Here is a 114007-nt window from a genome sequence, read left to right on the forward strand (position 1 = left end):
GTAGGTGCTGGTTTCTTCGATTGGGGACTGCCCGGCGATGTCGTTGTAACGCTTCACATCTGTTGGGTTGGCGTAGCTGTCGTAGGCCAGCGCTTGCCATGTGTAGTTTTGGCCGTCTTGGGTAATTGTGCGAACGCTTAGCGGTGACAGTTCCTCTGTTTGGGTGTAATTGTCTCGGTCTTCCAAAAGGTCCGTGCCGTAAGCAGTAGGCCACGGACCACCCGTGGGATTGGCGTAGCTGTTGACTTCTGAGCGCATCAAGGTACCGCCTGCAGCACCGCTGTAGTGATCCGTGCGTAGTAGCAGTCCCTCTGTAGCATCGAAGCGGTTGCTGAAGGTGTAGCGAGTATCGTTACCGTTAGGATCGGTGACATCCGTGTAGACCGTGCTGGCGCACGTGCCGCTAGTAGCGCATGCGTCATCGCTAAAGCTAATGTTTATCGGCGAGTAGCTATAGCTCCATGTCTGCGTAGGCAGCCCCGCACCTGAGATCACTTCACTTGTTAGCGCAAAAGTCGAGGTCCAAGGCGGATACATGTAGTAGGGCACCGTACTGTTTGACGACGCACTGCCAAAACATTGCTGGGGCACGTAAGAACGCCCGGTTGTCTTCTGATAAAAGGTGAACGTCGCACTCAGTCCAGATGGCGCTGTCATGGTGCCCGTATAGGCTATTCCTCCAATGGCAGCTCCTGAAGGCACCTCCTTTTGCCCGCAAATGTATTGCGACGTATTGATCTGAGCCCCTTCGATATCGATTTGGTAAGACCACGCGCTTCCATCGGGTAACTGCACACCCGTTAAGTCGGGTAACGTCGCTGACGACGTGTTGTAGCTATAGGTCCAGGTACGCGATGCGACATTCGTCGCCTTGGCCGTAATCGTTTGGATGAGGGGCGTCCCGGATACGTAGGTAACATCCACCTCACGCCCATCGTTGGCGGTAATGCTGGAGAGATAGCCTGTGCTGGAATCGTAGTTGTAAGTCAGCGTATTGCCGAAGCGATCCTGGATCTGTGTGACGTACATAAATGCATCATGCCGCTCCAGAGGATCACCAAACGCGGCAATATAGTTCGCCGGGCGATAGATCAGGTGAGCGAAGGTATAGCGCGTCCCATCAGGAGCAACGGCAAGAAACCCTTCTCCGCCGTCACTCGCTGTAACGCCGCACCCGATCATCCAGTTGTTCTTGGTAACAATCGGAAAACTCAATCCGCTAATGGTTGGCGACAGCGAATTTGCGCTAACGCGTGGCATCAGGAGCTGCTCACCCTGGCCGGGCACAAGCAGTTTGTATCCATACCAATATTCGTCCGCAAACCACGCAGTATCGCCAGCGTAGGTGGGAGTTATGCCCGGCGGCGGTTTGAAGTTCGTGCACCGCTGCGTGGTGCCTTGCGTTGCTAAAGGAAAGCCTCCGGTCTGCCAGAGGTTCGCATCCGATACGATGGTTTCTATGCGAGGGATATCCAGATCCCAATTGGCGAAAGGACGTTGCGGACCGGTAGTCGGCTCGATCTTCCACTCCCAGAATTGCATCGTTCGCCCAACCGTGATCGTCGGGCCATTACCACGCAAGCTCACGTCGGTAACGTCAAATGAGACGGAACCGTCGTAAAGGTTGATGTTCTCACCGAACGGATGCTCACCCAGAGGCTCGATGTTTTGATCGACCTGGATCAGCTTCTGGTATTCCTGGTCCGGAGTCACCGAAGCAGTCTGGGCGCGACACAAACCGGCCACCACGAACAACGCCGCTACCCACAGGCAGCTCCCTTGCCAACGTGCATGCATCGAATTGTCCCCTTGAGCCCGCGCATTGCGCGCAGGTACAGCTCAATCAGTAACGTAAAACCACATGCGCCGTCAATAGACAAATTATTGCGATCCACCAGCGACGGCAAGCGTCACAACTATTTTCGCAGGGGACATTGAGCACCAGCTTCAAATCGGCACATCGCTTTTAGCAATCGATTTGCTCAATACAAAAACATTTCGGACCAGCAGCGGCGTGATTTACTTTTGCGACGCAACATATTTTTCATTTTATTGTATTAAATCAATAATTTATGTACGACGAAGAAAAATTTGGATCGAGACAAATTTTTCGTTTACAGTCGTGGCTCGACCAAGCTCACCGCCGGTGCACCTGGTCTGCCGCGGTTGAGTGCGTTTTGCACATGATCGGGATCCATTTCCCGAACGCTTGTCGCTGACGCTTTCAGCTCCATACGACGACAAGAAAATTCGGGGAGAAACTCCATGGTGTCACGTCGACGATTCCTGCAAGGGTTGGGAGCGTTTGCAGTGCTTGGCGGTCCCTTGCCCGCGCTGGCGCGGCTGTCCGATAGCGCTGGCGCCAAGGCCGGTTCCTCGGCAATGACGAAGGGCGGCAGCGCAAGCGGCGTGTCGCGCTACGTGGACGTGTTCGTGGGTACGGGTGGCCATGGCCATACCTATCCGGGTGCATCGATGCCGTATGGCATGGTGCAGTTGAGCCCCGATACCAACGATGCCGGTTGGGATGCCTCATCGGGCTATCACCAGGCCGATGGTTCGATCATGGGCTTTTCTCATACGCATCTCAGCGGTACCGGTGCGGCAGACATGCTGGATGTGCTGGTGATGCCAGCCCAGGGGCCGGTACTGCTACAGCCGGGCGATCGCGGACTGCCGGAAGTGAACTATCGTTCGCGCTTTGACGGTGCGGCAGGTCCCGGCCCGCATCTCACGACGCACAATGTCGCGCATCCGGGCAAAGGCTATCGCTCGCGTTTCAACTCGGAGCATGCGCGCCCCGGTTACTACAGCGTGCATTTGACCGATCACGATATCCGCGCCGAACTCACGTCGACGCTGCGCGCGGGTTTGCATCGCTATACGTTCCACGGCCAGGGCAGCGGGCATTTGGTAGTCGATCTGGCGCACGGTTTCCATGACGACTACAAAGTGCCTTGCAAGGTGACCGATGCAGAGCTGCGCCTGGTAGGGAAAGACACACTGGTTGGCGGACGGCGCGTGCACCAGTGGGCAAACGGCCGCTACCTCTATTTCGCGATGAAGGTATCGCGTCCGTTTTCGCAAGCCACACTGTATTCCGAAGATGTGGCGGTACCTACCGGTACCAGCGACATCAAAGGTACGCACTTGAAGGCGGTGCTGCATATCGATGACGTGGCGCACGAGCCGGTGCTGGTGAAGGTGGGTATTTCGGCCGTGGATATCGACGGCGCGCTACGCAACCTGGAAGAGGAAATCCCCGCCTGGGACTTCGAGCATGTGCAGCAGGCGGCGGCGGATGCATGGGAGCGCGAACTCAGCCGCATCCAGATCGAATCGTCGTCGGAACGCATTTTGAAGTCGTTCTACAGCTCGCTGTACCACACGATGCTGGCGCCGACTTTGTTCAGTGACGCGGACGGCCGTTATCGCGGCATGGACCTGGCGGTGCATCAACTGCCGCAAGGCCAGCACAACTACAGCACGTATTCCTTATGGGATACCTATCGCGCACTGCATCCGCTGCTTACCCTGTTCCAGCCCGATCGCGTGCCGGACCTCGTGAACGGCCTGGTGCGCATGGCGGAGGAAAGCCCGGACGGCCCACCGGTATGGCCGCTGCAAGGGGTAGAAACCGGCTGCATGATCGGTTACCACTCGGCGGTCGTGCTGGCCGAAGCGCAAGCGAAAGGCTTTACCGGCATCGACTATGCGCGTGCGTGGCCGATCTATCGCAAACGCGCCATGGTTGACGACTATCGCGGCCTGCCCTACTACCGCAAGCTCGGCTACATCCCCAGCGACAAGGAAGGCGAGGCGGTCAGCAAAACCTTGGAGTACTCGTATGACGATTGGGCGGTGTCGCACATGGCCGATGCGGCGGGCGACAAGCAACTTGCCGACGCCTTGCGTCAGCGCTCGCGCAACTATCGGCATGTGTTCGACACGAAGATGAACTTCGTACGCCCGCGCGGCATCAACGGCGAGTGGCTGGAACCGTTCGATCCACGCGGCATGGGCCATTCGAAGGAATGGCGCGATTTCACGGAATCCAATTCCTGGCAGGCCACCTTCCTCAACCAGCACGATCTGTACGCTTACATGAGCCTGTTCGGCGGCTCGCAGGTGTTCGAGCGCAAGCTGGATGCACTGTTCACCACCGACTCGCGGCTGCCGCCGGATGCACCGCCGGATATCGCCGGCATGGTCGGCCAGTACGCGCATGGCAACGAGCCCAGCCATCACGTGGCCTATCTCTATGCCTATACCGGTGCTCACCATAAGACGCAAGCGCGCGTGCGCATGCTGATGGATACGATGTATCCGCCGGAGCCGGATGGCTTGGCGGGTAACGAAGACTGCGGCCAGATGAGTGCGTGGTTCATCATGAGTGCGCTGGGCTTGTATGCGGTTGATCCGGTGAGCACGCATTACGTGTTCGGCAGCCCGTTGCTGGATCGCGCTGAAGTGGCGCTGGGCGGCGATCGCAAACTTGTCATACGCACCGTCAATAATGGTCCGGACAAGCCTTATATCCAGTCGGTGAAGTGGAATGGCAAGCCATGGACGCGCAGCTGGATCAGCCATGCCGACCTGGTTGCCGGCGGCACGCTGGAGTTCCATATGTCCGACACGCCGAACCTGCAATTCGGCGCCAAGTTGGAAGATCGTCCACCCTCGTTCGGCGCGCCCGCGAGCGACAAGGTGGCTATCGACGCAAGCTGATTTCGTCGATGCGATGTGACAGGGCCACGCCCGATGCGATTCGCGGTCGCATCGGGCATTTTCTTTTGTGGGCTCGCCGGCACGGGCGTTGCGACTATCACGTCCGATCATTGGGATGTCCAAATTGTCGGTGCAGGCCATTTGCTTGACCCGGCAGGCCATTGACGTGCATCGGCCTTCTTTTGCGAGAACCAAATAGGACACGACGGGCACTAAGTCTCGCACCGCAGTGGGGCGGTGCATGGGTGACATGACCCCAGCATGTCACTTCGGGTCGCCTATTACCCTCCAAGAAGGTACGACCCTTTGAAGCCCCGGCAACCTGTCCCCGGCTGCCGGGGCTTCATTTCCAGGCATCACGAAGCTCACTTTATTGAAATGAGGTGGAGTCGTCATCGTGCACACTACGCGCGCAATCCCACTCCAACTTTTCTCTTGCATGCGGAAAAGTAAGTGTCGTATGCCTGGCTGGAAACTGATCACTCATTCCTACGTGTCGCAAGAAACACGCACAACGGCGTACGAAAAAACTGTGTCGGCTATGTAGTTGTCGATGCAGGCCAACAATTTGTGATCTGGGGCCAAACGCGCTTTACAAAGCGCCGCGCGTCATACAGCACGGTAATGTGAAAAAAACATTCGCGCTTGCTCGAAGTGTTTTTCCACAGCGACCTCACGTTGGGCTTGGCCCGGCGCGGTCCTTTATTGCTCATTGTTGGGGAGGAGTTCCATGCAACGTCGTATTCATAACAACAATCTTCGCGGTAAGAAGATGGCCTTGGCGATCACGCTCGCCTTGGGCATAGGTAGCAGCGCCGTGTTCGCGCAAAGTACCGCTGGCTCGATCTATGGCACTGCCGATCCGGGTGCGCGTGTATCCGTCACGAACGAAGGTAATGGTTCGACGCGCACGGCAACCGTGGGCAGCGATGGCCGCTATCAGTTCAATGCACTGCTGCCTGGCTCGTATCAGGTCAATCTGGTGGAAAACGGTAAATCCAGCAGCCAGGAAGTGACGGTACTGGCCGGCCAGGGCGCTAACGTCAATCTTGCCAATACTGCGAGCACCTCGGCCAAGAACCTGAGCACGATAAGCGTTACGGCCAATTCGATGCCGTCGATCGATGTGTCTTCGGTGCAGACCAACACCGTGGTCACCGCCGCGCAAATGAAATCGCTGCCGATCGCCAAGAATGTCACCGCCGTGGCCCTGCTCACGCCCGGTGCCGTGAAGGGCGATTCCGCCTTCGGCAATCTCGCCTCGTTCGGTGGTGCGTCGGTAGCGGAGAATGCGTATTACGTAAATGGATTCAACGTCACCAACCAATTCGACTCGCTGAGTTTCTCGCAGGTGCCGTTTGAGGCGATCGACCAGGAGTCGATTCAGGACGGTGGCTACGGTGCCGAGTACGGCAACGCTACCGGTGGCGTGGTATCGGTGCAGACCAAGCGCGGTACCAACGAATGGAAAGGCGGTGTGGATGTCACCTGGAACCCCGCCGAAACCATGGCAAGCGAGCCGAATGTCTACTTGAACAACGGCAATCCATCCTACGTCGCCAGCGGCAACAAGAACGCGGGCATCGGCAATAGCAGCAGCTGGAATCCGATCGACTTTACCTCGCGCTGGAATGCATGGATCGGCGGCCCGCTGATCAAGGACAAATTATTTGTCTTCGCCTTGGTAAGCCAGACGAAAACCGAGTCCGATTATTACGGCTATGTCGACCAGGCCGGTGGCGGTGGTTATCAACAGCAAACGGAAAAGGACCCCTACTGGCTATTGAAGCTGGACTGGAACATCAACGACAGCAACATCCTCGAATACACGGGCTTCAACGATACCCGTCACTACAACACTGCCGTTTACTATTCCGGCTATACCGCCAGCAACACGCCGTATCACTACGATTACCAGGGCACCGTCGATACCAAGGCCGGTGGCCAGAACAATGTCCTGAAATACACCAGCTATATCACGGACGATCTCACGCTCACCGCGCAGTACGGACAAAACCGGAATAGCCGCTATCAAACAGCGGTGGCCGCCGATGGCACGGTGGAGTCGTACGACAACCTGATCACCAGTCAGGCGGCCGGCTGTCCGCAGATCAGCGACAATCGCAATCCGGTCCTGGCAGGCACGCTTTCGCCCTACGCGCATTGCAGCTTTGTACCGGGTGGCTTTCTTACCGGTGCCCCCAGCAAGGACTCGCGCAAATCATTCCGCCTTGATCTGGAATACAAGCTCGGTGATCACGACATCACCGCCGGCTGGTCGCGCGACGTGACCACGTCGTTCTACGGTCAGGCTTACGAAGGCGGCTCGTTGTGGAACTACGAGCCTTATACCGCCACCTCCAACGGCAATCCCGACGAGAACTACGTCCAGCAGATCATTTTCAATACCGGCGCCGAGGTAAGCACCACCCAGCGCGCGGCGTATCTGCAGGACAATTGGCATATCACCGACGACTTCCTGGCACGCATCGGCGTGCGCAATGACCAGTTCAACAACAAGAATGGTTATGGGGAGACGTATGTCAGGCAGGATCACAATCTGCAGCCGCGCCTCGGCTTTTCCTGGGACGTGCATGGCGATTCGTCACTGAAGATCTATGGCAGCGCCGGTGATTATTCCCTGCCGATCGATGCCGGCGTGGCCGTGCGCGGTGCCGCCGCATCCGTCTACAGCGTGCAGAACTTCAGCTATACCGGCGTGAACGCGGAGACGGGTGCGCCCACCGGCCTGACCGCCCTTTCGCCGGTGTATTACGCCAATGGCGAGAGCGGTGTCGCGCCGAGCGCCGAATCGTACGCCGTGCAGGACCTGAAGCCGTTCAAGCAGCGCGAATTCATCCTGGGTGCGCAACAGCAGCTGGATGATTGGACGCTGGGCATCAAGGGCATCTATCGGCATGTGCTGACGGGCCTGGATGACGAATGCGATTTTCGTCCCATCGCTGCTTACGCGGATTCGGTATATGGCTTCGATTACTCGACCACATCGTTGTCACCGGCACTCAACAACGGTGGCGCAGTGGCTTCCACGCTCAATGGCTGCTTTATCAACAACCCCGGCAATGGCGCCACGCTTTACCTCCCGCTCGATCCGAACAATCCCAGCAGGCTCTACAAGGTGGTGTTGAGTGGATCGCAGATCGGCGAACCCAGCTACAAGCGCAACTACTACGCGCTGGAGCTTACCGCCGCGCGCAACTTCGACAACACGTATTACTTGAATGTGTCGTACACCTTTGCCCGGTCCTACGGCAACACGGAAGGCCTGGTGGATTCGAACATTGGCCAGGCCGACACCGGCACGTCGGAGTTGTTCGACTATCCCGAGTTGATGTACGGCAACAACGGCGATCAGACCAACGATCATCGACACACCATCAAAGCTTATGGTGCCTGGCGTATCAATGATCAGTGGCAAGTAGGGGCAAACTTCATCATCCAGACCGGTCGGCCGGAAAACTGCTATGGCGATGCGCCGATCGACGCAACGATCCAGGGCTACGGCGTAAGCGGCGGCTCGCCGTATCTTTACTGCTACATCGATGGCGTGGGCGAGTACGTATCACGCGGATCGGCGGGCACTACGCCAACGATGTGGCAACTGGATCTGAGTGGTTCGTATCACCCGAACTGGCTGAAAGGGCTGACTCTACGCGCGACCGTGTTCAACGTGTTCAACAAGCACGCGGCCCTCACTGTCAACGAAGACCAGAATGCCAACCAGGGCGCCACCCTTTACACCGACACCACCTATTTGAACGCCACCTCCTACCAGACCCCGCGCTATTTGCAGCTGAGTGCCGAATACGATTTTTAAGTGATGCAAGCCAGCTCGGCCTTTTCTCTCATCGAAAAGGCCGGCTGATTGTTTGAATCCATCGCCTGCCATCGATAAGCAACCGTTTTTTGTATCCATCGCGGTTGGATGACTGCGGATGAATCAAGCAAGATTCCACAGCAACGAGGCCGCTGGATGCGGCCTTCTTTTTTAACTGGCCCCGTATATCTGCTCTGTTGTTTTTATAACTTGGGTATTGGAAGGCGTGAGCGCCTTCCCTGTTTACCTGGAAACCGATGCCACCCGTAGACGGGGGCTTTCCATCCATCGGAATTTGCGAGAACCAGCGTTGGCAGATTGCCGAATGCTCACGTACCCGTCGACAACAAGCGTGCGCGGTACTGGCTGGGCGATTCGCCGGTCCAGCGGCGGAAGGCGCGTGTGAGGTTGGCGGGATCGGCATAGCCCATACGTGCGGCAATTTCATCCATCCGCAGGACGGGATTGAGTACATCGCGCAACGCGGCATCCTTGCGCGCTTCGTCGACCAACCCGCGATAGTTCAAGCCAAGGCGATGCAGTTTGCGCTTGAGGGTTCGACTGGACATGCATAGCAGCTTGGAAGCCTCCTCAATACCCGGATAACCGCTGCTTTCGTGACGTTGCAGCAAATCCATCACACGCAATACCAGATCATCCGAACGCCGCAAACGGGCGCGTTCACGTTCGCATTGAGCGATGATGTGACGCCATGTCGACGCATTGGCATTGGGGAGGGGCCAGTCCAATTCAGCGCAAGGAATGCGTAGCTGGCACAGGCCTGTGTCAAAACGCGTGAGCGCCACACGTTTGCGGTAGCGTGCGTGGTAGATCGGCTCCACTCCGGGATGCCAGATTTCCATTCCGGGCAACAGGCGCTGCGCAAGCTGTTCGCATAAGCGCGTGGTCATGGTCAGCAAGCGATCGACGGCGCATTGGCGCATCGGGGCGCGTTGCGCTAGGTCGTGCAGTCGCAATTCCGCGAAGCCGTCACGCTCGCTGAGACGGAGATTGAATGTGTTGGTGCGCAAATCCAGGAAATTCGACCACAGTTGCAGCGCTTCGCGCAGCGTTGCACAACTCATCAGGCCGTAGCCAAGCAGACCATGCCACGTAAACGTGCTGTGCAAGCCAATCTGGTAGCCGATACCCGGATCGTTGGTAAGGCGTACGGCTTGAGCCAGCAGTAAGGCGTCCTGATGCGTGGTAAGCCGGCCGTTGTCTACAAGCTGCTCCACGCGTATGCCGGTGCCGGCAAGCACTCGTTCGCGTGCATGACCCTGCTGCTCAAGCAGGTGAAGCAAGGCCAGGGCGTATTCCACATGAACATCGTCTTTGTACAACTTATGCATGCTGCTACCCCATGAGATGACGGGTTTTTGTCGCTGCAGGCGCGTACGCGGCATGAACCCACACGCCGTAGGTATCGAGCTGATGGGCAAGCCGGCGCGCGTAACCGGCGACCACCAGCTGATCGGCGGTCTTGCGCCCGCACTGTTCGATCGGCGCGTGGAGATACCAGTCGATGGCCTGTTCCAGATCACGTACCTGCGCTTGCGCGGCATCGAGCACGCCCAGCAGCTCATCGACAAATTGCGGCCACGGCACCTTCACGCCACGCTTTATCCAGCGCATGCACAGCGCTTTCTCGGTCATCCCGAGCCACGCGGCGAGGCGGATACACGAAATGGTGCCGGTATCGGGGTGGGATATCTCGGCCAGAAAGTACACAAACTCACTGGCGGCTTTGCTCTTGCTGGAGACCATGCACGCTGTTCCCGCCGGCACTCGTTGCTGTGCCGCGCAGGCTCACCATGGGCGATAACTGTGCAGCAAATTTGGAGATTTCGTGGAATCGTCAAGGCGTGCTTGAAACTGCGCCGGTAACCGGCGCTAATGGTCGACGGGACCCCACATACCCTTCATGCATGCGCCCTGGGCTTACTGCCAAACTCTTTCTGGCCATCCTCGCCGTGGCTGTTTTTGCCGTGCTGGCGATGGGTATCGCTGCGCGCGTGAGTTTTGATCGCGGCTTCCTGGGCTACCTCTCCCAACAGGAAACGGAGCGGATGGAAAGCGTGGCCGCGACGTTGGCGACGGCTTATCGCGAGCACGGCAGCTGGGATTTCCTGCGCGACAATCCCCGCGCCTGGTTTCGCTTGATGCGGCCCGGCCACTTTGCTGGCGCGCCGCCGCCTGGGGACTTCGACGCTCCCTTTGACCAGCCGCCGCCACATGATAGGAGACAGCCGCCGTTTGAGCGCGGAAACGAGGCGATGCCGCCCGGCCCGCATGGACCGCCGTCCGACGGTGGCGACGGCCAGCCATTCTCCATGGCTGACCTTACCGGAGCCAATTTCCGGTTCGCCCTGCTGGATGCACAGGGCCAGTTGCTGTTCGGCAATCCCGGCACCGTCAACGGCGCGCATTCTCTGAAGCGCACCATTACCGTCGGTGGCCGCGCCGTTGGAACGCTGATGATGTTGCCGTTGCGCGATGTGACCGCTGCGGGCGACGTGCGCTTTCAGAGCGGTCAGTATCGTGCGACCTGGACGATCGGCATTGTGGCGTTGTTGCTGGCAGCCTTGCTGGCGATCTGGTTGGCGCGAACGCTGTTAGTGCCGGTGCATCGCATCGCCAAGGCTACCCATGCACTGGCGAAAGGCGATTACGGCTCGCGCGTGGAAACACACACGCACGACGAGTTGGGCCAGCTCGCACGTGATTTCAATCATCTGGCGACGGTACTGGAGAGCAACGAACGCACACGCAAGCAATTCGTGGCAGACATCTCGCATGAGCTGCGGACACCGCTGGCGATCATTCGCGGTGAACTCGAAGCGCTGGAAGATGGCGTACGACATTTCGATGCGGATGCCATCAAGTCGCTGCACGCGGAGGTGGGCGTGCTCAGCAAGTTGATCGACGATCTTTACCAGCTGTCTCTGGCCGATGTCGGTGCCATGGTGTATCGCAAGGAAGATATGGATTTGCGCAAGTTGCTCCAGGACACGGTCGAGCTGTTTCACGAGCGGCTTCGCAAAGTTGATGTCTTGCTGGAATTGAAACTTCCGGCTGCGCCTGTGATCGTTGCGGCGGACAAGGACCGCCTGCACCAGCTGTTCTCGAACCTGATTGAAAACAGTGCGCGCTACACGCACGCGGGCGGTGTATTGCGTATCGCCTGTCGTAGCGACACACGGAACGCCATCGTCGATGTGATGGATTCGTCGCCGGGTGTCGATACAGCCCATCTGCCTCGCCTGTTCGATCGTTTTTTCCGCGGCGAGGCATCACGCAATCGTGCGAGCGGCGGGGCCGGACTGGGCCTTGCGGTTTGCCGCGCCATCGTCGAGGCTCACGGTGGTTCGATGACGGCGCAACCTTCGCCACTCGGCGGACTGTGGCTGAGCATCCACTTGCCTACCGGGAAGACATGACATGGATGCATCGTCGCCGCCTGCACGTGCGTATATCCTCATCGTCGAAGACGAGCCCAAACTCGCGGCCTTGGTGGGTGATTATCTGCGCGCGGCCGGCTATGACTCGGACTGGATCGCCGATGGCCGCGATGCCATACCCGCCATAAAGACCCGCCCACCCGATCTGGTGCTGCTCGATCTGATGCTGCCCGGCCGCGACGGCCTGGATATTTGCCGAGAGTTGCGCAGTTTCAGCGACGTGCCTATCGTCATGCTCACCGCGCGTGTGGAAGAAATCGACCGTTTACTGGGTCTGGAACTCGGTGCAGACGATTACATCTGCAAGCCGTTCAGCCCTCGCGAAATGGTGGCGCGGGTCAAGGCCATTTTGCGGCGAGCGCGTGGTGCCGGCGAACAGGCCGCGATGGTGTTGCGCATCGACGAAGCGACGCATAGCGCGACTTTTCATGGCATCGCACTGGAATTGACGCCGGTGGAATTCCGACTGCTCAACATCCTGGCGACTCATCCGGGGCGGGTGTTCTCGCGTGACCGGCTGCTCGACAGTCTCTATCTGGATCATCGCGTGGTAACCGATCGCACGGTGGACAGCCACATCAAGAATCTTCGCCGCAAGCTCGAACAGGCGGCACCGGGACGCGAACCGATCCGCTCGATCTATGGAGTAGGCTACAAACTGGACATCGAATGATGCGGGCGCGGCAACGCCGCTGATCGCGAGGTGGACAGCATGCGTAGCGACGTTCTGATCGTAGGTGCCGGCCCAACCGGCCTGGTGCTTGCGCTATGGCTGACCAAGCTCGGCGTGAACGTGCATATCATCGATAAAACCGCCATGCCGGGCACGACCTCGCGTGCGCTTGCCGTACAAGCCCGAACGCTGGAGCTTTATCGTCAACTCGATCTCGCCGATACGGTGGTGGCGAACGGTCACCAGGTGCCTGCCGTCAATCTTTGGGTGAAAGGCGAGCGTGCTACGCAGGTAACGTTCGCCGCCATGGGAGCGGGTCTCACTCCGTATCCGTTCCTGCTGATTTTTCCGCAAGACCAACACGAGCACCTGTTGATCGAGCGGCTGGCGCAGCTGGGAGTATCTGTGCAGCGTGAAACCGAGCTTGTCGATCTCATCGAACAGGAAGGAGACGTCGTCGCACGATTACGCAGTGCCGACGGTACCGAGCAAACCTGGATGGCCCGCTACGTTGCGGGTTGCGATGGCGCACGTTCACGGGTCCGCGAGGCACTCGACATTGGCTTTCCAGGCGGTACCTACAAGCAAGTGTTCTACGTGGCGGACGTGAGCGCCACGGGTCCGGCAATGAACGGCGAATTGCATATCGACCTGGACGAAGCGGATTTTCTGGCGGTCTTTCCGCTTGCCGGGCCGGGCCGTGCGCGCCTGGTCGGCACGGTACGCGACGAACGCGCCGAGCATGCCGAAACCCTTCGCTTCGACGACGTGCAAGAACGCGCCATCGCGCATCTCAAGGTGGCGGTGACTCAGGTGCATTGGTTCTCGACTTATCACGTGCATCACCGGGTTACCGAGCACTTCCGCAAAGGCCGCGTTTTTCTGCTGGGCGATGCGGCGCATATCCATAGTCCTGCCGGAGGCCAAGGCATGAATACCGGCATCGGCGATGCCGTCAATCTGGCCTGGAAGCTCGCCGCCGTCGTGTCCGGACAAGCATCCGCGAGCCTGCTCGACAGCTATGAAACCGAACGCATCGACTTCGCACGCAGGCTCGTGGCCACCACGGATCGCGTTTTCACATTCGCCACGGCGGAAGGACACGTCGCCAACGTGCTACGGACGCGCCTGGCACCTCTTTTGATGCCCAGGTTGATGCATGTTGAAAGTCTGCGCGAATGGCTGTTTCGCACCGTTTCGCAACTCGCTCTGGATTATCGGGACAGTTCGCTGAGTGAAGGTTTGGCGGGGCAGGTATATGGCGGCGATCGCTTGCCCTGGGTGGCTACCGGGAGCCATGACAACTTTGCCAGCCTTGCGTCGACCGTCTGGCAGGTGCACGTCTACGGCGCGGCAAATGCGGCCTTGCGTGCATGGTGCACTCGCCACACGCTGCCGCTGCACATTTTTCCCTGGTCCCTTGAATACGAAACAGCCGGCTTGGCGCGCCATGCGCTGTACCTGATTCGTCCGGATACCTATGTTGCGCTAGCGCACACTTCGGGTATGCCGGAGGTTCTGGATGGCTATTTCACTTCGCGAGGCATTAAGCTGTGTTCAGCGAGTTAAATGCCCTTGCCGCAGGGGAGACGATGAATCCCGAAGAGTCCATGCATACCAAGCAGTCTGCAGCGGCCCATACGCCGCGCGATCGCGAGGATGCACGCGGCACCTATGCGAAGGTAGCCGTTGCCGCCGCTGCGATAGGTGGTTGGGCGATTGGGATGTATGCAGGAGTCGATCTGTTAGTGCCGCTGCTTGCCACCGCCGCTGTATGGCTGCTCGGCAAGAAGCTGTTCCCGGAACGGCAGGCGGTCCTCCCCAGTTTCAGCGTCCAGGCCGGGCATCTGGCCTGGTTCATCGTCGGGATGCTGATCACCCGGCAGTTTCTTGGGCTCGGGTTGATCGATGTCGCCTGGTATGCGGTGGGGCTCGCTTGGTTGTGGACCCGGTCAAGCAAGGCATCGCTTTGCTTTTTGGGCGTGTATCAGCTGTTGTCCTTGCCCTACAACCTGTTTGTGTTTTCACAGTCCGAACTCGGTAGTGCAACCAACAAAGCGCTACTCGTGCACATCGTCTGGCGTTGCCTCGCCTTGTTCTACATGGCCCGCCTGTATTACCAGACCAACAAACAGGCGGCGCACGCGGATGAAGAAAACAGGGCGTGACACGGCAGTGACCGACCGCCACACCCTGCGTCACATTGTGCGTTTATAGCAGCCCCACGATGCGGCCGACCTCGGCCAATACCCGGCTGCGGCCATCACTATCGGCCGTGGCGTTCTGGTAGTACGCAGCGACCAGGATCGGTTGGCGAGCGGGCGGCCAGATGATGGCAACGTCATTGGTTTCAGTATCGCCGCTCCCGGTTTTTTCACCCACCTGCCAATCGGCGGGTAAACCGGCTCGCAGTAGCTTTTTGCCGGTAACGGTTCCACGCAGCCAAGTGATCAGTTGCGCACGTGATGCATCGGAAAGCGCATGACCCAGTAGCAGGGTTTGTAGATTGGCCAGCATGGCACCGGGTGTAGTCGTATCGCTGACACCGTTGGGGCTGGGGCGGTTGAGGTCGGGTTCCATGTGATCCAACCGCGTCTTGGTATCGCCTAACCGTCGTGCATAGGCCGTCACACTGCGGGGACCGCCTAGATGGGCCATCAGCACATTGGCGGCTGTGTTATCGCTGAGTGTGATGGCGGCCTTGCATAGCTCGGCCAGCGTCATGCCTGGAGGACCGACGTGATGGCTGGTGATGGGTGCGTAGTCGAGCAAATCGCTGTGATGGACGACAAAGCGGCGATCCAGCTGCACCGTTCCATGATCCACGCGGTCGAGCACCGATGCCGCGAGGAGCAACTTGAAGGTGCTGCACAGAAGGAACCGTTCGTCGGCGCGATAGGCAATGCGTCGTCCGCTGTGGGTGTCCAGGATGGCGACGCCAAGCCGTCCGCCATGTTGGTGCTCCAGTGCCGCGATATCAGCGGCGTCGGCGCGCCCTTTGACGCCTGCAGCCAGCAGCGACGATGGACGAAGAGCGACGGCCGCTGAAGCAAGCAATGTATTTTTCAAAAAGATTCGACGATCCATGAGGTACCTCGTGCGAAAGAGCGCATCGTGCGCGAGCACGCCAGCGTAGTGGCGAAGACAGACCGTCAACGGCGCCTGTTCGGGCGAAACGGGGGCAAGCTTCGCCGGCAATCCCATTCTTTTCGGTATTGGTCTGCCTGATGCCACCCGAATTGGCTCTTGAGCCGCGATGCCAAAATGGCATCAATGGTCCGGGCATCCACGCAGGAGGATCGGCATGCGGACTTCGGATATGGCGCGGGTATTGTTTGCACTGGCCTTTGTGGCGCTAGGTGTGCTCTGTCTCTTCTCAGGAGATTTCGCCTCGGTATGGCAGCCTGTTCCCGAACACGTCCCCGGACGTATTTACCTGGCCATGCTGTCCGGCTGCGTCATGGTGCTGACGGGAGCGGGGCTGCTCAGCAAGCGCACGTGGGTGCCGGCTTCATTCATCGCAATGATGTACACCTCGATCTGGCTGCTGGCATTGCACGTTCCGCGCGTCATCGCCGGTCCGCTGCATGAGATCAACTGGGGCGGTTGCGCCGAAATCGCGATCCTGGTGGCAGGCAGCTGGGTGCTCTATGCAAAGGCGGCGAGTTCGAACACCACACGCCATATCCCCATCCTCACCGGCCCGCGCGCAGTGCACGCGGCGTGCCCGTTATTTGCCGTGTCGTTACCGTTGATCGGTCTGGAACACATCATCTATGAGCGAGCTACGGCCGACATGGTGCCATCCTGGTTTCCGAACCCCATGGCATGGGCTTATCTGACAGGCGCGGCACACATCGCAGCAGGGTTTGCGATCATGCTCGGCGTGCTTCCACGGCTGGCTGCCGCCCTGGAAACATGGATGATGGGAATTTTCACCGTATGCGTCTGGATACCTGCCGTGATCCATACCCCGGCGCAGCGCTTTGCCTGGACAGGCCTGATCATTTCCACCTTCATTACGGCCGCAGCGTGGGTGGTAAGCGCTTCCTACCATGACGTTCCGTGGCTTTCGGTATCACGGGTGAGACAGCGCAGGGCCGACCCGCTCATGCACTGAAACGGCAGGGCGCCAAATCCGGCGCCCTGCCGTTCATAGGCTCAGCCACACACTTTTCAGGTATTACGCCCGGTTTCGAACAGGAACCACACACGCCGTTCCGCTTCATCGATCCAGTTTTCCAGCAAACTTGCCGTCGCCACGTCGTTGTATTCGTCGCAGAGATCATGCGTCTTGCGCATGAAATCGGCGAGGCGGCCATTGTCTTCGCGCAGCTCGGCGAGCATGTCGGCCGGCGTGACAAAATCGGCGTCGTTATCGGACAAGCGCTGGTGGCGCGAAATATCCCCGATGGAGCGCAGCGTCGTGCCGCCGAGCTTGCGTACGCGTTCCGCCACGGGATCGGTGGTCTCGTAGATCTCGGTGGACTGCTCATCCAGCAGCAGGTGATAGTCGCGGAAATGCGGTCCGGACATATGCCAGTGGAAGTTCTTGGTCTTCACATAAAGCGCGAAGATATCCGCCAGCAAAGTATTGAGCTCAGCGGATATGTCGCGCCGCGCGTTTTCGCCGAGTGGACTCGGGGTTTTCAGCGGTGCCTTGCGCAGTTGCTTAGCCTTGTCGGCTTTATCGGCCTTGCTTGTTTTAGCCATGGCGGTTTTTCTCCTGCGAGTGTGGGTAATGGATCGACATCGTGGCGGACGTCGGCAGCCTGGGAAACATAGGCCACCCTATCATTGCAGACAACTGTGACTTGCGTACTTACCTCGCTAGAGAACCGCTCTTGAAGGCGCAAACGATTCCTTTGCGCGTTAATCGCGAAAGGACGCCAGCTTGCACGAAATCCTAACCTGCCTGATCGGCCGGATACCCAGCTCTTAATGAAAGCTCGCTCAGGCACGGCGGCATCAGCGTGAAGTTCCCTGCGCATCACCGCGCTTCACCTCTTGATGGTCATGCGGAACGTGTCGCTGCGCGTCGCTTTTGCACGCACACGTAGGGTTTCTTCACAAATCTAAACGAGCATTTCCCCTCAGCTTTTCGCGGTATTTATCGCCGATAGGGCCGCTCTGAAGCCGTGGCACGCTCCTTGCCTGATCCCTCCGCATATGCCGCGCGCATGGATGTGCAGTTTCAACCTCCCCATGCACGCGCCGATGATACGAATAACCTTCGTTTGGAGGCTGGAAATCCATGTCGACAAGCATACATACCAGCTCGCGCTAACCCAGCTGTGCTGATGGCTTGAGCAAAGCTTTTCAGCGACGCGTCATTCGCATGGCATAGGGTTCGGAGATATCGGGAGTAGGGATCTCACGATGCATTTGAACGTCGAGACACTATCGCTCATCAATGGTGGCCAGGCGCTCGTGCTGGCGCTGATGCTGTGGTTCGGCACCGGTAGCGGAAGTGACCACGCACTCAAGGGTTTGCGTTGGCGTGCCGTGGCCTTGCTGCTGGAGGCTGGCGGCGACTTCGTATTGGCCTTCGACTTCAAGCTCTCCCAGCTTGCTCTCCTGTTGTGGGGCAATACGCTCAATCTTTCGGCGCAGGCCCTGACCATCGTGGCTTTGCGCATGCTGCTTGGTCGGCCGCTGCGCTGGCGGGAGGCGCTGTTGCTGGGGTTTGCCGGCTGGATCGGCGTCACCTACTTGAGCGTGGTTCATCCTGATTATCAGCTGCGTGTGCTGTGGGGCTCTCTCATTCTCACGGCGAACGCCATGCTCAATATCGCTGCGCTGTGGAGCGGCTTTCGCAAACCGGATACACGTGCACAAGGCTTGCTGTTGCTGGCCTATGTGCTGGCCATTGCACTGCTGGTTTGGCGCAATGTCTCGCTATGGACGCTCGCGACACCGCTGCAAGGCATCGATACGCCTTCGGCGGTCAACGTGATCTATGTATTGCTGTTTGGCCTGCAGCCATTATTGGCAAGCGTGGGTTTCCTTCTGCTTTACAACGAAATTCTTCAGCACGAGTTGCATGAGCTAGCGCGCATTGATCCGCTGACCGGCGTTACCAATCGTCTCGGCTTGCAGGAAGCGTCCCAGACGCTGCTTGCCCAAGCCCGCATCAAGCGAGAGTCCATCGGCGTCCTGCTGATCGATGCAGATCACTTCAAAAGTATCAACGACCGCTTTGGACACGACGATGGCGATCGCGTGCTGCTGGAGCTGGTAGCCAGTATCCGGCGGATGTTGCGCGTGGGAGATCTGGTTGGGCGCGTCGGCGGGGAGGAATTTCTGGTGTTATCCCCAGCCGTCAAAGAAGCCGATCTGTTGGCGCTGGCCGAGCGCATCCGCGGTGCGGTGGAACGAACACCGTTCTCCGTCGCAGGCCAGTCTTACGCGCTTACCGTATCTATCGGGGCGGCAATTGCCCGCGCCGACGAACCAGACATGATGGCCGCACGCCGACGGGCTGACGCCGCGCTTTACGAAGCAAAGCGGGCCGGACGCAACTGCGTGATGATTTCGGCATCCTGATCAGGCGGGTCACTTTGCCGGCGCCTCGGCGGGACGCAAAGTGTTGCGGGTCCGCCCGATCCGGCAGTGTCAACAGCAAAACGCCTTATCCGTTCTTCGCGTGACGGTCTTCACGATGCCTTGTAAATGAAAGGGCAGGATAGGCTCCGCTTCGTCTTCGCAAGCTACACTGAAATCCAAGGATGTCGAACCTTATGGGATTGCAACCCGCGACAAGGCGTCACCGCATATGAGCCTGTTATACGACCTGTCTGCCAATGCGGTGCGCCGGCTCTACGACGCGCGCATCAATACGCCTCCCGTGCTGGAGTCGGCTCTGTATTTTCCGGACGCCGCCAAGTTCGTCGATGCGTGGCCATCGCTCCGCGAGGAAGCGCTTGGTGTTGCGGCCCGCATGCAAGCCATTCCGCGCTTCCATGAAGTGATGCCGGCACAAACACCGATTTCCGCCAATGATGGCAAAGACTGGCGCGTATTCATCCTGAAGGTGTATGGGACCCTTATCGACAAGAACATGGCCGAATGCCCGAAGCTTGCATCGATCATCGCCTCATCCCCCGATGTGGTGTCGGCTACGCTGTCCTTTCTCGCGCCACGCAAACATATCCCGCGTCACCGCGGGCCTTTTCGCGGCGTATTGCGCTTCCAGCTGGGTCTTTCTGTACCTGTCGACGTAAACGGGCAGCCGGCAGCCGTGCTATCGCTGAACGATCAGGAACATCGCATCGGCAATGGCGAATATTTACTGTGGGACGATACCTACCTTCATGAAGTCTGGAATCATAGCGATGAGATGCGTATCGCATTGCTACTGGACGTGCGCCGGCGCCATATGCCTATGGACATGCATTTGCTGTCGCGCGCCCTGATTGCGTCGGTGGGTATGGTGGCGCGCCTGCGCGGTATCGACTGAGAGATCGCCTTCTGCCCACCAAGCGCTACTCCGACTCCGGCGTAGTCTGCTCGACCCATCCCCCGCATACCCTGCTCCGCGAGGCGAAGTCCACGTTGTGATGGCATAGCCAGCGGATTTTCCTGTACCTCAGCTGGACCCTGCTACTGCTAACCCTTTCGTTTTCGGTGCCATCGCCGATATAACCTGCGTCGCCGCTGTTCCGGGCGCAGGGTAAAGCGGATCAGTCATTTCTCAGCTCATTCCGGCCATCATCGGCTCGATGCTGGTCGTGCGTTGTCAACGCCGACGCCGATTGATGCCGCACGGTAGCAAACCATTGCGACCCCGCGTGGCCACATCGATCAGCTGCATCGCCTGATGCCCAATGCCGATACACCCGGCACGCCGCAGGACGAGGTTATTCATCATTTGCGCGCACGAGTAGATCGCGATTTCTTCGGGCGTACCTTGTCGCAGATCGACACCCTCGTAGCACGCTCCGGCTTCGATTACATGATGCGTGCGGCGGCCTTTACCAGCCAGGTCATGCCGGATCTGAAAGGACTGGAACAGTTGGAGGACTTGTTCATGCAAAGCGCCATGAATCAAGTATCCCATGTCCAGCACGAAGACCGCACGAGCTTGCTGCTGATTGGTGCGTGCCTGCTGGCATTCTTTTGTTTTCTGCTCATCGCACTACGTGTGGCCGAACGTGTAGTTGTTCACCCCCTATTGCTTGCACGCAAGGAGATCATCGGTGTCGCGAAAGGCGGTGCCGCCATCATCACATGGCTCGATTTGCTCAATGCGGCGGATGGCGACTTGTATCGCGCCAAGGCGCAAGGACGAAACCAGTTGCTGGCAGCACCTGAATGTGCCAGCGGGCTGGCACATCGCTTCCATGCAAACGCGACTTCTTCAGGCGCGATGTAATAAAGATTTTGTGATAACGGAATAAGTGATTCGGTATCGCCGACACCGTTGTAAATCAGATGAAACACCTAAATCGGCAAAGGCACTGGACGTTGTCGCCGGTGAAGCGCACTATCCACCGCCCCGACATTTAGATCGGGGCAAGTGCAGACGTTTTTCAGCAATGTCTTATTTCCTTCCACGCGAGTGAAAGGAAGGGACATGTCGACCAAGTCGTTACGACCATGGCCTGCGTGGCTCCGTCGGGCCCACACGCGATCGGACGGCTTTCTTGTCACCTTTCCTAGAGAGGTACCTACGACGAATGCAAGGAATCGCCGCCATATCCATCACAGGGGGACTCGCTTCTTTCATCTAAGCCTTTCGGGAGAATAGACGTGAAGACCGAGCATGTGATGAAAGGGTTGTCGATCGCCGCCGCAGTGGCTATGTGGCCATCGATGACTCTCGCTTTCGCTTCAAACGCTGCGCTCACCGGCATTAATACCGCCGAAGCGCCTCGCGTGACCCAGGTTGTGGATAATCGCGTGGTGTCCACGCTCGGCAATACGCATCTGGGATTCCTTAGCCATGCCACGTCCGCCGGAGCTGTGGACGACGCCATGCCCATGAACCATATGCAATTAATCCTTCAAGCCAGTGCAATGCGCGCATCGGCATTGGATTCGCTGATCGCCGCCCAGCACGATCCATCATCCGCAAAGTTCCACCAGTGGCTTACCCCTCAAGAATTCGGCTCCACTTTCGGCGTTGCCGATGCGGATATCGCCGCTGTGAAATCCTGGCTGATGTCGCAGGGGTTCACCGTCAACGGCGTGTATCCCAACAAGATGCAGATTGACTTCAGCGGCACCGCCGGATTAGTGCGTCAGGCGTTTCATACGCAAGAGACCCGTTACATCGTCAACCACGAGACGCACATCGCCAACGCGAGCGACATCAGTGTTCCTACGGCACTGCGCGACGTGGTGGTGGGCGTGGCCGGCCTGACCGACTTCCGGCCGCAACCTTTGCATGTAACGCCGCAAGTAGCGCAGTTCGACCACAGCAAGAACAGTTTCCAGATCAAGCAGACGAACACCGTCACTCCAGGCCATCCGGCGGTGAATTTTACAGGCGGCGTACGCGGCTTCGTGCCGTACGACATGCAGACGATTTACAACGCAAGCAGCCTGTATCCCAGTGGCATTACCGGCAAAGGCATCACTATCGCGGTGGTGGAGGATCTAGGCATGGATCCTTCCGATTGGCCCAATTTCGTTAGCCAGTTTGGTCTTGGCGGTTACGGAGGAACCTTCCAGCAGTTCCAGCCACAGCTGACACCGTCCACAGGCAATTGTACTGATCCGGGTGGTACGGACCCGTATAGCGAGAGCATTGAAACCGTGCTCGATTCGGAATATGCAACAGCCATCGCACCGGGCGCCACGATCTGGGTAGCTACCTGCGATGATTCCGATTCGACCAACTTCTTCGGTGGTGTGTTCACGGCTGCGGATAATCTGATCAACAATACCGATCCAGCCGGACGGCCTAATGTGATCAGCGCAAGCTACGGCTACGGTGAAGGTTTTACTGACGCCGCCAGCAAGACGGCCATCGATCTGATGTGGGCGCAGGCCGACGCGGAAGGTATTTCCGTGTTTGTATCCAGTGGCGACTCCGGCTCCAACCCGAGCTTCAATGGCAGCATCATTAATGGAGTCGGCATAGATGCCAATTCGTTCGCCACTTCGCCGAACGATACGGCCGTAGGCGGTACGGATACAGCGGATGTGCTGGACGGCACCACCAAGAAGTACTTCTCGAGCACGCTCAACGCCGTGTACGGCTCGGCGAAATCGTATGTGCCGGAGCTCACGTGGAATCAGTCATGCGGCAACACGGTGGCAGCCGAGAAATTGGCGGGCGTGTCGGCCTTGCAGTTTTGCAAGAACGCGCTGATCTATGATCCCTACGGCTATTACGTGACATCCGAAAGCGGTAGCGGTGGTCCTTCGTCGGTCGATGCCAAACCCTCGTGGCAACGCATCGTGCATGGTGCGGCCAAGGATCAGTCGCGCGATTTGCCAGATGTCTCATTGTTTGGCGGCTCGTATGGCGGGTATTCGTGGGTGATCCTGTGCACCGGTTATTACCCTTGCACCGCCAACTTCGCGTCGCCGGTGGAGCTGGTGGGTGGTACATCCTTATCGTCACCCATGTTCGCGGGGATCCAGGCGTTGATTGACCAGGGTTTGTCCAACGCCGGCCTGTCCGCAGACCAAGGCAACGCCGCACCAACCTTGTACGAACTGGCCAGGAATGAATACGGCGGTGCCAGCGGTAAAGCACCTTCTACGCTTACCCAGTGCAGTTCCGATAACGGCACCAGCGGTACGGGCAAGTGCGTGTTCTACAACATCACGAGCGGCGGCAATTCCACGCAATGCATCCAGATACAGGAATTGGCGCAAACCACGCCCGATTGCTACTTCTATGGAACGATCCAGAACTTCGAACAGTTCTATGGACCGACCCAGGTGGGCCTGACTGCCACCAGTTCCAGCAAGTACAACAGCAACACCGCAGCCTATGCGGCGCAAGCTGGCTGGAGTTTCGCCAACGGCCTTGGCTCCGTGAACGTCAATAACCTGTTCAAGGCATGGAAGACCTTCGTAAAAGCACCGTAGCCAACGGACGCGAACCGTGCATGACCCTCACCCTCTTCCCTTCGGGGGAGAGGGCGAGGCACTGAAAGTCAACGCGCTACCTGGTTGTCTTGAAGTTCATCTGCAACGAAAGTGCGTCAGGCCGGATAATCGAGTTTCGGATACCAGTCCGTACCGCGGCCTTCAGGTGTCATGTCAAACACGGTCCAGATCGGCATCGGGTCGGGCGCACCACGGGGATCCTGTCCGGGATCGGCCGTTTCGAAGCCCATTTCACCGCTCCAGAAATGACGGATCGTTCCGTCGCGACGCGTGAAGACGTTGAACGCCGGCATGTCGCTGTCGTTCTCGCCGATGGCCTGATAGTCACGGCTGAAATGGCTGTTGAGATCGGAATACAGTTTCAAATGCCGCCACCCGCGCTCGCGTTTGAAAGCGAGGAGGCGCTCGATAGGCGATCGCGCGACAACGGCCAGCGCAATGCGTTGTTCCATGTCGCGCGCCTCGCCTTCCCATGCACCGAGTAACGAGGTGCACATAGGGCATGGCCGTTCGCGCTGGGGGCCGAACATGTAGCTGTAGATCACCAATGTCTGTTTGTCGCCGAACAAACCCGCAAAATCGCTAAGGCCATTTTCGCCCTGAAAGCGGTAATCGCCCCGCACCTCTCCACCGGGTGGAAGCGCGCGCCGCATTTCGGCGACGCGTTCGATATGCCGGCGCAGTTCAATTTCTTCGCGCAGCAATTCATTGCGAGCGCGACGGTACTCCACGCTTTCATTCGGCATGCTGGTGGCATTGCGTTTGACGAGCTCGGCGGCTGGGATAAGGGGCTGGGTCATGATCGCGCTCCTTCGATAGATGGGAATGGAGGAAGGCTTATTTGATACAACGACGAATGGAGAGTCTCGAAATCGACAGGCGCAGCGAGGGAGAAGCGGCTATGGCAGGTCAGCAGGCGATAGGTCAAAGATGGCCTGGTTTCAAGCATTTATCTGCTCCGCAGAGTAGCGCCAGAGATACAGACCGGCGCCATGGCATCGTCCGGGCTTGCTAACCGATACAATTTCGATATATCTTTTTATGGCGAATTTCGATATATCGGAGTTATATCATGCACAAGCATTTCTTGTTCCATCGGTTCATGCACCGCCGTTACGGCTGGCACGAGGCCGGCGGTGGTTTTGACGATGATGCTTATTACGAATTCCATGGGCGTCGCGGCCGTCACGGTCCGTTCGGCCATCAGGACGGGGATGTTTTCAGCGAATGGGACGGTTTGCAGGGTGGCGGCCGGCGTGGCGGCGGACGCCTGCTCGGGCATGGCGACCTGAAGCTGCTGCTGCTGGCGCTGATCGAACAGCAGCCGCGCCATGGCTACGAGCTGATCCGGACGATCGAAGAGATGTTCCACGGCCATTACTCACCCAGCCCTGGCGCGGTATATCCGACGCTCACGATGCTGGAAGAACTTGGCCATGCTTCGGTGGCGAATGAGCAAGGCGGGCGCAAACTCTACGCCATCACCGACGAAGGGCGCGCCTTTCTCGAAGCCAACCGCGCGGCGGTGGACGCCATGACGGAACGCACGCGCCATAGCGCGCGCCTGATCGCCAAGCTCTCCTTACCCATGGCGGTACGCAAGGCGATGCATGCGCTCAAGCATGCGGTGCTGATGCGCGGTGCAGAGTGGAACAAGGCGGAAGCCCAGCGCATCGCGGCGATTCTCGAGCGCGCTGCCACCGAGATTGCCACGGGTCGCAAGGATGGAGACTGAGATAGACAACGTATTGGCCGCCTGGCAGCAACGTTGCCAGGCGCAAGGCCTGTCGCTAACTGCATCACGCCGTGCCATTCTCCGCGCGCTGATGGAACAGCACGAAGCGCGCGACGTCGTACCGCTGTTACAGGCAGCGCAGCTACATCATGCACAAACAAGCATCGGCACGCTCTACCGTTTCCTGCGCGAACTGGAACAACGCGGATTGGTAGATGCCTATGCTCAGCCGCATGGACGCATGCACTGGCAATTACGAGAGTTCGAACCCTTTCCTGCTGCGTTTCCGGCACCCGACGTGCGTCGCATCCTGAGGCAAGCGCAGGAGTTTTTGCGGAGGCTGGCATGCACCGGCCTTGCGGAGCCGGTGTCATCGCATGGCGCACAACAGGATTGCGATGACAAACGTACTCTTGCCGTGCTGCACGACATGGCCTCGCAGTTCGGCTACCGACTGCTTCCCGAGGGGCGCGATATGTATCGCGCTTCATGACTGGATTCAAACATGACCAAACACGAACACCGCATGGTGCGTCATTCATTGGCGCTGCGCACACTCGAAGTGCTCAGTGCGCAGCGCATGACACCGCACATGCAGCGCATTGTTCTGACCGGTGATGCACTCGACGGCTTCGTCAGCGCTTCGCCCGACGATCACGTCAAACTGCTGTTTCCCAATCCCGAAGGTGAACTCGTCTTTCCCACGCCGGGACCCCATGGCCCTGAATTTCCACCGGGTGTCACGCCATCGCCCATGCGTGACTACACGCCGCGCTACCATCACGACCGTCGCCGTGAGTTAACGGTCGATTTCGTATTGCACGGCGATGGCCCTGCCTCGTCATGGGCCGAGCAAGCTGCTCCCGGCCAGCGCATTGGCGTGGGCGGCCCACGCGGCTCCTTCCTGGTCGCCGACGATTTCGACCACTACGTCCTGATCGGCGATGAAACCGCACTGCCTGCCATCGGCCGCTGGTTGGAAGAGATGTCGCCCGACGTGCATGTCATCGTACTGGTGGAAATTCCAGATGATGACGATCGTCAATCCCTGTCTTCAGCAGCACGCTGTAACGTGACGTGGTTGCCGCGGCATGGAAGCGATGCGGCGAGCAGCCAGCTACTCGAAAACGCCTTGCGTGCCTTGCCCGATCTGCCAGGCGACACGTTTTATTGGATCGCTACCGAATCCCGCCGTGCACGCAACATGCGCCGTTATGTAACGGACCAGCGCGGCGTTCCCAAGGATTGGATCCGCGCCACTGGTTATTGGAAGGCGGATGGGCAGGAGGATGAGGAGAATTGATGCACAGCTGTGGCCTATAGCCACATGACGACATCTCATTGCTTTCTTGCGTCGATCCAAGAGTTCAACTTTTGCGTACCTCTCTGGCGCAGATACGCGAAACATTCCGTGCACATTACAACACACCTTATCGCCAGGTTCGCCGAGCCTATGTTGGTACGCCAAGCGATGTGTGCATTTTAGCGCACCTTGCTCATGCTTAGCGGACTGGGATGATGCACAGCGCAAAGCGGCAGTTTTCGAGTGTACTTGCGACCGAGGTCGCTTCGGGCCACTAGGATGAAAGCCCAATGTGAAAACACGCGTTATCGGCGAAACCTTGAGAAAAATCCAGTTTCCCTCCTGTGCAGTATTCGAGTTTAAAGACCCATAGCTTCTAGCCGATCAGAACACGCGCCGTAAGGAGTGAACATGGGCATCTTTTATCATATCGTTGAAGACGATCCGCTCGATAACGGGAGTGGAAGTCAAGTCATTGAGGGACAGAGCAACTGCACCATTCAAGGTCCTGACGGAAAACCTCGCAATCAAACTTTTCTTGGTCACCGCGCTTATTGCGGTGTTTGCAAAAGTACAGGACCCATCGCTCCAGGGCCCGGAACCCCTGGTGACAGCTTGCGTATGTACGACGCAGTTATATGCGCTCGCGAGGCAGTCGAAGGCGATATCGTCCTTTGTAAATGCGGACGCTCGCCCAAAGTCATTGCTACTTATGGGCGCATGTCTTTTATCAAAGCTGACAGCGGATCGGACGTGATCTGTGACGCAACCGAGTTATTACACCAACACTGCCGCTCCTCTTGGATAGCACCGCCATTGAATGCTGATACGAATGAGGATCTTGAACTTTATTTCGAGATCGTTGACGCAATTACGGATACTCCCATCGAAGGAATGACCCATACACTATCCAGCGATGGTCAGGTTCTTGTTTTCGACAACACCTTGATAGGAGGAAAAACACGGGCATTTTCGGTCAAGGACCATCCGAATCTCTCCTTCGTAGCATGGCGTGCAGGGGACGCGCGATGAGTGACACAATCAGCCAAGAAGTGCGCCTTCTTGCGGCGATCGCCTATGGGGAGGCATCTACAGCGAACAACTCTCAAGAGATTGGCGGTATCGCATTCGCAGTTGCCAACAGATGTCGAGCTTGGGGTGAAAAGACCGTGTCCGAACTACGCGGCGCCGATCCGGACTATTCGTATGCATGGGACGGTTCAAATGCTCGCTTCAATAAGTTGATGCAGGCCTCCTATAGCGAGATCAACCTCGATTCTGGAATGAAGCTTGCCGTCGCGTGGGCAAAGAAAGCCTTGTCTGATGATGGGCCAGACCCATCCAACGGTGCATTCTGGTGGGATGGCCTCGATTTCAAGACAAATTATTCCAATCATCCAAAGGCTCGCGATGGTTTTAAATGGGGACATATTTCTGACAATATTTTTGGATTGCCAGAGAAGCGGCGTGAAATCATAGTTCGATGGAAAATACGCAATAAAAAAACGGGAAGGATTATCGATGGAGCCGAGCGCGGACGGTATGACTCCGTATGGATCTCAACGGCCGCGCACGGAGAAACGATATTTTGGTTGCACAACCCAGATTATCTCAAGGCAACCGGAGCAAAAGCGTACCGATGAAAAGAATCTGTATATTGACCGCCATGCTTGTCTTCCTGACGGGCGTCGTTCGCGCGGACCAGTCTTATAAAGACTACGATACCTTTTACACGAATCAACCGGGTACCTTATTTACTGCCCCTATTCCATTCGACGCCAACGCAGCTTACTCCACTCCTGGGGAACAGGGCATCTATACACAGCTTCAGGCCAAACTGGAGAACAAGGCAATAGCTATCGAGCTAGCAGAGAATCGAATAACGATAAACGGAAAAGCGTACCTCTACTCCAGCGCCACAACCTTCCCTGGAGAGCATTCCTCGAATATCTACCCACTTACTGACCAAGTGTTCCTTGTCTCACGCACAAATGTCCATCCAGATCTCTTATGCCTACAAGGCAATAGCGATGGATCAGGTGAGGCTGATCGTCATGCCCAGATTTATCTGCTAATAGACCCTCTAGCGACCCAGCATAAAAGAGCTCTTTTGCATTTGCCCAGTCTACTTTCGTCCTGTCGCGCGATAGTAAAAACCAAGGATGGAAAGCTCGCTTTTCCAAATAACAGCTACATCTTCGACCATGCTCAGGCCTCTCGTATCGGTCTGCTCATGACGTACTATACGTTTACGGATGGGCGTTTTATTCCCATCGGAAAAACGATTCGACTTCAATTTGTCCAGCCTGAAATACCTTTTCAATTTTCGATACAAAACGAGAATTAACATCAAAATCTCATATTTACGCCACCTCACAGAAGACGTAGGAGGCGTATTTCGCCATCGCATTGAGCGTAGGATTCCAAAGAATCGCACGAGGTAGCGTGTATGAGAGATTAAGCACCCAGGATCATAGGGTCTGTCTTATCGCGTAAAGGAGAGCCTAAGTTGAACACATACGCTGGCTTTTCTGGTAAGAGTGGCCCCTCTTCTCTTGAGTCTAAGCTGAGGAGAGGGGCTAATCTGGTGGTCAATAGCACGGATGTCTAATGGACCGCGCCCGGCTTCAGCCACGTCTGGAACAGTTCGTCGATGCGCCGATATTCGTCGTACCAGGAATCGGCATGTTCGAATTCGTGGCGTTCCAGCGGGTAGATGGAAATCCAGAAATTCTTCTTGTGCAGTTCGATGAAGCGCTGATAGAGGCGAATGGAGTCGCTGGCCATCACGTTGTTGTCGATCAGGCCATGGTTGATGAGCAACGGATCGCGCAAGTTGGCGGCGTATTCGATCGGTGAGCTGATTTTGTAGGCTTCCGGATCGAGTTGCGGGTCGTTGAGGATGTCGGAGGTGTACTCGCCGTTATAGGTGGTCCAGTCAGCCGGCGGACGCTGCGCTGCGCCTGCAGCGAATTCACCCGGTGCGCGCAGCAGGGCCATTTCGGTGAGGAAGCCACCGTAACTGCCGCCATAGATGCCGACGCGCTTCGGATCGACGCCGTGGTTCTTCACCAGCCATGCTTTACCGTCGAGCAGATCTTCCAGCTCGGGATGACCCATCTGGCGATAAATCGCGGTACGCCATGCGCTGCCGTAGCCCTGGGAGGCGCGGTAATCCATGTCCAGCACCACGTAACCCTGTTGCACCAGCAGATTGTTGAACAGTTGCTCGCGCTCGTAATACGTGGCGGATTCCGTCACATCCTGCAGGTAGCCGGCCCCGTGCACGAAGATCACTGCGGGACGCGAATCGGGCGCATCGGTTTCATTGGCCGGTCCGTAGTACTTGGCGTAGATGACGCCGGCGCCGTGCGAGGACGGCACCTTGACGAACTTCGGCGCAATCCATGCGTGCGCGGTAAAGGCCGGCTTCATGGTGTGAGTGAGTTCGTGCGGTGTACCGCCTTCTGCATTTTGCACGGCCAGTTGTGACAGGACGTAAGCCGAAGAATGCAGCACGGCGACTTGCCGGTCATCCGGCGACAGCAGGAATTGATCCATGCCGCCGTAGTGAGTGATGCGGCTCAGTTCACCCCCGTTCGACGGCACGCGATACACGTCATAGCTGTAGGGTGCTTCCCGGTTGGTGCGCACATAGAACCACTTGCCATCGTAGGAGAGCTGGGGCTGGCTGACTTCGAATTTGCCGGAGGTCAGCGCCTTGGCTTTGCCATCCAGCGGTTTTACGTATAGCTGCGAGTAGCCGCTCTCTTCGCTGAGATACCACAGCGTGTGATTGTCCTTGAGCCAGCCAAAGTCGTTGTACGACCAATTGATCCAGGCATCGTTATGCAAGCGGTGCTGCGGCACGAATGCATGACGCGCGAAGTCCACGCTGACGATCCAGCGATCCTTGTTGTCGATGGAAAGAAATTCCAGGGCGACATTGTTGCCATCGTCGCTCCAGGCGATGTCGGGGCTGGTACCGTCCATCGTGTAGAGCGTTACAGGGCGAACGTCCGGTGCTTTCAGCGCCTTGGCCTCATCGTCCCTGCCCGCCTTGCGCAGGGCGGCAATGGTCTGGTCGCGGATCGCCTTGAGCGGGTCGTCTTTGATGCCGGGCAAATCGTCTGTAGAGAGCGGATACGACTTGTGTGCGACGAGATCGAGCAACACCACCGATTGCGGGGCCGGATCGTTGCGTCCGACGTACGTCCGCGCCGCCTCGGTTTCGGTATAGCCGGAATCGGTCACGTAATGGATGACATCCGGCGCCTTGCCGTCGTCATGGTGCGCCGGCTGCGTCACCAGCAGCATCCAGCGTCCATCGGGTGACAACTCCGTGTCGATCAGCTGGTCTTTGTCACCGAGGTAGAACGGTTGCGGTGCGCGAGTGGGATCGGCCGCCGCCAGCGCTTGCTGGTCGGCGCGCAACGCGTCCTGATCGGCTTTGTCTTCGCGCAGTGTCTTGAACAAGTCGAGCTGTTCGCGACCGAGCGCATCGGGTTTCTTTGCTTGCGGATCATCGGTGAATTTCAGCACGGCCGCGGGCGATGTCACGCCGGTGGCAAAGTCATACACATACCAAGTGTTGCCATCGCGAAACTGCAGCGAACGTCCATCCGCCGAAAATTGCGGCGATGATTCCGGTTGGGGACTGCGCGTGACCTGTGTGCGGCGGCCACTTGCCAGATCGATCAGAAAGACATCGCCGTGGAAGATATAGGCTGCATGCTGATGTGTGCGGTCGTACACCGGGGCGCCTTCCGCATGCGCGGTTGCTGCTGCATCCAACTTGGTGCTCTGCCCACTGACAGGGTCGACCTGATAAAGGTCGCGCACCGGACTGCCATCGCGCTTGAGGCTGTAGTAAAGGCTGCGTCCGTCCGCACTCCAGTAGGGATTTTCCACTGCATGCCCCATCCAATCGGGGTTGGCCATGACGGTGTCGAGATCAAGGGTTGGCGCGGTTTCCGCGGCCACCGGCAAGACGGAAAGGGCTATGAGGCCGGCAAGCAGCAATCGGCGCATGGAAAACGCTCCATCGTTGAAATCGGCCAGCATAGCCAAGCGAGCCGACGTGGCAAGCGCCAAGGGTCCTGTTTCGCTGCCCGTGCATGCACATTAGGCTGAGGGATTGTCCCGTCGCCAAATAGCGTTGCCTCAAGGGGAATACGTCTATGCCTGCCCTATTGCGCTACCTGCCCGTTCTCGCGCTGACCATGGCTGCAGCCGCCTATGCCGGCAACGCACCGCCCCCCGCATCACCCGCACAATCGACGGCGAGCGTGCTGCATGGCGTGACGGTAAGCGACCCTTATCGGTGGCTGGAAAACCCTCAGGATCCTGCTGTGCAGGCCTGGATCAAGGCACAAAACACGCACACGGATGCGGTGCTTGCGGCCATGCCCGACGGCAAGGCCATGACGGAGCGCGTGCAGCAACTGGCGATTACATCGACGACGCGTTCTTCGCCGCTACTGGCAGGGAGCACCCTGTTCTACATGCAGGAGACGCCACCGCAACCGCAACCGCAACTGATGGCGCAAGCATGGCCGAGCGGCAAAGCGCGGGTCCTGGTGGATCTCAATGCGGGCGGCGGCAATCTAGCCATTACCGGCTATTGGCCTTCGCCAAGTGGGCGCTATCTCGCCTATGGCACCGCTGAAGGCGGCAGTGAGTTGACGACGTTGCATGTGCTCGATGTCGCTAGCGGCAAGACCTTGAGCGATACGTTGCCCTACGCGGGTGGCGGTACCACGCCGCAAGGTGTGGCGTGGGACGCGAACGAACAGGGTTTCACCTATGTACGTTTCCCTCTGCCGCCGGCTGGAGCGGAAGTGAAGCAGTTCGACGCCGTGCTGGTCCATCACCGGCTCGGGCAGTCCGTAACTGCCGATGAAACCGTATTCGGTACGCATTATTCGAAAGTCGCCGAATATCGCCTGCTGACCTCGCCGGGCGCCACGCAGCTCGCCGTGCTCGCCAACATCGGCGACGGTGGACCGGCTGAGGTGTATCTGCGCCAGGGTACGCAGTGGAAAAAGGTATTGGGCGATGACGCAAACGTGCGTAGCGCGGCATGGGTGGGCCAACGGCTATTCGTAACCGGTTTTGCGGATGCACCACGAGGCAAGGTCATGGCCGTTGACGCGCAGGGCCACATCAGCACCGTGGTGCCGCAGCGCCATGGTGCCTTGCAGGATGTAACGCCGATTGCGGACGGTTTTCTAGTCACGCGCAGCTGGGGACCGGATTGGTGGGTAGAGCAGTACAACGCGAAGGGCACATTCGTGCGGCGCATACCGTTGCCGCAACACGGGATCAGTATTGAGGGGATCGCCGCCGAACAGGGCCAAGACCATGCGTTGATTACCTATGGCGGTTGGACACTGCCGGCGCGCTGGGCGGACTACGACGCTAATGCCGGAACCTTGCGTACTGTTTTGGAAGTGAAGCCGGCCGCCGATTACAGCCAGATCCAGGTGCGGCGCATCGAGGGCGTTTCCAAAGACGGCACGAAAATTCCAGTAACCGTACTGGCCATGCCCAGCATCACGCCCAATGGGCGTCGCCCGACCATTCTCTATAGCTACGGCGGCTTCGACATTCCCATTGCGCCGCATTTCATTGGCCCGGAACTGGCGTGGCTGGAACGTGGCGGCGTACTTGCCTTTGCCAATATCCGCGGTGGCAATGAGTACGGCGAAACGTGGCACGCGCAAGGCCAGAAGCTGCACAAGCAGAATGTGTTCGACGATTTTCACGCCGCGGCATTGGCGCTACTCGATGCACGCTGGACCGATCGCCAGCATTTGGGCATCTTGGGTGGAAGCAATGGCGGACTACTGATGGGTGCATCGCTTGTCCAGCATCCTGGCGACTATCGGGCGGTGGTCTCGATGGTCGGCATTTACGACATGATTCGTCACGAGACCAACTTCGCTAACGGCGCCTACAACGTGAGCGAATACGGCACGGTGAGCGACCCTGCTCAATTCAAGGCCACGCTGGCTTATTCGCCGCTGCAGAACGTCAAACCGCACGCAGCTTATCCCGCCGTGCTGATGACCACAGGTGCGAATGATCCGCGCGTAGCGCCTTGGCAATCACGCAAATTCACCGCGGCGTTGCAGAACGCGACCACATCCGGCCAGCCGATTTTGTTGCTCACGCGCATGAATGCGGGTCACGGCATTGGTGCCCCGTTTAGTCAGCGCGTTGGCAATACGGCGATCATGTTGACGTTCTTTGCGTCCGAACTGGGGCTGCCTTCGTCGCAGCATTAGCGCGAAGGCGCTGCGGTCCGCCGTCGTTTATTCGAGGCGGATTCGCAGTGATCTTTTCGCGAAAAGTTTTTTCATGCCGCCCCTCCCCCCCGGCGGGAAAAGGGGACAGGCGAGGCACCAGGGACTGCTACGATGCGCCTTCGGTTACCTGCCTGTGATATCCCATGAGCCTGCTCCCCGCCGTCGAAAACGAGACCGCCGTAAACCCTGTCTACAGCATCATCTGGCTGCACGGCCTGGGCGCTGATGGGCATGATTTCGCACCTATGGTGCCGGAGCTGGTATCACCGCAATGGCCAGCGATTCGCTTCGTATTTCCGCATGCACCGGTGCGGCCGGTGACCATCAACAACGGCATGGCAATGCGTGCGTGGTATGACCTTTACGGCCTTGACCTGGTAGCGCGGCAGGATGAAGCCGGCATACGTGAATCCATGGCCCAAGTGGAAGCTTTGATCGCCCGTGAGCAAGAGCGCGGCGTACCAAGCGAGCGCATCGTGTTGGCGGGGTTTTCCCAAGGCGGCGCCATCGCGTTGGCAACCGGACTGCGTCATCCGCAGAAACTGGCGGGCATGATTGCGCTTTCCACCTATCTGCCGATCGCCCATTCACTCGCCGCCGAACGAAGCGCCACCCATACCGATGTGCCCATCTTCTGGGGGCATGGAACGTTTGATCCCGTCGTGGCCCTGCAACGCGGTGCCGATTCACGTATGGCATTGGAAGCGCTCGGCTATCACGTAGCGTGGCATACCTACCCCATGCCACATGCCGTCTGCCCGGATGAAATCGCCGATTTGCGTTGCTGGATCGGCGATCGGCTACGCTGAAAAACGCGTAGTCAGGGGGCATACTGCGCGCATGCCGGCATCCGACATTCCGACCTCCCGCTCGTCGCACAGTCCGCTGCCGGACTTCTGCAGCTTGCCGGTGATCTCCGCACTGTGGGTGGTGGGTGCGCTGTGCGTCACCCTGGCATGGCTGGCACCGCAGAGCACACGGGGCTGGCGCGGCTATAGCGTCGGCATGCTATTTGTGGAATGGCTGACAACCGTGATGGGCGTGGCCTTGTGCAAGCTGCGTCCATCGCTGTTACGCCTGCCTGGCTTGCTGCCTTATGCCGGTGTCTGGCTGATCATGCTGGTGATCGTGGTGCTGGGAAGCGTGCTGGCGCAATGGATGGATCGCGTGCTGGAGATGCAGCTGATTCGCGACTACACCGATGTGTTTGTGGTCAATAACGCATTGATTGCTGCCTTATTGGGTGCCGCGATGTTGCGCTACTTTTATGTATTGGCGGAGTGGCAAGCGCGACTGGCGGCGGTGGCACACGCCAAGGTCGAAGCGTTGCAGGCGCGCATCCGGCCGCACTTTCTGTTCAACAGCATGAATACGGTAGCAGCGCTGGTGCGCGTGGATCCGGTGGCTGCCGAGCGTACGGTGGAAAACCTGTCGGAGCTATTTCGCGCGGCGCTTGGCGAACGCGATACACATATGGGCACGCTGGGAGAAGAACTGCAGCTGGTGGATCGTTACCTCGCGATCGAACAACTTCGCCTTGGTGAGCGTTTACATGTCAGGCGAGAGATCGATGATCTGCCGCAAGACGCGCCATTGCCGCTATTGCTCCTGCAGCCATTGGTGGAGAACGCCGTACGACACGGCATCCAACCCTTGCGCGAAGGTGGCGACATTGTGCTGCGCGGCACCTACGAAGGCGGCATGATGATGATCGAGATCGACAATCCGCTTGCTGGTAGCCCCGCACCCGGCGGTGCCGGACATGGTTTGAACAATGTGCGCCAGCGCGTTGCTTATCACTACGGACCGCGTGCAAGCGTGGAAGCCGGCCCTCATGAGAATCGCTTCAGAGTAAAGCTGCGTTTGCCTGTCGAGGTACGCCATGCGCGTTCTGATCGTCGATGACGAACCACTGGCGAGGGCTCGTCTCGCTGCCTTGCTGCAGGAGTGCGGAGACATCGATATCGTCGGCAGCGTGGGTGATGGCGAAGCTGCATTGGCCGTGCTAGCGGACACCAAGCCGGATCTGCTCTTGCTGGATATCAATATGCCAGGCCTGGATGGCAACGCGCTCGCCGCGCGACTGGCCCATCGCTTACGGCCCCAAATCGTTTTTTGCACGGCTTATGAAGCCCATGCCGTCCATGCCTTTGATCTTGGTGCGGCGGATTATTTGCTCAAGCCAGTGCGTGCGGAGCGCTTGCGCGATGCACTCAAGCGCGTACGTCTGCGCCTGGACGCTCAGCCCCGGGAAGCTGCCGGCTGGTTGCACGCTCGCGTCCGGGGTGAGCCGATTCGTATCCCGCTGGATGACGTGATCTACCTGCTGGCGGACGAGAAATATGTTGCCGCTCACCGCAGCCGGGATACCTTGCTGCTCGACGAATCGCTGCGCCAACTGGAAGAGACATATCCGGAACAGCTGGTTCGGCTGCATCGCAACTGCCTTGTACCGTCTCACCGCCTGATCGGCCTGAAGACATTGACCGACGGTCGCGTACTGGCGCGATTGGCCGGTACCGATGTCTGTCCCGAGGTGAGCCGCCGCAATTTGCCGGCCTTGCGCAAACTTCTTCGCATGGGCTGAGCGCTGCGCGACAATGGTCGCAGACGCCACGCCCGGAGTTCCCATGCCGTCTTCTGTTCTTCGCATCGCTACACGCAAGAGCGCGCTTGCCTTGTGGCAGGCCGAGCACGTGGCGAGCCTGCTGCGCGCGGCTCATCCCGGCCTACGGGTGGAGCTGGTGCCGATGACGACGCGCGGCGATGACATTCAGGACAGGTCACTGGCGACGATTGGCGGAAAAGGCCTGTTCCTCAAGGAACTGGAAATCGCCATGCTGGAAGGCCGCGCCGATCTCGCCGTGCATTCTTTGAAAGATGTGCCGTCGGAACTGGAACCCGGCTTCGTGTTGCCTGCCATCCTCCCCCGGGCCGACGCGGCAGACGCGTTCGTAAGCAATCATTTCCCTGATATTGCTGCGCTTCCGCAAGGCGCACGGATCGGAACATCATCCTTGCGTCGGCAGGCGCAAGTGCGCGCGATGCGTCCGGATCTCGAGTTGCTCGATTTGCGCGGTAATGTCGGAACCCGTCTGCAAAAGCTGGATGATGGTCACTATGACGCCGTGATACTCGCTTGCGCGGGACTGGAACGACTTGGCTTGCATGACCGCATTCGCAGTCGCTTGACGGCACCGACGTGGCTCCCGGCGCCAGGACAAGCCGCGATTGCCATCGAGGCCCGCGCGGATCAATTCGCAACGCGAGAACAGTTGGAAGTGTTGGATGATGCGGACACACGCATGACTGTTACAGCCGAGCGCGCCATGAACCAGGCGCTGGGCGGCAGCTGCACCGTTCCCGTCGGTGCGTGGTGCACGGTGACGGAACGTGGTTTGCATCTGCGTGGCATGGTGGGCGATGCATCGAGTGGACGCTTGCTGCTGGCTGAGGCAACCATCGCCAATCAGAATGCGGCGGACCTGGGAGAGACAGTTGCCCAGGCCTTATTTGCGCAAGGTGCTGCGACACTGCTCCATTCAGACGCGAAAACGTCACCCACTTAGGCTGGAACAGGTGTGAGGCGCCGAATCTCTCCACTGACGCCCCACAGCAGAAGTACGGAACTGCATGGCCATGCCCATAAAAAAACCCTTCCGCGCCTGTCGCGCGCAGAAGGGTCGATAAAAAATTGGCTATCGCCGATTACAGGTTGTAGACGAGATTGGTGGTCGTCAATGTATCGGTTCTGCGGATGCCGGGCAGCACTTGGCTGTTGTGGCGTACCTGGAAACCCACCTTGATCGAGAGTTTCTTGGTCATGCTGACGGCAAGACCTGCGTCGTTCTGCAGATAGGTGTTCTTGGTGCCGGCTTCGGTGAGGAGCGTATCGTCGAATGCGGTGTTTGCCGTAAGGCGGTATTTGTAGTTCACCAAGCCACGCGCGACCACTTCGCTTTGCCTCGGCTCGGCGAGCGGCACGGTCTGTCCGTTGATGGTCTCGGTACCGGTGGCCGGCTGGTACTCGGTATAACCCGGACCGATTTCGAAGGAGAGCTGGGTACGTTCTGTTTTCAGCGCTATGTAGCCATAGCCGATGGAGACCGTACCTTGCCAGCGATTGGCGCCGAAGTCGTCATGGTCATAACGGCCCGCCGTCACAATGTAGCTGCGCGGGTCAAGTTTGTAGCCAGCCGAAGCGCCGAAGTCATAGCGGTTGGCCGTGGTATCGAACTGCCTGACCGAAGCGCCTTGGGCGTTCGTCACCGTCACTTGCCCTTTGTCACGCAGCGCATCGAGGAAGAAGTTGTTCTTCCACTGGTCGGTTTCCTGACTCAGGTTCAGCTTTGCGTTCACGTTCTGCGAACGGGAGTTGCCGGTCGTCGAGGCAAAGCCCAGCTCGCCCGAACCTGTCCAATTACCCGAACTGGTCTGGGTACCGGAGGATGTGTCCTGGGCCTGGGCAGCGAAGGCGACCAGGGTGGCGAGCGCCAGGCTGGTCATCAGCAAAGTTTTCATCGCTGGGGGTCCTAGTGGTGGGGATTGTTAAAAAGCTGTTGGACCCGACACTTTAACTGGAGGGCTTGAACCTTTTGTGAATATTTAGAGCGATCTTAATGCCTGATTTCAGACCCGATGGGCTCCGGTTCACCCACACCTAGCGCAAAGCGGATCAGCGCGAAATCGTAGAGCCATAGCTCCAGGCTTTTTCCGATCACGCAGGCCATCGCTGCGCCCAGCGCCAGCCAGCGGCCATCCGGAACCACGGATACCAAGGGCAAGCTCAGGCACGGCACCGCGCAAATAAGTGCGGCGGCCAAAAACCGGCGCGCCTGGAACCCTTGGGCTCGTCGCCAGGGATCTCCCAGTCTTGAGCCACGCAGAGAGTGCCAGGCAACGCCATCCACCAGGCCAAGCAGCATGGCCATCAACAACAGCCCGATGACCCAGGGCCGGGGAGTAAGCCCGCTTTCGAGAGGACCGGCCTGGAACATCACGCATACCCACAGCCACAGGCCACCGCCGTACCAGGCGGACAGCACGCGGCTGACCGGCAGTTGCGTGGCTATCCCCGCCCGGCTGGCGAGACGGCGGGTCCGATAGCCGTAAGCACTGGACACCAGGCAGAACAGGCTGCACAGCATGAGCGCAACACTGATCAGACGAGTGGCCCAAAAGCTTTCATTCCCGCGGACCAGGCCTGCCAGGCCAAGCATGGGCAGATAAGTCGCCAGGGCCAGCAAGGCCTCGCGAGTGGGTCGCTGCTTATGGCCTATGTACCAGCCGTGCCATTCCGGCATGGCCCGCCAATGCACGGTGGCGGCGAGCAGACCCGCACTCACGAATGCGCAGCCTAAGGCCAGCGGCACCAGCGCATTACAGCGACCGGGGTTGTAGATTCCCAAGGCCAGGGCCAACCCAAGCAGCATCCACAGTCCATAGCCGCATAAGGCCAGAACCTCCAGGATCATGGGCGCCAAACCTGCGGGCGGAGCCGCCGGATCGCCGCTGAACGATTGCGGTGGAAGGGTGGATTTATCCATGTGGACCGGGGAAAGTCCGACGCACGCTTGCGAGCGTCACGTAGCATGGCCATGCTACACAAAAAACCGGTTGCTGAATGTCCCCATGGATCGTTACGAGCGCATTCTTACCCTGCACCGCTTGCTGAAATCGGCCCACTACCCGGTGCCGTTGCCCAAGCTTATGGACGAGCTAGAGTGCTCGCGTGCCACGCTTTATCGAGATATTGCCTTTCTCCGCGATGCGCTCGGCGCTCCGATCGAGAGCGCGGGTGGAGAGCACGCCGCGTTCCGCTACGAAGCTACCGAAGGACAACGTTTCGAGCTGCCCGGTTTGTGGCTGACCTCGGACGAATTGGCTGCACTGCTGGCCCTCAACGAACTGATCGGCCGTAGCGGTCCGGGCGTGCTCGCCGGCGCGCTGGCGCCGTTCAAAGCACGCATCGAGCATCTGCTTTCCGATCGCGCCAGCGGCAAAGCCTTGCCGGTGGAGCGCATCCGCGTGATTCCATGGGGTGAGCGCAAGCTCGATCAGCAGGTTTTTCGTATCACTGCAGGTGCGGTGCTGGACCGCAAACAGCTGCGCTTCTTGTATCGCGCACGCACCACTAACAGCGAAAACAAACGCACCGTTTCGCCGCAGCGTCTGACGCATTACCGCGACAATTGGTACCTGGATGCCTGGGACCATGACCGCGAAGCGCTGCGCAGCTTTGCCGTCGATCGCATTGCCGAACCCCATGCCATGGATGAGCAGGCCATCGACGTGGCAGAGTCTGATCTCAACGAGTTGCTGGCTTCCAGCTACGGTATCTTCGCCGGCAAACCCAAGGCTTGGGCCACCATCCGCTTCTCCGCTCACGCGGCGCGCTGGGTCGCGGATGAACACTGGCATTCGCAGCAAAAAGGAACCTGGCTGCCGGATGGGCGTTATGAATTGCAGCTACCCTATTCCAATTCACGCGAGCTGCTGATGGACGTGCTCAAGTATGGACCTGACGCCGAGATCGTCGCGCCACTGCCATTGCGCGAAGAAATGAAGATCATGTTGCAGCTCGCGCTGACGGGATATCAATAAGAACATCCAGAACGAATGACAGGCGCGCGCACGTGCATGCCTGATCAAGACTGGTACATCACGACGGCGCAAAGTGTGAACATTCCTCATTCCTTCCGTGCAGCCTTCCATCCTTCTGTCCATGAATCAGATTGAGCCCTCGCCCGAACAGGCAACCCGCAAGCCCACCGTTGCACTTGCACTGGGTGCTGGCGGAGCGAAGGGGCTGGCGCACATCGGAGCGATTGAAGAACTCGAAGCACAAGGTTTCCAGATCGTTGCCATCGCCGGCTGCTCCATGGGCGCATTGATCGGCGGCGTCCATGCAGCCGGCAAGTTGGATATCTATCGTGACTGGGTTTGCTCGCTGGATAAGTTTGACGTGCTGAAACTGGTCGATTGGTCGTTTTCGTTCGCCGGCGGTGGATTCATCAAAGGCGAGAAGATCATCGGCACCATGCGCGACTTGATTGGCGATGTGCGCATTGAAGAACTGCCGATGGCTTTTACCGCCGTGGCCACGGATATCGAGCGCGAACGCGAGGTATGGCTGACACGCGGCTCGCTCTTCGATGCCATCCGCGCATCGATCGCCATACCTACCTTATTTCGCCCCCATTCCGTCGACGGACGGGTGCTCGTGGATGGCGCACTGCTCAATCCGGTTCCTGTCACGCCGCTGATTCGCGACTCAGCCGATTACGTGATCGCCGTCAGCATCGATGGACCTGCCGAAGCAACCCTGCCGGTGGAAATCTCCGCGGGTGAAACAAAAGCCAGGGGTGGCATCGGGCGCCTGTTGGGACGCCTGCTCATCGGCAGCGACTCCAGATCGGCAACACCCAAGCCGCATGAGCCGGGCGCACTGGAATTACTCGGGCAATCCATGGATCTGATGCAGGCCAATCTTTCACGCCTGCGCCTGGCCGCCTATCAACCGGACCTGCTGGTGCAATTAGCGCGCAATGTATCGACGGTCTATGCGTTCCACCGTGCGCGTGAACTGATCGAGTTGGGGCGGGAAAAAATGCGAACGGCGCTGGAAGGCTGGAATCCAGGATCGCGATGACGCGAAGACCGTCTGGAACGGAAATCGGTTCAACGCAGTCCGTTCGCCCTCATCCAGTTATCGAGATACATCTTCAACGCCACGGCTTGATTGTGTTCGTCGTCTTTAGCACTGTAGAGAAGCGTGACGCGGTGGCGTTCGGCACGAACCACCAGGGGTTGCCAGAAGCTTTTCAATGCGTCCAGTTCGCTGGCATAGCGATGGCGGAAGCTTTCCCAATGCGCGGGATCGTGGCCGAACCATTTGCGCAGCGCGGTACTGGGCGCCAGTTCCTTCGCCCATACATCCAAGGCGGCTTCGTCTTTTTTCAAACCGCGTGGCCACAAACGATCGACCAGTACGCGATAACCGTCGGATCGGTCGGCCGGTTCGTAGACACGTTTGACGGCAATGCTCACGAGTGGCCCTCCAGACTTAGGGGCTACATCGTTGTAAGCATACGCCTTGGTGGCGGAACCGATGCGATTTCCGGCCGGAAAATGCTTATTCCGCCCGCGTGCGAACCATGCTCAGAATTCTTCGACGCGAGTCACCTTGGCCCGGCGCATCAGCCAGGCCACGCCGCGCAGGTCCGCCAGCCCCACCCAGAGTCGATCGAGCATGCCGTATTTGGAAGTGCCGGCAGTACGCGGACGATGCCCGACCGGCACGCTTTGGCTGCGGAATCCCGCACGCTTTACGAGGGCAGGCAGATAGCGATGCATGTGATCGAAGTAAGGCAGGCGCAGAAACACCTCGCGCTCGAACAATTTGAGCCCACAGCCCGTATCCGGTGTCGCATCCCGCAGCATGCGTGAACGCACGGCATTGGCGATCTTGGAAGAAATACGCTTGTTGAAGCTATCGCGACGCGTCGTGCGCCAGCCGGCGAACAATTTGATATCGGGTTCCGCAGCATCGCGTGCAGCGAGCAGCTTAGGGATATCCGCGGGGTCGTTTTGTCCGTCGCCGTCGAGCGTCGCAACCCAGGCTGCCCGCGCAGCGCGGACGCCGTTCCACACGGCCGTGCTTTGTCCGCTACGATTGACATGATGCAACACACGCAGCTCTGGATAGGTGGCTTTTTGTGCTTGCAAGATCGCGCGGCTGTCGTCACTGGAATCGTCATCGACGTAGACGATTTCGAAGTCCAGCCGGCCGCGTAGCGCAGCAGCGATTTCAGCGAGCAGCGGTGGAATGTTGTCGCGTTCGTTAAAGACGGGCACGACGACGGAAAGTTGCGGCATGGCTTTAGCCTTGTGATGCGAATCTGTTGTTTTTAAGCCCTCTCTCTTGCGAGAGAAGATGGGTGAACAGTCGATCTTGCCTCGGGATAGCGATGAAGCGCCGTCCGAGCGGCGGTGCGAGAAATTCCCGTTTCCTCGCAAGATTGTCCTTTCACCCCGGCCCTTTCTCTTCGAAAGAGAGAAGGCAATGAGCAGTTCAACGGAGTTTGCCGAGAATCCCTTCCAGCTCGTCGTTGCTGTGGTAGTGGATCACCAGCTTGCCGCGACCGCCCCGACTATGTGCAACTTCCACCTTGGTGGCAAAGCGCTCGGCCAGCTCGCGTTCCAGCGCATCGATGTTCGGATCACGCGTCGGAGCGCTCTTGGCTTTGCCCTTAGGTGCGGTCTGCGCCTTGCGGGCAGCATCTTCGAGTTCGCGTACGCTCCAGTTGTTACGCGCCGCTTCCAGCGCCAGCGCTTCAGCCTCGCGTTCGGGCAAGGTGAGCAAACAACGGGCGTGACCCATCTCCAGCTTGCCGTCGTCGAGCAGGCGCTTGATGGAAGCCGGTAGATCGATCAGGCGCAGCATATTGGATACAGCAGCACGCGAGCGGCCCACCGCGTCAGCAGCTTGCTGATGCGTGAGATCGAATTCGTCGAGCAAGCGCTTGATCGCATCCGCCTCTTCCAGCGGTGTGAGATCCTGGCGCTGGATATTTTCGATCAATGCCATCGCCGGCACGGCGATTTCCGGCACATCTTTGACTAACGCGGGAATCTCGCTGAGTTGCGCGCGCTGCGCCGCACGCCAGCGACGTTCACCCGCGATAAGTTCATAACTGTTCTTGCCGATCGCGCGCACGACCACCGGCTGGATCAGGCCTTGTGCGCGAATCGATGCGGCCAGCTCATCCAGCGCTTCGTCGTTCCAGTGACGGCGTGGCTGATATTTGCCGGGCTGGATGTATTGGATCGGCAGTGTACGCAGCTCGCCTTCCTGTTCGATCACCGACGGAGCGCCGGCATCGCCACCGCCCAGCAGGGCATCGAGCCCGCGTCCAAGTCCACGTTTTTTCGCGGCAGACACTTAGTGCTTACTCCTGATCGAGATGTGCCGAGGCTTCCACCGAGGCTTCGGGTGAATCGCCATGCATGGCGTGCAACGCCGCTACCGCCGCCTGCGAACCGCGCTCGCGGCGAATGATTTCGCCAGCCAGGCCGATGTATGCAATGGCGCCACGTGAGCTGCGGTCATAGAGATGGATCGGCTGGCCGTGACTGGGCGCTTCGGCGAGGCGCACGTTGCGCGGAATGATGGAGCGCAGCACCTTGTCGCCAAAATGCTGGGTCAGTTGCGCCGATACTTCATTGCCGAGGTTATTGCGCACGTCGTACATGGTGCGCAGCAGGCCTTCGATCTCCAGCTGCGGATTCAGATGCTGGCGCACGGCTTTCACGGTATCGAGCAGGCTGGACAAACCTTCCAGTGCGAAATACTCGCACTGCACAGGAATCAGCAGGCTGTTGGCCGCGGTAAGCGCATTCACGGTGAGCAGGTGCAAGGTAGGCGGACAATCGATCAGGATGATGTCGTACTTGCTGTCGACTTTGGCGAGCTGCTCCTTCAAGCGATTCTCACGCGCCAGCGCATCCATCAGCTTGAGTTCGGCCGCAGTGAGGTCGCCGTTGCCCGGTAGCAAGTCGTAGTGCGCTTCCGTCGTAACGATGGCCCGTTCAATAGGTGCTTCGCCTAGCAACACCTCGCAACCACTGGGTGAGACATCGCGCTTATCCACTCCGGACGCCATGGTCGCATTGCCTTGCGGGTCGAGATCGACCAGCAGCACTTTGCGCTTTGCCGCAGCGAGCGCTGCGGCAAGATTGACAGCAGTGGTCGTTTTGCCGACGCCACCTTTCTGGTTGGCGACAGCGATGATACGCGCCATGTCTCGTCCGGTACCGTGAGTTGGATAGGTTCGAAAGGGTGGCTAGATTAGCAGGAAGGGGGCGAAACGGCCCGCCGCGTATGGGTTTTCATGCCTTGGCCAGCGATCCCTGCGGCCCTGGCGCGTGTCCCAGCACGATCAAGCGGCGCTCGGCCGGTTCAAGCCCAGGAACTTTTAGCGTGTGGATGCCGCGTATCTCGAAAGCGGATGGTACGGCCTGCAGCTCTTCGTCCAATGCCTTTCCCTTCATCGCCAGCCAGACCCCATGAGGTGCCAGCAGATGACCACCCCACGTGAGCATGTCCGAGAGACTGGCGAAGGCGCGTGCCGTGACGCAATCGAACTGACCTTCCACGGCTTCCACACGCGATTGCACGGCTTGTACGCCATCCAGCTTTAGCGCCCGGATAGCTTCACGCAGGAAACGTACCTTTTTGCCGTTGGAATCCACCAGCAGCACCTGCCGGCCCGGTTGAGCTATCGCGAGCGGAATGCCCGGCAAACCGGGGCCGGTACCCAGATCTGCCAGTGTTTGCCCTTCTACATAAGGCAGGATGGCCAGCGAATCGAGCAAATGCCTGACGACCATCTCGCCGGGTTCGCGAATCGCGGTGAGGTTGTAAGCCGCGTTCCACCGTTGCAGCAGGGCGAGATAGTCGAGCAACTGCGCCACTGCATCCGCCGGCAACACAAGGCCTAGGGTATGAAGGCCCTGTTCAAGTTGGGTCTGCAGGACGGAGCGTTCTGTCATCAGGGATCCTCGGGCGCGGCCGCGCAGTATCTATGCCGATAGCGGCGAATGCCAAGTTCCGGTACCGGCCGCGCTGCGGATGGGCGTAGTACGGCCCTGCTCCGGCGCGCGTCAAAAAGAAGACCCGCCGTGGCGGGTCGATATTTCAGCATTCCCCTGAGCCGGTGCTTCTTGGGCTACCTGGCGGGTTGTTTGCCTCTCAGGCAGATTCCAGCTCCACGCGGGTCACCATAACGCCGCGTTCGCGCAGTTCTTTGTTGAGCGTCAACTTGAGGCCAGCAGCAACTTCCCGGTAACGATCCCATTCGGATTCGGATTCCGCATCCGTTTGCAAAGCCTCCAGGGCACACCGGCGAATCAACTGGTCGGCCTGCTCGATCACCGCATCCACCCGCTCCGGCTCCAGCACCTGCCAGTAGACCGTGCCGCGCACTGCGCGCATTTCGGCCAGGGAAGCGTCGAAACGGAGCATCCGGCCACCCAGGTCAATGCGATGACCGACACGATCCAGCAGCGGCATCACCACATGTGTGCCGGGTTGCAGCAGGCGGACCGGCTTGCCATGGCGGTACAGGCTATGGACTTGCCCTGCGGGTACACGCTTCACCGCTATCCCGCCGAGGGCGAGAACTGCAATGATCAAAGTGAAGGTCAGGACAGTCATGATCTGTTAAAACAATGGTTTAGGGTTTATTTCTAAAAACTTTACGAAGCATCATTTTACAGGCATATGAACCTGCTTGGATTAATCCTAATTTAACGAGAGTTCCCCGGGCTTCGCAAGCCCATCACTATTCAAACTCTTAACAGTTTCTATTTAATGAAAGTGATGCATAGGACGTGCCGGGGTTCCCCCAGAACGAAGATCGCCCCGCCGATGGAATATCGGCAGGGCGGCGTCGGGTCTAAAGAGGGGGCGGAATTAGAACTTGCCGGCGCGAAAATCCGCGATCGCTTCGTGAATCTGCTCCGGTGTATTCATCACGAACGGGCCATAACGGGCGACCGGCTCATGCAAGGGCTGGCCAGCCACCAGCAACACGCGCGCCGCGCCCTCGCCCCCCGCAATCCGCACGCCACCGCCGTCGGACAACACCGCCAATTCGCTGCGCGCAAGCTTTTCCCCGGCGACCCTGGCGTCAGCACCATCGAACACATAGGCAAATGCGTGATGCCCTTCAGGAAGAGGGATGTCGACTGACGCCCCAGCCTCAATGGTGATGTCCAGGTAAACAGGCTGAGTCACGATGCCGGATACCGGCCCGTTTGCGTCACCTAGGGTCCCGGCAATGACCTTTATCGTCACGCCGTCAGCCGGGTAAACGACCGGGATGCGCTCAGGATCAATATCCTGATAGCGCGGCGCGGACATCTTGTCCTTGGCCGGCAGATTCACCCATAGCTGGAAGCCCCACATCAAGCCGTTTTCCTGCTGCGGCATTTCGGAATGCAGGATGCCGCGGCCCGCCGTCATCCACTGCACGCTGCCGGGCTTGAGGTCGCCGCGATTTCCATGGTTGTCGCCATGCTGCATGTGGCCGGCAAGCATGTAGGTCACGGTTTCGAAACCGCGATGCGGATGTTCCGGAAAACCGGCGATGTAGTCACCCGCTTGATCGGAACGGAATTCGTCCAGCAGCAGGAAAGGATCAAGCATGTCCAGTCCAGGCTGCCCGATGATGCGTTTGAGTTTGACGCCTGCTCCGTCCGAGGTATCAATGCCGCGGATGCGGCGAAGAATGCGGCGCTCGGTCATGGCTTGCTCCACGAAGTAAAGATCTGTAGCAAATGATGAGCGCATCGGCGGGCGCACCCAAGTGGCGCCAAGTGAACGGATTGTTTCCCGATGGAAAAGCCGATGAAGACGCAAGCATCAGACGCATTGCCGCACGCATAGTGCCGCTCGAAAAGCAAGGCGCCCATGATGGTCGCGACAGCGAGCCCGCGTGCTCGCTATGTGCCTTCGCCGTCTAGTGCACCCAGTGGCCGCTGCGCTGCCGCGGCGGAGCGGGGGGCTCGCTCTTTTCCTTGTTCGCATGACTGAGCGCATCAAGTTCCGCTTCAGTTGCCGGGTGTTCGTACCAATACTGATTGACAGCCATGAGCACGGCCGGTAGCTGGGCCAGGCATTCGTCGTATTCTTCGTCACCCAGTTTTTCGAATTCGGCATCGGCGCTCAGGATGCCTTCGTCGACGGCGAGCGCCATCACGGGACCAAGCAATTCCATCAAAGAGGAATCGTCGGCAAGGCGTTTTTCCCACAGCGAGGCGCGCAGATCGATGCCGCGGCTGAAACCCTCACACCACCCTGCTGCAGACAATGCCGGTCCGGCTTCGGTTTCCACTTCGCCCAGGATGGGTTCGTAGGCTTCCACGCCCAATTCGGCGCCGATGGAGTCGTTGAGCTTCGCCAGCAAGGCCAGCACACGGTTGCCCTCGTCTTCATCGGCAAAGGGCTCGTGCAGTACTTCCGGTAGCCACTCCTCGGGCAACACCTGGGTCGGTCCCACTGCCAGTGCACTGAGCAAGCCGTGCACGCCATCGAGCAGCAAATGACCCTCTTGCGCATGGGTGCGCAGGTAAGCGTCCAGCTCGTCGAGTTCGCTGTCGTCCAATGAACTGGGCCAATCGGTCTTGGTATTGCTCATGGTTATCAAATATCCAGCTCTACGGTGACCGGCGTGTGATCGGAGGGTCGTTCCCAACGCCGTGGTTCGCGGTCAATGGCGGCGGCCTTGGCAGATGATTTCAGGGCGTCGCCCAGCAGGATCAAGTCGATGCGCAGGCCCATGTTGCGCCGGAATGCACCTTGTCGGTAGTCCCACCAACTGTACTGGCCTCCGCTGGTCTCGAAGAGCCGAAAACTGTCATGCAAACCCAGCTCAAGGATGGCTTTCAGCGCGGATCGCTCGGGCGGCGAACACAACACCTCTTCGCCCCAGGCGACCGGGTCATAGACATCGCGGTCATCCGGCGCGATGTTGAAATCGCCCAGCACGACCAGCTTGGGATAACGCCGGATCTCGTCCGCCAGAAACGCGCGTACCTGTTCCAGCCAGTGCAGCTTGTAGGCGTATTTCTCGTCCCCTACGGCTTTGCCGTTGACCACGTAAAGATCGACCACGCGCACGCGGCCAACGGTAACTGCCAGGATGCGCCGTTGCGGATCATCCAACCCTGGAACGTCGGTCAGCACGTCCTCGAAAACAAAGCTCACGTCATTGCGTGCCAACACGGCGACGCCATTGTAGGTTTTCTGCCCGGCATATACCGCCTGATAACCGGCGGCGGCCAGCTCATCCACGGGAAATTTCGCGTCTTCCAGCTTGGTTTCCTGCAGTGCGACGACATCCGGACGGGCATCGGCCAGCCACTGGGTCAGGTGCGGGATGCGCACCTTTAGCGAATTGACGTTCCATGAGGCAATTTTCATGCTCGGATTGTAAGGGATGAGAGATGGCTACCGGCCGGGCTCGGAGGGGATAAGTGCCTTCATGCACATGGGTAATGGCACTTGCAGCTGCTAGCGTTAGGGCTTCCATGTGCCCGCGGAACGTTCGTCATGCTCAAACCTGCCCGCCTGTTGCTACCCATTGTGGCCGCCCTCCTGGTGCCGGCCGCCTTCGCCGATACGCACACTACGACCGACCCGCGTATCGAAGCCTTGCTGACCCAGCTAGGAAAAGTTCGCAACATCAATGAAGTGGCGCTGTCGCCGGATGGCCGCCAGCTGGCCTGGGTCGTGGAAACCCAGGACAAGCCGAGCATCATGTTGGCTGATGCGGACGGCAAGCATGCCCACAGCGTCGGCTTGATGACAAAACCGGGTACGTGCAGCGAATCGAACCTGGCCTGGTCGCCGGATTCACGGCATCTGGCTTTCCTGTCGAATTGCGCCAGCACCCGTGCCGGCATGGGCGGCAGCAAGCAGCCGGATATCTATGTACTCGACACCCTCTCCCAAACCAAGCCGGAACACCTGGCTTCGCTCAATGGCTACGTGCACGCCCTGAGCTGGTCTCCCAACGGAAAGACCCTGGGCTTTCTCTACGTGGAAGGCGCCACCCGCCGCGCCAGTGCGCTCGCCGCAGCCAAACCCGCCACCGGCGAAATCGGGGTTGAAGGCATTGAGGTGCAGCGCGTTGCCACCGTTTCCGCACAAGGCGGAGCACCCGTGCAGGTGACGCCGGCCGATAGCTACGTGTACGAATTCAGCTGGGCGCCCGATAGCAATCGGCTGGCTTACGTAGCGGCTCCTGCGCCTGGCGACAACAACTGGTGGATCGCTCAGCTATACGTACAAGGCACGCGCCCTGCCGCGATACGTACGGCGTTGGTGGATCCCAATACCGTGAGCGGTTCTTTGCATGGGTTGCAGATTGCATTGCCGCGCTGGTCGCCGGACGGCTCGCGCATAGCTTTCATCGGCGGCCTGATGAGCGATCAAGGCTCGACCGGTGGCGACCTTTACAGCGTAGCAACAAGCGGCGGCGCGCCAGTCGATTTGACACCGGGCATCCATGTGACGCCGGCTTGGTTTAGCTGGACCTCGCCGCAATCCATGCTGGTAAACCAGGTCACCAATGGCCAGCTGCAAGTTGCCGAGTACGCCGTCCAAGGCCATCGTGCCCAGCAGCAGCGCGTGCTGTTCACTGCGCCCGGCTATATGGGCGACGGCAGCGCGCTCGCGGCACTTTCCTTGTCCGCGAATCACACATCGATGGCTTTCAGCCAGTCATCGTTTGAGGCGGCACCAGAGGTGTATGCCGGACCGGTCGGTGCGCAGATGCCCCACGCGATCACCGCCATCAACGCCAACTTGAAACCCAGCTGGGGCAAGGCCCGCTCGGTTGAGTGGGACAACGAGGGGTTCCACGTGCAAGGTTGGCTGCTTTATCCGGTCAATTACGATCCACATAAGCGCTACCCGATGATCGTCAATGTGCACGGCGGTCCGTCCGCCGCTGTCATCCCGCATTGGCCGTCGGTGGGTTATGGCGCAGCGCCATTCTCTTCGCTGGGCTATTTTGTCTTCATGACGAACCCGCGCGGCAGCTTTGGCCAGGGTGAGGCTTTCGTACAGGCCAATCGCAAGGACTTCGGTTACGGTGACCTGCGCGACACGCTCGCTGGCGTGGACGCTGTGGAAAAAATGGTGCCGGTGGACGACCATCGCCTTGGCCTGACCGGCTGGAGCTACGGTGGTTTCATGAGCATGTTCGCGCCTACGCAAACACAGCGCTTCCGTGCCGTGGTCGCTGGTGCCGGTATCGCTAACTGGCAGAGCTATTACGGGGAAAACCTGATCGACAAATGGATGATCCCGTTCTTTGGTGCATCCGTGTATGACGACCCGGCTGTCTATGCAAAAAGCTCTGCGATCAACTTCATCAAGAAAGTGAAGACACCAACGCTGATCGTGGTCGGCGAGCGTGATGCGGAATGTCCGGCACCGCAGTCATTCGAGTACTGGCACGCCTTGCGCACACTGGGCGTACCTACGTCGCTCGTGGTGTATCCGAATGAGGGACATCACTTTTACAACCCCGCCCATCAGCGCGACGTGCTGCAGCGTGCATTGAACTGGTTCGAGAAGTATTTGCCGCCGGGGCAATAAGAAAGCCGTCTTCATCGCTGCCGGGCGCATATGCATCCGTCAGATGAAGGGACGAACGAAGGGCGGTGGGAGGGCCCACGCAGACGTTGCAACGAGCAGCGGACTTGCCACTCCCACCGCCGACCCGCTCGTTTTGAACTTGGGCGGATACTGCGGGAGACGTCAACACAGCGTCAGAACAGTTCGCCCTGCGGCGAGGATTTGCGGGGCGGTACAAAATGCGAGACATCCAAGCGTAAATCGCGGCTGCGGTTAAGCCCGTAGCGATGACAAGCCCGTTCAAAGCGCCGTCTCACTAACTCCGCGAAAACCCCATTACCGCGCATGCGAGTGGCGAAGTCGCTGTCGTAATCTTTGCCGCCGTGCATTTGCTGCACCAGACTCATGACATGAGCGGCGCGCTGAGGTACATGCAAAGCCAACCACTCGCGGAATAAATCCTTCAATTCATGTGGCAAGCGCAATGTGGTGTAGCCCGCACAACGGGCTCCTGCATCAGCAGCCTTTTCAAGCACCGCTTCGACATCACGATCGTTCAATGCGGGAATGATCGGCGCCACCAATACGCCTACAGGTACACCCGCCTCCGCCAACATACGCATACTCTTCAGCCGCCGATGCGGTGCACTTGCGCGTGGTTCCAGTTTTGCCGCCAGGTGGTTGTCGAGCGTGTTGATCGACACAAATACCTGGACAAGATTTTCCCTCGCCATCGGAACCAGCAGATCAAGATCGCGTTCCACCAATGCGTTCTTGGTGACGATGGTGCAGGGATGATGGCATTCGGCCAACAGCTCGAGCGCGGCACGGGTAAGACGCCACTTTTTTTCGACGGGTTGATAAGCGTCAGTATTGCTTCCGATCATGATCGGAGCCGGCACATAACCTGGTTTGGCGAGGTCATGGCGTAGTACCTCCGCCAGATTGGTTTTCGCACGCAGTTTGGTCTCGAAGTCCAGTCCAGGGGAAAGATTGAGATAACTATGGCTAGGACGCGCGTAGCAATAAGCGCAACCGTGCTCACATCCCCGATAAGGATTCATTGCCTGAGTGAAAGGAATGTCAGGCGAATCGTTGTGTGTAATGACGCTGCGAGCGAATTCTTCGGTCACTTCGGTACGCGGTCGCGATACCTCTTCCCCAGCATCCGGTCGCTGCCAACCATCGTCTTCGGCGTGATGTCGCACTGTCTCGAAGCGTCCCTCTGGATTGGACGCAGCGCCTCGGCCTTTGATTGCTTGGGAGGAATCGGACATGTGCCCATCATGCGCCAACTCTATCTCAGGCGACGCGACATTCAGGGTTGTTTTGCACTCTTCAGCTTGTCCGCCAACCAGGACGCCATGGCCGCCATCGGGTAGTTCTGCTCAAGCTGACGATGCATTTCTCCAAAAACGGGAGAAGAGATCGTCCAGCCGAGAGGAAGCGGGTAATTTCCCGGACACAGACGCATGTGCCATAACACATCGCCGTCACCGGGATTGATCGCATCGATGTGCAGCGAGGCCATCAATTCGGATCGCGCAAACTCACCACGCGCATCCCGCGTTTCCAGGAGCGCCACCATGGGGGCCGTGGCTTCGCCATACGTTTTACGCTCTGTCGTGCTGGGTATGCGAGGACAGGCGGCGGAATAAAGCGGCAGTGGGTTGGCCGGATTATGTTGATCGACAAAATCGTGCAGGCTTGGATCATTGCTGATGTGTATCACGATGAACTGCACGGGCTGGCCTTCCGACGCAGCCATGGCGCGAACGCGTTGCATCAGCTCGCGCAAGGTCGTCGTGCCTGAATTTTCGAAATAGCCGCCGTCGACCAGTTGTAGCGTGGGCAACGATACCGACGGATCCTCACTGGAAACGGCCTGCAACGTACCGGCTGGACTGAGGTAAGTGAAACGAGCGCTGTTGAGCACTACCTCACTCAGCGGCACGCGCGGGTCCAGCCAGCGCGATCCATCGTATGCGGTAGTCCAGGGCGAATGGGCAAAAGGTCTAAAAGGGTCTTGGATGAAGCGCCAGCCTTGCCCCACCGTGGTGCTGTTGAAGAATAGCGCCGGCGTGCGGGTGCTGCCGGTCGCGTTCTCGCTTTCATAGAGTTCTGAAAAAGGACGGGCAAATGCCGTAATACCTTCTTCCTGCGCCGCCTGTTCCCAGGCACGGGTAAGTGCACGGCCGCGATCATTGAAGAGGGCTCCGGGCAGCCAACGTTGCGTGAAGTCGATAAACCATGCATTGGCCATGAGCGGTGCGAGAAAATCGTGGTCAAGGATTTGTTCGCTCCGAGACTGCGCGGAGATTCCTGTCCCGGGTGCCTTGCTGAGCGCGGCCACGTAGGTGGCCAGTCCTAGGCTGCCACCCGATACACCACTTCCAGCAAACAAGTACCGCTCGAATAGCGGTTCGCTGCCATTTGGCGGAAACGATACGTCGATGAGCGCGGTAAAACGGCTTAGGACCATGGCGGTCCATGCAGCAGCACGTAGGCCACCACCTTCGGCTGAGACCATGATGAGAGGGCAAGCGCGCTGTGGCCTGCACCGGCTTGCGAGCCACGCTTTCGCATAAGCATCGAAATCGGGACGATGATCGGCCGGGGCAGGTGCCGGTCGCTGATGCGTGCTCATTGCCGGATATTGGCGAACGCGATGGTTGTCGTTGAGATGCAGGACGTGCAGAACACCTGCCATCAATACCAGCAGGCTAAGCAAGGGCACGCCGCGACGGTCGGCCAGCATGCACAGAAAGCCGCCACTCATGCAAAAGAAACTGCCGGTGATCAGAAGCACCGCCAGCGAACCCATGCCGTCGAACTGACGGGGCTGGAAGGCGACGAGTACCGTAATCATGACGTTGAGCATGAGCACGGCAAGAAACACACTGAGTGGCACAGTACCCAGTGTCGTAATCGAGGTCAGGCGCAATCCGCGGGAGCTAAGGTTGGCCTGGCGCCGAGCTGCGATAGCCAGTAGGCGCTCTCTCCCGATGAAGAAGACAATCATCGCCGCCGCTTCGATGAGCAGGCCAGCCGTGCGAAAGTCGCGCCGCCGGCATTGCGCATGCGTGGCACATATCGCATGGGGCGTAGTTCGCAGCGCCATCAGGTAGCCGAACAGCATCAGCAGCGGCACCAGAATGCCCAGCACTCGCGGCACCCATTGGCGCAAAGCCACCGCACGGGGATCTTGCAATGCCGGCCAACGTGGATAGGTCAAGCGATAGGCTTGGTAGGCGGTGTACCACATGGCGATGCCAGCGAGAGCGCTGGTGGCCAGTAAGAAAAGGTAGCGGGTGCTGCTAGGGTCCACCCACATGGCAATCAAGAAGAGCTCTGCTGCTTGATCTACGTTGGTGATGATCAAGATAGCGAGCGCCAGCAGCAGCAATGAAACGCGGATCGGCTTGCAGTGATCCAGGATAATCCCCATCCCATCCAGGGCGCTCAGCCACGTACGGCGCGCCCATTGCAGGATGGATAAGGGTGGATGTCGATCAGCCATTGCTCTCCGTTTCGGGGCGTGTCGCGATGGGTTTCATCTTACGGATCGCCGCCTGCAGCGGGAGTAGATTAATCACACATCGCGTTTGTGGGAGGCGCTATGAGAATTTGCCGCGGCATGTCACGGGGCTCGTCATGCGCTCGCTAATGCTGATCGCCACACTGCTTTCATGGATAGTCTGCTTTACGAGCGACAGCGCGAACATTATGGCCATGGGGCTGTTTTTCGGCATCGTTGGCATGATTGCGACCACATTAGCGTTTGCGCAGGCGCACATCGATGCCCAGGCACGCCCGGAAGCCACGATCGAACTGGTGCAGCATCACGATCAGCATGATGAGCCTCCATCGGCTTGATGTTGCAGTGCAACTTTGGCTGTTTAGCCGCCCAAACGGTACACTCCTGCGAATGGCACGGCACAACGTGTCGGGCGGCTTTCCACTGAGCACGCTCCCGGCAGACCGGTGAGCAGGAGGCAAGTATGTCAAAGGTTTATCCGGTCGATCCCGCCTTCGCAGCTAAGGCGCACCTGCGCAAGTCCGACTACGAACACTCGTATGCAGAGTCAGTGAAGGATCCCGAGGGCTTTTGGGCACGTGTCGCCGAAAGACTAGCCTGGATCAAGCAGCCCTCTCGGATCCGCGATGTCTCCTACGATCCGAATAACCTGCATATTCGCTGGTACGAGGATGGCGAACTCAATGTTTCGGCAAATTGCCTGGATCGTCATTTGGCGACGCGGGGCGATAAGACTGCCATCATCTTCGAGGGTGACGATCCATCCGAGTCGCGTCGCATCAGTTACCGAGAGTTGCACGCGGAAGTTTGCAAGTTCGCTAATACGCTGAAACACCTTGGTGTCGCCAAAGGCGATCGCGTGGCGATTTACATGCCGATGATTCCCGAGGCAGCCATCGCCATGCTGGCCTGTGCCCGCATCGGTGCGATTCACTCCGTGGTGTTCGGCGGTTTCTCTCCCGACTCGCTAGCAGGCCGTATCGCTGATTCCACGGCCAAGGTGGTGGTGACGGCCGACGAGGGTGTGCGCGGCGGCAAGAGAATCCCGCTGAAGGCCAACGTGGATGCCGCCTTGGAACGCCCCGGCACGAACAGCGTAGAGACCGTGATCGTGGTGCGCCGTACCGGTTCGGCGGTGCCCATGCAATCACCCCGTGACCGCTATTATCACGTCCTGATGGAAGGGCAGTCTGCGGATTGCCCTGCCGAACCTATGGAAGCGGAACATCCGCTTTTCATTCTCTATACCTCCGGTTCGACAGGTAAGCCCAAAGGCGTACTGCATACGTCGGGAGGTTATCTGGTCTACGCCAGCTACACCCACGAACTGGTGTTCGATCTGCGCGACGACGACGTCTATTGGTGCACCGCCGACGTGGGCTGGGTTACCGGGCATAGCTATGTGGTGTATGGGCCGCTGGCCAATGGCGCCACCACGGTGATGTTTGACGGGGTGCCGAATTATCCCGACTTCAGCCGGTTTTGGCAGGTCGTCGATAAGCACAAGGTTTCGTTGTTCTACACGGCGCCGACAGCCATTCGCGCATTGATGCGCGAAGGTGAAGCGCCGGTAAAAAAATGCTCGCGAGCGAGTTTGCGTCTGCTCGGCTCGGTGGGTGAGCCCATCAATCCAGAAGCATGGGAATGGTATTACCGCGTGATCGGTGACGGCCGCTGCCCAATTGTCGATACATGGTGGCAGACGGAAACCGGCGGCATTCTGATTACGCCTCTGGCAGGTGCGATCGACGCCAAGCCCGGGTCGGCGACGTTGCCGTTCTTTGGCATCAAGCCTGCCGTGGTCGATGCCTCGGGCGCGGTGCTGGAAGGGCCTGCCGAGGGCAATTTGCTGATTACCGATTCGTGGCCGGGTCAGATGCGCACGTTGTATGGCGACCACCAGCGCTTTATCGATACTTATTTCAAAGCGTATCCCGGCAATTACTTCACCGGCGACGGTGTACGCCGTGACGAGGACGGTTATTACTGGATTACGGGCCGCGTCGACGACGTCATCAATGTATCCGGGCATCGCATCGGTACCGCCGAGGTCGAAAGCGCGCTGGTGGCGCATCCCAAAGTAGCGGAGGCGGCTGTAGTGGGTTGCCCGCACGAGATCAAAGGGCAAGGCATCTACGCCTATGTGACCTTGGTTGCCGGCGAGCAAGGTAGCGATGATTTGCGCAAGGAGTTGGTCGCCTGGGTGCGCAAGGAGATCGGGCCGATCGCCACGCCGGATTACATCCAGTGGGCACCTGGCTTACCGAAGACGCGCTCGGGCAAGATCATGCGCCGCATTCTGCGCAAGATCGGCGAAAACCAACCGGACCAGCTCGGTGATATTTCCACGTTGGCCGATCCCGGCGTGGTCAGGAGCCTGGTGGACGAACGATTGATTCGCTGAGGTGGTGCCCGACTCCGGCCACGGCGTGGGCACAGGTTGTGCCACGCCGTGGCCTTCGGCAGCATGTGTGCATGCGAACCGATCAAGATCAGGATGTTGCGGGCATCGTCGCCGCATGGAAGGCAGGGACGATCCATGTTTGGCGAATGCGATATGAGCGCGCGTCACGACGTGAGCCGCTTCGTTCATTGCTTGGTGTGTACCTGGGTTTGCCATCCCGCGACGTGCATCTTGTTGAAGGCGCGCATGGACGGCCGGAACTCGCGGAACCTTGGCGCCACTCCCTGCGATTCAATTGGTCGCATAGCGGAAATGTCGCCCTGGTTGCCGTTGCCCGCGATGTTGCTCCGGGAATCGATGTGGAACACGTGCGCGCGCGTCCACGCGCGATGGCTCTTGCCGAGAGGTTTTTTCATCCGGAAGAGAGCGCAGCACTCGCACAGCTCGACCCCAGACAACGGGAAGTTGCCTTTCTTCGGCTCTGGACCGGCAAAGAGGCTGTTCTCAAGGCCTTGGGACGAGGAATTGCCTTCGGGCTCGATCGTTTGCGCCTTTCCGTAGAGCCGGCCTGCGCGCGACTGTTGTGGCTGGATGGCGACGACGCCGGTTCCTGGCAACTGCACACGATCGGTCTCGGGTCCGATTACATAGCCAGCGTGGCGTGGCGTGGCGCGGCGCATTCGGTCCTCATCCAGACACTTGCCGATGCTGCTTGAACGGAGCACTGTGTCCGGCCCATCCCCTTGTTCTTTGTGATCCATGACTCTGCTTAGCGTGAATCTCAACAAGATTGCCGTGCTACGCAATTCGCGTGGCGGTGAGGAACCCGATATCACCCGCGCAGCCATAACCTGTATGGAAGCTGGTTGCGGTGGCATTACCGTGCATCCTCGCCCCGACATGCGGCATGTACGACCGGATGACGTGCGCACATTGGCCGCGGTACTTCGTGGACGGGTTGAATACAACATCGAAGGCAATCCATTTGCGGCGCCGCGAGGCGCTTATCCTGGGTTGATAGCACTCGCGCACGAGGTGCGCCCAACGCAGGTGACCTTGGTGCCTGATAGCGATGGACAGATTACATCCGATCATGGATTCGATTTGGCAAACGACGCGGAACGCCTACGTCCGTTGGTGGCAGAGCTGCGTAATCTTGGTTGCAGAGTGAGCCTTTTTGTAGACCCAGGAGCGAGTGGCTTCCAGCATGCAGTAGCCATTGGCGTCGAGCGTATTGAGATTTATACGGGCCCCTATGCTCAGGCATTTGCCGAGGGTGACGCCAAGGAGCAACTTGCGTTGTGCGTGGATACAGCCCGTCGAGCGCAACAGGCTGGCTTGGCCGTCAATGCGGGCCACGATCTTAGTCAGGCCAATTTAGGCACATTGCGTGCGGCCATTCCGGGTCTTGCAGAAGTGTCGATTGGACATGCGCTGATTGGCGAAGCGCTTTATGAGGGGCTTGCCCATACGGTGCGCAACTATTTGCAAATTCTTCGCTAACGTTTAGCCGTCTAGATAGCTGAATCACATTTGGTTTTTGGCAACCTCCCTTCTTCAAAAACAGAAACCCCCGCCTGAGCGGGGGTTTCCATGGGTAACGCTACTAAGTGGTTGAACTGTTCCGATTCAACCAGTCTAGTTATTGGTCGCCGTTATCGGTAAAACCGATCTTATTCAGACCATAGCTCTTCGCGTCGGCAAGCACCCTAGCCACAACCTGGTAAGGCACTTCATCCGCTGCGTCGATCTGCACTTCCGGCTGATCGGCTTCGCTCTTGGTCGCAATGACCGCGATCTGCGTTTTCAACTGCTGTTCGTCCACCGGGGTATCGTTCCAGTAGAACGCACCCGACTGGTCGATCTTCAAATGCACCGGCTCCGGCGGATTATTCGGCGGAATCACGTTCGGATTCGGTTGCGGCAAGTCGATCTTGATCTTATGGGTCAAGATCGGCGCCGTAATCATGAAGATGATCAGCAACACCAGCATCACGTCGACGAGCGGCGTAACGTTGATGTCGGCCATGGGGCCTTTGCCACTTCCACTACTAAATGCCATGGCTCGTCACTCCTTGCCGGTGGTCATGAAGCCGACATGGACCATTCCCGAAGCCTTGGCATCGCCAAGAATTTTGCGAACGATCTTGAACTCAGTGTCCTTCGCCGCACGAATCTGCAGCTCAGGCTGCGGGGATTGCTGTGCATAGGTCAGGAACTTTGACTTCAGTTCGACTTCGCTGATCGGATCCTGGCTGTCGTTGAGGTACATGCTGCCATCGTCCTTAACGGCAAGATCAATCGGCTCCACTGTATGCGTCGTATCCTCTTGGTGAGGATTCGCCGTGGGCAGTTTCACCGTGATCCGGTGCGACATCAGCGGTGCTGTGATCATGAAGATGATCAGCAGCACCAGCATCACGTCAACCAGCGGCGTGACGTTGATTTCCGACATCGGCGAGCCGGATTCGTTTCCGGAGCTCATCGCCATGGATCAATCCTCACTTCTGCGTCGGAGCGACGCCTTCGACACGAGCGCCGGTTGCGAAGAAGTCGTGCAGATCATGCGCGAATTCGTCGAAGCGGGCATAGGTCAGGCGATTCGAACGGGTAAAGAAGTTGTAGGCAAGCACCGCAGGAATAGCGGTGAACAGACCGAACGCGGTCATGATCAACGCTTCACCCACTGGACCGGCCACAGCCTCCATCGAAGCGTTACCGGACGCTGCAATGCGGATCAAGGCGTGGTAAATGCCCCACACCGTACCGAGCAGACCGATAAACGGTGCCGAGGAGCCAACGGTAGCAAGCAGCGTCATGCCGCCTTCCAGACGCAGGCTTTCGCGAGCGACAGCCTGGCGCAGGGCGCGGTCAATGAACTCCGAACGGCTCAGCGACTCGGCAAGACGACCACCACCGGCGGAAGCCTGCTGGTGATGCGCCACTGCAGAAGCGGCATCAAGAGCGATCTTGGAAAATGGTTCGCCCTTGGGCTGGGCTTCCAGCTCACGAATGGCATCTTGCGTGGAGTTGTTGGACCAGAAGCCGTTGATCACGCCGTCGGCGCGACCACGAACCATCGCATTGCGAATCGCGTTGGCGATGATGAAGTACCACGAGGAGAACGACATCACCACGAGCACGATGAAAACGATCCAGCCAAGCGGATCGAAGTTATGGATAAGGTCACCGAAGCCCATCTGTTGCATGGCTTGGGCGTTGGCATTGCCACCTAGAGCCGGAGGAGTCTGTTGGAACATAAACGCTACCCTTGGAAGTCAGGCGTGAACTGTAACTGTAATGGGTATTACAGCTGATTGAGATTAAAGTTGACGGGTACGCGCACGTAACCTTCAACCTTCTTACCGTTTTTAACTTCAGGATTGAAGCGCCACCTCTGTGCCGCCTCCACCGCTGCGCGATCCAGTTCGCGATAACCACTGGACTGTTCGACCTTGATGTCCTTCGGCGTGCCATCCACGGACACCAAGATCAACAACGTTACCGTGCCCTCATGCCGCTGGCGAATTGCCTGTGGCGGATATCTCGGCTGCATACGGCTGTTGTAGCTGATGTCCTGACTCGCCGTAATGTCTGCTGGCGGTGCCGGTGGTGCTGGCGGCGCTGGCGGCGGCGAAGGAGCAGGGTTGGTCGAAGGTTCTTCCACAGCCGGCGGCGGTGCCGGTGGCGGCGGCGTCGGTGGTGGAATCACCTGCTTGATGATCTTCGGCGGCGGCTGCTTTGGCGGCTCCGGCGGCGGTGGCGGCGGCGGAGGCGGAGGCGGAGGCGGCTCGATGAAGTTCACCTGCACGATCTTTTCTTTGTGCACTTCCGCTGTCTTCGGCGGTGCTGCAGGTGCGATCAGTATTAGGAACGCAAACGCATGAAGCGCGATGGCTACCGCCAGCGCCCATGTGCGCCCCCAACTGAACGGCTTCTCGCCGGTATCTTGGTTACTTGAGGCCATCTGTCGCTTTCAATCAGGAGCTAGTCAATCGGGATGACGTGGTCGCAGCATTCAGCGGCAAAGCCGTTCCCAAATAGGGTGACATTTGCCACTGGACAGTGCGGGAAAAGTCCAACGGTACAACAGCACATGGCGTTTGTATAGCTTTTGTGTAAGTGAAAGACGACAAACTTTTGGACGTCCATCTGACCTACTTATCCAACGCCAAGTATCAAGGGATCAGTTACCGATATTCGCTTGCTTCAGCCATTTTTTGGCCTGAGCAGCGGTTTCCGGATCCTTTTCAGCTTCCAGCACTGCATCGGCTGCAGCGGCCTTATCCTTGAGGCCTATATTCGCTTGAGCGAGCGCCATGTAGGCCTTGCCCTTGTGTTTCACACCTTTGCTGATCGCTTGTTGGAGAAGCGGCTTGGCGGCGCTGTATTCGTTCTGTGTAACGAGCGCGACACCGGCTTTGTATGCCGCTTCCCCATCGGTGGCCATTGGAATGGCCTTCTTATATGCAGCAGCAGCGGCATCAGCGTTACCGCCGATCATATTCGCATCGCCGATCAGCTCGTAGTTCTCAGCAGTGGGCTTGACGACACCCTTCGTCATGCCTTCCTGCAGCACTTGTACGGCCTTGTCTGCATCAGGACCTGGATCCTGCGTGGACTGATCCTGCGCTTCATTCATGTACAACTTGGCCATGGTCACATAGTCACTTTCAGTGCTGACCAAACCCTTCGCTTTGCCGTCTTCCATCAGTTTCAACGCGTCGTCGTACTTCTGCAACTGGATGTCCAGACTCAGCGCATTGTGGAAGCTGGTGGGGTCCGTCGGACTTGCGCTTAATTGTTGCTTGGCGAGCGCTGCTGCTTCAGCCTTGTTACCGGAATCGTTGTAATCCAGCATCAGCAATTGATTCCAGCGTGGATCCGGCTTGTTCGTCAGCGTTTCCGCTTTCTTGATCGCCGCGATCGACTCCGGATATTTCTGCAGGTAATAGTACGCTTCGCCTTCCATTGCGTATGAGTCGGGTGTTTCTTTCTTGCCTTCCGCACGCCACTTTTCGATCTGATCAATGGCTTGCTGGTATTGCTTGTTGAGCAGATAGAACTGACCCAGTTCGAGTTCAAGCGTGAAGTAGGTGTCGTTTGGGAGAACGCCGTTGTCGAGTGAACGCTTCAACAGCTCGATACCACCAGGCAGATCGTTATTCATTGCATGCAAGCGAGCAAGACCTTGCAGCGCCAATGCCTGTGCGTACTTGCTCTTGCTGTTGTCGGCGATGGGTTGCAGCAATTTCTCAGCGTCATCTTTGTTGTTGGCCTGCGCAGCATCGAGTCCTTTGTTGAGCGCATCCGCTTCCTTCTTGTCGGTCAGATCAAGCTTGGGTTCTTTACGGGTCGCATTGGGATACTGCGGGGCCGCTTTCTGCTGACCGCTCGACGAGTTGTCGCTCGCTAGCGCCGGAGTGCTTGCCAACATCAACGCAAACGCTGCGCCGGCCAGCATCTTCAGGGAAGCGTGTTTCATGGCGTTCCTCAAAATGACAAGAGTCGAATTCACGCACTGTTCGTGCGGGGGGATCACTGAGATTAACCCGAGCTTGCTATCGATAACAAGCTGCATCGCCGCAAGAAAGTTTTAGTTAAATCATGCACTTATAATATTAGCCCCATACGCGGCCGCATTTTGTACGACGAAAGTACGGCGACCGGCGTTTGAGGATCTTGTTATCGCCGTGAGTGGCGCGTCTACGTCTGTTTCGTTGTATTAATACATTAGTATGGCGCTGCTCGTCGATACCCGGCACGGATATCGTGTGCCGGGCATGTTCGTCTTCAGATATCCAGGTTAGCGACCTTAAGCGCGTTGGCTTCGATGAAGTCTCGGCGCGGCTCCACAGCCTCGCCCATCAGCATGGAGAACATCTGGTCCGCGGCGATGGCATCTTCGACGCCGACTTGCAGCATGCGGCGGGTTTCCGGATTCACGGTCGTTTCCCATAGCTGTTCGGGGTTCATTTCACCCAGACCCTTGAACCGTTGGATCATTCGCCCTTTCTTCGCTTCCTCCAGCAGCCAGCTGCGCACATCGGCAAACTTGACCACTCCGCGCGAGCCGTTACCGCGCCGAACGACGGCACCAGGCTGGATCAGCCCGGCCAGTTGCTGACTCGCCATAAGGATCGGCCGGAATTCCGAGCTGGCGAAGAAGGGCTGAGGCAATAACCACGTGTGGCTCAAACCGTGTTGATCGCGAACCACTTCGATCGCTGCCGGCTGTTCACCCTGGGCGGCCCGCAGGGCAAGTCGATAACGCGGTTTGCCCAAGCCACTGGATGCAAGACTCTCGGCAACACCATCCAGCCAGGCTTGCATGGCAGTGCTATCGCTCCAATGGCTTGACTCAAGCGGAGCGCGTTCGAGCATGGCGGTCAACACATTCGCATCGAAGCGGTGGCTAAGACGGTCGATTTGGTCGAGTGCCTGCTGGTAGTCGCGTAACAGTTTTTCGAGAGCTTCGCCGCTAATGGGCGGCGTTTCTGCGCTGTAACTGAGCTCGGCATTATCGACGGCACTGGCCGTCAGGTAGGCGTTGAGCGCAGCGTCGTCCTTTAAATAAAGCTCTTGCTTGCCTTGCTTCAGCTTGTACAGCGGAGGCAACCCGATATAGACGTGTCCACGCTCGATCAAATCTGGCATCTGGCGATAAAAGAAAGTCAGGAGCAATGTGCGGATATGCGAGCCATCTACGTCCGCGTCAGTCATGATGATGATGCGGTGATAGCGGAGCTTATCCGGGTTGTAATCCTCTTTGCCGATGCCTGTACCCAACGCGGTGATTAAAGTGCCGACTTCGGCCGATGAAAGCATCTTGTCGAAACGCGCTTTTTCCACGTTGAGGATTTTGCCCTTCAAGGGAAGCACAGCCTGGGTTTTGCGGTTACGCCCCTGCTTGGCCGAGCCGCCGGCAGAGTCGCCCTCCACCAGGAACAATTCGCACAGGGACGGATCTTTTTCCTGGCAATCGGCCAACTTGCCCGGCAGCCCAGCGATGTCAAGGGCCCCTTTCCGGCGGGTCATTTCGCGGGCCTTGCGTGCCGCTTCGCGTGCGCGCGCTGCGTCCACCACCTTCGAGGCAATGGCTTTGGCCTCATTGGGATGCTCGAGCAGGAACTCACCGAGCTTTTCGTAGACCACCTGCTCGACGACCGTTTTGACCTCCGAAGAGACCAGTTTGTCCTTGGTCTGTGACGAAAACTTCGGATCGGGAACCTTGACCGAAAGCACCGCAATCAGGCCTTCGCGCATGTCATCACCGGACAGCATCACTTTGGCGCTCTTGGCCAGGCCCTCTTTTTCGATATACGCCTGGATCGCGCGAGTCAGTGCGGCACGAAACCCGGTGAGATGGGTGCCACCGTCGCGCTGTGGGATGTTGTTGGTGAAGCAGAACATCGTCTCCTGGTAGGAGTCGGTCCACTGCATGGCTAATTCAACGGTAATGGCATCCTGTTGAGCGCTAAGGCTGATTACGTTCGGATGCAGGGCCGTTTTCAGCTGGGCCAGGTGCTGTACGAACGATCTGATGCCGCCTTCATAGGCAAAGGTATCGCTGCGCCCTTCCCCACGTTCGTCATGCAGTTCAATGGTGACGCCCGAATTGAGAAAGGCGAGTTCACGCAGGCGTTTTGCGAGCACGTCGTAGTGAAATTCGATATGCGTGAACGTTTGCGGACTAGGTAGAAAGCGAACGGTGGTGCCCCGTTTCTCGGATGCTCCGACTTGCTTTATCGGGTAAAGCGGCTCTCCTAGCGAATACTCTTGCTGGTATTCGTAACCATCGCGATAGATCGTCAGCCAGAGGTGTTCACTGAGCGCATTAACCACGGACACGCCGACGCCGTGCAAACCGCCGGAAACCTTGTAGGAGTTTGCGTCAAACTTTCCTCCGGCATGGAGCACCGTCATCACGACCTCGGCGGTCGAACGGCCCTCCTCCGGATGCGTATCGACCGGGATACCCCGGCCATTGTCCACCACGCTGACCGAGCCATTATCGTGGATGGTTACGATGACGCGATCGCAATAGCCGGCCAGCGCCTCATCGATCGAATTATCGACGACTTCGAACACCATGTGATGCAAGCCCGTGCCGTCATCGGTATCGCCGATGTACATGCCTGGGCGCTTGCGCACCGCCTCAAGGCCCTTGAGTACTTTGATGCTGTTCGAATCGTAGGATGCGTTCATGCAATAACCGTGTGGCGACGCTAGTAATCCGCCTGGCATAGCGCCTATTGAGACCGGGTCGGATACAACCGAGTAATTATAGCAGTGATGCCAATTTGCCTTGTTCCACGTGGAACAATGCCTTGGTTTGCCCCCCCATGGTTTCAGGAACCCCTGTGCCGGAGACAAAAACTTGGGCGGCGCTGTTTACCAGCCTTTGAACTACCGCGGCTTGATGGCTTTGGTCGAGCTCGGAAGCTAGATCATCAAGACAGACAATAGGCCACTCACCCCGGCGCAGAGCATCCAACCGCGCCTGAGCCAGCACGCAAGCAAGCGCAGTGAGCTTCTCCTGTCCGCGGGACAAGTGTTCACGTTGAGGAGCACCCTCGAAAGAAAGGCTCCAATCAGCCCGATGAGAACCTGCAGAGGTATGCCCTTTGCCCGTGTCCCGAACGCGCTGGTTCGCGAGCGTCTCCGCCAGGTCGACCCCATCCGGCCACCCGCTTCGGTAGCGAAGTTCGAGCCGCCCCAGCTCCGGCAGGAGCGTCGAGGCCTCATCCCTCAGCAGAGGTAGTAACGCATCCAAATACCCCCTTCGCCACTCGTCAATCAGCAGGCCTGTCTTTGCAAGCTCCAGCTCCCATGGAATGAAGAGACTGCCGTCGGCAGGCGCCAGCCGGAGCAAGCTATTCCGTTGCTTTAAGGCCCGCTGATAACGACGCCACGCCACTAGAAAATTGTGTTCCACGTGGAACACGCCCCAATCGAGAAAACGACGACGTTCCTCCGCAGGTCCTGCGATCAACGCGTGAGATCCAGGCTCAAAGCAAACAACTGCGCACTCGCGGATCAGCTCACCCACGGAAACGTCCCGCCCATCCAAGCGAGCTTGCCAACGGCCGGCCTCCTTCCCCATGCCAAGACGATGTACCTGACCATCGTCATGACTGACCTCCGCAAAAATGCTTAGCTCGGGTGCCCCCCTCGCCAACAATGCATCACGGGCACCGCTCCGAAAAGATCTTCCATGGGACAACAAAAACGCCGCCTCAAGCACGGATGTCTTTCCAGCACCGTTCGGGCCGATCAAAACATTGAAACCAGGCGCGAATTCCAGAGCCTGATCCACAATGCATCGTAGACCTCTGATGTGAAGACGCTGCAGCCTCATAAAAAAAGAACGCCCAAACAACGACGCCGGAGCTCAAGGCCCCGGCGTCGCATCCCGCACACCGCATGCTCACTCGACACGATAAACATCAAAGGCGTAGCGGCATGATCACATGACGGGACTGCTCATTTTCATCTTCTTGCACCAAACAGCTGGACTGGGCATCACGCAAGCTCAAGCGCGCACGTTCTCCTCGCAACGCGCTTAACGCGTCGAGCAAATACCCCACGTTGAAGCCGACGGTAAGATCCGACACAGGCGTATCGGCTTCAACCTCTTCCACCGCCTCTTCCTGCTCAGGATTGTGCGCAACGATGCGTAGCTTGCCCGGCGAGAACTCTAGCTTGACGCCACGATATTTCTCGTTCGACAGAATCGCCGCGCGCTGCAGCGCACCTCGCAGCACTTCCCGATCAAGCGTCGCCTTTTTGTCTGCCCCCAGCGGAATGACTGCTTCGTAATCAGGAAACCGTCCGTCGATCAATTTAGACGTAAACACCACTTCGCCACGACGAACGCGCAGATGGTTACGACCAAACTCCAGTTCGACCGATCCGTCACCCGATTCAAGCAAGCCAATCAATTCATTCACGCCCTTGCGGGGGATGATGATTTGGCGCCGCGTGGACACCTTGCTCTCCAAGTGGGTTTCCTTCAGCGCCAATCGGTGACCGTCCGTCGCCACACAGCGAAGCGCGTGTTCCTGTAAATCCAGCAACATGCCATTGAGGTAATAACGCACGTCCTGATTAGCCATCGCGAATGCAGTGCGTTCCATCAAGTCGCGCAGAACCTCCTCAGGAAGACTTACTCGCTCGACCAGCTCGATCTCCTCGACAGTGGGAAATTCCGTCGCAGGTAACGTCGCCAAGGTGAATCGGCTACGGCCCGCATTCAATGCGACACGATCGCCATTTTGCTTTAGCTCGATCTTGGCCCCATCGGGCAAAGCGCGAACGATGTCGAACAACTTTCTCGCCGGAATGGTGGTTTCACCGTCCACCAAACCCTCGGCGTCAGTCGACGCCACCATCTCAACTTCGAGATCCGTGCCGGTAAACGACAGCTTCCCGCTTCCGACCTTCACTAAAAGATTGGCGAGGACAGGAAGGGTCTGACGCCGTTCCACCACACCGACTACCTGCTGCAAGGGTTTGAGCAGCGCTTCTCGTTGGATGCTGAATTGCATGTTGGTGCTTTCCCTAATCCTGCAGTTCTGTTTTTAAAAGAAGAGTGGTGGCTGTAGCTGGACCCGTGGATAACTTGATAAGCCAAGATTATCATTTCAAAACAAAGAGTTACTGGAAACACCCCTGTGCCTGGGACCACCTGTGACATGTGTATTGTTAGTGGATAACTTTTGACCGCCAAGGCATCTACGTATTATCCACAGGATGTGCGCCCACTTTTCAAGCACTTATTCCATAAGGCCGCTTAGCCCGTCAAAGTCCGAATCAGCTGCTCCCAATCCTGGCGCATGCGCGTGTCCGTTTCGCAAAGTTTCCGGATGGTCCGGCAAGCATGCAGCACCGTCGTGTGGTCGCGGCCGCCAAAAGCATCGCCGATCTCGGGCAGGCTGTGTTCCGTCAATTCCTTGGAGAGTGCCATAGCAATCTGCCTCGGCCGTGCCAGCGACCGCACTCGCCGCTTTGAAAGCAAATCCTGCAAGCGAACACTGAAATAATCGGCGACGATCTTCTGAATGTTCGGCACAGTTACCGCTTGCGCATGCGTGGCGAGCAGATCGCGCAATGTTTCTTCTGCAAATTCGGTCGTAATCGGGCGACCATAAAAATTTGCACGTGCCGCCAACGTATTGAGCGCGCCTTCAAGATCCCGCACGTTTGACCGAATGCGTTTAGCCAACAACATGGCCACGTTCTCGCTCACCAAGACACCTTTGTCCTGTGCTTTAGCCAGCAAAATCGCCGCACGCGTTTCAAAATCGGGCGGCTCGATTGCAACCGACAAACCCCAACCTAGGCGCGACTTCAAGCGCGGCTCCAGCTTGTCCACTTCCTTCGGATAGCGATCACAGGTGAGGATGATCTGCTGTTTCGATTCGAACAGCGCGTTGAACGTATGGAAAAACTCTTCCTGCGTAGTGTCCTTGCCGGCGAAAAACTGGATGTCATCGATCAGCAATGCATCTACGGAACGGAAGCGCCGTTTGAACTCATCCATGCTCTTAGTACGCAAGGCTTCGATCATTGAGCCGACGAATTGTTCGGACCGCAGGTAGAGCACTTTGAAATTTGGATTATGTTGCCGCATCAGATTGCCGGCAGCGTGCATCAAATGCGTTTTGCCCAAGCCCGTGCCGCCGTAAAGCAACAACGGGTTGTATGCGCGCCCAGGATTCTGTGCCACCTGCATGGCCGCTGCCTTACCCAGCTGGTTCGATTTGCCCTCGACAAAGGTTTCGAAGGTGTAGTGAGGATCCAGGTTGTGATGAAAATTCACAGGTGCCGGTTCTACCGGCGCTACCGCTGCTCTGGGCGCCGAAGCAGGACGATGATTCACGACAGCCGCGCTGGACCCCACCTCCAACCGCACCACCAGGTTGCGCCCCGTCAATAACGCCAGTACCGCCTCAATGCGAACCAGGTAACGCTCGCGAACAGCGTCCAACGTGTAGGAATTGGGCGCGTAAAGCTGCAAACCATCCGCATCGTCACGTGCCTGCAGTGGCATCAGCCAGGTGTGCAGGTCCTCGGCGCTCAATTCACCTTCAAGACGCTCCAGACAGCGCCGCCACAGATCACTCATGGATACTTTTAACCACAGCAGGGGCGCTTTCGCGCAGGGTGGACCAGAAAGTCTACCAGCACCAGTAGGCCAGCTATCCACATGGATATCCACAACTTTGCAAGGTGGAAGGATTTGACAGGACCGGCGGCGGCTCTTCATAATCTCCAACCTTTTTCACCCATATAACAGGAGGAAGCCATGAAGCGGACCTTCCAGCCCAGCAAGCTCAAGCGCGCCCGCACGCACGGCTTTCGTGCACGCATGGCCACGGCCGACGGTCGCAAGGTTCTCAGCGCACGCCGCGCCAAGGGCCGTAAGCGCCTGATCCCGTAAGCACAGGCACAGCCGTGGGCACTGCCGGCCTGCCGCGCGAGGCGCGGATCCGCCGAGCCGGTGACTTCGCAGCCTTGCGACAAGCCAGCGGCCGCCTCAGCGGCCGCTGTTTTTCTGTGCGCTATCGTCAAAACGATGCGGGACAAGCCCGCCTCGGGCTCGCCATTTCCAAGCGGGTCTCCAAGCGCGCAGTGGATCGCAACCGGATCAAGCGATTGGTACGCGAGTCGTTTCGTCGCATCCGCAGTCAGCTTCCACCCTTCGATTTCATGGTGATGGCGCGGGAACAGGCGTGCGATACCCCCGGCGCAGTGCTACTGACCGAGCTCGATGCCCTCTGGCGCAGACTTCCGCCGTTGAAGCACGAGGGCGACACCGCCACAATGGTCCGCTGACCTTCCTGTTTCCACTTCCCCTGGCCCGCCATGGCGAGGCCCATCTCCGGATCGCTACGCGATGAACCAAACGCGCACCTTCCTTCTCTTTGCCCTGCTGGCCGTGGCCTACCTTTTGTGGACGCAGTGGGAGCAAGACTACGGACCACATCCGCCTGAAACGGCAGCAACGACTTCCGCCAGCAGCACCGCTGCGATCAACAACCCTGCGCCGGGTGCCGGACCATCCATCGCCAGCGGCAATGCCGAGGCTGGTAGCGCCCAGCTCATTACCGTTACCACCGATGTGTTGCGCCTCACCATCGACACACGCGGCGGTAGCATCGTGCGTTCGGAGCTGTTGCACTACCCAGTCGCACCGCATACGAAGAAGAACCCCGACCCGGCTCCGATTCGTCTTCTCGATGATGGTGGCTCCGATTACTTCACTGCACAAAGCGGCTTGGTAAGTGCTGACGGCGCCGCGCCCGATCATCGCGCCATCTTCCAGGCAGCGAAAACCAGCTACGCGCTGGCCCCTGGTCAGGACGCCTTGAATGTCGACCTCACCTGGACCGACCCGTCCGGCGTCAAGGTCATCAAGCGCTATACCTTGCATCGCGACAGCTACGTCATCTCCCTCGACCAGCAGATCGACAACGGCAGTGGCAAAACCTGGGACGGCAACGCGTACCGTCAGCTGCAACGGATCGATCGCCCCACCCCGGAATACAAGAATTTCCTCCAGCGCATCTCCGATCAGTCGCGCTACGGATTCTTCGGTGCCGTGTGGTACAGCCCCGAGCAGAAATTCAACAAGCTGGCCTTCGACAAATTCCAGAAGGATCCGCTGCAAAACCAGGTCACCGGTGGCTGGGTGGCGATGATGCAGCAATATTTCCTTGGCGCATGGATTCCACCGGCCAAGGAAACCGACACCTTCTCCACCACGGTGGTGAATGAACAACAAGGCGGCCCGCATTACGTCATCCGCAGTGTCGGACCGCAAATCAGCATTGCTCCTGGCCAGCAAGCAAGCAGCACCGCGCAGCTCTATATCGGTCCCAAGCTACCTGAGAAGTTGGAAGCCATCGCGCCGGGCCTTCAGCTCACCATCGATTATGGCTGGCTGAAAATCTTTGCCGAGCCGTTGCACTGGATCCTGGCCCAGCTCGACAAACTCACCGGCAACTGGGGGGTATCGATCATCCTGCTGGTGCTGTTGATCAACCTCGCCACCTTCAAGTTCACCAACGCGCAATTCGCGTCGGCCAACAAGATGCGCAAACTCAAGCCGCGCATCGACGCCTTGAAAGAGCGCTATGGCGATGATCGCCAGAAGATGCAGCAGGCGATGATGGAGCTGTACAAGAAGGAGAAGATCAACCCAGCTGCCGGCTGCCTGCCGTTGGTGATCACCATCCCGATCTTCTACGGCTTGTATTACGTCCTGCGTGATAGCGTCGAATTGCGTCAGGCGCCCTTCTTCGGCTGGATCCACGATCTCTCCGCAGCCGATCCCTACTTTGTGCTGCCAGTGCTTTACACCGTTGTGATGCTGGCTCAGCAGTGGCTCATGCCAGCCAGTCCCGGCATGGATCCCACCCAGCAGAAGATGATGAAGTTCATGCCGCTGATGTTCGCCGTGATCTTCCTCTTCTTCCCATCCGGCCTGGTGCTGTACTACGTCGTCAACGGTTTATGCCGTCTGCTGCAGCAGTGGTGGATGTATCGCCGCAGCGAAATGGCTGCAGCGAAAGCAGCGGCCTGAGTTCCCTCCAGCACGGGCGGCTTCTTGCCGCCCGTCGCGGTTATGCTGATCGCTATGACCGTTCAGGCCTTGCATGAAGACACCATCGCTGCTGTCGCCAGCGCACCCGGCGCAGCAGGCATCGGTGTCGTACGCGTTTCCGGCGCACACGTCCCTGCTATCGCAAGCGCCTTGTTGGGAAAGGCACCTACACCGCGTTACGCGCACTTCACTGCGTTCCACGACAAAGACGGTGGACTGATTGATCGTGGGCTCTTGCTGTACTTTGCCGCTCCGGCTTCCTACACCGGCGAACACGTGCTGGAACTGCAGGGCCATGGCAGCCCGATTTTACTCGACACCCTGCTCCGCCGCGTTTGCGAAATGGGTGCGCGTCTCGCGCGTCCTGGCGAATTCACTGAACGTGCATTCCTAAACGGCAAGCTCGACCTCGCACAAGCCGAAGCCGTCGCCGATCTCATCGCCGCCCGCTCGCAGGCCGGCGCTCGCGCTGCGCTGCAGTCCATGGAAGGGGTGTTCTCCCGCAAAGTTGAGGTACTGCTGCAAGCGCTGATAGCACTGCGCGTACACATCGAAGCTGCCATCGATTTTCCGGAAGAAGAAATCGACTTTCTCGCCGACCCTGCCATCACCCACAAACTGCAGACCCTGCGCGAACAGCTCGCGGACCTGATGCGCGAAGCCCAACGTGGCGTGCGCCTCAACGACGGCTTGCGCGTCGCCATCGTCGGGCGGCCCAATGCCGGCAAATCGAGCCTGCTCAACGCCCTCGCCGGCAGCGAACGTGCCATCGTCACCGACATCGCCGGCACGACTCGCGATGTGCTGCGCGAAAGCATTTCGCTCGACGGCATCACTCTGGAACTCGCCGACACCGCTGGGCTGCGCGATACCCACGATCCGGTTGAACGCGAAGGCGTGCGTCGCGCGCACAGCGAACGCGAACGCGCGGACGTTGTACTGCTCGTGACCGATGCGCAACATGCCGATGAAGACTTGGCCTGGTTGCGGGATCTTCCTGCAAGCGTCGAACGCAGGGTCGTCATCAACAAGATCGATCTTGGCGATACGCAACCACATACTGAAATCGGCAACGGTGCCACCTGGCTATGGCTCTCCGTCAAAACAGGCGAAGGCCTTGAAGCACTGCGACAACAGCTGAAGCAACTGGCCGGCGCCGGCAGCGGCGAAGGTGCTTTCAGCGCGCGGCGCCGACATATCGTGGCCCTTGAGCAAGTAGCAGAACACCTGGATCACGCTGCACGTGTGCTCATAGATACGCATGCGGGCGAACTTGCCGCGGAAGAACTTCGCCAGGCACAACATGCGTTGGGCGCAATCACGGGCACATACACCAGTGATGATTTACTGGGTGCCATCTTCAGTTCGTTTTGTATTGGCAAGTAGCACGGCAGTTTTAAAAAAAGCGCAATGAAGCTCCCGATGTAAAAAAGTAACAGCAATCTGCGTTGTTACGGGACGCGCCCTTTGCAGGTATTACAGGCGCTGCCTCGCTAGCAACGCCTCAACTTCCGCTGGATGCGGCATCCCGCCTCGTGCGCCAAGTCGGGTCACGGACAATGCCGCTGCCGCGCATGCTTTGCGCACAGCAATGGGCAAACCTTCATGCAGGTATACGGCTAAGGCGGCGTTGAAGGTGTCGCCGGCGCCGGTGCTGTCGACGACTTCTACGTCGAAGCCCGGTTGATGCTGCGGTTCGCCTTCTTCACGGAACCAAGCGCCCTCGCTGCCTCGGGTCAGGACCACGGGAGCGGGTGCGCGCTGCATGAGAGTGCGGAAGTCTTCGTTGGGATCGGCGCTGAGGAGGGTAGCGAGTTCGTGCTGGTTGGGAGTGATGTAGCGGGCGAGTTGCAGCCATGCGGCGGGAAGTGGCTGTGCCGGTGCGGGATTGAGGATGACGGGGACGTGTTGCGTATGGGCGATGCGCAGCGTGGCTTCCACGGTTTCGAGTGGAATTTCCATTTGCACGAGCACTGCATCGGCGCTACCAATAAGTGTTTGTGCTTGCACTATGTGCGTGGGCGTCACACACGCATTGGCACCAGGAACGACGACAATTTCGTTTTCGCCGACTGCTACGGTGATGGATGCCGTGCCGCTGCTGCAATGGGCGATGCGCGCGACGTGTTCGAGACCGACCCCTTCTGCCGCCAGGCCATCGCATAGCGATTGAGCGAAGGCGTCGTCGCCGACGGCGCCGACCATGTGCACTTCCGCACCGAGTCGTGCGGCAGCGACAGCCTGGTTACCGCCTTTGCCGCCGTGTACAGAAAGGAACCGTTCGCCGATCAGGGTTTCGCCGGGCGCGGGAAACCGTGGCGCCACGGTAACCAAATCCATATTGATGCTGCCGACGACGACGATGCGGGTCATGAGGCTCTCGCGAGGTAACTGCCAAGGAAGGAGAGCGTAAAGGCAGATGCGAGGCAGCGGTAGCTTACGTAGCGATCCGCGCCCGCTTGTGTGCGAACGCGGATCGTTCTTGCGAATCCGTGAATACCGTCAATCGGAACCGTTGTCGGAACCGCCACCGTTGTGCGCGTTCTGCCAGCGTTGCCGCATGTTCTGCTTCAGCGTGGCGTATTCCTTCTGCTGGTCCGGTGTAAGCACGGCGTTGATCTGCGTATCGGCATCTTGCTGGATGGAACGCAGCTTGGCGTGGCGATCCTGCGGGGCGAGCGATGAATCATTGCGCACGGCAGCGAGCTGCTGCGCACGATTCTGCAAAATTGTCGTGAGCTTGGCGGTTTGATCATCGCTAAGGCCCAGATGCTTGGCGAGACGCGTGGCCTGCCGCTGCGGATCGGGGGCGCGGCGCATCATGCTATCCGAGCCGGCCGCCGTACCGCTGGCCTGTGCGAACACGGCAGGAGCAAGGCTGGCCACGCCGAGCGCCAGGCCGAGCAGGGCAAAACGCGAGGCTAATTTGTTCATGGGTGTCTCCGGGGTTCCCTGGGTATAAGGCCATCGGTCGATGGCCGACAGATGAGGTAACGAAGAAACGTATCCGGCGTTTACTTGAAAGCCTTGAAAGGTTCCCCAACGGCCCCGACGCTTCATACTTCCCGCCCCATGGAGCCTGCCATGATCGACCTGCATTACTGGCCCACGCCGAACGGCCATAAGATCACCCTGTTTCTGGAAGAAACCGGCCTGCCCTACACCATCAAGCCAGTGAACATCGGCAAAGGTGAGCAATTCGAGGCGGCGTTCCTGCAGATTTCGCCCAATAACCGCATGCCGGCCATTGTCGATACGCAACCGGCCGATGGTGGTGAACCGATCAGCGTGTTTGAATCCGGTGCGATCTTGCAGTACCTGGCTGAAAAGACCGGACGCTTTTTGCCGAAGGATCTACGCGGCCGTACGACAGTACTGGAGTGGCTGTTCTGGCAAGTCGGTGGTCTCGGGCCGATGCTGGGTCAGAACCATCACTTCAATCGCTATGCGCCGGAGAAGATTCCCTACGCGATCGACCGCTATGTGCGTGAAACGCAGCGTTTGTACGGCGTGCTGGACAAGCGGCTCGAAGGGCGCAACTTCGTAGCTGGCAGCGAGTACAGCATCGCAGATATGGCCGCCTACCCGTGGATCGTGTCGTACGAAAACCAAAGCATGAAGCTGGAAGATTTTCCGAATGTGAAGCGGTGGTTCGAGCACATTCGCGATCGCGAGGCGACACGTCGCGCATATGCAATAGCTGACACGATTCAAGGCAGGACGGACTTGCGCACGGATGAAGAAGCGCGGCGCCATTTGTTCGGCCGGTGAAGTGCTTTGACGAGCGCGCGTTTTGCACGCAAGACGCTTTGTTCCTTCCTTCTGGTTCTTGGGAAGGAACGCCGAAATGTGTAAGCACTTGGTGACGTGCATGTATCGGCGTGAGAGACGTTTGAAGCAAGCGTGGCCTCTTCACCCCAACTCTTTTCCCAAGGGGCGAACGTAAGCAACCTCATCCCGCCTGGATGCAGGGATGAAAGTGATTTTGGCCAGGGTGGCTTCCGCACGTGACGCCTGTGCTTCAACCGCCCGCGCTACTTAGCTCCCCTCCCCTACGTGTAGCAGGGGAGGACGGGGCAGGGTGAAGCCCCTCATGACGCGGTAAGCCCATGACCCGCGGTGAGCATGCCGTTCGCTTCATCTCGCTGCTTTGCGGCCGGCTAAGGCCAGTCGCAATCTGTGGCGGAAAATCGTGAACCTGGATGCTTCTCCCAGCCATCACGTCAGCAAAAGGTGCTGCCTGCAAGGGCCAACCATTCGCCAAGCCAAGGCCGTATTCAATGTTGGCTATGCAGCGCCGTGTCGGATTTTTTCACCGTGTTCAATACATCCTCAAGCTCCAGCGCGAAGCGCTCGAAGCATTCGGCGAGCTGGGCGCGGTTGAGTTCCATGAGCGTGTGGCTTTCCTCATGCGTATTCGGCGTGATGAATGAGGTGAGCAGAAACAAGTGATCGCGTATTTCCAGCAACTTTACGTGGCCAGTGGGTGGCAGCAGATAATAAAAACGGTGTAGCAGTGTGGCGGATAAATCTTCCATGCAAGCTCCAATGTTTCAGGTCACGCCGCGCATTGCACGCGGCGTGATGGGCACGGGGCAATGCCCCGCTTCGAAATCGAAAACGCCGCAAGGCGCCGGCGACTAAGTACCCGAGACCACCTGACACCACGCAAGCAGCGTGGCCGTAAAGCGCATAATTGACGGGAAGGACGCGCCGCAGCGCGCAAGTGCCGTATGATTCAGGACAGCCATCAGCAACTCCAGTTTAGTTGTTAGTGGTCAGCGGATCGTGTGAGCTGCTACTCATGCGATCCGCGCTTTACCTCATACGTCGGGTGTGTGGATCCCCAGAGCAAAGGGCACACCCGACTGCCACACTTTCTGTTGAATGGCGTGATGTGTCCATCAGGATATGTCTACTCATGCTGTAGGCCCATGCATGTGCTTCACCGATCATCGCAAAGAAAAAGCCCGTCTTTCGGCGGGCTTTGTGCTTGCAGCTGTTCAAACCTATCAATGCGCGCGACCCACGCCGGAATCACCCTGCAACAGCGGCGGCGGTGCGCCGGCCACGGCGATCAGGGACTGTGCGTAACCGTCTTCCATCGTCACCGTGGAAACTTCATCCCACGCGAAGAACGATGCCTCATGCAACCACTCCGCGTCGGGGGTGATTTCCTGCATGTTGAAGCCTTCTTCTTCCACGCTTACCAGGCGGCCGATGTAGCAGACTTCGGATTCCTCTTCGCTGTCCACATGCACACCGATCACCGGCGCCATCGCGCTGGCGGCCTGCACCACGTCGCGGATGTTGTCCAAGGGGAAGCTGCGTGGCAGCCGGGGTACCAGATTCTTCAGCACCAGCGCCTTCTCCATGAAAAGCTGATGCTTGTCGGGAGTTTCCAGCTCGGTAACGTCGCGATGGCGCATCACATACATGCCATCGTAGGTAACGCCGTCACCGACGACCCATAGCAGGAAAAACTCCCTACCCACGCCGCCGACATACCCGCAGAAGCTGCCGTGTTCGAGATCGCCGCGCCATAAACGCACCAGTTGCTGTTTTTGTTGCGCTTCGCGGAGCTGCGCACGCTGACCGGTGGTCTTCAGTTCAATGATGTTGCCCATGGCCGATATTTTACCAGAGGGGGTCCGACCGCTTGTTTACAGCCCGCTAAGCGCTGGATTTTCCGATGGATACCTATGTTTTTCAAATAGTTGCAATAGACGGCCGGGTTCAGAGGATGTAGCGGCTCAAATCCTCGTCCTTGACCAGCGTTCCGAGATTTTTATCCACATATTCGGCGTCGATCAGGTAATTTTCGCCGGATTTATCCGCAGCTTCGTAGGAGATCTTTTCCAGCAGCCGCTCCATTACCGTATGCAGGCGGCGGGCGCCAATGTTCTCGGTGCTTTCGTTGACCTGGAAGGCCACCTCGGCCAGCCGGTCTACGCCGGATTCGTCGAAGGTGAGGGTCACGCCCTCGGTGCCGAGCAGGGCGACGTACTGTTTGGTCAGCGCGTTGTGCGGCTCACGCAAGATGCGCTTGAAGTCTTCCACTGACAGCGCTGATAGCTCCACGCGAATCGGCAAGCGGCCCTGCAGCTCCGGAATCAGGTCGGAGGGCTTGGCCAACGAGAACGCGCCGGAGGCGATGAACAGCATGTGATCGGTCTTGATCGGACCGTACTTGGTGGACACGGTGGAACCTTCTACCAGCGGCAGCAGGTCGCGTTGCACACCCTCGCGGCTGACGCCTGCGCCGCCCCATTCCGAGCGCTGCGCGATCTTGTCGATCTCGTCGATGAAGACAATGCCGTTCTGCTCCGCGGCTTCCATCGCCTGGGCGCGGATTTCATCATCATTGAGCAGGCGGCCGGCTTCTTCCTCGATCAGCAGCGGGCGCGCGGCCTTGATCGGCAACTTGCGCTTTTGCGTGCGCGCACCGCCCAGGTTCTGGAACATCTGGCGCAGTTGCTGACCCATCTCTTCCATGCCGGGTGGCGACATGATCTCCACGCCGACGTTCATGCTGACATCGAGTTCGATCTCGCGGTCATCGAGTGCGCCTTCGCGGAGCTGCTTGCGTAGTTTCTGACGCGTGTCGCTTTCGATAGATGGCGCAGGTTCCTGGTCGTGCGTCCAATCGGTGGCCGTCTGACGGCGTGGCAACAATGCATCCAGGATGCGATCTTCGGCGCGATCTTCGGCTTGCGTGCGCACGCGTTTCATCGCCAGCTCGCGTGTCAGCTTGTAGGCCACATCGGCGAGATCGCGCACGATCGATTCCACGTCCTTGCCGACATAACCCACTTCGGTGAACTTGGTGGCTTCCACCTTGACGAAGGGCGCGTTCGCCAACGTCGCAAGGCGACGCGCGATTTCGGTTTTGCCCACGCCGGTGGGGCCGATCATCAGGATGTTCTTAGGCGTCACTTCCTCGCGCAATGCCGGTTCAAGTTGCATGCGGCGCCAGCGGTTGCGCAGCGCAATGGCGACGGCGCGCTTGGCGTCGTGCTGGCCGATGATGTAGCGGTCGAGTTCGTTGACGATTTCGCGGGGTGTGAGTTCTGACATGGTCCGGAACCAAAAATGCGGAGATAGGGAACGCAGCGCGATAGTTGCTGCGATAGTGAGGAAACGTGCCGACAGCGATGCACTTTCGCTACGGTGAGGCGCCTTCCTTACAGCTCTTCGATCGTGGTGTTGTGATTGGTGTAGATGCAGATGTCGCCAGCGATCTTCAATGCGCGTTCCACGATGGCGCGCGCATCGAGTTCGGTGTTTTCCATCAGCGCCAGCGCGGCGGATTGCGCGTAGGGGCCGCCGGAACCGATGGCGATCAGACCATGTTCGGGTTCCAGTACGTCGCCATTGCCGGAAATCAGCAATGAAGCATCCTTGTCGGCCACCGCCAGCATCGCTTCGAGGCGACCCAGTCGGCGATCGGTGCGCCACTCCTTGGCCATCTCCACGGCAGCACGGGTGAGGTTGCCGCTGTGCTTGTCCAGCTTTTGCTCGAACAGCTCGAACAGGGTGAAGGCGTCTGCGGTGGCGCCGGCAAATCCCGCGAGCACATCGCCCTTGCCCAGGCGGCGGATCTTGCGCGCATTGGCCTTCATGACCGTGTTGCCCAGCGTAACTTGACCGTCGCCACCGATCACGACGCGCCCGTGCCGGCGCACCGAGATGATGGTTGTGGCGTGAAAGGATTCCATGAACATCTCCGGGAAAAGCCAAGACCGAAAACGTGGGGCCGCCGGTCGGAAATCCAAGCCGCTAGAGGGACGCGGCTCTTCGAACTGTTGCGGCAAGCTCAATGCCGCTGCCAAAGCAGCACCGCGCCGGCTGCCGTGACGCACCAGGCCATCAGCGCGACCAGCAAGGCAGGCACCAGCCGCATGCGGTCGACCAGCCAGTAAAGGCTTGCCAGATAGGCCAGATAGGGCACCACTGCCCACATGCCGAATACGATGGTTGCCTTCAGCTCGGTTACACCACGTTCGCTGCCCACAATGTAGTGCGCCATCAGTGCGAACGTTGGAAACAGCGGCAACAAGCCAGCGATGTGATAGTTGCGCGTTCGCGCCAACAGCCCGATCAACAGCACCATCCATGCACCGATCAGGGCTTTCGCAAAGAGGTTCATGCTTTCAACACATGGCCATGATTATTTTCTGCGCGCACGCGGATGGGCGGCGTCATAAACCTTAGCCAAGTGCTGGAAATCCAGGTGCGTATAAATCTGTGTGGTGGCGATGTCGGCATGCCCGAGCAGCTCCTGTACCGCACGCAGATCACCGGATGATTCCAGCATGTGGCTGGCGAAGGTGTGGCGGAGCAAGTGCGGATGCACGTGCTTGGCAAAACCTTGGCGCATAGCCAGCGTTTTCATGCGTGCCTGCACGGTACGCGGACTGATCGGTGCACCGTGGCGACCGCGGAACACCGGGGATTCCGGCACGCATCCCTCGGCATCGCCTAATGCACGCAATGCGGCGATTGCATGGCGGCCCACAGGTACGATGCGCGTCTTGCGACCTTTGCCGAGCACGCGGACCTCGCCCGCATCGAGATCCAGATCTATCCAGCGCAATCCGATCAGCTCGGACAAGCGCAATCCGGAGGAATAGAACAGTTCGAGCATGGCGCGATCGCGCACGCCCAATGCATCATCCTTGCCATCGCCCACCACCAGTGCCGTGGCCTCGTCGACGTCCAGCACCTGCGGCAATTTGCGATGCACTTTCGGTCCGCGCACGCCGGCGAGTGGATCGTGCGTCAGTCCACCTTCGCGGGTGAGTTGACGAAACAGGCTGCGGCAAGAAGAAAGCAGGCGCTGCAGGCTTTTGGGCGAGAGGCCGGCGCGGTGCTCGGCGGCCACGAAGCCGCGCATGCGGTGCGGTTGTAGCAACTCGAAAGATGCGATCTGTTGCGCCTGCATGTAGTGCAGCAACTTCGCCAGATCGCGCCGGTAACCGGCGACGGTATGTGGGGATGCCTTGCGTTCGCTAGCCAGTCGCGCGAGCCATGCATCGACCTGGGCTTGTGCGTCCATGATCCGATTCAAGCGCCATCCTGCAGGCGCGCCAGCGCTGCGGTGACGGTGGCCGCGATCATTTTCAGGAAGGCCGTTCCCATGCCGGGTTGGAAGTGATCCGCATCTTGGCTGCCGAGTGCGAGCAATCCCAGTTCACCCAGGGGCATCAGCGCAGCCGAGCGGATATGGGGGGCCTGTTGCCCGAACAAGCGCTGCAGGCGTTCCGGGGACAGGCGTCCGGAAAGGGGTTCATGATGGGCGAGGAAATCCGCAAATTCCGGCATGGCAGCGCGGCCACCCGGCTCATGCATCAACCAGTCCGCTGGCGGCAGCGTGAGTTTGCCGAACAAGACGATGCGAACCTGATCGGTGCCGAAGTCTTTTGAAAGCGTGGCCACGACGCTGCGCGCGGCAACTGCTGGCGTGTTGGCGCGCAGCACGGTGACGTTGAGGTCGTGCACGCGCAGCATCAGGCGCTCGTTTTCGGCAGCAATCGCCGTCAATTCGCTTAGCTTGCGCTCCAGTTCTTCGTTCTTCTCGCGCAGGGCTTGCAACTGATACGCCGCGAGCGATGCAACGGCACCCTGTTCGCGCGGCAGCGTCAGCAGCGTGGCCAATTCAGGATAGTCGCCGAGAAAACCCGGATGCTTGCGCAGATACGCAGCGACATCACTGGCCTTGAGCGTGTCATCGAGCAGGGCGTTGGTCATGCACGAAACCTCGAGCCGAAAAACGTAGGATGTTGGTCCCCTACCCTGAGTGTGCGATGGACGCGCCTCCGCATCAATCACTCGCTCGCGGATCCAGCCACTCCCCTTCAAAGACAAATGCGGCCGGACCGGTCATCCAGAGCCGTTCGCCAGGGCCAGTCCAGTCGATATGCAGGCTTCCGCCGGGGAGGTCGACCTGCACATGCGCGTCAACCTCGCCGCGCCGTCGCAGCACCGCCATCGCCGCGCAGGCGCCGGTGCCACAGGCCAGGGTCCAGCCCGAGCCACGTTCATGCACGCGCAAGCGCACATGCCGGGGACCGAGTTTCTGCACGAAACCGGCATTGGCGTGTTCGGGGAAACGCGCATGGGCTGTCAGCGCCGGGCCGAGCTGCGCCAGTGCTGGCGCCTGCAGATCGTCCACGACCATCACGGCGTGGGGATTGCCCATCGACACTGCGCCGATTTCCACACGTTGCTGCTCAAGTTCCAGGCTGTACCGGTCCGCCACGTGTGGCGCATCGAAGGGGATACGTACCGGTTCGAACACCGGTTCCCCCATGTCCACTGTTACCCGGCGAGCGTCGATCAGCCGCACGGTGACCGGCCCGGAAGGGCTCTGGATCTGCACGGTCTCGCCAATGGGCAATTGCCCGGCGCGATGCAGCCATGCCGCGACACAGCGCACGCCGTTACCGCATTGGCCCGATGGCGAGCCGTCGGCATTCCAGATGCCGTAATAGAAGGCACTGGTGTCGTTGCGCGCTGGTTCAACGCTCAGCAGCTGATCGAAGCCGATGCCAGTGTGGCGGTCGGCCATGGATCGAATGAATGCGGCGTCAAGAGCGAGCGGGCCGTCGCGGCTGTCGATCACGGCGAAGTCATTGCCGCTGCCGTGCATCTTGGAAAAACGCAAAGTCATGCGTCGAACCGGACCATTAGTTTCCACTCGACGGATGCGCCGCCGTGCTGCTTGCGTTGGCGGGGGCCGCTGCCGTCGACGCATGCGCCGGCGCGGCCGCGTGATGGGCATGCGCGGGTTTCGGCGTCGATCTCGGCATATACAAAGGCCCTTTGTTGCCGCAGCCCGAGATCGCGATGAAGGCGAGGCAAAGCGGCAGCAGGATCATTCGGCGCATGAGCAAGAACCCTGGGGAAAACACCCGCAGTATAGCCAAGCCGCGACGCCGGCAACGTTTATCATATAGGCCCGCTGCAAGGGACTGCAGACCGTTGGAGTGCCCGATGAACTGGAATGAATTGCTGCGCCTGCCGAGTACGCTGCTGGCGATCCTGACTGCGTTGGTCTTGCTGGTAGCCCTGGTTCAGTTGCTCGCGGCGCGGCAGCAGTTGCACCAGCGCCGCCGGCTCGCGGCAAGCGGGCATACGCTGTTGATGCTGGTCTTTATTCTGTTAGGCAGCGTGCTGGGGATCATCGCGATGTCGTTGCGTGGTTACCGTTTCCTCAGCGAGGAGACCCCAGTGGTGCAGATCGACGCGCACATCCTCTCGCCGCAGCATTGGTCGGTGTTGCTGACTTGGCCGGATGGGGCCACGCGCACCGTCATGCTTGCCGGTGACGACTTTCAGGTCGACGCAGTGGTGCTGAAATGGAAGCTACCCGCGATGTTGGCGGGCCTGCCGCCGCTCTATCGGCTCGATCGCCTTTCCGGGCGCTACGATGATGCCGCGCAGGAGATGCACGACGAACGCACCGTAGTCGACTTCGACCAGGCAGGCGAAGGCGACTTGCTGGACCTCAAACGGCAATTTCCGCGCTGGCTGCCCGAAGTGGATACGGTGTTCGGCAGTGGTGCTTTCCTGCCGCTGGTCGACGGCGGTCATTACACCGTCAGCCTGATGCGTACCGGTGCACTGGTGGCGCGGCCCGATGACGCCACGGCGCAACGCATCGGTCAGCCGTTAGGGGATTGAAGCCGAGGTCGTACCGTTACGCCCTCCGACTTTGGAACCTGATTCGTATCGGACTACAGCCGCACGCATCTCCTTCCCTTGCATGCAGGGGAACGAGACTGTTTCCGGCGACTTATGCAAGCGAGGATTCGCGCGGGCCCAGCGCGCAGAATGGGGCGGTGCCAAGACCTTATGCCGTCAAGATGCGCTTGACCGGGTCCCGGAGACCTTCGCAGATCAGGCCGCGGCATCACCAACCCATCGAACGGTTCCGGCCTTTCTTACTGCTCCCGACTATTCCCGCACAAGCGTCTTTTCGTAACGGTAGGCATCGCTGCCATCTTCATAGAAGCCTTGTTCGAGTCCGGCACGGTGATAACCCAGCCGCTCGTAAAGCCGAATAGCGCTGGCGTTGTCGGTGCGTACCTCCAGACGCAGCGTCTGGCAGCGCCGCTGGCGAGCGATGCTCTCCGCCGCCTCGATCAGTGCCGTGCCTACGCCTTTGCCGCGCGCCTCCGGCAGGCTGGCAATCGAGTAAAGGCGCGCCTTGCGGCTGCCCTTGCGAAAGAACACCAGGGCCGTGCCCAGAAAGCGACGATGGTTGGCGCTGGCGACCAGCACACGTGCGCTGTCGCTGTCGAGATGGCGGCGAAACTGTGTGCGGCTGATCTGGTCACTGTCGAACGTAGCCTGTTCCAGGGCGACCAGATCATCGAGATCGGAAAGTTCGGCTCGGCGCACCCGCACGGGGGCGGTGGCTGGCTTAGCAATCATCAAAGGCCCTCAATCGAAAAAGTGCCGGTAGCGGGCCGGACACCGAGGATCACGGTGGCTCGCCGTGGGTGCGAGCAAGCGCGGCACTCTAGTGCACTGCGCGCAGGAAATCATCCTGTTGGCGTCATCTGCTGCACCTGGCCCGAGCGACGTTTACTCCGGCTTCAGTGCTTGCTCTTGTACGCCTTGCCGAGGTGCAAGACACTGCCGCCTTGCGCTGCGCCGCCTCGTTCCCCACGCGACGACGTCCCATTGCCGGTCTTTTGCCTTGAGGTGTCATGACCCGACTCGTCATCGTCGTCGAGAAAGCTTCCGATTGGAGCTCTTACTATCCGTCCGTCGACGTGGTTACCGCGATGGACTACCTGCGTGAACCGGTGGGTGGCGACGATGAGCGCACCCATGTCATCAACCTGTGCCGAAGCTACAAATACCTTGGCACCGGCTACTACGTATCGCTGCTGGCGGAAGCCCGCGGCCACCGCGTGATGCCGTCCGTGCGTACGGTGAACGATCTGCGGCGACGCTCGCTGTACGGTCTGGCCATCGATGACCTCAACGCCAAGCTCACCCATTTCCTGCCGGAAGGCGCGCGCGATACCACCGACTTCGGCATCCTCGTCTACTTCGGCGAGACCGCTTACCCCGCCTTGCAGGATCTGGCCCGCCAAGTCTTCGAAATGTTTCCCTGCCCGCTGCTGCGCATCGAGTTCGAGCGTGAACGCGTGTGGCAGATCAGCTCCGTCAAGCCGGTGGGCCTGCACACGCTGGACGATGCGCAGGAAGATGCGTTCGCGGCCGAGCTCGACCGCTTTTCCAAAAAGCTGTGGCGAAAACCTCGCGCCAGGCGGCTGTATCGCTATGACCTCGCCATGCTGGTGGATCCCAACGAAGCGATGCCGCCTTCAAACAAGAAAGCGCTCAAATCGTTCATCTCCGCTGGCAAGGAGCTGGGGATCGAAGTCGATCCCATCGGCAAGAATGACTACCAGCGTCTGGCGGAATACGACGGCTTGTTCATCCGCGAAACGACGGCCAGCGACAATCACACCTACAGCTTTGCACATCGCGCCGAGCGCGAAGGCATGGTGGTAATCGACGATCCCAGTTCGATTCTTCGCTGCACCAACAAAATCTTCCTCAATGATCTGATGATCTCGCGAAAACTCGCGGTGCCGCGAACCGAGATCCTCTATCGCGAAAATACCAAGGGTCTGAAAGAAGTCGCTACCAAGCTTGGTTATCCGCTGGTACTGAAAATTCCTGACGGTTCCTTCTCGCGCGGCGTCGTGAAAGTGGAAAGCGAAGACCAGCTTGAGAAGGCCACCAGCGAGTTGTTCCAGCATAGTGCCCTGTTGCTGGCGCAGGAATTCGTCTACACCGAATTCGATTGGCGTGTCGGCGTGCTGAATCGCGAGCCGTTGTACGCATGCAAGTACTACATGTCGCGCGGGCACTGGCAGATCTATAACCATGGTGCGAAGGGCACCGCCAAGTCTGGCGGTTTCGAAACCATTCCCGCGCGCGATGCACCGGCAGAAGTGGTGAAACTCGCGCTCAAGGCCACCAACCCGATCGGTGACGGTTTGTACGGCGTCGACTTGAAGCAGGTCGGCGACAAAGCCGTGGTGATCGAAGTGAACGATAACCCTTCGATCGATGCCGGCGTGGAAGATGCCTACCTTGGCGAAGATCTCTACCGACGCATCATGCAGGAGTTCCTGCGCCGGATGGAGCGCAAGCGCATGGGCATCAACAGCTAGGCTTCCGCAACTCCCGCGGGTCATTCCGGCCTCCTCTTCCCTGAGCAGGCCGGAATCGTAGGCGCGGTCCCTCGCGCTGGCCGCCAGCTGCGACCGGATCCTTTAAATCAGCTGGCGGTCATCCCTTGAGCGGCGCTCCGGCCGCACTGGCTCCACTGCCAAGCGGATGCATCAATGCCAGATCAACCGGGATGCGTTGCGACGACGCGGTTTGAGTAGGCTTATCAATTGACGAGGCAGGCTCGGTTCCAGAGTGAGTGCGACGGCAAGCGGCGCGACAAAAAGCCAGAAGAACGGCGTCCAGCCCAGCCACTCCGTATAGGCCGGCACCAAGGTGCTCGCCAGCAAAAGGCTGCCACCCAGCAACCACAGCAGCGACAGCGCAAGCAACTTCGAGCGGCGTTCCATATCAACAACCTGCGGGCGCATGAGGCACTCCAGAGCGGACGATGGGCAAAGCTTGCCTCGCCCCAATCTCATAGACTGCGATGGGTCGTTCGCTTGATTGTGATGGACGAATCCGGCCCGGGAGAGCCCTTACAATGGTGGGCTATGCAGGAGCGCGCGCATGTCCCGACCCTTACTGTTCGCTGTCTTTGGCCATCCCATTGCACACAGCTTGTCGCCACAGATTCATCAGGCGTTCGCGCGGCAATTCGGCATCGATCTGCAATATCGCCCCATCGATGCCGAACCCTCGGCGTTCGCCGAGGCGGTGAATCGCTTCTTTCATGACGAAGATGGTCGCGGCGCGAACGTAACCTTGCCGCACAAGGCCTCGGCCTTTGCATTGGCTGACGAGCGCACGCAGGCAGCCACGCGGGCGGGAACGGCCAATGTGTTAACGCGTCTTGCAGATGGACGTCTATCCGCCCATAACACCGACGGCGTCGCCTTGGTGCGTGATCTCACCGATAGGCACGACCTTGATCTGCGTGGACACGATGCGCTTTTGCTCGGCGCCGGTGGCGCAGCGCGCGCGGTTGCCTGGTCGCTGTTCGAAGCGGGGGTACAAACGCTGACCATCGTCAATCGTTCGCCGGAGACCGCCGACGCGCTGGCCGATGCCATCGGCGAACCAGCACGCGTGCATACGCGCTATTGGGAGGATCTTGGCAACATCGGTAGCTTCGATTTGATCGTCAACGCCACCTCGGCTGGCACCTTGGGTCAATCGCTTACGCTGCCGTTTTCGCTCGCTGCCTCGCGTGCAGCTTGCTATGACCTCGGTTACGGCAAATCCGCCTTCGGTTTCCTGGCATGGGCTCGTGCGGCCGGCACCCGCTATGCCTTTGACGGCCTCGGCATGCTGGTGGAACAGGCCGCGGACGCGTTCGAGCTGTGGCACGGCAAGCGTCCGGACACGGAACCCGTCTATCAATCGCTACGCGCGCAGACGGCATGAATGCGGCGATGGCATGTCGACCCGGTTGCGGTGCCTGCTGCATTGCTCCCTCAATCAGCTCGCCCATTCCCGGCATGCCGAACGGCAAGCCGGCAGGCATGCGGTGTATCCAGCTGGGCGAAGACAACGATGTGCCATCTTCGGCGATCCTCGTCGTCCGGCGGTATGCAAAAACCTGCAACCGGAGCCGGCGATGTGCGGACTGAACGCAGAGCACACCCTGCGCTGGCTATCGCATCTGGAAGAGGCGACGCGAGGAGCTTGACGACTCGTTTCTTTCCCTGACGATTTGGCATCTCCAAAACATCACCCGTGCTAGCTTGGGTAAACAGGGGGCATCATTTCGTGGGGAGAGTTGCGCGATGTTGCCTAAGGGTTTTTTCCGTCTTAGCCTGGCGGCTGCCGGGTTATGGGTCGTGGTGGCAAGTGCGGCGCAGGCAGCGCCGGATACGAGCAGTCCCGTCGGTTCGGGCAACGTGACGGTCGCCGATCCTACGGTACCGCGTCCGCCAGGCCAGCCATGCGTGGTGCCGTTATTTAGCGGCGACACCTTCGACGATTACAGTCCGCGCCCTTTCACTTACGCGCCGCCATCGGGTTGCGGCACGCACTGGTCGAAGGTAGTGCTGGAGGGTGATTTCTCGATCACGGCAGGTGTGCAGTATGACCGCACGGCGACCATCTTTTTAGGGGGTGTGAATCTGTATTTCGGCACGACGCAGGAGCCGACCTCGACCGAAGGCCGCAGCTGGCATGTGGAGCGCGACCTCACCGACTACAGCGCGTTGTTTCGCAGCGCTAGCCAGGGCCAGGTGTTCATCGGCAATATCGTCAACAGCACGTATACCGGCGTGATCCACGGTAGCGCGCGCTTGTTGTTCTATCCGGCGTCGGTCGTGGCACCCGCACCGCGTGTGCCTGATGCGGTATATCCACTGGGAAGCGATCCGATCGGCAGCACGGCTACGCTAAACGATTCCAGCAGCCAGCTCTCTGCCACGCTGACGTTGCCACGCAATGTTGTGCAGGCTTATCTGGATGTGTTCACGCAGAGCCAGAGCGCGGATGAGTTCTGGTACACCTGCGTACCGGATCCATATTCGGCTGAAACCGGCGAATGCGGCGGCGGCAATTTCCGCGAGGCAGAGGTCAGCATCGACGGTCAGCCGGCGGGTGTAGCGCCGGTCTATCCATGGATCTACACGGGCGGCGTCGACCTCTATATCTGGAAACCCACGCCCGGCGTGCAGACCTTGAACTTCATGCCATACCGCGTCGATCTGACGCCCTTCGCTGGCGTGCTCAGCAATGGTTCGCCACATACCGTTGCCGTGAGCGTGCAGGGTGCCAACAGTTATTTTTCAGCGACGGCCAGCTTGTTGGTGTATCAGGACGCCCGCGCCAAACAAGTAAGCGGTGCGGTGGTGCGCAATACGTTGGCAGGGCAACCGCCCACGCCCACCATCGGCAGCACTTTGGCGCAGGATGGATCGGGCAATGTCAGTGGCGATGTCACCACCAACCTGAGTCGGCGCTTCGTGATCGAGGGCTACGTCAACACTTCGCGTGGCCGGGTGGATACCACCGTGAATCAGACGGTGAGCTTTGCCGATACGCAAGGCTTTACGATCACGGCCACCGAATACCATCAGATCAGCGACCAGCTCACGAGCGTGGAAGGGTCGAGCCGCAGCACGATCGGGCCGTTTGTAAGCGGTGAGTTCAAGGCAAATTTCAGCTACCCGCTGCATGTGGACTCCGATGAAACCGCGCAATCCGATGGCGACTATTCGATCCTCACCAGCATCCGCCAGGGCTACGATCAGCACACGGGCTTGAGCGTGAGTGGTTTCCCCGTGTATGCAGCGGATGTGCACAATCAGGTGGCGGGCTCCGACACGCTGGTCATAGACAGCGGATATCACATCCTCAGCCACAGCGGTCAGCAGGCCACGCAAACCTTTACGTTCAACGATTCGCTAGGCGGCTGCTACGGCGGCAGCGTGAGTTCCGCCAATAATGTGGTGACGGCTTATAGCAGCGGCCACGGCTGCCCCGGGCATCGCAATCGGCTGTTCTGGTTCACGCATCCGGATGGTTCGCCTTATCAGGGCGATCGTTTGCTGCCTTGGTAGTCACGGCTTGAACCCGCACCCCCTCAGATGGTCTGAGGGGGTGCCGGCATGCTAATTTTGTCGGTATATGACAGAGCATTGCGCTCCAGGAGTCCGTTACCGATGCGTATCCGTTTGCTTGCCCTTTCCGTTCTTGGCGTGGCTGTCGCGCTTGCCGGTTGCCATCACGCCACGCGTCCGGACGGTACACGGGTGACCAAGGGTGGCGTCACCGACATGGTGTCGTTCGAGGACTTCATTGCCAAGCATCCGACGCAGGAGCAGTTCAAGAAGATGTATCCGGGCGTGCAACTGATGCTGCCAGGGACCATCAGTACGATGGAAATGCGCTTCGACAATTCCCGTTTCTTTCCGCAGCTGGATAAGGACGGTCACATCGTCGGCGGCGACTTTCATTAAAAAGCCCATCGGCCGGGCACTGTCACATTCGACAAATCCGAGTCATTTTGCTGACATGTTGCCCGGTTAGCCTGACCCCACAGCGGCGTTCGCTTCATCCCCGGGCGAACGTCTTTCATACAAATCTCTGTATGTGCGGGTCAGCATGTCTTCTTCCGTTATCTCCGCACCGAATCGGCGCGGCCTGATTCTTGTCGTACTGGCCGTCATCGTGGTGGTTGCGGGTGGCGTATTCTGGTACGCGCGCGCAGCGATGAAATCCGCCGGGGAACATACCGCCAACGACGGCAGCGAGGTCGGCGTGATGATGGGCCTGGCCGATCAGGCGTTTCGCGAGAAGCGATTGGTCGCGCCGGTCGGCAGCAACGTCTACGAATTCTATTTCAGCGTATTGCAGCTGGACCCCAACAACGTCGTGGCTCAGCGACGCTTGCGCGAAGCATTCAAACCCGCATGCGATGTCGTTGAAAGCACGATTAACTCAGGCAATCTGGATGAGGCGCAGCGCGAGCTTTATTTGCTGCGCATGTACGATCCGCACAATTACAAGCTGGCCTTGTTAGGCAGCGTGCTCGACGCGCAACGCGTGATTGAGCGGCGCCGGCACGAAGCGGAAGCTGCGCGCATCCAGGCCGAACAGGCAGCTGGCGGACAACCAAGCGCGAATTGATCGTCGCCTCTTCGCACGCAGAGGCTTCAGCCAGCCAGATAGATGTCTTTCAGGCGCACATAATGATCAGCTGAGTAATGCAGCTGCTCGATTTGCTTGTCCGTCAACAGGCGTACCCGTTGCGCAGGATTGCCCAACCACAATTCACGTTCGCCGACGACTTTACCCGGCGGCACCACACTGCCTGCGCCTACGAAGCCGTATTTCTTCACCACGGCACCGTCAAGCACGGTGGCATGCATGCCGATCAGGCAGTAATCCCCGATGGTACAAGCGTGGATCACTGCAGCATGACCGATGGTGACACCTTCGCCGATAAGTGCGGGAAAGCCGCCCGGCGAATACGGGCCATCGTGCGTCACATGCACGATGGCGCCGTCCTGAACGTTGCTGCGCGCTCCGACACGGATGGCGTGCACGTCGCCGCGCAGCACCGCACCGGGCCAGATGGAAACATCATCGCCCAGCACAACATCGCCGATAACGGTGGCCGCGGGATCGACGTAAGCACGGGCGCCCAGCGTGGGCGAAACACCTTTGAAAGAACGTAGAGAGCTCATGCTCCGCATTTTAGATGCCGTCGACACATCGTAGCGAGTGATCACGCAGACGCGTTTCGCAAAGACTGCAGATCGCGGAATCATATAGGCCGCTTTGCCTTTGCGTGCTTTTCGCTGTGTCGAAATCAGATCAATGCTGCCTGGCCCCGTGAGGTACCGCCTCAATGTGGCGGGATCGTCCGGCGAGTACGCCAAAAACCATCATGGCGACGCTGAGCACGACGCCAACATTCAAGGGACCATGCCAGTTTCCGGTCAGGTCATGCAGCTCGCCGGCCAAAGTCGGTCCACAGGCGGCCAGCAAGTAGCCAACGCACTGCGCCATCCCCGAAAGCGCGGCGGCCTGACGGGCATGGCCGGTACGCAGCCCCATGTAAATAAATGCCAGCAGCAGACCGCCACCCGAGCCGACGCCAAAAAGAAAGGCCCATGCCATCGACCACGCAGGCGCAAACTGAAAGCCCAGTAACGCAAGACCCATCATGGAGCCCATGATCGCGGCCATCAGTTTTTGGTCTTTCATGCGATTGACGATCGGGCCCAGCACGATGCCAGGCATAGCCGTGGCAAGCTGCATCACGCCGTGCACCGAGCCTGCCATGGCGGCTGAAAATCCCTCTGATGTCAGGATCGACGGCAGCCAGCCGACGAGCACGTAATAGAGCAGGGAGTTGATACCCATGAACAGCGTGACCTGCCAGGCCAGCGCCGAATGCCAGACGCGTCCGCCGTGCGGAGGCGCTGCCGTATCCCGGGCTGGGGCGGTGTGCGCGCCGAGTTGAGCTGTCCAGATGAGAATGGCGGCGAGGGGAAATATCGCGGCGCTGCCCAAGGCGGCTTGCCAGCCGAAAGCGTCGCTAAGCAGGACGGCACAGGCCGAGACCACTGCCGCGGCAGCGCCCATGGCAAGCGTGCAGGCCCCGGTGATGGTGGGCACTCTCGTCGGGAAGTCACGTTTCACGAGACTGGGCAGTAAAACATTGCCGACGGCGATGCCGACGCCCGTGCAGCAGGTACCCGCATACAGGCATTCGACGGATCCGAGCGAGCGAATGGCAAGTCCGATGACAACCAGCAACAGGGAGGCGAACAAGGAACGCTCCAGGCCGTATTCCCGGGCAAAAAGCGCAGCAAAAGGCGAGATCACGCCGAAGGCCAGCAAAGGCAGCGTCGTCAACAAGCCCGCTTCCGTCGGCGATAAGCCGAATAGCGATTGAAGATTGTCGAGAATCGGCGCGACGCCCGTAATGGGAGCGCGCAAGGTGGTAGCGACAAGCAAGAGAGCCGTTATCACCAGGGACGGCCGCGAAACTGCAATCGTTGCATCACGATGATTCATTGGGTTTACCGGGAAACAGCCACGAAGAGAGCCGAAAGGGTACTGACCGGACCACGTCGTGAATTACGATGAGATGACAGGGAGTCACTAAAAACGGCCAACAGGACGCCCATGCTGCTCGAATCCGTGATTCACCATTTCGACGACACCAACCTTTGTGTCCCGGCGGTGGGCATGCATGTCGAGGTGGCGGACCACAAGAGCGAGATACCGGTGCACCAGCACCGTCTGGGGCAGTTGGTGCTTGCGCTCAAAGGCGGGGTGATGTGCGAGGTATCCAAGGCCATCTGGATGGTCCCGCTTTCCTGCGCTGTGTGGATTCCCGGTCAAATGCCGCATAGCGTTCGCGTCACCGCCAACGCGAGGATGTGCTATCTGTTCGTGCAACCGGATGCGGCGCCGCTGCCGGAGCAGTGCTGCACGCTATCGATCTCACCGCTGGTGCGTGAATTGGTCTTGCACATGGCGGAACAGCCACCCACGTATTCGCCGGACAGTCCTACCGGGCGTAAAGCCATCGTGCTGCTGGAAGAATTGGTCCGCATGCCGGTGGAGCACATGTATCTGCCCACGTCGAACGAACCCAGGATGCGCAAGCTTGCGAAGCTGCTGTCCGCCGATCCGGCAGATCGCCGTACTTTGGCGGAATGGGGAAACGTGCTGGCAATGAGCGAGCGCTCGCTGGCTCGCCTCGTTCGCCAGGAAACCGGCTTGACCTTCGGCCGCTGGCGGCAGCAGCTGCATCTCATCACTGCGCTGCGGCAGCTGTCCGCAGGCCATTCCGTCCAGCGTGTTGCGGAAACGCTGGGGTATGACTCGGTTGCCGCCTTCATCACAATGTTCAAGAAATCCCTGGGCAAACCTCCGGCGAAATACTTTGCTTCGATAGCTAAAGCTGATGGCGCGTAATCAGCGGCGTTTAAGGCCGAGCTCTTCGCGCGGAAGCCGCGTCAGTGTGTTCGCCGCTGTCCGTTCCCGTGCTTCCAATACGCGCATGGTTTCCTGGTAGCCGGCATCCACCGCCAGTTGCCAGTCCTGCCACGCCAGCATGCCTACGTGCTCCAAGGGCGGTGTGATCAAGACATCGGCCAGCTCATGGCAGTGCTGGCCGTTCTCCTCGCTGTTCACCATAGCGGCGCGAGTCAACGTGGAAACGAGCCTGGGCCAGCCGGTGCCACGCCGCTGGCGCAACCACAGCCGCCACCATGGCGGCGTGGCGAATTCCTCGGTCTGCGCGCGCAACTCGATGTCGGCCCGGATACTCACGGCCGTGATATGGGCGACACCGTCATCCGCCATGACGTCCGTCGGCAGGTTGTCGACCAGCGCACCATCTACGTACACCTGCCCGCGATGCAGCACGGGAGGCAGGATGCCGGGAATGGAACTGCTTGCGCGCAGCCACAACCATAACGGCCCATGCCGATGCACCACCTTGCCCTGGCCGGACAAGTTGGCGGTGACGCAGAAGAACGGCAGTTCCAGGTCTTCGATATCGATCGCCCCAAATGCGCGCCGCAGCATGATCGCCGCGCGCCGCCCGCGTGTCAGCGCCACCAGCGGCAAGGTCCAGTCGGAAAGCGGTTTGCCGCGTACGAAAGCCTCGTAATACACGCGCATCATGTCGTCGATGCTCCACATGTTGGCGACCCCCGCGCCGATAATGGCGCCGATGCTGGTGCCGCCCACGGCATCGAAGTGCTGTCCGGTTTCACGCAAGGCGCGCAAGGCACCCAGGTGTGCGAGACCGCGCGCGCCGCCGCCGGCCAGCACCAGCCCCCGCGCGTGTCCGCTGATCAGGCGCGCAATGCGTGAAATATCGCTTTCGCCACAAATGTGGTGGTGATGCACTTCACCGCTGAATTGTGCGCGCCAGCGTCGCGCTGCGCCTGGCAATACACGGTGGGCGGGATGAATCAGCAGCAAATGACGCGGACGATGCCGTACCCGTGCGGGATGCCCCGGTGCGCTCTCCGGCCACGGCTTGCTGGGCTGCGCTGCAAGGGCCGGCAACAGCAGCACGTCCGCCTGGCGCAGGCAACGTAGTCGCCACGACGGATCACCAGTGCTATCCAGATAAATCACGAAGCGCACCTGCGCCTCGCGCTCGGCAAACCAGTCGCTGCCGCGGTTCGCACCGTGTTCGGCGTCGATCACGATACAGGTGCCGTAGGCTTCCAGCGCTTGCGCAAGCTGCATTGCCAAGCCGCGCACCGGTACACCGTCATCGACGGGCAAAATCGCAAACGTACGTGGCTTGTCCGGCGGCTCGACATGGCGTTCCCGGCGGATCAGCCGGTCGACAGCTTGCCGGGCCACGCCCAGCATGGCGCGCGGATGGTGTTCGATCAGCTGCTCGAAGTGCTGCCGATCCAAACGCAGCAGTTCGCAATCCCGCAGTGCGCGTACGTTGTAGCGCAATACCTCTCCGCTGAGCAGGCCGAGTTCGCCTACGCAATCGTCGGCGGCTATCTGGCGAACCAGGTCCGTTGGCCCATCGAATACACCCAGGCTGCCGCTGCGCAACAGGTACAGGGCTTCGGCCACTTCGCCGGAGCGGAACAAATACTGGCCGCCGGGCAGGCAAATCCAGTGCAAATAGCCGGCAAGAGTGTGTCGCTGCGCATCACTCAAATGCGCGAACAAGGAGACACGACCGATCAGGGCGGGGATATCGGCAGGTAGCATGCGCCCGATGGTACGACGGCCGGGCAGCGTGAATGCGTCGGCTTGATTTCGGGACATGCCGCCAGCACGCTTCAGGGTCTGAAGGAGTGAGCTATGAACGACAATCCCCTGCTGGCCGATACCCCGCTGCCCGCGTTTTCCCACATCAAACCCGATCACGTACTTCCGGCCATCGATAGCTTGCTGGCCGAGGCCCGGGCTCAGACTTCGGCATTGACGGAGCCGGGCTCCCCGCTTGATTTCGCCTCGGTGATGCTGCCGCAGGAACGCTTCGAGCAGCGCATCGCCCAGGCCTGGGCACCCGTATCCCACCTGCACTCGGTGGCTGACAGTGAAGCCTTGCGCGCGGTCTATGGCCCGGCGGAAGAAAAGCTCACCGAGCACGCGATCGAGCTTGGCCAGAACCGGGCTCTCTACGCGGCGGTGCAGGCCGTGGCGGATGCACCGGAATTTGCGGACCTGTCGCGTGCGCAACGCGCGCTGGTCGAGCACGCACTGCGAGATTTCAAGCTTTCCGGGGTCTCACTGGAAGAGCCGGCACGCTCACGCTTCCGCGATATCGGCGTGGAACTGAGCAAGCTTTCCACCGAATTTTCCAATGCCGTGCTGGACGCGACCGACGCGTGGCAGGAACACATTACGGACGAACGCGACTTGGCTGGCATCCCCGAGTCGGGACGCGCCGTGCTACGCCAATACGCCAAAGAGCGGGAATTGGATGGTTACCTGGTGACGCTCAAGCAGCCCAGCGTGCAAGCGGTCATGACCTATGCGGACAACCGCGGCCTGCGTGAACGCGTGTATTGGGCCTACCAGACGCGGGCCTCCGACCAGGGACCGCATGCCGGCAAGTACGACAACACTGCGCGCATCGAAAAGATCATGGCCTTGCGCCATGAAGCGGCGCAATTGCTCGGCTTCGCCAATGCGGCCGAAGAATCGCTGGCAACCAAGATGGCCGGCACGCCGGAGGAAGTACTGCATTTTCTGCGTGATCTTGCGGCCCGCGCCAAGCCCGTTGCGCAAAACGAACTGACCACCTTGCGCGACTTTGCCTCGGTGGAACTGAAACTGGACAACCTCGAAGCCTGGGACGTCACCTACGCTTCCGAAAAGTTGCGCCAGAAGCAGTACGCCTTGGACGAGGAACAGCTCAAGCCGTATTTCCCGCTACCCGCCGTCATCGATGGCCTGTTCGGGCTAGTGCAACGTCTGTACGGGATCTCGCTGACCCCGCGCGATGACGTGGATGTGTGGCATCCGGACGTACGCTATTACGACCTGGCCGATGCGAAGGGGCACGTCTTTGCCGGCGCGTACATCGACCTCTATGCGCGCGGCGGCAAACGCGGCGGCGCCTGGATGGACGTGTGCCGGGCCCGTTTCGACGATGAGGCGCAATCACAGTTGCCGGTAGCGTTCCTTACCTGCAATTTCGCGCCACCGACCGAGGGCCGCCCGGCTCTGCTCACGCACGACGACGTGCTGACGTTGTTCCATGAATTCGGCCACGGTTTTCATCACCTGCTGACCGAAGTGCCATTGCCCTCTGTCGGCGGCATTGACGGCGTGGAATGGGATGCCGTGGAACTGCCCAGCCAGTTCATGGAGAACTTCGGCTGGAATCGCGAGGCGCTGGATCTGTTCGCCAGGCATTGGGAAACCGGTGAGCGCCTGCCCGATGAATTGTTCCAGCGCATGCTGGCGGCGCGTCACTTTCATGCCGGCCTGTTCCTGGTGCGTCAGCTTGAGTTCGCGCTGTTCGACTTCCTGCTGCACCTGCACTACGACCCGGCCAAGGGGGCGCGCACGCTGGAGGTGCTGGAACAGGCCCGCCACGAAGTGGCCGTGTTGCATCCCCCGGCTTGGCAGCGCTTTCCGCATGCCTTCACCCACATTTTCGCGGGCGGTTATGCCGCAGGCTATTACAGCTATCTCTGGGCGGAACTGCTGAGCGCGGACGCCTTTGGCGCCTTCGAGGAGCATGCGATGGCCGGCTACAGCGTGATTGACGCACAGATCGGCGACCGGTTCCGCCGCGAAATCCTGGCGGTCGGTGCGAGCCGCCCTGCTCTGGAAAGCTTTGTCGCCTTCCGTGGCCGTAAGCCGGAACCGGAGGCTTTGCTGCGCAGCCACGGGCTGGCGTAGGCGCTTCGCCGCTTCATAGCGGGCGGCTCGGGCCGCCCGCCGCGCAAAGGAATCGGTCCGTGCAGGGCTCGCGCTTCCCGCGCCAATGGGTTCACAATCGTCCCCGCGCCGCCATGCCAGTATCGTCGGCGCTATCCGGCTGACGATTCGATAACACGATGGATGTGGGGATCTGCCATGAACGCGATAACGCAATTGCCGCCCGAGTGGCATCACTGGATTCGCGAAAACCTCTCGCGGGGATGTGCCCCGCAATCACTGATCGACGACATGGTGCGCAATCGCTTCGATCCGGTGTTCGCGCGCGCCGCAGTCAACGGTGTGATGACGAGCGATACGCCATTCACTGCACCGTTCGAAGAACGGCCCAAGCCGGCAACGGGTTACATCTATGAGAAGCCGCGTTTGCCTGCGGGCAACCTGATCCGCACTTCCGATCGCGATGTTCGTATCGTGACCCGTGTCAATCGGCCGGTTATTGCGGTGCTCGATGGCGTACTAAGCGAAGCGGAGTGCGACGAGTTGATCCGGCGCTCCGCCGACAAGATGCGTCGCTCCACCACGGTCGATCCCATCAGCGGCAAACACGAAGTCATCGCGGACCGCAGCAGTGAAGGTACATTTTTCCATCTGAATGCCGATCCTTTTATCGCGCTTCTGGATCGGCGCATTTCAGAAGTGATGCATTGGCCGATCGATCACGGTGAAGGCCTGCAGATCCTGCATTACGGTACCGGTGGCGAGTACAAGCCGCACTTCGATTATTTCCCGCCAGAAGACCCCGGCAGCCATGTACAGATGACCATCGGCGGTCAACGCGTGTCCACGCTGGTGATGTATTTGAACGAAGTGGAAGAGGGCGGCACCACCATCTTCCCGGAGATTGGGCTGGAAGTCGTGCCGAAAAAAGGTTCGGCCGTCTATTTCGAATACACCAACAGCCAGAACCAGCTCGATCGTCTCACCTTGCATGGCGGTTCGCCGGTGACGCGTGGCGAGAAGTGGATCGTTACCAAGTGGATGCGGCAGCGGCGCTATGGCGAAGCCGTGACCTCGGCAAGTTAGGCGGACTGCTCGGACCAAGCCGTTTGCTGTGGGGTGACCCAGTACCGATGGGGCCGTCGTCATTCCCGCAAAGGCGGAAATCCGCCGGCTGCGATGCAAGCAGCGAAGATGGATGGACCCTCTTCGCTGCTGAAAAGCGCATCTGCTTTCGCGAGCACGACGATCGGCAGGTAGCGTTCAAGCGGGGTAGGTCGCTTGAATGTGTCGAACAACAAACGCATGTCGCCTAAAGTTCGCTTCAATCCGCAAATCGCCTAAGCCGTCGCGCTCTCCCGCTGCGCACCGTCGGCCTCGAGGTGGTAATGCGTGGCGACCTCGACTTCCTTTTTCGAACCCAGGAATACCGGCACGCGTTGATGCAGGCCCGTCGGTTGCAACGCCATGATGCGCTCGCGACCGGTGGTGGCGGCGCCGCCTGCCTGCTCGATGATGTAAGCCATGGGATTGGCTTCGTACATCAGGCGCAGTTTGCCGCCTTTGTGCTTGATCTTGGCGTCGAGCGGATAGAAGAACACGCCGCCGCGCGTGATGATGCGATGGACATCCGCCACCATCGAGGCGACCCAGCGCATGTTGAAGTCCTTGCTGCGCGGGCCATCCTTGCCGGCCAGCAGCTCGCCGATATAACGCTGCATCGGCGGCTCCCAGTGGCGCTGGTTGGACATGTTGACCGCGAATTCGGCGGTTTCTTCGGGAATGCGGATGTCGCGGCGGCTGAGGATAAAGCTGCCCACTTCGCGATCGAGCGTGAACTCGTGCGTGCCGTGACCGAAAGTGAGCACCAAGACAGTGGCAGGGCCGTAGACCACATAACCGGCGGCGAGCTGAGTGGTGCCCGGCTGCAGGAAATGTTCGGCCTTCGGTTCCGTCACGCCATCCGGGCAGCGCAGCACCGAGAAGATCGTTCCGACCGAGATGTTCACATCGATATTGGAGCTGCCGTCCAGCGGATCGAACAGCAGCAGGTGGTGGCCCTTGGGATACATGTCGGGAATCGGTTGCGGATCTTCCATCTCCTCCGATGCGCAGGCGGCGAGCTGGCCGCCCCATGCATTGGCCTCCAGCAGGATTTCGTTGGAGATCACATCGAGTTTTTTCTGCGCCTCACCCTGGATATTGCCCGTGCCTGCTTCGCCTAGCACCCCGCCGAGTGCCCCCTTGCTGGTAGCGACGGCGATGCGCTTGCAGGCGCGTGCCACTACTTCGATCAACAAGGAAAGTTCGGCGTTGACGCGTCCGGCGCGTCGCTCCTCGATCATGAATTGAATCAGCGAAATGGGCTTCATGGTGGATCTGCTGGCGAATGGACCGCCATTTTCCCGGGTCCGCCTTACGGAAGCCAGTCGTGCTCCTGAACTCCCGCGAAGACTGCTGCTGACAACACGCTGGCAGCAGCAGGCGCGCAAGCTCATCGCATCGAAAAGGAGGGACGATCATGCGCGATACGGTTTATGTATGGGTCTTTGAGGGATTCGCCGATTGGCAGGTGGCCTTGGCTTTGGCCGAAATCCGCCGACCCGGCGATTGGGATGTGCGCACCGTCGGATTTACGCGTGAACCGGTCATGTCCATGAGTGGATTGCAGGTCCTGCCGGACATCGGCATCGATGAGCTTGATCTGGATGCCGCAGCATTGTTACTGCTGCCTGGTGGCCATTTGTGGCTGCCAAGGCAGATTGAACAGGTCGCAGAGCTGGCGCGTCGTGTGTATGACGCCGGTGCACCGGCTGCTGCGATTGGCGAGGGTGTATCCGCATTGGCGCGTGCCGGTCTGCTGGATCATTGTCGCCATACCGGCAGCTGGCCCGGCCAGCTTGCGCGTGAAGCACCGGCATATGCCGGACACGAACAATACGATGCACATGTACTCGCCGTCAGTGATGGCGGCGTGATCACGGCCAGTCACCTGGGCAGCATCGAATTCGCCCGCGAGATCATCCACACACTGGATCTTTACAGCGCAAGTGACCGCGAACACTGGTTCCGCCTGTTCAAGCATGCCGTGCCGCCCCCGTGGCTTTCCGGCGAGTTGGTAGAAACGGCCCAGGTCGCGTGAGGTTCATGCCATGAGCAAGTTCGTACATCGCATGCTGACCGCGTACCGACCGATCTATCTGCGGGGTTTATTGATGGATGGTCAGTACCGTCTGCCCGTCAAGCAAGAACCGCCGCCAGCGCCGAAGGGCAACCGGGTCATCCTGAGACCGGCATTCGATCCAGGACGCCAGCGGGTGCTGGCGGTGCCCGGTGCTGCACGGGAAAACCTGGAGGCAGTAGAGCAAGACGAGCCATTGAATGGCTTGCGCAATGCTTAGTGACCCCATGACATTCAAGGAAACATCATGCAAAAGACTTATCACGGCAGTTGTCACTGCGGCGCAGTGCAGTTCGAGGCGGATATCGATCTCACCCAGGGCACCGGGCGCTGCAACTGTTCGATTTGCACCAAGGCGCGGCAGTGGGGTGTCATCGTCAAGCCGGATGCTTTTCGTCTGAATCGCGGCGAAGAGGATCTTTCCGATTACCAGTTCGGCAGTCACAGCATGCATCACGTGTTCTGCCGCCATTGCGGGATAAGACCGTTCGGCAAAGGGCATCTGGATGTGTTGGGCGGCGACTTCTATTTCGTCAATGTGTTCTGCCTCGACGACGTCGATCCTGCTGAGCTGATCGATGCGCCGCTGCACTTTTCCGATGGGCGTAACAATAACTGGCAATCCGCGCCGACAGAAACGCGGCATCTGTGATGAGGCGCTGTCATTGCTATAGCCCGTTATCGCGATGTTCGTCTCTTCCCTGCTGATATTCCTGTGTGCATGAGCGCCCTGCCTGAAATCCTTCCCACCCTTCTTCTCCATAGAGAAGGGTGGGACATGGGGCTACAAGCGACAGGTCGTGTTGTGTCTGCCTGGCACGCCGGTCACGGCCTTCTGCCGACGTTGGCTCCGGTGAAAGAAAAACGCGCTCAATCTGCCTTGATGCATAGAGCGTTCTCACCGGCTGCGACGCACAGATGTGACTTCAGAGGCTGGTTCAATACGATCAGCTGGGCGATCATGCACGGATGCGACGCGCCGATCGCCTCTTCCTCATTATCAACGCCCTGCGCGGTCGAAGGACCGCTCTGCAGGCACGTCAGCTCGCTGAAACCTTGGGTGTCTCGTTGCGCACGGTCTACCGCGACGTCGCCGATCTTCAGCTCTCCGGTGTACCCATCGAAGGCGAGGCTGGCGTGGGCTATGTGCTGCGCAAAGGCTCGGACATTCCGCCGCTGATGTTTACTGCTGACGAACTCGAATCGCTGGTGGTCGGCACGCGCTTCGTGCGCGCCTTTGCCGGAGAAAAGCTGGCTGCGGGTGCGCAAGCGGCGCTGATGAAAATCGAAGCGGTGCTGCCGCCGGAACTGCGTGAGCGCTCTTCGCGCACGCGCATTTATGCGCCGATCTGGCGTGATGAAGAATCGGTCGCCTTCGCCGCGCGTATCGATCAGCTGCATGCGGCGATCGAAGCGCAGCACGTGTTGCGCCTGCTTTACCGTGACGAGGCTGGGCGCGAAAGTAAGCGCGATGTCGAGCCGCTTTGCCTGGCCTTCTGGGGCGGTAAATGGACGCTTGGTACCTGGTGTCGGCTGCGGCGCGATTTCCGCAATTTTCGGCCTGACCGCATTGCTTGCATCGAGAATACCGGCGAGGTCTTCGAAAGCCCAGCCGATCGCAACCTCGCCTCCTATCTCCAGGCCATGCGTGGGTATTACGCCGGACTGGAGTAAAGGTTGAGAGCGGTATTCGCCTCATCCATCCCGCGAGCGGCGTTGCTTCAGCTACCCTGCGCCAACCAACGGTTGCCGCAGGAGTCCCGCCATGCCAGGCGTCCATCACCCGCTTTTGTCGATCGCACCGGAAAAATTGCGCCCCACTCAGATGACGGTGGGCAAGGCCGAGGTGGCCGAAAAACGAACGCAATGGGAGAAGCTCGGCAAGAAGAAGCGCAAGCTGATGCTGGCCGAACATTGGTTTCCCGGTGTGCTCGGTCCGAAAAACCAGGTCTTCATCGTCGATCACCACCATCTCGGACTGGCCCTGCTCGAAGAGGGCGTGAAGCATGTGCCGGTGATGATTCAGCGTGATTTCTCGTGGCTGGAGCCGCCGGTGTTCTGGCGCACCATGGAGTTCAACCGCTGGGCCCATCCTTACAATGAACATGGCGACCGCCAGGCGTACGACGCGATTCCGCGCCGGCTCGGTGAGATGGCGGATGATCCGTATCGAACCCTGGCGGCGCGCGTGCGCATGGCGGGGGGCTATTCCAAGGACGCTACGCCGTACTCGGAATTCCTGTGGGCGGATTTCTATCGACGCCACATGACACTGAAGGCTGGGCGTGTGACTGCAAAGCAATTGCAGGATGCGTTGATCTTCGCGCATTCGCACGACACAGCCTATTTGCCGGGCTGGAGTGGCCAAATTCAATGAAAGCGGCTTTTGCAGCACCGATGCGCGTGGCTGATGTGTTGGCAGGGCTGGCTATCGCCGGGTTATTGGTGCCCGAGGCGGTCGCCTATTCGGGTATCGCAGGCATGCCGCCGGAGGCTGGCGTCGTTGCTTTGTTCATCGGTTTGATCTGCTACGGGCTGCTGGGCACTAGCCGCTTCGCGATTGTATCGTCCACCTCCTCATCGGCAGCGGTGCTGGCCGCTGGCACACTGCTGCTGTCCGGGAATGCGACATCGCACGTCGCCGTCGCTGCCATGCTGGTGGTGCTCGGTGGGTGTTGTTTTCTTGCTGCCGGATTTGCTCGGCTAGGTGGCATGTCGCATCTCATCGCACGGCCAGTGTTGCGCGGCTATACCTTCGGCCTGGCGATTGTCATTGCGCTCAAGCAACTGCCGCATTTGGGGGGCTGGCCGGATTTGCACGGCGATTTCGTACCCTTGCTGTTGGCGGATCTGGTGCGGACATCCGCACAGATTCACCCGGTGACCTTGGGTGCAGGGGCGGTAGCGCTGTTGCTGCTCTATGCGTGCGAACGCGTGCCGCGCCTGCCAGGCAGCTTGCTGGTGATAGCGCTGGGCGTGGCGATGTCGGGTTGGTTGGCATCGCATGGGGTACCGCTGACAGGTACGATCGATCTGCATTTGAGCCTAGGCATGCCCGCGTGGCCGTCGAGTGGCGAATGGTTGCCCAGCATCGAACTGGCGGCGGCGCTGCTGCTGATTCTGTATGCCGAGTCATACAGTTCGATCCGTGGCTTTGCGCTCAAACACAACGACCGTGTCGATCCCAATCGCGATCTGTTGGTGTTAGGCGTGGCGAACGTGTTGTGCGGCCTGTTTCACGGAATGCCGGTCGGCGCGGGGTACTCGGGCACTTCTGCGAACGAGGCCGCTGGGGCGCAATCGCGCTTGGCCGGGCTGGTGGCGGCGGCAACGGTACTGTTGATGGTGGCGCTACTGCTGCGCTGGATCGAACGCATTCCTTTGACCGTGCTTGCCGCCATCGTCATCCATGCGGTGAGTAAATCCTGGCGGCTTGCCGTCTTCCGGCCTTACTTGCAATGGAAGCGCGATCGCCTGCTGGTACTTGCTGCCGTCGCTGCCGTGTTATCGCTGGGCATTCTCAACGGCCTGCTGCTCGCCATCGTATTCAGTCTGGTCTTGCTGTTGCGCCAGTTCGCGGAAGCGCGCTTGAGTGTGCTCGGCCGTCTCGCCAATGGCCATGATTTCGTCGATATCGCGCAGCACCCGGATGCGGTGCAGCCGCAAGGTATTCTTATCCTGCGTCCGGAAGAACCCTTGTTCTTTGCCAATGCCGAGTCCGTCATGGTCCTGGCGCGCAAGCAAGTGGAAGGGCGTCCCGGCTTGAAGCAGGTCGTGCTCAGCCTGGAGGCGTCGCCGGATCTGGACAGCACGGCGCTTGAGTCGCTCGGCGATTTTTCACGCTGGCTGCAGTCGCGTGACGTGGGTTTGCACGTGGCGCGTTTGAAGGATGACACGCGAACGCTGCTGCTGCGCGCCGCTCTGCCCCAGCTTTCGCCACAGGCATTGAATTACTGGAGCGTGGAAGATGCCGTGCTGGCATCCATGGACACGCCGTCCGCAACGGGGAATCAAACAAAGTGAAGACTGCACTGCGTCTGGGTGGCTTGGCCGCGGGCCTGGTAATGGCCATGCCCGTATTCGCGCAGCAGAGCGCTGACGCACACTTCCAGCAGATTTACCGGCAGGAGTGGGCGTGGCGCACCGGACAGGCCGGCATCAGCGCATCAGGGGAATCTCAGCCCAATAACGGCCGCCTCGACCAAGTGGATGCGAAGAGCCAGCAGGAACGTCTCGACTACTGGCAGAAGGTGATGCAGCAGCTCGACATGGTCGACGTGAAGCAGCTCTCGCGGGCAGACCAGGTGAATTATGCGGTGTATCGCGAGCAGATCCGTAACTTCATCGCCGACCAGCAATTCAAGCAATGGCAAATGCCGTTCAACAGTGATTCCGCCTTTTGGAGCGAGCTGTATGACGATCTCGGCACCGATGGACTGCGCACTGAAGCGGACTATCGGCGCTATGTAGAGCGCCTGGGCCAGGTGCCTGCGTATTTCGATCAGGAGATCGCCAATATGCGGGCAGGTTTGAAGCGCGGCTTCAGCGTACCGCGCGCCGTGCTGGCGGGACGCGACGTATCGATCGCCGCCGTCGCCCATATCAAGGATCCCACCCAGACCACGTTCTATGCGCCGCTGCAGCACATGCCGGCGAGCATCCCCGCTGCCGACGTTGCTGCCATCCAGGCCGATGCACGCGAGAAAATCCTTCGTGGCGTGATTCCCGCTTACGCCAAGCTGCTGGATTTCTTCCGCAACGAATACGTGCCAGAGGCGCGTACTACGCTTGCAGCAGAGGCATTGCCGGACGGCAAGGCTTATTACCGTCAGCAGATCCGCGAATACACCACGCTCGATCTGGATCCGGACACCATCCACAAGCTTGGTTTGCAGGAAGTGCAGAAGATCCACGCGCAGATGCTGCAAGTGATGCGGCAAACCGGCTTCAAGGGCAGCTTCGCCGACTTCCTGCATTTCCTGCGCACGGATCCGCGGTTTTATGCCAAGACGCCGCAGGAACTGCTCGACCGCACGGCATGGGTCGCCAAGGAAGTCGATGGACAGCTCGGCAAATTCTTTGGGCATCTGCCGCGCGAGCGTTTCACCATCGAGCCGGTACCGGCCGCCATCGCGCCGTACTACACCTCGGGTCGCGGCGGTCCGGACGTTTATCTGGTCAACACGTATGACCTGCCGTCGCGTCCGCTCTACAACATGCCGGCGCTGACCTTGCATGAATCCTACCCGGGCCATGCATTGCAGCTGGAGTTGGCCGAAGAAGAACACGATCAGCCAGCCTTCCGGCGTAACGGCTACATTTCCGCGTACGGCGAAGGCTGGGGCTTGTATTCGGAATACCTCGGCAATGAGATGGGCATCTACAAGACGCCTTATCAGCGCTTCGGCTATCTCACTTACCAGATGTGGCGGGCTTGCCGCCTGGTGGTCGACACCGGCATTCATCATCTGGGCTGGACGCGGCAGCAGGCGATCGACTACATGACGGAAAACACGGCCTTGTCCGATCGTGAGATCGCCAATGAAGTGGACCGCTATATCAGCTGGCCAGGTCAGGCGCTCTCCTATGAGATCGGCTACTTGAAACTGCTGGAGCTGCGCGCCAAGGCGGAAAAGGCGCTGGGGCCGAAGTTCGACCTCCGCGCTTTTCACGACACGGTGCTATCCACCGGTTCGGTGCCCTTGCCAGTGCTGGCGCAGCGGATCGACCGGTTTATCGCCGAAGGGGGGCCGGAGCCGGATTATGGCTGCCAGTGCGGGAAAAGCGGCAACGCTCCCTGAAGGTACCAGTTGGGGTCATTGGCAAAAACTTCACCTGTGAAGTAGTATGGATTCAAGCTTCATTGGGAGAGTCAAGTGTGACAGCTGCCCATGCTTTGCCCAAGTCCATGCCAGCCGATGAATTGAGCGGCCCTGCCCTGCGCGCCTTTTTCAAGTTGGCCGACCGCTGGAACCTGCGTATTGCCGAGCAACGAAAATTGCTGGGCGATCCGCCGGAATCCACGTTCTACAAATGGAAACGGCATCAGGAAGGCACCTTGGGACGCGACACACTGGAGCGCATCAGCTATCTGCTGGGCATCTACAAAGCCTTGCAGATTCTGTTTCCTGATGCCGGGCAAGCGGATGCGTGGCTGCACAAGCCCAATCAGGCGCCACTGTTCGGCGGACACTCGGCGCTGGAGCGCATGCTTTCCGGCAACGTGAGCGACCTGTACGTCGTGCGGCAATACCTCGACGCACAACGCGGCTGGTAATGCGGCTTCCGGCGAGCGCTTCCAAGACGTCTGTCGCAGCCAGCGAGAGCATAGCCAGGCATCATGCGATGCCGACAGGGAAGAACAACACGACACGCTGACGTGCCGCGGAAGACGCCATGCCTCTCGATACGCCTCCTCTCCGACGCATTCGCTGGACCCACGCCTACCGCATCGTACCGAGCCGCTTTCCGCCCAGCGGACTGTTCGACCGCATCGTCGATCCTGCCGATCTGGATGCCGTTTTTGCGATCGAAGCGCTGACCAATCCGCGTTTGCGCGAGGAGGCCGACGCGCTGCGACGGGTGCCGAAGGATCGCCGCATCAGCGGTCCAGGCTCGACGCCGGTGATGGCGGCATTCACGCACCTCAATCCGGAAGGCAGTCGCTTTTCCGATGGCACATGGGGCGTGTTCTACGCAGCGCATAGCGTTATGACCGCCGTAGAGGAAACGGTGTATCACCGCGAACGTTTTCTTGCTGCCACCTCTGAACCCGCCTGTGATCTCGAAATGCGCTGCTACCGCACCAGCGTCGACTGCAAATTGCACGACATCCGTGGCGCGTGGCGCGAAGCGCATGATCCTGACAGCTACAACGCCAGCATCAAGCTGGCACGCAGGCTGCGTGAAGAAGGATCGGATGGCATCGTCTACGACAGCGTGCGTCATTCGGGTGGCGAATGCCTTGCAGCCTTCTATCCCGACGTGGTGGCACCGTGCGTGCAGGCGCAACACATGATTTATCGCTGGGATGGTGAACGCATCGCGCAGGTGTTGGAGGTCAGCGAGCTGAAGCGCCGTTGATGATCCCTGCGTGCAGCGGAGGGTTGGCGCGGGGTTGTTGCTCACGAAGTCGGCTGCACGATATCGCGGTCGCTTGATTTCCAGTCAGGAATGGACATTATCAGGCAGGCTTATGATCGGTGGATGCGTCCTCATCCGAAGATCGTTTTCGACGCCTTCACGATCCTTCGATACGTCATGAGAAAGGGCTAGTCCCTCGGGAGTGTCATGAAAATTCTGCTATCGCTGCTGCTTGCTTTGATCCCATGCGTTACCTGCGCCGCGCAAACCAATCATGCCCAATGGGATTCGGCGATCGCGGCATTTGAAGCGTCCGACCGCGTGAATCCGCCGCCGAAGCATGCGGTGCTGTTCATCGGCAGCTCGTCGATCGAGCATTGGAAATCCGTCGCGGCGGATTTTCCGGAAGTGAACGTGATCAATCGTGGCTTCGGCGGATCCGAAATCAGCGACTCCACGTATTTCGCGGACCGTATCGTGGCGCCTTATCACCCCAAGGCGATCGTTATGTATGCCGGCGACAACGACTTGTGGGCTGGCCATAGCCCGCAACAAGTGCGCGATGATTTTGCGGCCTTCGTGCGCAAGGCGCGTTCGGAAGATCCGGGCGTGCCGATCGCTTTTGTCGCCATCAAGCCGAGCATGGCGCGCAAGGCCTTGCTCTCGAAGATCAAGGAAGCCAACGCGCTGGTGCGCAAGTACGCTGCGACCCAAACGGGCGTGACCTATCTCGATGTCTTCACGCCGATGCTCGGGTCCGACGGGCAGCCGCAACCCAAATGGTTTGTGGCCGATGGCCTGCATATGAATCGGACGGGTTACACGTTGTGGATCAGCATCATCAAGCCGTGGGTGGATGCGCATGCGGGCTGATGTGGCTGGTAGGCAAATCCGTTTTTGATTAGCGGCGAAGCCCATCGGCTCGGCAACTCTTGACCGCGCCAGCCTATGGCCCCGGCACCCCAGTGAAAGCCAAAGCCCCAGCTTCTGGATGGGTCAACATCGAGGGCTGATCGCTTCCTTCAGCGAAGCAGGAATAATCAGGTATCTGCGTTCGCTGCAAATCCTTCGCGCGTACCGCGCTGGAACACGCGATCGCTATCCAGCACATCAGCGGCCGCATGTGCGGTCTGCTGTTTCAGCGTGGCATAGATGGGGGTGAAGTCCGGCCGCGTAGCGTCAAACAGCTGCTCGAAGCTGTCGATCACGAAATAGGTTTGCTGATAGGTATCGATCCGGTAGCGCGTATTCATCACGCGCTCCAGCTTGAAACCGATGCGATTGGGTGCCGCCGAATCCAGGCTGTAAATCGATTCGCCCTTGGAGCTCACGATACCCGCGCCGTAAATGCGCATGCCGTCGGCCGTGTTGATCAGGCCGAACTCCACCGTATACCAATACAAGCGCGTCAGATTCATCAACGCGTCGGGGCCGATGCCGAAAGCTTTCATGCCGCCACGACCATATGCTTGCATGTAGTCGGCGAAAACCGGATTGAGCAAGAGCGGCACGTGGCCGAACAGGTCATGGAACAGGTCGGGCTCGCTGAGGTAGTCGAGCTGCTCCGGTTTGCGGATCCACCAGCTCACCGGAAAGCGGCGGTTGGCCAGATGGTCGAAAAACACCTCATCCGGCAGCAGGCCTTCCACCGCCACCAGTTCCCAGCCCGTCGCCTTGCCCAACAGCTTGTTGAGTTCGGCGAATTTGGGAATACCGCCATCGCCGAGGCCGAAGCGTTCCACGCCTTCCAGGAATTCCTGGCACGCCCGCCCCGGCAGCAATGCGCGCTGGCGCTTGTACAAGGTATCCCACACCTCATGATCGGTGCGGCTGTAGTTTGCCCAGGGTTGCTCGACCACGCCGGTGGCATACACCGGCACATAGCCGCGATCAGTCTGTTGATGCTCAACCCGGCGGGGAGTGTCGTTTTCCATGGCGGTTCGGCGTCTTAAAGGTGGCAAGCAAAATCATACGGCCGGTATCGCGCATGATGGTTGTTTTATTGTGTAGTCACAGGTTCAATGTGCAATATTCATCCGTCAATGAATGTATTTATGCGGGAATATTGCAATGACAGAGCTCGATCGGATCGATCTTCGCATGCTGGCGGTGCTCCAGGCCGAGGGACGGGTGACCAATACCGAATTGGCTGAACGCGTGAACCTGTCGCCTTCGGCCTGCCTGCGCCGCCTGCAACGCCTGGAATCCGAAGGTGTTATCGAGGGTTATGCCGCCCAGGTAAATCCGCAAGCGGTCGGTCTGGGGTTGCAGGCCTTCGTGCGCGTTCAGCTCGCCCGGCACGAAGGCGCGGCGATCGAGCGCTTCGTGGAGCGTCTTGCCAAATGGGACGAAGTGGTGGCCTGTCACGCACTGACCGGTGACATGGATTACCTCATGCACGTCTATGTCGCCGATCTTGAGCATTTTTCCCGTTTCCTGCTCGATCAGCTCTTGAATGATGCTTCCGTGGCCGATGTGAATTCCAGCTTCGTGCTGCGCACCGTGAAGCGTTCGCCATCGCTGCCGTTGCGTCAGCTCGAACGCACTTAAAGGACCGACTTAACGTTAAAATGATGTACCGATGAGTATTGAAGCCGTTTCTTCCCCGGACCGCGATCTTTTGCGACCGCTACGCTATCTGTGGCGCGTACCCCTGTTGCTCGTGCATATCGTGCTGGGCATCCTTTTGTGCGGGCTTATCCTTACCTGGAATCGCCATGCGGTGATGAAGGACGGCCGCGAGCCGTTTACCCATCGGATGATCCGAATGTGGTCCACCGGCCTGATGCGGATTTTCGGTTTGCGTTCCGTACGCATCGGGCAGCCGCTGCCGGATGCCGTGCTGTTCGTGGCTAATCACACCTCCTGGATCGACATCGAGCTCCTGCACAGCCAGCGCGCTGCCTGCTTCGTCGCCAAGGCGGAGATCGCCAGCTGGCCGCTGGTCGGATGGCTGGCATCAAGCGGCGGCACCATTTTTCATCGTCGCGGCAACAATCACTCGCTGGCAGCAGTGATGCAGGTGATGGTGGAGCGGATGCGCGAGGGCCGCTCGGTGGCGGTGTTCCCCGAAGGCGGCACCGGCCACAACGGCGTATTGAAAGTGTTTCACGCGCGCATTTTCCAGGCCGCCCTGGATGCCGAGGTGCCGGTGCAACCGGTCGCACTGCGTTTTGCCAAGGACGGTCGGCGCCAGGTCGACGCAGGCTTTCGCGAGCACGAGAACTTCTTGCAAAACTTCCTGCGCATGCTCGGCGGCGCTTCAATGGATGCGGAAGTGCACTTCCTCGAGCCGGTGCCCACGAATCCGGATGGCCGCCGCCGAATGGCTGAACTCGCGCGCGAACGTATCGCGGCGGCGCTTGAGGATCGTCCTGCATGACCTTGCCGCAAGGAGGCGATTTCCATCCGCCTTGGCCGCTGACTAATGGCCACATTCAAACCATGCTCTCCTCCAGCGGCATACGTCGGCTTCTGCTTCCACGCACGGCCTATCGGGTACTGGACGATGCGCAGCCGGTGATGGTGGACGGCGGTGACGGCATCCGCCTCACCGGATCCTTTACAGCGCAGAAAACCTTGCCTGCCTCGCGCGGCCTGGCCGTGCTGTTCCATGGCTGGGAAGGCAGTGTCGATTCCACCTATGTACTGCAGACGGGCAGTCGCCTGCTGGACGAAGGTTGGGACATCTTTCGCCTCAATTTTCGCGACCATGGCGAAAGCCATACGTTGAACGAAGCGCTGTTCCACTCCTGCCGCCTCGATGAAGTAGTGCATGCCCTGGGCGATATCGCCCAGCGCTGGCCCTCCCGCACCATCGCGCTTGCCGGCTTTTCCCTGGGCGGCAACTTCGCCCTGCGCGTGGCGATGCAGGCGCCGTCGAAAGGCATTCCATTGAAGTACGCGTTGGCGGTGTGTCCCATCATCGATCCCAGCGAAGGCTTGTTCTCGCTAGAGGAAACCGCCCCCTGGTTCTATCAGGCGTATTTCATGAACAAGTGGCGCCGTTCCCTGCGCGCCAAGCAGGCGGCGTTCCCGCAGCAAGAATATTTCGAGTTGCAGGAGCTGAAGCAGAATCTTCGCGGCCTGACCGAATCGCTGGTATTACGCCATACCGATTTCGGTTCGCTCGAAGCGTATCTGGAAGGCTATTCGGTCGCGGGCCGTGCACTCGCCGCCATGCAGATTCCGGCCACGATTCTTACGGCGCGCGACGATCCGGTGATTCCTGTCGATGCGTTTGAAAGACTGGAGCTGCCCGATAACGTTGAACTGGACATCGCCGCTTACGGCGGCCACTGCGGCTTCATCCGCGGCTGGGACATGACGAGTTTCTGCGACGACTACATCGCGGCGCGCTTCAATGCTGTCGCTGACACGGCAGCCTGACCACGCGGCCAGGCATTCAGTCGGGAAAGACGCTCAATCCGCCGGCACGCAACGAGTATTCGCCCATGCGCGCAGCGCTTCCACCCGTTCGTGCATCAATACCGACAGCGGTCTGGTCGCCTGCAGTGCGTGGAGCAAGGCCGGTTGATCGAGCGCCGCACCATCTCCGCCGGCATCGTAAAGCGCGCTGACGATAACCTGCTCGATTTCCGCGCCGGAAAACCCCTCGCTCGCTTCCGCGAGAGCATGCAAATCGAAAACGTTCGCGTCGATTTTGCGGCGTTTCAGATGAAGGTCGAAGATGGCCGCGCGCACCTCGGCTCTGGGCAGATCGACGAAAAAAATTTCATCGAAGCGCCCTTTGCGCAGCAATTCGGGTGGAAGCTCATCCACCGTGTTCGCGGTGGCAACCACGAATACCTTCGATTTGCGCTCCGCCATCCAGGTCAACAGATAACCAAGCACCCGGCGCGAAACACCGCCATCTTCCCCGCCGCTGGCCAAGCCCTTTTCGATTTCATCGATCCATAGCACGCATGGAGCAAGGAGCTCGCAGCTGGAAAGGGCTTCGCGCAGGTTCTTTTCCGTTTCGCCCTGATACTTGTCGTAGAGCGAGCCGAAATCCAGCCGTATCAATGGCACCCCGAAGCCGCCGGCGATGGCCTTGGACGCAAGGCTTTTGCCGCAACCCTGCACGCCGAGCAACAAAACGCCTTTGGGTGGGTCGAGCGCCGGCGCAGGATTAGGGTCGAGAAACACCGCGCGCCGCCGCTGCACCCAGTCGCGCACATGGCTTACCCCTGCGACATCGGCAAAGCTGGCAGTGGCGTATTCGTAATGCAGCAGGCCAGAGCGGTTGAGCAGATCGAACTTGGCCTGCATCAGCGCGGGCAGGTCGTTGGCAGTGAGCGCCCCATCGTTATAAATCAGTTTGCGCACGATGCGCCGTGCGTCGGGCGCACTCAAGCCGAGCAGGTTGCGCACGATGGTGCGTGCCGCTTCATTATCCACTTCCAGCTTGCGATTGTTTTCGCGCTGCCATGCAGCGGCTTCGCCACGCATGATGCCGGCCAGTTCCTTGATGTTGGGAAGGGCCAGCGGCACGCGTGTGGCCAGGGCGTCGAGCTCTTGCGGCAGTTCGACCTTCGCGCCGACCAGCACCAACGTATGCGCCGCCGAACGCTGCCTTTGCACAATCTCTCGTACTTGTCGCAGCGTCACGGCGTACTGCAAGCACGGTTGGAAATCGAACAAGAGGTAGATGCCGCGCTGCCCCGCTTCGCGGATCGCATGGAGCGTGGCGGTGGCATCCGGGGCGACGTCAAGATTTCTTGGTCCATTGAAATCGAGCCGTTCCAGGCCCTCGGTCAATGTCCATTGCCAAAGCGGATAAAGCGCCTGAGCGATGACATGGCGGAAACATTCAATGACCCGCTGTTCGTCTATCGTCTCGATCACCAGCAACGGTGTAGCGGCACGCACCAGCGTGCTCAGGTCATCCAGTTCGCTCATGCGTCCTCCGGCAGGACGCCTAAGGTAGCAGAGCTGTCACAGGTGGATCATCGGCGGCGCGTTATGCTCGCCTGACGTCGAGCCGGCATCCGGCAAAGATGACAGTTTTCTCAGCAGGCACCTGCTTGTCCTGTTTCCAACTTGGCCCAAACTCAAGGGCCTTCCCTGGCGTCTCGGAGATTCACCATGCAGCTACGCAGCGACAACTTCCAACCTGGCAAGCCGATCCCGCCGACCTGCGCGTTCGGTAAGCCCGGCCGTCCCATGGAGCTGTCGGATAACCGCAGTCCCCATCTGGCCTGGAAGGATGCTCCCGCCGGCACGCGCTCGTTCGTACTTACCTGCGTCGACACCGATGTTCCGAGCCAAGCCGATGATGTGAACAAGGAAGGCCGTGTAGTGCCGGCAGATCTGCCGCGCGTGGAATTCGTACATTGGCTGATGGTGAACATTCCGGCGGAATGCGGGGAATTGGCAGAGGGTGCTTGCAGCGACGGGATC

The 114007-nt window shown here is 59.3% G+C and carries 105 protein-coding genes and 2 pseudogenes (1 of these 107 cut by a window edge); 58 read left to right on the forward strand and 49 right to left on the reverse strand.

Going from position 1 to position 114007, the window contains the following annotated elements:
• A pseudogene (locus tag AC4HNJ_RS08900) lies at positions 1 to 1797 on the reverse strand (hypothetical protein); the annotation flags it as partial.
• Between the two features lie 468 nt (positions 1798 to 2265).
• On the opposite strand from AC4HNJ_RS08900, the gene AC4HNJ_RS08905 reads away from it, so the two are divergent.
• Entirely contained in the window at positions 2266 to 4728 is a 2463-nt protein-coding gene (locus AC4HNJ_RS08905) for a GH92 family glycosyl hydrolase (protein WP_490479208.1), read from the forward strand.
• A gap of 730 nt (positions 4729 to 5458) precedes the next feature.
• Entirely contained in the window at positions 5459 to 8566 is a 3108-nt protein-coding gene (locus AC4HNJ_RS08910) for an outer membrane beta-barrel protein (protein ID WP_490479209.1), read from the forward strand.
• Positions 8567 to 8895: 329 nt separating this feature from the next.
• Here AC4HNJ_RS08910 and AC4HNJ_RS08915 read toward each other — a convergent pair whose 3' ends face one another.
• Positions 8896 to 9918 carry an AraC family transcriptional regulator gene (locus AC4HNJ_RS08915; protein ID WP_490479210.1) on the reverse strand — a complete coding sequence of 341 codons (1023 nt, stop codon included), beginning with the start codon at positions 9916 to 9918 and terminating at the stop codon, positions 8896 to 8898.
• 4 nt (positions 9919 to 9922) lie between these two features.
• Positions 9923 to 10333 carry a hypothetical protein gene (locus tag AC4HNJ_RS08920; protein ID WP_490479211.1) on the reverse strand — a complete coding sequence of 137 codons (411 nt, stop codon included), beginning with the start codon at positions 10331 to 10333 and terminating at the stop codon, positions 9923 to 9925.
• Positions 10334 to 10494: 161 nt separating this feature from the next.
• Between AC4HNJ_RS08920 and baeS the strand changes: the two genes are divergently transcribed.
• From baeS to AC4HNJ_RS08940, 4 genes are read left to right on the forward strand one after another with little or no spacing between them, the layout of a single operon-like run.
• Positions 10495 to 12006: a sensor histidine kinase efflux regulator BaeS gene (baeS, locus tag AC4HNJ_RS08925; protein WP_490479212.1), complete on the forward strand. Its 1512-nt coding sequence runs from the start codon at positions 10495 to 10497 to the stop codon at positions 12004 to 12006.
• Between the two features lies 1 nt (position 12007).
• Positions 12008 to 12700 carry a response regulator gene (locus tag AC4HNJ_RS08930; protein WP_490479213.1) on the forward strand — a complete coding sequence of 231 codons (693 nt, stop codon included), beginning with the start codon at positions 12008 to 12010 and terminating at the stop codon, positions 12698 to 12700.
• A 39-nt stretch (positions 12701 to 12739) separates the two neighbouring features.
• Positions 12740 to 14269: an FAD-dependent monooxygenase gene (locus AC4HNJ_RS08935; RefSeq protein WP_490479214.1), complete on the forward strand. Its 1530-nt coding sequence runs from the start codon at positions 12740 to 12742 to the stop codon at positions 14267 to 14269.
• Between the two features lie 23 nt (positions 14270 to 14292).
• Positions 14293 to 14868, forward strand: coding sequence for a hypothetical protein (locus tag AC4HNJ_RS08940; RefSeq protein WP_490479215.1), 576 nt, complete (start codon positions 14293 to 14295; stop codon positions 14866 to 14868).
• A gap of 43 nt (positions 14869 to 14911) precedes the next feature.
• Here the strand turns inward: AC4HNJ_RS08940 and bla are convergent, their stop codons facing one another.
• Positions 14912 to 15787 carry a class A beta-lactamase gene (bla, locus tag AC4HNJ_RS08945; protein ID WP_490479216.1) on the reverse strand — a complete coding sequence of 292 codons (876 nt, stop codon included), beginning with the start codon at positions 15785 to 15787 and terminating at the stop codon, positions 14912 to 14914.
• 217 nt (positions 15788 to 16004) lie between these two features.
• Between bla and AC4HNJ_RS08950 the strand changes: the two genes are divergently transcribed.
• The gene (locus AC4HNJ_RS08950; protein WP_490479217.1) at positions 16005 to 16820 is read left to right on the forward strand and encodes a DoxX family membrane protein; all 816 of its coding nucleotides are present in this window, start codon (positions 16005 to 16007) and stop codon (positions 16818 to 16820) included.
• 56 nt (positions 16821 to 16876) lie between these two features.
• On the opposite strand, the gene AC4HNJ_RS08955 is transcribed toward AC4HNJ_RS08950, so the two are convergent.
• The gene (locus tag AC4HNJ_RS08955; protein WP_490479218.1) at positions 16877 to 17413 is read right to left on the reverse strand and encodes a Dps family protein; all 537 of its coding nucleotides are present in this window, start codon (positions 17411 to 17413) and stop codon (positions 16877 to 16879) included.
• 666 nt (positions 17414 to 18079) lie between these two features.
• Here AC4HNJ_RS08955 and AC4HNJ_RS08960 point away from each other — a divergent pair.
• From AC4HNJ_RS08960 to AC4HNJ_RS08975, 4 genes are all read left to right on the forward strand, one after another.
• Positions 18080 to 19246 carry a GGDEF domain-containing protein gene (locus AC4HNJ_RS08960; protein ID WP_490479219.1) on the forward strand — a complete coding sequence of 389 codons (1167 nt, stop codon included), beginning with the start codon at positions 18080 to 18082 and terminating at the stop codon, positions 19244 to 19246.
• A gap of 229 nt (positions 19247 to 19475) precedes the next feature.
• Entirely contained in the window at positions 19476 to 20159 is a 684-nt protein-coding gene (locus AC4HNJ_RS08965; protein ID WP_490479220.1) for an aspartyl/asparaginyl beta-hydroxylase domain-containing protein, read from the forward strand.
• Positions 20160 to 20519: 360 nt separating this feature from the next.
• The gene (locus AC4HNJ_RS08970) at positions 20520 to 21074 is read left to right on the forward strand and encodes a nucleotidyl cyclase domain-containing protein (RefSeq protein ID WP_490479221.1); all 555 of its coding nucleotides are present in this window, start codon (positions 20520 to 20522) and stop codon (positions 21072 to 21074) included.
• A gap of 377 nt (positions 21075 to 21451) precedes the next feature.
• Positions 21452 to 23746: a S53 family peptidase gene (locus AC4HNJ_RS08975; RefSeq protein ID WP_490479222.1), complete on the forward strand. Its 2295-nt coding sequence runs from the start codon at positions 21452 to 21454 to the stop codon at positions 23744 to 23746.
• A gap of 116 nt (positions 23747 to 23862) precedes the next feature.
• On the opposite strand, the gene AC4HNJ_RS08980 is transcribed toward AC4HNJ_RS08975, so the two are convergent.
• A complete protein-coding gene (locus AC4HNJ_RS08980) occupies positions 23863 to 24567 on the reverse strand; it encodes a DUF899 family protein (RefSeq protein ID WP_490479223.1) in 705 nt (234 codons plus the stop codon).
• Between the two features lie 272 nt (positions 24568 to 24839).
• Here AC4HNJ_RS08980 and AC4HNJ_RS08985 point away from each other — a divergent pair, with 272 nt between their 5' ends.
• The 6 genes from AC4HNJ_RS08985 to AC4HNJ_RS09010 all read left to right on the forward strand — a co-directional run bounded on the left by AC4HNJ_RS08985 (position 24840) and on the right by AC4HNJ_RS09010 (position 29152).
• Positions 24840 to 25502 (forward strand): PadR family transcriptional regulator, encoded by a 663-nt coding sequence (locus AC4HNJ_RS08985; RefSeq protein ID WP_490479224.1) that lies wholly within the window; start codon positions 24840 to 24842, stop codon positions 25500 to 25502.
• Positions 25492 to 25995: a transcriptional repressor gene (locus tag AC4HNJ_RS08990; protein WP_490479225.1), complete on the forward strand. Its 504-nt coding sequence runs from the start codon at positions 25492 to 25494 to the stop codon at positions 25993 to 25995. Before AC4HNJ_RS08985 ends, AC4HNJ_RS08990 begins: the two co-directional genes overlap by 11 nt.
• 12 nt (positions 25996 to 26007) lie before the next feature.
• On the forward strand, positions 26008 to 26805 hold the full coding sequence (locus AC4HNJ_RS08995) for a siderophore-interacting protein (RefSeq protein ID WP_490479226.1): 798 nt from the start codon (positions 26008 to 26010) through the stop codon (positions 26803 to 26805).
• A gap of 411 nt (positions 26806 to 27216) precedes the next feature.
• Entirely contained in the window at positions 27217 to 27837 is a 621-nt protein-coding gene (locus tag AC4HNJ_RS09000; protein WP_490479227.1) for a PAAR domain-containing protein, read from the forward strand.
• Entirely contained in the window at positions 27834 to 28448 is a 615-nt protein-coding gene (locus tag AC4HNJ_RS09005) for a hypothetical protein (protein ID WP_490479228.1), read from the forward strand. The genes AC4HNJ_RS09000 and AC4HNJ_RS09005 overlap by 4 nt, the downstream gene beginning before the upstream one ends.
• A gap of 14 nt (positions 28449 to 28462) precedes the next feature.
• Positions 28463 to 29152 carry a hypothetical protein gene (locus tag AC4HNJ_RS09010; RefSeq protein ID WP_490479229.1) on the forward strand — a complete coding sequence of 230 codons (690 nt, stop codon included), beginning with the start codon at positions 28463 to 28465 and terminating at the stop codon, positions 29150 to 29152.
• A 260-nt stretch (positions 29153 to 29412) separates the two neighbouring features.
• Here the strand turns inward: AC4HNJ_RS09010 and AC4HNJ_RS09015 are convergent, their stop codons facing one another.
• On the reverse strand, positions 29413 to 31836 hold the full coding sequence (locus tag AC4HNJ_RS09015; RefSeq protein WP_490479230.1) for a S9 family peptidase: 2424 nt from the start codon (positions 31834 to 31836) through the stop codon (positions 29413 to 29415).
• Positions 31837 to 31985: 149 nt separating this feature from the next.
• On the opposite strand from AC4HNJ_RS09015, the gene AC4HNJ_RS09020 reads away from it, so the two are divergent.
• From AC4HNJ_RS09020 to hemC, 5 genes are all read left to right on the forward strand, one after another.
• Complete coding sequence (locus tag AC4HNJ_RS09020) at positions 31986 to 34094, forward strand: prolyl oligopeptidase family serine peptidase (RefSeq protein ID WP_490479231.1); 2109 nt, start codon at positions 31986 to 31988, stop codon at positions 34092 to 34094.
• 164 nt (positions 34095 to 34258) lie between these two features.
• A complete protein-coding gene (locus tag AC4HNJ_RS09025; RefSeq protein WP_490479232.1) occupies positions 34259 to 34924 on the forward strand; it encodes an alpha/beta hydrolase in 666 nt (221 codons plus the stop codon).
• A gap of 31 nt (positions 34925 to 34955) precedes the next feature.
• Positions 34956 to 36020, forward strand: a complete 1065-nt coding sequence (locus tag AC4HNJ_RS09030) for a sensor histidine kinase (protein ID WP_490479233.1) — start codon at positions 34956 to 34958, stop codon at positions 36018 to 36020.
• On the forward strand, positions 35998 to 36702 hold the full coding sequence (locus tag AC4HNJ_RS09035) for a LytR/AlgR family response regulator transcription factor (RefSeq protein WP_490479234.1): 705 nt from the start codon (positions 35998 to 36000) through the stop codon (positions 36700 to 36702). The genes AC4HNJ_RS09030 and AC4HNJ_RS09035 overlap by 23 nt, the downstream gene beginning before the upstream one ends.
• Before the next feature lie 43 nt (positions 36703 to 36745).
• Positions 36746 to 37684, forward strand: a complete 939-nt coding sequence (gene hemC / locus AC4HNJ_RS09040) for a hydroxymethylbilane synthase (protein WP_490479235.1) — start codon at positions 36746 to 36748, stop codon at positions 37682 to 37684.
• Between the two features lie 139 nt (positions 37685 to 37823).
• Here the strand turns inward: hemC and AC4HNJ_RS09045 are convergent, their stop codons facing one another.
• The gene (locus tag AC4HNJ_RS09045; RefSeq protein ID WP_490479236.1) at positions 37824 to 38636 is read right to left on the reverse strand and encodes a DUF481 domain-containing protein; all 813 of its coding nucleotides are present in this window, start codon (positions 38634 to 38636) and stop codon (positions 37824 to 37826) included.
• Positions 38637 to 38731: 95 nt separating this feature from the next.
• Positions 38732 to 39589, reverse strand: coding sequence for a hypothetical protein (locus tag AC4HNJ_RS09050; protein WP_490479237.1), 858 nt, complete (start codon positions 39587 to 39589; stop codon positions 38732 to 38734).
• Between the two features lie 157 nt (positions 39590 to 39746).
• Between AC4HNJ_RS09050 and AC4HNJ_RS09055 the strand changes: the two genes are divergently transcribed.
• Positions 39747 to 40718 (forward strand): helix-turn-helix transcriptional regulator, encoded by a 972-nt coding sequence (locus tag AC4HNJ_RS09055; RefSeq protein WP_490479238.1) that lies wholly within the window; start codon positions 39747 to 39749, stop codon positions 40716 to 40718.
• Between the two features lie 121 nt (positions 40719 to 40839).
• Complete coding sequence (locus AC4HNJ_RS09060) at positions 40840 to 41766, forward strand: patatin-like phospholipase family protein (protein ID WP_490479239.1); 927 nt, start codon at positions 40840 to 40842, stop codon at positions 41764 to 41766.
• Between the two features lie 29 nt (positions 41767 to 41795).
• On the opposite strand, the gene AC4HNJ_RS09065 is transcribed toward AC4HNJ_RS09060, so the two are convergent.
• The 9 genes from AC4HNJ_RS09065 to xth all read right to left on the reverse strand — a co-directional run bounded on the left by AC4HNJ_RS09065 (position 41796) and on the right by xth (position 49101).
• The gene (locus tag AC4HNJ_RS09065) at positions 41796 to 42164 is read right to left on the reverse strand and encodes a DUF488 domain-containing protein (RefSeq protein WP_490479240.1); all 369 of its coding nucleotides are present in this window, start codon (positions 42162 to 42164) and stop codon (positions 41796 to 41798) included.
• Positions 42165 to 42275: 111 nt separating this feature from the next.
• Positions 42276 to 42992 (reverse strand): glycosyltransferase, encoded by a 717-nt coding sequence (locus AC4HNJ_RS09070; RefSeq protein WP_490479241.1) that lies wholly within the window; start codon positions 42990 to 42992, stop codon positions 42276 to 42278.
• 196 nt (positions 42993 to 43188) lie between these two features.
• A complete protein-coding gene (locus tag AC4HNJ_RS09075; RefSeq protein ID WP_490479242.1) occupies positions 43189 to 44058 on the reverse strand; it encodes a ParB/RepB/Spo0J family partition protein in 870 nt (289 codons plus the stop codon).
• A gap of 7 nt (positions 44059 to 44065) precedes the next feature.
• Positions 44066 to 44917 carry a ParA family protein gene (locus AC4HNJ_RS09080; protein ID WP_490479243.1) on the reverse strand — a complete coding sequence of 284 codons (852 nt, stop codon included), beginning with the start codon at positions 44915 to 44917 and terminating at the stop codon, positions 44066 to 44068.
• Between the two features lie 88 nt (positions 44918 to 45005).
• Positions 45006 to 45668, reverse strand: a complete 663-nt coding sequence (gene rsmG / locus AC4HNJ_RS09085) for a 16S rRNA (guanine(527)-N(7))-methyltransferase RsmG (RefSeq protein ID WP_490479244.1) — start codon at positions 45666 to 45668, stop codon at positions 45006 to 45008.
• Positions 45669 to 45867: 199 nt separating this feature from the next.
• Positions 45868 to 46332 carry an SPFH domain-containing protein gene (locus AC4HNJ_RS09090; RefSeq protein WP_490479245.1) on the reverse strand — a complete coding sequence of 155 codons (465 nt, stop codon included), beginning with the start codon at positions 46330 to 46332 and terminating at the stop codon, positions 45868 to 45870.
• 258 nt (positions 46333 to 46590) lie between these two features.
• Entirely contained in the window at positions 46591 to 47424 is an 834-nt protein-coding gene (locus AC4HNJ_RS09095; RefSeq protein WP_490479246.1) for a pirin family protein, read from the reverse strand.
• 214 nt (positions 47425 to 47638) lie between these two features.
• Positions 47639 to 48316 carry a YecA/YgfB family protein gene (locus tag AC4HNJ_RS09100; RefSeq protein WP_490479247.1) on the reverse strand — a complete coding sequence of 226 codons (678 nt, stop codon included), beginning with the start codon at positions 48314 to 48316 and terminating at the stop codon, positions 47639 to 47641.
• Positions 48317 to 48321: 5 nt separating this feature from the next.
• Positions 48322 to 49101 (reverse strand): exodeoxyribonuclease III, encoded by a 780-nt coding sequence (xth, locus tag AC4HNJ_RS09105; protein WP_490479248.1) that lies wholly within the window; start codon positions 49099 to 49101, stop codon positions 48322 to 48324.
• Between the two features lie 129 nt (positions 49102 to 49230).
• On the opposite strand from xth, the gene AC4HNJ_RS09110 reads away from it, so the two are divergent.
• Positions 49231 to 51285: a S9 family peptidase gene (locus AC4HNJ_RS09110; protein ID WP_490479249.1), complete on the forward strand. Its 2055-nt coding sequence runs from the start codon at positions 49231 to 49233 to the stop codon at positions 51283 to 51285.
• 173 nt (positions 51286 to 51458) lie between these two features.
• Here AC4HNJ_RS09110 and AC4HNJ_RS09115 read toward each other — a convergent pair whose 3' ends face one another.
• Together AC4HNJ_RS09115 and AC4HNJ_RS09120 are read right to left on the reverse strand one after the other, a co-directional pair.
• Positions 51459 to 52541: a PA0069 family radical SAM protein gene (locus AC4HNJ_RS09115; protein WP_490479250.1), complete on the reverse strand. Its 1083-nt coding sequence runs from the start codon at positions 52539 to 52541 to the stop codon at positions 51459 to 51461.
• A gap of 41 nt (positions 52542 to 52582) precedes the next feature.
• Complete coding sequence (locus AC4HNJ_RS09120) at positions 52583 to 54784, reverse strand: hypothetical protein (RefSeq protein ID WP_490479251.1); 2202 nt, start codon at positions 54782 to 54784, stop codon at positions 52583 to 52585.
• Here AC4HNJ_RS09120 and AC4HNJ_RS09125 point away from each other — a divergent pair.
• The 4 genes from AC4HNJ_RS09125 (at position 54766) to AC4HNJ_RS09140 (ending at position 58709) form a co-directional block, all read left to right on the forward strand.
• On the forward strand, positions 54766 to 55140 hold the full coding sequence (locus tag AC4HNJ_RS09125; protein ID WP_490479252.1) for a hypothetical protein: 375 nt from the start codon (positions 54766 to 54768) through the stop codon (positions 55138 to 55140). The two genes, AC4HNJ_RS09120 and AC4HNJ_RS09125, sit on opposite strands and share 19 nt — an antisense overlap.
• Positions 55141 to 55265: 125 nt before the next feature.
• The gene (gene acs, locus AC4HNJ_RS09130) at positions 55266 to 57206 is read left to right on the forward strand and encodes an acetate--CoA ligase (protein ID WP_490479253.1); all 1941 of its coding nucleotides are present in this window, start codon (positions 55266 to 55268) and stop codon (positions 57204 to 57206) included.
• 389 nt (positions 57207 to 57595) lie between these two features.
• A complete protein-coding gene (locus AC4HNJ_RS09135) occupies positions 57596 to 57922 on the forward strand; it encodes a 4'-phosphopantetheinyl transferase family protein (RefSeq protein ID WP_490479440.1) in 327 nt (108 codons plus the stop codon).
• A gap of 43 nt (positions 57923 to 57965) precedes the next feature.
• On the forward strand, positions 57966 to 58709 hold the full coding sequence (locus AC4HNJ_RS09140; protein ID WP_490479254.1) for a pyridoxine 5'-phosphate synthase: 744 nt from the start codon (positions 57966 to 57968) through the stop codon (positions 58707 to 58709).
• 139 nt (positions 58710 to 58848) lie between these two features.
• Here the strand turns inward: AC4HNJ_RS09140 and AC4HNJ_RS09145 are convergent, their stop codons facing one another.
• From AC4HNJ_RS09145 to dnaA, 9 genes are all read right to left on the reverse strand, one after another.
• The gene (locus tag AC4HNJ_RS09145) at positions 58849 to 59268 is read right to left on the reverse strand and encodes an ExbD/TolR family protein (protein WP_490479255.1); all 420 of its coding nucleotides are present in this window, start codon (positions 59266 to 59268) and stop codon (positions 58849 to 58851) included.
• 6 nt (positions 59269 to 59274) lie between these two features.
• Positions 59275 to 59697, reverse strand: coding sequence for an ExbD/TolR family protein (locus tag AC4HNJ_RS09150; protein WP_490479256.1), 423 nt, complete (start codon positions 59695 to 59697; stop codon positions 59275 to 59277).
• A 10-nt stretch (positions 59698 to 59707) separates the two neighbouring features.
• A complete protein-coding gene (locus tag AC4HNJ_RS09155; RefSeq protein WP_490479257.1) occupies positions 59708 to 60466 on the reverse strand; it encodes a MotA/TolQ/ExbB proton channel family protein in 759 nt (252 codons plus the stop codon).
• A gap of 47 nt (positions 60467 to 60513) precedes the next feature.
• Complete coding sequence (locus AC4HNJ_RS09160; protein WP_490479258.1) at positions 60514 to 61173, reverse strand: energy transducer TonB; 660 nt, start codon at positions 61171 to 61173, stop codon at positions 60514 to 60516.
• A gap of 219 nt (positions 61174 to 61392) precedes the next feature.
• Positions 61393 to 62691, reverse strand: coding sequence for a tetratricopeptide repeat protein (locus AC4HNJ_RS09165; protein WP_490479259.1), 1299 nt, complete (start codon positions 62689 to 62691; stop codon positions 61393 to 61395).
• 308 nt (positions 62692 to 62999) lie between these two features.
• Entirely contained in the window at positions 63000 to 65414 is a 2415-nt protein-coding gene (gene gyrB / locus AC4HNJ_RS09170) for a DNA topoisomerase (ATP-hydrolyzing) subunit B (RefSeq protein WP_490479260.1), read from the reverse strand.
• Between the two features lie 76 nt (positions 65415 to 65490).
• The gene (gene recF / locus AC4HNJ_RS09175) at positions 65491 to 66567 is read right to left on the reverse strand and encodes a DNA replication/repair protein RecF (RefSeq protein ID WP_490479261.1); all 1077 of its coding nucleotides are present in this window, start codon (positions 66565 to 66567) and stop codon (positions 65491 to 65493) included.
• A gap of 88 nt (positions 66568 to 66655) precedes the next feature.
• A complete protein-coding gene (dnaN, locus tag AC4HNJ_RS09180; protein WP_490479262.1) occupies positions 66656 to 67756 on the reverse strand; it encodes a DNA polymerase III subunit beta in 1101 nt (366 codons plus the stop codon).
• Between the two features lie 245 nt (positions 67757 to 68001).
• Positions 68002 to 69336, reverse strand: a complete 1335-nt coding sequence (dnaA, locus tag AC4HNJ_RS09185; RefSeq protein ID WP_490479263.1) for a chromosomal replication initiator protein DnaA — start codon at positions 69334 to 69336, stop codon at positions 68002 to 68004.
• Positions 69337 to 69516: 180 nt separating this feature from the next.
• On the opposite strand from dnaA, the gene rpmH reads away from it, so the two are divergent.
• The 4 genes from rpmH to mnmE all read left to right on the forward strand — a co-directional run bounded on the left by rpmH (position 69517) and on the right by mnmE (position 73203).
• Entirely contained in the window at positions 69517 to 69651 is a 135-nt protein-coding gene (rpmH, locus tag AC4HNJ_RS09190; RefSeq protein WP_008438884.1) for a 50S ribosomal protein L34, read from the forward strand.
• Between the two features lie 14 nt (positions 69652 to 69665).
• Complete coding sequence (gene rnpA, locus AC4HNJ_RS09195; protein WP_490479264.1) at positions 69666 to 70046, forward strand: ribonuclease P protein component; 381 nt, start codon at positions 69666 to 69668, stop codon at positions 70044 to 70046.
• A 61-nt stretch (positions 70047 to 70107) separates the two neighbouring features.
• Positions 70108 to 71796: a membrane protein insertase YidC gene (gene yidC, locus AC4HNJ_RS09200; protein ID WP_490479265.1), complete on the forward strand. Its 1689-nt coding sequence runs from the start codon at positions 70108 to 70110 to the stop codon at positions 71794 to 71796.
• A gap of 54 nt (positions 71797 to 71850) precedes the next feature.
• Positions 71851 to 73203, forward strand: coding sequence for a tRNA uridine-5-carboxymethylaminomethyl(34) synthesis GTPase MnmE (gene mnmE / locus AC4HNJ_RS09205; RefSeq protein ID WP_490479266.1), 1353 nt, complete (start codon positions 71851 to 71853; stop codon positions 73201 to 73203).
• Between the two features lie 90 nt (positions 73204 to 73293).
• Here the strand turns inward: mnmE and rbsK are convergent, their stop codons facing one another.
• Complete coding sequence (gene rbsK / locus AC4HNJ_RS09210; protein ID WP_490479267.1) at positions 73294 to 74190, reverse strand: ribokinase; 897 nt, start codon at positions 74188 to 74190, stop codon at positions 73294 to 73296.
• A 129-nt stretch (positions 74191 to 74319) separates the two neighbouring features.
• Positions 74320 to 74751, reverse strand: a complete 432-nt coding sequence (locus AC4HNJ_RS09215; RefSeq protein ID WP_490479268.1) for a DUF4890 domain-containing protein — start codon at positions 74749 to 74751, stop codon at positions 74320 to 74322.
• Positions 74752 to 74901: 150 nt separating this feature from the next.
• Between AC4HNJ_RS09215 and AC4HNJ_RS09220 the strand changes: the two genes are divergently transcribed.
• A complete protein-coding gene (locus tag AC4HNJ_RS09220; RefSeq protein WP_490479269.1) occupies positions 74902 to 75588 on the forward strand; it encodes a glutathione binding-like protein in 687 nt (228 codons plus the stop codon).
• Between the two features lie 506 nt (positions 75589 to 76094).
• On the opposite strand, the gene AC4HNJ_RS09225 is transcribed toward AC4HNJ_RS09220, so the two are convergent.
• The 9 genes from AC4HNJ_RS09225 to lptM form a co-directional block, all read right to left on the reverse strand.
• Complete coding sequence (locus tag AC4HNJ_RS09225; protein ID WP_490479270.1) at positions 76095 to 76355, reverse strand: XAC0095 family protein; 261 nt, start codon at positions 76353 to 76355, stop codon at positions 76095 to 76097.
• Between the two features lie 474 nt (positions 76356 to 76829).
• On the reverse strand, positions 76830 to 77444 hold the full coding sequence (locus AC4HNJ_RS09230; protein WP_490479271.1) for a hypothetical protein: 615 nt from the start codon (positions 77442 to 77444) through the stop codon (positions 76830 to 76832).
• A 109-nt stretch (positions 77445 to 77553) separates the two neighbouring features.
• Positions 77554 to 78894: an ATP-dependent protease ATPase subunit HslU gene (gene hslU, locus AC4HNJ_RS09235; protein WP_490479272.1), complete on the reverse strand. Its 1341-nt coding sequence runs from the start codon at positions 78892 to 78894 to the stop codon at positions 77554 to 77556.
• A gap of 107 nt (positions 78895 to 79001) precedes the next feature.
• Positions 79002 to 79535: an ATP-dependent protease subunit HslV gene (hslV, locus tag AC4HNJ_RS09240; RefSeq protein WP_490479273.1), complete on the reverse strand. Its 534-nt coding sequence runs from the start codon at positions 79533 to 79535 to the stop codon at positions 79002 to 79004.
• A 98-nt stretch (positions 79536 to 79633) separates the two neighbouring features.
• Complete coding sequence (locus AC4HNJ_RS09245; protein ID WP_490479274.1) at positions 79634 to 79966, reverse strand: GlpM family protein; 333 nt, start codon at positions 79964 to 79966, stop codon at positions 79634 to 79636.
• Positions 79967 to 79987: 21 nt separating this feature from the next.
• Positions 79988 to 80875: a tyrosine recombinase XerC gene (gene xerC / locus AC4HNJ_RS09250; RefSeq protein ID WP_490479441.1), complete on the reverse strand. Its 888-nt coding sequence runs from the start codon at positions 80873 to 80875 to the stop codon at positions 79988 to 79990.
• An 8-nt stretch (positions 80876 to 80883) separates the two neighbouring features.
• Complete coding sequence (locus AC4HNJ_RS09255) at positions 80884 to 81567, reverse strand: DUF484 family protein (protein ID WP_490479275.1); 684 nt, start codon at positions 81565 to 81567, stop codon at positions 80884 to 80886.
• A 73-nt stretch (positions 81568 to 81640) separates the two neighbouring features.
• Complete coding sequence (gene dapF, locus AC4HNJ_RS09260; RefSeq protein ID WP_490479276.1) at positions 81641 to 82489, reverse strand: diaminopimelate epimerase; 849 nt, start codon at positions 82487 to 82489, stop codon at positions 81641 to 81643.
• Positions 82490 to 82505: 16 nt separating this feature from the next.
• Positions 82506 to 82706 carry an LPS translocon maturation chaperone LptM gene (lptM, locus tag AC4HNJ_RS09265; RefSeq protein ID WP_490479277.1) on the reverse strand — a complete coding sequence of 67 codons (201 nt, stop codon included), beginning with the start codon at positions 82704 to 82706 and terminating at the stop codon, positions 82506 to 82508.
• Between the two features lie 106 nt (positions 82707 to 82812).
• On the opposite strand from lptM, the gene AC4HNJ_RS09270 reads away from it, so the two are divergent.
• On the forward strand, positions 82813 to 83502 hold the full coding sequence (locus AC4HNJ_RS09270; RefSeq protein ID WP_490479278.1) for a hypothetical protein: 690 nt from the start codon (positions 82813 to 82815) through the stop codon (positions 83500 to 83502).
• Between the two features lie 273 nt (positions 83503 to 83775).
• On the opposite strand, the gene AC4HNJ_RS09275 is transcribed toward AC4HNJ_RS09270, so the two are convergent.
• Positions 83776 to 84255 (reverse strand): GNAT family N-acetyltransferase, encoded by a 480-nt coding sequence (locus tag AC4HNJ_RS09275; RefSeq protein WP_490479279.1) that lies wholly within the window; start codon positions 84253 to 84255, stop codon positions 83776 to 83778.
• Between the two features lie 278 nt (positions 84256 to 84533).
• Between AC4HNJ_RS09275 and AC4HNJ_RS09280 the strand changes: the two genes are divergently transcribed.
• Positions 84534 to 86018: a RimK family ATP-grasp domain-containing protein gene (locus tag AC4HNJ_RS09280; RefSeq protein WP_490479280.1), complete on the forward strand. Its 1485-nt coding sequence runs from the start codon at positions 84534 to 84536 to the stop codon at positions 86016 to 86018.
• A 171-nt stretch (positions 86019 to 86189) separates the two neighbouring features.
• On the opposite strand, the gene AC4HNJ_RS09285 is transcribed toward AC4HNJ_RS09280, so the two are convergent.
• Positions 86190 to 86447 carry a hypothetical protein gene (locus AC4HNJ_RS09285; RefSeq protein ID WP_490479281.1) on the reverse strand — a complete coding sequence of 86 codons (258 nt, stop codon included), beginning with the start codon at positions 86445 to 86447 and terminating at the stop codon, positions 86190 to 86192.
• Between the two features lie 139 nt (positions 86448 to 86586).
• On the opposite strand from AC4HNJ_RS09285, the gene aroE reads away from it, so the two are divergent.
• The 5 genes and pseudogenes from aroE (at position 86587) to AC4HNJ_RS09310 (ending at position 90627) form a co-directional block, all read left to right on the forward strand.
• The gene (gene aroE, locus AC4HNJ_RS09290; RefSeq protein ID WP_490479282.1) at positions 86587 to 87423 is read left to right on the forward strand and encodes a shikimate dehydrogenase; all 837 of its coding nucleotides are present in this window, start codon (positions 86587 to 86589) and stop codon (positions 87421 to 87423) included.
• Positions 87420 to 87688 (forward strand): annotated as a pseudogene (locus AC4HNJ_RS09295) (YkgJ family cysteine cluster protein). Before aroE ends, AC4HNJ_RS09295 begins: the two are co-directional and overlap by 4 nt.
• A gap of 97 nt (positions 87689 to 87785) precedes the next feature.
• Complete coding sequence (locus tag AC4HNJ_RS09300) at positions 87786 to 89558, forward strand: peptide-N4-asparagine amidase (protein ID WP_490479283.1); 1773 nt, start codon at positions 87786 to 87788, stop codon at positions 89556 to 89558.
• Between the two features lie 102 nt (positions 89559 to 89660).
• Positions 89661 to 89957: a hypothetical protein gene (locus AC4HNJ_RS09305; protein ID WP_490479284.1), complete on the forward strand. Its 297-nt coding sequence runs from the start codon at positions 89661 to 89663 to the stop codon at positions 89955 to 89957.
• Positions 89958 to 90102: 145 nt separating this feature from the next.
• Complete coding sequence (locus AC4HNJ_RS09310; protein WP_490479285.1) at positions 90103 to 90627, forward strand: hypothetical protein; 525 nt, start codon at positions 90103 to 90105, stop codon at positions 90625 to 90627.
• A gap of 26 nt (positions 90628 to 90653) precedes the next feature.
• Here the strand turns inward: AC4HNJ_RS09310 and AC4HNJ_RS09315 are convergent, their stop codons facing one another.
• The gene (locus AC4HNJ_RS09315; protein WP_490479286.1) at positions 90654 to 91187 is read right to left on the reverse strand and encodes a gamma carbonic anhydrase family protein; all 534 of its coding nucleotides are present in this window, start codon (positions 91185 to 91187) and stop codon (positions 90654 to 90656) included.
• A 130-nt stretch (positions 91188 to 91317) separates the two neighbouring features.
• Positions 91318 to 92526: an MFS transporter gene (locus tag AC4HNJ_RS09320; RefSeq protein WP_490479287.1), complete on the reverse strand. Its 1209-nt coding sequence runs from the start codon at positions 92524 to 92526 to the stop codon at positions 91318 to 91320.
• 111 nt (positions 92527 to 92637) lie between these two features.
• Here AC4HNJ_RS09320 and AC4HNJ_RS09325 point away from each other — a divergent pair, with 111 nt between their 5' ends.
• Positions 92638 to 93435, forward strand: coding sequence for an AraC family transcriptional regulator (locus tag AC4HNJ_RS09325; RefSeq protein WP_490479288.1), 798 nt, complete (start codon positions 92638 to 92640; stop codon positions 93433 to 93435).
• Here AC4HNJ_RS09325 and AC4HNJ_RS09330 read toward each other — a convergent pair whose 3' ends face one another.
• Positions 93436 to 95271: a patatin-like phospholipase family protein gene (locus AC4HNJ_RS09330; RefSeq protein WP_490479289.1), complete on the reverse strand. Its 1836-nt coding sequence runs from the start codon at positions 95269 to 95271 to the stop codon at positions 93436 to 93438.
• A 36-nt stretch (positions 95272 to 95307) separates the two neighbouring features.
• On the opposite strand from AC4HNJ_RS09330, the gene AC4HNJ_RS09335 reads away from it, so the two are divergent.
• Both AC4HNJ_RS09335 and AC4HNJ_RS09340 read left to right on the forward strand, forming a co-directional pair.
• Positions 95308 to 97362: a M3 family metallopeptidase gene (locus AC4HNJ_RS09335; RefSeq protein ID WP_490479290.1), complete on the forward strand. Its 2055-nt coding sequence runs from the start codon at positions 95308 to 95310 to the stop codon at positions 97360 to 97362.
• Positions 97363 to 97539: 177 nt separating this feature from the next.
• Positions 97540 to 98427 carry a 2OG-Fe(II) oxygenase gene (locus tag AC4HNJ_RS09340; RefSeq protein ID WP_490479291.1) on the forward strand — a complete coding sequence of 296 codons (888 nt, stop codon included), beginning with the start codon at positions 97540 to 97542 and terminating at the stop codon, positions 98425 to 98427.
• A gap of 59 nt (positions 98428 to 98486) precedes the next feature.
• On the opposite strand, the gene AC4HNJ_RS09345 is transcribed toward AC4HNJ_RS09340, so the two are convergent.
• Together AC4HNJ_RS09345 and AC4HNJ_RS09350 are read right to left on the reverse strand one after the other, a co-directional pair.
• Positions 98487 to 98669: a hypothetical protein gene (locus AC4HNJ_RS09345; RefSeq protein ID WP_490479292.1), complete on the reverse strand. Its 183-nt coding sequence runs from the start codon at positions 98667 to 98669 to the stop codon at positions 98487 to 98489.
• 12 nt (positions 98670 to 98681) lie between these two features.
• Positions 98682 to 99713, reverse strand: coding sequence for a class 1 fructose-bisphosphatase (locus tag AC4HNJ_RS09350; protein ID WP_490479293.1), 1032 nt, complete (start codon positions 99711 to 99713; stop codon positions 98682 to 98684).
• 149 nt (positions 99714 to 99862) lie between these two features.
• On the opposite strand from AC4HNJ_RS09350, the gene AC4HNJ_RS09355 reads away from it, so the two are divergent.
• The 10 genes from AC4HNJ_RS09355 to AC4HNJ_RS09400 all read left to right on the forward strand — a co-directional run bounded on the left by AC4HNJ_RS09355 (position 99863) and on the right by AC4HNJ_RS09400 (position 108478).
• The gene (locus AC4HNJ_RS09355) at positions 99863 to 100483 is read left to right on the forward strand and encodes a DJ-1/PfpI family protein (protein ID WP_490479294.1); all 621 of its coding nucleotides are present in this window, start codon (positions 99863 to 99865) and stop codon (positions 100481 to 100483) included.
• A 10-nt stretch (positions 100484 to 100493) separates the two neighbouring features.
• Positions 100494 to 100742: a hypothetical protein gene (locus AC4HNJ_RS09360; RefSeq protein WP_490479295.1), complete on the forward strand. Its 249-nt coding sequence runs from the start codon at positions 100494 to 100496 to the stop codon at positions 100740 to 100742.
• A 27-nt stretch (positions 100743 to 100769) separates the two neighbouring features.
• Positions 100770 to 101174, forward strand: a complete 405-nt coding sequence (locus AC4HNJ_RS09365; protein ID WP_490479296.1) for a GFA family protein — start codon at positions 100770 to 100772, stop codon at positions 101172 to 101174.
• 317 nt (positions 101175 to 101491) lie between these two features.
• Positions 101492 to 102196 (forward strand): helix-turn-helix transcriptional regulator, encoded by a 705-nt coding sequence (locus AC4HNJ_RS09370; protein WP_490479297.1) that lies wholly within the window; start codon positions 101492 to 101494, stop codon positions 102194 to 102196.
• A gap of 91 nt (positions 102197 to 102287) precedes the next feature.
• Positions 102288 to 102899: a ParB-like protein gene (locus tag AC4HNJ_RS09375; RefSeq protein ID WP_490479298.1), complete on the forward strand. Its 612-nt coding sequence runs from the start codon at positions 102288 to 102290 to the stop codon at positions 102897 to 102899.
• The gene (locus AC4HNJ_RS09380; RefSeq protein WP_490479299.1) at positions 102896 to 104545 is read left to right on the forward strand and encodes a SulP family inorganic anion transporter; all 1650 of its coding nucleotides are present in this window, start codon (positions 102896 to 102898) and stop codon (positions 104543 to 104545) included. Before AC4HNJ_RS09375 ends, AC4HNJ_RS09380 begins: the two co-directional genes overlap by 4 nt.
• Before the next feature lie 41 nt (positions 104546 to 104586).
• A complete protein-coding gene (locus tag AC4HNJ_RS09385) occupies positions 104587 to 106323 on the forward strand; it encodes a DUF885 domain-containing protein (RefSeq protein ID WP_490479442.1) in 1737 nt (578 codons plus the stop codon).
• Positions 106324 to 106430: 107 nt separating this feature from the next.
• Entirely contained in the window at positions 106431 to 106799 is a 369-nt protein-coding gene (locus AC4HNJ_RS09390; RefSeq protein ID WP_490479443.1) for an MbcA/ParS/Xre antitoxin family protein, read from the forward strand.
• Between the two features lie 119 nt (positions 106800 to 106918).
• The gene (locus AC4HNJ_RS09395) at positions 106919 to 107605 is read left to right on the forward strand and encodes an RES family NAD+ phosphorylase (protein WP_490479300.1); all 687 of its coding nucleotides are present in this window, start codon (positions 106919 to 106921) and stop codon (positions 107603 to 107605) included.
• Between the two features lie 207 nt (positions 107606 to 107812).
• Positions 107813 to 108478: an SGNH/GDSL hydrolase family protein gene (locus tag AC4HNJ_RS09400; protein WP_490479301.1), complete on the forward strand. Its 666-nt coding sequence runs from the start codon at positions 107813 to 107815 to the stop codon at positions 108476 to 108478.
• A 167-nt stretch (positions 108479 to 108645) separates the two neighbouring features.
• On the opposite strand, the gene phhA is transcribed toward AC4HNJ_RS09400, so the two are convergent.
• Complete coding sequence (gene phhA / locus AC4HNJ_RS09405; RefSeq protein WP_490479302.1) at positions 108646 to 109539, reverse strand: phenylalanine 4-monooxygenase; 894 nt, start codon at positions 109537 to 109539, stop codon at positions 108646 to 108648.
• A 136-nt stretch (positions 109540 to 109675) separates the two neighbouring features.
• On the opposite strand from phhA, the gene AC4HNJ_RS09410 reads away from it, so the two are divergent.
• The 3 genes from AC4HNJ_RS09410 to AC4HNJ_RS09420 are packed head-to-tail and all read left to right on the forward strand — an operon-like array spanning position 109676 to position 111994.
• Entirely contained in the window at positions 109676 to 110155 is a 480-nt protein-coding gene (locus AC4HNJ_RS09410; RefSeq protein WP_490479303.1) for an Lrp/AsnC family transcriptional regulator, read from the forward strand.
• Between the two features lie 31 nt (positions 110156 to 110186).
• Positions 110187 to 110987: a lysophospholipid acyltransferase family protein gene (locus AC4HNJ_RS09415; RefSeq protein ID WP_490479304.1), complete on the forward strand. Its 801-nt coding sequence runs from the start codon at positions 110187 to 110189 to the stop codon at positions 110985 to 110987.
• Complete coding sequence (locus tag AC4HNJ_RS09420) at positions 110984 to 111994, forward strand: YheT family hydrolase (RefSeq protein WP_490479305.1); 1011 nt, start codon at positions 110984 to 110986, stop codon at positions 111992 to 111994. The genes AC4HNJ_RS09415 and AC4HNJ_RS09420 overlap by 4 nt, the downstream gene beginning before the upstream one ends.
• Positions 111995 to 112027: 33 nt before the next feature.
• Here the strand turns inward: AC4HNJ_RS09420 and AC4HNJ_RS09425 are convergent, their stop codons facing one another.
• Positions 112028 to 113506: an AAA family ATPase gene (locus tag AC4HNJ_RS09425; RefSeq protein ID WP_490479306.1), complete on the reverse strand. Its 1479-nt coding sequence runs from the start codon at positions 113504 to 113506 to the stop codon at positions 112028 to 112030.
• Positions 113507 to 113692: 186 nt separating this feature from the next.
• On the opposite strand from AC4HNJ_RS09425, the gene AC4HNJ_RS09430 reads away from it, so the two are divergent.
• Positions 113693 to 114007: the 5' portion of a YbhB/YbcL family Raf kinase inhibitor-like protein gene (locus AC4HNJ_RS09430; RefSeq protein ID WP_490479307.1), read on the forward strand. Its footprint extends 309 nt past the window's final position; the window shows 315 of its 624 coding nt (coding positions 1-315); its start codon is at positions 113693 to 113695; its stop codon lies beyond the right edge, outside the window.

This window comes from Dyella sp. SYSU CM1112, from assembly GCF_058216415.1.

Coding starts and splice junctions, on each gene's coding strand:
- AC4HNJ_RS08905 (WP_490479208.1), top strand. CDS start 2,266: ATGGTGTCACGTCGACGATTCCTGCAAGGGTTGGGAGCGTTTGCAGTG.
- AC4HNJ_RS08910 (WP_490479209.1), top strand. CDS start 5,459: ATGCAACGTCGTATTCATAACAACAATCTTCGCGGTAAGAAGATGGCC.
- AC4HNJ_RS08915 (WP_490479210.1), bottom strand. CDS start 9,918: ATGCATAAGTTGTACAAAGACGATGTTCATGTGGAATACGCCCTGGCC.
- AC4HNJ_RS08920 (WP_490479211.1), bottom strand. CDS start 10,333: ATGGTCTCCAGCAAGAGCAAAGCCGCCAGTGAGTTTGTGTACTTTCTG.
- baeS (WP_490479212.1), top strand. CDS start 10,495: ATGCGCCCTGGGCTTACTGCCAAACTCTTTCTGGCCATCCTCGCCGTG.
- AC4HNJ_RS08930 (WP_490479213.1), top strand. CDS start 12,008: ATGGATGCATCGTCGCCGCCTGCACGTGCGTATATCCTCATCGTCGAA.
- AC4HNJ_RS08935 (WP_490479214.1), top strand. CDS start 12,740: ATGCGTAGCGACGTTCTGATCGTAGGTGCCGGCCCAACCGGCCTGGTG.
- AC4HNJ_RS08940 (WP_490479215.1), top strand. CDS start 14,293: ATGAATCCCGAAGAGTCCATGCATACCAAGCAGTCTGCAGCGGCCCAT.
- bla (WP_490479216.1), bottom strand. CDS start 15,787: ATGGATCGTCGAATCTTTTTGAAAAATACATTGCTTGCTTCAGCGGCC.
- AC4HNJ_RS08950 (WP_490479217.1), top strand. CDS start 16,005: ATGCGGACTTCGGATATGGCGCGGGTATTGTTTGCACTGGCCTTTGTG.
- AC4HNJ_RS08955 (WP_490479218.1), bottom strand. CDS start 17,413: ATGGCTAAAACAAGCAAGGCCGATAAAGCCGACAAGGCTAAGCAACTG.
- AC4HNJ_RS08960 (WP_490479219.1), top strand. CDS start 18,080: ATGCATTTGAACGTCGAGACACTATCGCTCATCAATGGTGGCCAGGCG.
- AC4HNJ_RS08965 (WP_490479220.1), top strand. CDS start 19,476: ATGAGCCTGTTATACGACCTGTCTGCCAATGCGGTGCGCCGGCTCTAC.
- AC4HNJ_RS08970 (WP_490479221.1), top strand. CDS start 20,520: ATGCCCAATGCCGATACACCCGGCACGCCGCAGGACGAGGTTATTCAT.
- AC4HNJ_RS08980 (WP_490479223.1), bottom strand. CDS start 24,567: ATGACCCAGCCCCTTATCCCAGCCGCCGAGCTCGTCAAACGCAATGCC.
- AC4HNJ_RS08985 (WP_490479224.1), top strand. CDS start 24,840: ATGCACAAGCATTTCTTGTTCCATCGGTTCATGCACCGCCGTTACGGC.
- AC4HNJ_RS08990 (WP_490479225.1), top strand. CDS start 25,492: ATGGAGACTGAGATAGACAACGTATTGGCCGCCTGGCAGCAACGTTGC.
- AC4HNJ_RS08995 (WP_490479226.1), top strand. CDS start 26,008: ATGACCAAACACGAACACCGCATGGTGCGTCATTCATTGGCGCTGCGC.
- AC4HNJ_RS09000 (WP_490479227.1), top strand. CDS start 27,217: ATGGGCATCTTTTATCATATCGTTGAAGACGATCCGCTCGATAACGGG.
- AC4HNJ_RS09005 (WP_490479228.1), top strand. CDS start 27,834: ATGAGTGACACAATCAGCCAAGAAGTGCGCCTTCTTGCGGCGATCGCC.
- AC4HNJ_RS09015 (WP_490479230.1), bottom strand. CDS start 31,836: ATGCGCCGATTGCTGCTTGCCGGCCTCATAGCCCTTTCCGTCTTGCCG.
- AC4HNJ_RS09020 (WP_490479231.1), top strand. CDS start 31,986: ATGCCTGCCCTATTGCGCTACCTGCCCGTTCTCGCGCTGACCATGGCT.
- AC4HNJ_RS09025 (WP_490479232.1), top strand. CDS start 34,259: ATGAGCCTGCTCCCCGCCGTCGAAAACGAGACCGCCGTAAACCCTGTC.
- AC4HNJ_RS09030 (WP_490479233.1), top strand. CDS start 34,956: ATGCCGGCATCCGACATTCCGACCTCCCGCTCGTCGCACAGTCCGCTG.
- AC4HNJ_RS09035 (WP_490479234.1), top strand. CDS start 35,998: ATGCGCGTTCTGATCGTCGATGACGAACCACTGGCGAGGGCTCGTCTC.
- hemC (WP_490479235.1), top strand. CDS start 36,746: ATGCCGTCTTCTGTTCTTCGCATCGCTACACGCAAGAGCGCGCTTGCC.
- AC4HNJ_RS09045 (WP_490479236.1), bottom strand. CDS start 38,636: ATGAAAACTTTGCTGATGACCAGCCTGGCGCTCGCCACCCTGGTCGCC.
- AC4HNJ_RS09050 (WP_490479237.1), bottom strand. CDS start 39,589: ATGATCCTGGAGGTTCTGGCCTTATGCGGCTATGGACTGTGGATGCTG.
- AC4HNJ_RS09055 (WP_490479238.1), top strand. CDS start 39,747: ATGGATCGTTACGAGCGCATTCTTACCCTGCACCGCTTGCTGAAATCG.
- AC4HNJ_RS09060 (WP_490479239.1), top strand. CDS start 40,840: ATGAATCAGATTGAGCCCTCGCCCGAACAGGCAACCCGCAAGCCCACC.
- AC4HNJ_RS09070 (WP_490479241.1), bottom strand. CDS start 42,992: ATGCCGCAACTTTCCGTCGTCGTGCCCGTCTTTAACGAACGCGACAAC.
- AC4HNJ_RS09080 (WP_490479243.1), bottom strand. CDS start 44,917: ATGGCGCGTATCATCGCTGTCGCCAACCAGAAAGGTGGCGTCGGCAAA.
- rsmG (WP_490479244.1), bottom strand. CDS start 45,668: ATGACAGAACGCTCCGTCCTGCAGACCCAACTTGAACAGGGCCTTCAT.
- AC4HNJ_RS09090 (WP_490479245.1), bottom strand. CDS start 46,332: ATGACTGTCCTGACCTTCACTTTGATCATTGCAGTTCTCGCCCTCGGC.
- AC4HNJ_RS09095 (WP_490479246.1), bottom strand. CDS start 47,424: ATGACCGAGCGCCGCATTCTTCGCCGCATCCGCGGCATTGATACCTCG.
- AC4HNJ_RS09100 (WP_490479247.1), bottom strand. CDS start 48,316: ATGAGCAATACCAAGACCGATTGGCCCAGTTCATTGGACGACAGCGAA.
- xth (WP_490479248.1), bottom strand. CDS start 49,101: ATGAAAATTGCCTCATGGAACGTCAATTCGCTAAAGGTGCGCATCCCG.
- AC4HNJ_RS09110 (WP_490479249.1), top strand. CDS start 49,231: ATGCTCAAACCTGCCCGCCTGTTGCTACCCATTGTGGCCGCCCTCCTG.
- AC4HNJ_RS09115 (WP_490479250.1), bottom strand. CDS start 52,541: ATGTCCGATTCCTCCCAAGCAATCAAAGGCCGAGGCGCTGCGTCCAAT.
- AC4HNJ_RS09120 (WP_490479251.1), bottom strand. CDS start 54,784: ATGGCTGATCGACATCCACCCTTATCCATCCTGCAATGGGCGCGCCGT.
- acs (WP_490479253.1), top strand. CDS start 55,266: ATGTCAAAGGTTTATCCGGTCGATCCCGCCTTCGCAGCTAAGGCGCAC.
- AC4HNJ_RS09135 (WP_490479440.1), top strand. CDS start 57,596: ATGGCTCTTGCCGAGAGGTTTTTTCATCCGGAAGAGAGCGCAGCACTC.
- AC4HNJ_RS09140 (WP_490479254.1), top strand. CDS start 57,966: ATGACTCTGCTTAGCGTGAATCTCAACAAGATTGCCGTGCTACGCAAT.
- AC4HNJ_RS09145 (WP_490479255.1), bottom strand. CDS start 59,268: ATGGCATTTAGTAGTGGAAGTGGCAAAGGCCCCATGGCCGACATCAAC.
- AC4HNJ_RS09150 (WP_490479256.1), bottom strand. CDS start 59,697: ATGGCGATGAGCTCCGGAAACGAATCCGGCTCGCCGATGTCGGAAATC.
- AC4HNJ_RS09155 (WP_490479257.1), bottom strand. CDS start 60,466: ATGTTCCAACAGACTCCTCCGGCTCTAGGTGGCAATGCCAACGCCCAA.
- AC4HNJ_RS09160 (WP_490479258.1), bottom strand. CDS start 61,173: ATGGCCTCAAGTAACCAAGATACCGGCGAGAAGCCGTTCAGTTGGGGG.
- AC4HNJ_RS09165 (WP_490479259.1), bottom strand. CDS start 62,691: ATGAAACACGCTTCCCTGAAGATGCTGGCCGGCGCAGCGTTTGCGTTG.
- gyrB (WP_490479260.1), bottom strand. CDS start 65,414: ATGAACGCATCCTACGATTCGAACAGCATCAAAGTACTCAAGGGCCTT.
- recF (WP_490479261.1), bottom strand. CDS start 66,567: ATGAGGCTGCAGCGTCTTCACATCAGAGGTCTACGATGCATTGTGGAT.
- dnaN (WP_490479262.1), bottom strand. CDS start 67,756: ATGCAATTCAGCATCCAACGAGAAGCGCTGCTCAAACCCTTGCAGCAG.
- dnaA (WP_490479263.1), bottom strand. CDS start 69,336: ATGAGTGATCTGTGGCGGCGCTGTCTGGAGCGTCTTGAAGGTGAATTG.
- rpmH (WP_008438884.1), top strand. CDS start 69,517: ATGAAGCGGACCTTCCAGCCCAGCAAGCTCAAGCGCGCCCGCACGCAC.
- yidC (WP_490479265.1), top strand. CDS start 70,108: ATGAACCAAACGCGCACCTTCCTTCTCTTTGCCCTGCTGGCCGTGGCC.
- mnmE (WP_490479266.1), top strand. CDS start 71,851: ATGACCGTTCAGGCCTTGCATGAAGACACCATCGCTGCTGTCGCCAGC.
- rbsK (WP_490479267.1), bottom strand. CDS start 74,190: ATGACCCGCATCGTCGTCGTCGGCAGCATCAATATGGATTTGGTTACC.
- AC4HNJ_RS09215 (WP_490479268.1), bottom strand. CDS start 74,751: ATGAACAAATTAGCCTCGCGTTTTGCCCTGCTCGGCCTGGCGCTCGGC.
- AC4HNJ_RS09220 (WP_490479269.1), top strand. CDS start 74,902: ATGATCGACCTGCATTACTGGCCCACGCCGAACGGCCATAAGATCACC.
- AC4HNJ_RS09225 (WP_490479270.1), bottom strand. CDS start 76,355: ATGGAAGATTTATCCGCCACACTGCTACACCGTTTTTATTATCTGCTG.
- AC4HNJ_RS09230 (WP_490479271.1), bottom strand. CDS start 77,444: ATGGGCAACATCATTGAACTGAAGACCACCGGTCAGCGTGCGCAGCTC.
- hslU (WP_490479272.1), bottom strand. CDS start 78,894: ATGTCAGAACTCACACCCCGCGAAATCGTCAACGAACTCGACCGCTAC.
- hslV (WP_490479273.1), bottom strand. CDS start 79,535: ATGGAATCCTTTCACGCCACAACCATCATCTCGGTGCGCCGGCACGGG.
- AC4HNJ_RS09245 (WP_490479274.1), bottom strand. CDS start 79,966: ATGAACCTCTTTGCGAAAGCCCTGATCGGTGCATGGATGGTGCTGTTG.
- xerC (WP_490479441.1), bottom strand. CDS start 80,875: ATGGACGCACAAGCCCAGGTCGATGCATGGCTCGCGCGACTGGCTAGC.
- AC4HNJ_RS09255 (WP_490479275.1), bottom strand. CDS start 81,567: ATGACCAACGCCCTGCTCGATGACACGCTCAAGGCCAGTGATGTCGCT.
- dapF (WP_490479276.1), bottom strand. CDS start 82,489: ATGACTTTGCGTTTTTCCAAGATGCACGGCAGCGGCAATGACTTCGCC.
- lptM (WP_490479277.1), bottom strand. CDS start 82,706: ATGCGCCGAATGATCCTGCTGCCGCTTTGCCTCGCCTTCATCGCGATC.
- AC4HNJ_RS09270 (WP_490479278.1), top strand. CDS start 82,813: ATGAACTGGAATGAATTGCTGCGCCTGCCGAGTACGCTGCTGGCGATC.
- AC4HNJ_RS09275 (WP_490479279.1), bottom strand. CDS start 84,255: ATGATTGCTAAGCCAGCCACCGCCCCCGTGCGGGTGCGCCGAGCCGAA.
- AC4HNJ_RS09280 (WP_490479280.1), top strand. CDS start 84,534: ATGACCCGACTCGTCATCGTCGTCGAGAAAGCTTCCGATTGGAGCTCT.
- AC4HNJ_RS09285 (WP_490479281.1), bottom strand. CDS start 86,447: ATGCGCCCGCAGGTTGTTGATATGGAACGCCGCTCGAAGTTGCTTGCG.
- aroE (WP_490479282.1), top strand. CDS start 86,587: ATGTCCCGACCCTTACTGTTCGCTGTCTTTGGCCATCCCATTGCACAC.
- AC4HNJ_RS09300 (WP_490479283.1), top strand. CDS start 87,786: ATGTTGCCTAAGGGTTTTTTCCGTCTTAGCCTGGCGGCTGCCGGGTTA.
- AC4HNJ_RS09305 (WP_490479284.1), top strand. CDS start 89,661: ATGCGTATCCGTTTGCTTGCCCTTTCCGTTCTTGGCGTGGCTGTCGCG.
- AC4HNJ_RS09310 (WP_490479285.1), top strand. CDS start 90,103: ATGTCTTCTTCCGTTATCTCCGCACCGAATCGGCGCGGCCTGATTCTT.
- AC4HNJ_RS09315 (WP_490479286.1), bottom strand. CDS start 91,187: ATGAGCTCTCTACGTTCTTTCAAAGGTGTTTCGCCCACGCTGGGCGCC.
- AC4HNJ_RS09320 (WP_490479287.1), bottom strand. CDS start 92,526: ATGAATCATCGTGATGCAACGATTGCAGTTTCGCGGCCGTCCCTGGTG.
- AC4HNJ_RS09325 (WP_490479288.1), top strand. CDS start 92,638: ATGCTGCTCGAATCCGTGATTCACCATTTCGACGACACCAACCTTTGT.
- AC4HNJ_RS09330 (WP_490479289.1), bottom strand. CDS start 95,271: ATGTCCCGAAATCAAGCCGACGCATTCACGCTGCCCGGCCGTCGTACC.
- AC4HNJ_RS09335 (WP_490479290.1), top strand. CDS start 95,308: ATGAACGACAATCCCCTGCTGGCCGATACCCCGCTGCCCGCGTTTTCC.
- AC4HNJ_RS09340 (WP_490479291.1), top strand. CDS start 97,540: ATGAACGCGATAACGCAATTGCCGCCCGAGTGGCATCACTGGATTCGC.
- AC4HNJ_RS09350 (WP_490479293.1), bottom strand. CDS start 99,713: ATGAAGCCCATTTCGCTGATTCAATTCATGATCGAGGAGCGACGCGCC.
- AC4HNJ_RS09355 (WP_490479294.1), top strand. CDS start 99,863: ATGCGCGATACGGTTTATGTATGGGTCTTTGAGGGATTCGCCGATTGG.
- AC4HNJ_RS09360 (WP_490479295.1), top strand. CDS start 100,494: ATGAGCAAGTTCGTACATCGCATGCTGACCGCGTACCGACCGATCTAT.
- AC4HNJ_RS09365 (WP_490479296.1), top strand. CDS start 100,770: ATGCAAAAGACTTATCACGGCAGTTGTCACTGCGGCGCAGTGCAGTTC.
- AC4HNJ_RS09370 (WP_490479297.1), top strand. CDS start 101,492: ATGCGACGCGCCGATCGCCTCTTCCTCATTATCAACGCCCTGCGCGGT.
- AC4HNJ_RS09375 (WP_490479298.1), top strand. CDS start 102,288: ATGCCAGGCGTCCATCACCCGCTTTTGTCGATCGCACCGGAAAAATTG.
- AC4HNJ_RS09380 (WP_490479299.1), top strand. CDS start 102,896: ATGAAAGCGGCTTTTGCAGCACCGATGCGCGTGGCTGATGTGTTGGCA.
- AC4HNJ_RS09385 (WP_490479442.1), top strand. CDS start 104,587: ATGGCCATGCCCGTATTCGCGCAGCAGAGCGCTGACGCACACTTCCAG.
- AC4HNJ_RS09390 (WP_490479443.1), top strand. CDS start 106,431: ATGCCAGCCGATGAATTGAGCGGCCCTGCCCTGCGCGCCTTTTTCAAG.
- AC4HNJ_RS09395 (WP_490479300.1), top strand. CDS start 106,919: ATGCCTCTCGATACGCCTCCTCTCCGACGCATTCGCTGGACCCACGCC.
- AC4HNJ_RS09400 (WP_490479301.1), top strand. CDS start 107,813: ATGAAAATTCTGCTATCGCTGCTGCTTGCTTTGATCCCATGCGTTACC.
- phhA (WP_490479302.1), bottom strand. CDS start 109,539: ATGGAAAACGACACTCCCCGCCGGGTTGAGCATCAACAGACTGATCGC.
- AC4HNJ_RS09410 (WP_490479303.1), top strand. CDS start 109,676: ATGACAGAGCTCGATCGGATCGATCTTCGCATGCTGGCGGTGCTCCAG.
- AC4HNJ_RS09415 (WP_490479304.1), top strand. CDS start 110,187: ATGAGTATTGAAGCCGTTTCTTCCCCGGACCGCGATCTTTTGCGACCG.
- AC4HNJ_RS09420 (WP_490479305.1), top strand. CDS start 110,984: ATGACCTTGCCGCAAGGAGGCGATTTCCATCCGCCTTGGCCGCTGACT.
- AC4HNJ_RS09425 (WP_490479306.1), bottom strand. CDS start 113,506: ATGAGCGAACTGGATGACCTGAGCACGCTGGTGCGTGCCGCTACACCG.